This window comes from Bacillus sp. cl96, assembly GCF_900100505.1.
Classification (GTDB): Bacteria; Bacillota; Bacilli; order Bacillales; family Bacillaceae_G; genus Bacillus_A; species Bacillus_A cereus.
This window is the reverse complement of sequence record NZ_FNDM01000002.1, coordinates 222,555-337,897: the sequence shown is the minus strand read 5'-3', so window position 1 is coordinate 337,897 and position 115,343 is coordinate 222,555. Positions and strand designations below refer to the sequence as shown.

Here is a 115,343-nt window from a genome sequence, read left to right as displayed (position 1 = left end):
TCCCCCTTATGCTTTGACAAATCAATAAAAGTTGCTTCCCTTTTCTAAACATTTTCATTCTGAAAAGATAGGATATACGGAATCTCATTATATTTTTTTATGAAAGCGTAAATAAAAAATCACTTTCTTGGATAAAATACGAAAGATTCCACACATTTCACACCATTATCCTAACATCATTCGCTATATTTCATCAATATTCTAGCATAAAAAATAATTTAGAATTTTTTATGTTAAAACACAATAAATACAGCTTTTGAGATTTAATACTTTATTATTGTCTATCATATAGCCTTTAATAACGATAATTATGCCTTCTTTTAAGGTAAATCATCATACATTAAAAAATAATTACTTTAGTTTATAAAAGGTGGGAGAGTTGTAATGAATGTCGATATTTCCGTAGATCGGACGTGGCAAAACAATTTTTTAAATAGAATTGACGAAGATGGTCCTTGGACAAACTGGGATTTATATCACTTAGCTTATGAAACAGAAAAATCGTTACTTGTTCCTACTTTTGATGGACTACAAGCACCGAAACATTTATCCCATTTCACACCGCTTCCGCATCAATTAGAAGTCGCTCAAAATGTGATTGAACAAATGAATGGTAAAGCGATTCTAGCAGATGAAGTAGGCCTTGGAAAAACAATCGAAGCTGGACTTATTTTGAAAGAATACATGGTCCGCGGGCTCGTGAAAAAGGTACTTATACTTGTCCCAGCTTCTCTCGTATCACAATGGGCATACGAGCTGAATACAAAGTTTTTCATTCCCGCTGTAGCACAAAAGAAAAGCTACTCATGGGAACAAGCTGACGTAATCGTATCATCAATTGATACTGCGAAACGTTCACCACATCGCGATATCGTGTTGAACTTAGAATATGACCTTATTATTATCGATGAAGCACATAAACTGAAAAATAATAAAACAAAAAACTATGAATTTGCACAACGATTAAAAAAGAAGTTTTGTTTATTACTAACCGCTACTCCTGTTCAAAATAAGATTGATGAAATTTTTAACCTTGTTTCTTTATTAAAACCAGGACATTTAGGCAATCAATCCAACTTTGAAGAATATTACGCTTCCAAAAATCGCTCAGCCGAATCAGATGAAGACTTAAAAGCTCTCATTAATAAAGTAATGGTGCGAAATAGACGACATAATACCGGTATCGATTGGCCGAAGAGACATGTACGTACAATTTTTGTTGAGTTTAATGAACAAGAACAAGCTCTATATAATGATATCGAAAATTGGCGAGGACAAGACGCCTTCACATCTGCTTTCTCATCGTTAACGTTAAAACGGGAAGCGTGTAGTAGTCGTGAGGCTGTTTACTATTCATTGAAAAAGCATGTAGAAAAAAGACAGAAAGAAAACGAACATTATATAAAAGATCCACATATCGATGTGCTAATGGACAAAATTAATCATATTCCTTTCAACTCGAAAGCAACTAAAGCTCTAGAGCTTATAAAAGAAATTGACGATAAAGTCGTCATTTTCACGGAATACCGAGCATCACAGATGTACTTACAATGGTTTTTACAACAACACGGTATTTCTTCTGTCCCATTCCGCGGCGGATTTAAACGCGGGAAGAAAGATTGGATGAAGGAAATTTTCCAAAATCGTGCCCAAGTGTTAATTGCAACGGAAGCTGGCGGAGAAGGCATTAACTTACAGTTTTGTAGCCATATGATCAATTATGATTTGCCATGGAATCCAATGCGTCTTGAGCAAAGAATCGGACGTATTCACCGTCTCGGTCAAAAGAATGATGTTCATATTTATAACTTAGCTACAAAGCATACTGTTGAAGAACATATTCTGAAACTGTTATATGAAAAAATCAACTTATTCGAGCGTGTTATCGGTGAACTCGATGAAATTTTAACGAGAATTAATATGAAAAACATCGACGCGCACATTCAAGAAATTTTCGCGCAATCAAAAAGCGAAGGTGAAATTAGAATTAAGATGGAAAACTTAACATCTATTATCGACTTTGCGAAACGAAATGAAGCTGAGGTGCAAGGCTATGCAGCAACATGAAATTCATAATTACTTATACAATTTCTTTGAGGCGAATAACTGTGAAATTTTAGAACGTTCTCCTCATTTATTAGATGTACAGTTAACAATTGAGATGGATAAATTATTAATGAATCGCCCTTTTTATTGGCACTATCTTGAGAAAACAGGAGGCGTACCGAATCCGATGCGCCTTACTCTTATTACAAATCCAGAAAATGAAGAAAATGATGGTGAGCTTATTCACTACGGTTCACCACGTCTACATCAAATTTTCCAAACGACAAAAGAATTAGGCTCTTACATACGTTTATATGAGGATGTAAGACATAATGGGGCAACACATACACCGCTCCACCCTTGGCTCGGTATTAATATAAAAGTTTCCTATCAATGTGATCGAAAAAAAGACATCCTTCACTCGATTGGCATTCATCTCATTTCTGGAACAATGATGGCAAACTTTCATGAAACATTAACAAACATTAAACTTACACCAAAAATACCTGATTTTTGTTTTACGCTCTCGCCCATCATTAAACCTCAAAGTGGTTTACAACGTATAGAAGACGCTTTAAAAAATATAATTGCAGAAGATGACCATACATGGGCAAAAGAAGCAAGAGTGCGTTGGAATCATGATTTAGACCTTTTAAACCGTTTTTATGAAGAAAGTGACGAACTTCCTGAGAGCTATGAAATTGAAAAACAAGCTCTGCAAGAACAGTATGAACCACGTATTACAGTGCAAATTATTAACGGTGGACTCTTTTATGTTACCGCGAATCATTTTCTATCAAAATAAAGCTCCTTCTGCTTTAGAAGGAGCTTTATTTCGAGTTACTCTCTATCCTCATTACGCTCTTGTTGTTTTTGCTTTGCCATGCGTTTTTGATACGCACGATCCTTCGCGCTCACATGATTTGCATCAGTTGGAAGATTTTCTTTCGAACGTCCAATTCCATTGCTCATCTTTCCCACTCCTTTTTACGTTTTTCAGAATACATGTTTATTTTCAGCTAGAGTTACAATCCTTATACAAAAAAATAAGAGCAGCCATTGGCCACTCTTACTCGCTCACATATTTTTGAAACATATCATGGATGCCTTTATTTACTAGGTTCGAGATCTGCTCGTCAGATTTATTCGGATAACGATCACGCAATCTGATAGATGCCTTCACCATTAAATTTTCTAATACAGAACGGCCACCTTCTCCATAAATAATTTCAGCATATTTAACAAGCCTTCCATCCTCTACTGTTGCTGGATTATGATTGAAGAAAAATTTACTCATTGTCTCCACCTCTCTCTTTTGATAACGTTTACATTTATATAGATTATTTATGTTATTTATTTCACAATATTGTATGCATGTATATTTAATTAGTTTCATTATAAAGCAACATATCGATAGTAAATATGTGATTTTCCGTCCATTTTGTGAACAAATTAAAAATGAAAGCGTTTCCTTTATTATATACTAAAAAAACTTACTACGCTAGGGGCAATTTTTTTCAATCTACTATCCCCTCGAAAATTGATATATTTTTTCTTTTCCCATTAAACCTTATACAATTTTCAGAAATTATATTATAAAATATATGTATGACTTAAGGAGGCTTTGTATGAATCAAAATAAAAAAGCTATATTAGATCTTGTCTTTTATCTCGTAATCCCATTCCTCATTTGGAAATTTGCAAAACCTTATATCGATCCTTATTACGCGATGTTACTTTCCTCTGTTCCGGGGATTATTTATACACTGTATACCTTTAAAAAAGAAAAACAGTTTAACGTGACAGGGTTCTTTATTTTAATTACACTCATTTCTAATACAACGGTAGATTTATTATCTGGGTCAGCTGAACGAATGTTGTGGAATGATGCATATTATCACATCGTACTCGGTATTATCGTCATATGTACAATTTTCATAAAAAAACCACTCATGTTATATTTCGCTGCGGATATTGCAGCACTGCAAGGGCATGACCGTGATAAAAGTCGTGAACTGTATCGTGATAGTCGTATATATCCAGCACTGCAATATTTAACGTTATTTTTCGGGCTACAATTTATATTAAAAAGCTTTTTAAAAATTTATTTCATCTCTGTTTTTGGTGTAGATGGCTACGGTGAAATGAGAGCGATTATGACCGCTGTCGGCTGGGGTATTTCTATTTGTATCGGAATAGGATTCGTATGGGTGAACAATAAAATACATGCCGTTACTGAGGAAAAAGAGTCTGTACAATAGCAAAAAAAACTAGTTCCTTATTGGAGGCCACAGAAAAACATATGTGTAACGAATAGAGATGACTTTCCGTTCAAGTTTGAACAGAAAGTCATCTCTTTCTTATCATTTTTTATTCTTTTTCTTTCATTATAAAAATAGTCTTATTTGGCAAAATTCCTTTTTTGAAGCTTTTTTCATACCCTATAAATTCTCCATTCTATTTCCATGTTACGATATATTCTTTTTTCATCAGAAAATAGAATTTTTGCAATTCCGTCTTGTAAATTTACCCTATCATCCACTATGTGCTTCGCAAATTTTTTCTATTGGAGGCACTTTTTTATAACCATCAACACATTTTCCTTTTCCACTATTTACAAATTATAACGTTTAATAATTATTTATTTTAATAATTTATTATAAAAATTTTTCATTTTTATTTATATGTGATATTACTTTCAAAATTTTTATGAATCTTTCCATTTTCTATATACCACATTCCGCCGTAGGGTAGACTACCACGCATTCCTTCAAGAATAGATAGTCCATCAATTGACTCTCCTGCAAATTTTAACATGTGAGGGGTGGCTAATGATGAGAAACTAAAGGTTCTTTGTGCATTCCAATTTGTATCTTTATATAATCGACGACACATTTGAATCCAGCCTAACAAAGTCCCTGTAACAATCCATGCATCAGGTTCCCCATTTGTGAAACGTATTGCTGGACGTAACCATGAAGCAGCCTCTTCAGGCCAGTCTACTATATTTAGTACATAGCCTCCCTTTCCTTCGCTTCCTCCTTTTGTTTCCCATAATTCAGCTATAGCATAGGCTATCTCTTTCGAGACATTATCTCTCCCATGACCAATTGTAATGGATTCAATTGGTGGATGGACGGAGGTAAGTAAATTCATCAACGTACCCATTTCTATTTCTTTTTGTGGAATTAGAGATTTCGATTGTTTTAAAATTGATTTTTCTGTATTCTCAATCAAAGGAGAAAAAGAGTAACGTTTTATCTTAGACATTCTTATCATTCCTTTTTTTGAGTGTTTTTCCACTGCGCATATTTTTCTGGTAAACAAACTGCGCATGGACGATATCCAGCTGCAATTGCTGTTTTTTCATCAGAAAAAAATACTCGGTATTTTATATATCCTCCCTGCGCAATTGCACGTAACGCTGAGGGGCAATCTAGTTTTCCATATAACTTGCCTCGGCGGTATCCCCCTAGAGTCCCAGGTATATCACTAGTATAAATATCTCTATTTGAATCCATAAGAATATATATTTTTTTCTTGCACATGTAACAAACCACTCTTCTAATTTAATGTTTTTTTTATTTTTCGTAAAAATTCCACTACTTATTATTCCGTTCCAGATCTAACAGCGTCTCCTTCATTGTTCCCCTCCTCTATACCTTGTTAATGAACCATTTGTTCCGACTACATGGTGACCAGTACTGGATTTTCTCCAATGGCGCGAACGGTATAAGGTTTTTTAATACGGTTTGCTATGTCTGTATATGAGTATGTTTTCCCATAACGTATTTTATTTTGGACATTCGATTAATTCCTCGGCATATAGCTTTAACTTTTCATCTTTTTGAATTAGAACATCATTTAGAAGTCTCGTTTCAATCCAATTTGTAAGCTTATACAAAGATTCATTAAGTGAGCCAACATAACTCTCTTTTAGTAGTGGCAATATACATACTCCATTTGGAATACGTGACTTACAGGATGAAAGACAAATAAGCTTTGTTGTTTTTACTGCGTAATAAAATTCCCCATTGTATGATGCATCATTTTGTATGATAGCCCACCATCTCTCATCAGTTAAATTGATTTCGTCTATTGCATTTACAACTGTTGGCTTATTTTGTTTTCTCATGTAATCACCTCCATGGAAAACTAGTATAAACCCAGAATTCATCATTTGTACGGATTTGGGAATATAAGAGCAAGATTACAAAATCAAATAAAAGAAATTTATGATAAAAATATATTAGAGTTATGTATGAAAAAACAGGAGGAATTTGATGAAAAAGTATATTAACAATACTGAATGGGATGCTCCATATTTTATAGGTGATATAACTAGTAAAATATATTGCTTTCCATGGTGTGAAAATGTACAAAAAGAACAAAATATCACAGTATTCAAATCTAGAAAAGAGGTTATGCATTCTGGCTATCTCCCTTGTAAAAATTGTTGTTCCATTCTCCCACATGGTTCTTGGCAAGATTTTGAGCAAGAGATAAAATTATTCGTGCGACGGTTGCTAGTTTTGTACGTGAATGGTTTGATTTAGACACTAATCTATCTCCCTTTTATGTTTTAGCTGAAAAAGATAAATTATTAAATACGCCTATCAAAGAGCACTATGGCTTACGTAATATGGGAATTCCCGATTTATTTGAAGCCTTATGTTGGGGAATTCTTGGACAGCAAATCACCCTCACCTATGCGTATACATTGAAAAGACGTTTAGTAGAAAATTTTGGTGAACATGTGGAATGGAATGGAAATAAATATTTGATTTTCCCACTGCCACAAAAGATTGCTAAATTGACTGTCGAAGATTTACCTCCATTAAAAATGACCATAAAGAAATGTGAGTATTTGATTGGTGTTGCACAACTTATGGTAGACGGAAAATTAACAAAACAATCCTTGTTACATACTAATGACCATAAAAAAGCTGAAAAACTTTTAGTTAGAATTCGTGGTATTGGTCCATGGACAGCGAATTACGTTCTAATGCGATGCTTGCGGTTTCCTACTGCTTTTCCAATCGATGATGTCGGTTTGCATAATGTAATTAAGCTACTCACAGGATCTGAAACAAAACCAACAAAAAAAGAAATTAAAGAATATGCTACCACTTGGACAAATTGGGAATCCTATGCAACGTTTTATTTATGGAGAACCCTATATTGATATATCATTTTCTACCATAGTTAAATATCAGGAGGATACGGATGAAAAATACAATTAGAACACAAATTTTTGAACTTATCGATCCAGAATATCAAAAATTTTCAGCAGCACTCATACCTAATATTGATAATGTTTTGGGTGTTCGACTACCCGAATTACGTAAAATAGCAAAGAAGATTGCAAAGGATGATTGGCGTACTTATCTAAAAACAGCCGAAGATGAATATTTTGAGGAAATTATGTTACAAGGTATGGTTATTGGCTATGTTAAAACAGATATTAATGACCAATTATCTTATGTAGCTTCTTTCATACCCAAAATAGATAATTGGTCAGTTTGCGATAGTTTCTGCATAGGACTTAAATTTACCAAAGAACATAGAGAGGCTGTATGGGAATTTTTACAGTCTTATCTTTCATCAAAAAATGAATATGAAGTTCGATTTGGCGTAGTTATGCTTTTAGACTTTTATATTGAAAATGGATATATTAGTAAAGTTCTAACTCTACTCGATAACACAAAACATAATGGTTTTTACGCAAAAATGGCTATTGCTTGGGCGGTGTCTATCTGCTATATAAAGTTCCCCGATTTAACATTGGACTATTTAAAACATAATACTCTCGATGATTTCACTTATAATAAAGCTTTGCAAAAAATTACAGAATCTTATCGTGTAGATAAAGAAACGAAAGCTCTCATTCGTAGTATGAAACGGAAACAATTTAAATAAATTAAAAATAATGACTGCAAAAAAACACAGAAAAAGCATTTTTCCTGTGTTTTTTATTTTCTTTTTATTCTGTTTTCTTGCAATGGACAAAAGAAGGTTTCCATTCTGACAAGTCTTGATAAACAAACGTTATATTGTCACATATTTTATCTGCGACTTCATACATATGTTCTATATCATTAGCCGTAAATAATATAGATCCTTTGCGTTGAGTGCTATCCACAATAGCTGGTATGATATCGCCCTCTTTTACTAATAGATCAATTAATACAACCTCGGACATGTTAGCTAACTCTTTATACTTGATTTCTTTTAAGCAACCTGGTTTTGGAATCAAGCTTAAAGACATGGCTTGACATTTTGAAGGTACACATCTAAATTCATCTATAGTCTCAGTAGCTAACGTATCAAAATAGTATCCAAATTGAGATATGCCCGTTGTTAGCTCCACCATTTTCCAAATATTTCCGCCACCTATTCTAACTTGAGACTCTATGATTCTTGGTTTATTGTGTTTGTCTATCTTTATTTCTGTATGAGTAATGCCGTTTTCCATTTGCATGTCGTCCAAAAATAGCATTACTTTCTCCATAATTAATTGTTTTTGAGATTCGTCTATAGGTGCTGGCATAATAGTATAGTTTATTATAAACGTATCTTCTTTAAATACTTCAGCTGATATAGCTAGTATAGAATGTTTTTTGTTATAAGAAACGGTTTCGACCGTATAAACTACATCACCTTCAATGTACTCTTCTACTAAAACCGGTAGTTGAATACCGTTATCTTTAATAAATACTCCTACATCATCTCCTGTATCTAGCTTGGATACTCCTTTACCACCTGCGCCAATCCGAGGCTTTATTATAATACTATCTTTTTTGTTCAAAAATTCATCAATGTCTTCAATAGTATTGCAAACTTTCGAGTCTATCGAAAAGTTTTTGCCTGCTAGCATTTCACGCATCATGTCTTTATTGCGCGTTATCAAATTGGCATTGTAAGAAGGTCCTTTAACATTAAAAATCTTTGCGATTATGCAAGCCGTATCTAAGGCTGTTTCGTTGAAAGATATAACCACATCAAATGGTTTCTCTTTGAATAATTCTTCAGCATAGTATACAGACAAGGGTATGTTTGTTGTGTCTATTTCTTTTTTATAGTAACACTTTTCTAAGATAGTTCCATCGAAATATATATGTTTAGCGTAAGATCCTATATATGAAACAGTATATCCACTGTCTAAAGCATCTTGTATTGGCTTTGTCCATCCCCCTATAAATAAAATGTGTGGTGTAGTATATTCAATGTCATTTCCTTTTGATACCTTATACATCATAATCATCTCCTCTAAAATGAACTCGTATATTCAATGTCATTTCCTTTTGATACGCCACGTCTTAACAAGGCCACTAAACACAATGTTGTTCCGAATCCTCCTATGAATAACGTAGTTTGAAGCCCAAATATAGAAACTAAAAATGCACTAGCAAAACTTCCTAATGCCCAAGCCCCCCAATTCAGCGTACGTTGTACAGCATTTACTCGGCCTAGCATGTGATTTGGTGAGGCAAGTTGTCGTATGGTTGCAGCGTAAGGGCCAAATACACCTTCTCCCATACCATGTATGATACTTGCAGCTACTATACCGTAAACGGTTCCCATATATCCCATTATCGGTATAAAGGCCAAACCAGTAACTGATACAGTAGCGCTATAAATAAGCATTTTTGTATTATTAATTTGTTGACTTTTTTTCATGAGAACCGTATTGCCTATTAAAAATCCCACTGCTGCTGAGCCTACAACAAACCCTATTTCAAGTTCAGATAGACCCATTACCTTATACAGGAATATTACTAAAATACTATTTAGTATGTATTTAAAAAAACCGTAAACAGCGCCACAGGTTACAATTGGTTCCAATACAGGGTGTTTTTTAAAATATACCAAGCCTTCATATATGTTTTGGTATATGGATTTTATATTTACGTCTTTTAAAGATCCATCTGTATGTGGTTTAAACTTTGAAATAAATAGTACAAATGCAAAACAAACAAAATACGTTACTGCGTCAATAGTGAAAGAGCCTGTTAATCCAAATAGAGTAATGATGATTCCTGCTAGCATAGGACCAATTACTACAGAAAGAGACTCCGAAAGAGCTAGTTGGGCATTTCCTTTTTTTAACTTGTCTTTATCTGTTACTATTTCCGGTAAGAAAGAAGGAACAGCAATGTTATAAAATGTAGTAAATATTCCATTTAAAAACATGATAAAAACTAATAAAGGGAACGTTAAAATATTTGTTACAGTCAGTATGAATACTGATAAAAATAATACTCCTTGACATATACTACAAATTAGCAAAACATTTTTTCTATGAAAGATATCTATCAAAGCACCGGCTACTAACCCGAAAATTAGGTAGGGTACAAATATAACCCCACGAAGCATGGCAGCATTTGCCTCGCTTGTTTGTAGCACCTCTAATGCAAAAAGAGGTAAAGCTACCATTGTAAGCTGGGTACCTAACAAACTTATTGATTGTCCTAGCCAAAGTTTGTGAAAATTAAAACGTTTGCTATCTTTCATAATAACCCCCCCATTAATTAATATTATAAACTACTAGGTTTACGATATAAGTAAGATCAGGCAAGACCTATTTTTTATCTAATGTCTATACCACAAAAAATTTGAAACCTATTATAACGTTAGGGCTCGAAACCCTTCTGGCTAATGAAAAGTTCATCTTCCGAAAAATACTGCCGCATTCGTTTATAAACCAATTGATAGACGGATGGATGATACCATTCTTCCATTTTTATACTTCTATATAAGGCTTGTAAGCCCATCCTGCTTGTTCGTTTACCACCGCTGCCGTCCCCCATAAAGTAATCGTCAATACATACTCGGTTAACCAAGGGGCGCAATATTTCTGCAAACCGCTCGCTACTTGGTAATATGGGTGCGATGGCAACCTGTGCAGGAATACCGAGTTCAGCAAGCAGTTGGAGTGTTTTAAGTCTTGCTGGAATAGGGGGAGCATATGGCGTAAAATGCTTGCGAATATCTTCCCTATCGGTCTCTACTGTCATACTCACCCGAACTTTTGTTCCTAACTGTTGCAGCATCTTTATATCCCTGCGGACAAGTGGGCTACGTGTTTGAACAAGCAAGAAGTCCGGGGGATTATCCACCATAATTTCCAGTAAAGACTGCGTAATTTTCTCCTTGTGTTCGATTGGTTGATAAGGGTCCGTACTGGATGACATGAAGATGGTGACTGGACCTTTGGCCTTAGCTCTAATCAATTCTTTTTGGAATGTGAGTGCAGCATCTTTTTTAATATCTACCCATGTCCCCCATTCCGAGTTACGGAAAATGGAGACAGGCATTTGCCGCACATAGCAATACGAGCAGGCGAACACACATCCCGTATAGGGATTCAACGAATGACTATAACCGGACAAAAAACCAGTTCCCTTATTCAGCAGTGTTTTGGGCGTTTTATATAAATATTCGATTGTCATCCCCAATCACCTACTAAATCATATCTGGCGTATGGATTGAAGAAGAAGCAGCAATTCAGGATTGTTACATGCTTATAAAGATGTAATTTGAGTTTGGGTTTACTTCGCATCATGAAATATAACCCCCAGGCTATACCGCATTCCCGAATTGACGGTACCAACGCCGTGTCGCAGAGCCACCTTGTAATATCCACGCGCACCCAATACCGGTCGATATTGAGTTGGAAAAATGAGACCTTCACCTCGATTAAGCGTAATGACATGACCTCTGCTCTGTGCCCGTGGTCGTTGTTCAACGAGTAAAAATTCACCGCCTGTATAGTCTTCGTTCTGTTGGTTCAGAGTAAACACAACTTGAAAAGGGAAGAAGATATCCCCGTACAAATCCTGATGGAGGCAATTGTAGCCCCCTGCTTCGTATTTCAAAATTAGCGGGGTAGGTCGTTTCTGCCCCGCCTGGTGACATTGATCAAGAAACATTTCCAGGGTTTCTGGGTATTCGGGTGATTTATTTAACTGTTCCAGCCAACGATTTGCCGCTTTGGCTAACTCTGGGTACAAGTTATCACGGATTTGTTGTAACTGATCAGGAAGAGGCGTATGATAATATTTGTACTCCCCGATTCCAAAACGATATCGTTTCATGTCGATGGTCTTGCGATATAGGGATTCGTCTTCATAGTCTTGGATTAGACATGCACATGATTCCGCATTTAGAAGGGACGGCAGCTTGGCGTACCCCTGTGTGTCAAGCATTTGATGTAGCTCAGCCCAATTGAGTTTGGCTAAAGATACTATATGCTGGTCAGACATGTTGCAACTCCTTCCCACTGTTTGTAAAGCCTCGTTCAAGTTCCAGCAATTGCGTTTTCATTTCCATTCCGCCACGATAGCCCGTTAGCGATCCATTTTTTCCGATAACACGATGGCATGGAACAGTAATGAGGATTGGGTTCGCTCCAATAGCCCTCCCAATGGCCCGAACTGCAGTCGGTTTTTGAATTTGTTGAGCAATATCCGAGTAAGATCGAGTTTGGCCGTACGGAATATCACATAGTGCCTTCCATACCGCTTCCTGAAAAGGTGTGCCGTGATAAAAGATTGGAATGGTGAACCGATTAATCTTGCCTTGAAAATATTCAACAAACTCATCTGCAAAGGGTTGCAATTTTTCGTCATCTTGAATCAGGTCGTTTCCAGGAAAGTAATGATTTGCCCATTTCACCAATTCTTCGAATGGCTGATTTTGCGACCCAACAAAACATAGGCCATTATTTGTTGCGGCAATGTACATCTTCCAGTCTTCATAAGAAAACAAGGACCAATAGAGAGAACTTCCTTTTTTAGATGCCATTTGAAAACACCTCCTTCAAGTATTGTTTTTGCTGTCTACGGTAAGTTTCCGGCGTTTGTCCGGTTTTCTTCTTAAACAGCGTGATAAAATATGGTGTATTGGAAAGTCCGACAGACTCACCAACTTTAGAAACTGGGTCATCCAAAGTAGTCAATAACATTTTCGCCTTCTCTATTCGAACATGTTGGATGTAGTCCACTGGGGTCATGCCCTTGATTTTTTTAAAAGTTCTGTGCAAGTGATAAGGGGTTCCATGACTCAGAAGCGCAAGGACTTCAAGCGTCAATTTTTCATCGTAGTGGCTATCCACATATTCAGTTACGAAGGCAATCCACTCTTCATCGGGCATTCTTTGCCCGGTTGGCTTGCACCGTTTGCAGGGACGAAAATTTGCGGCTAGTGCTTGTTTAGTATTTTCAAAAAAGCCAATGTTTTCTCTTTTTGGTACCCTTGATTTACAAGAAGGGCGACAAAAAATCCCTGTTGTTTTCACTGCATAAAAAAAATGTCCGTCATAAGAAGCATCATTATCAACAACAGCCTGCCATTGTTCATCAGAAACAGGGATGGGTAGAAATGGATTGTCAGAGTCTGGTTGTTGATTAGTTTGGTTCGGATTCATTTTCCAATTGTATTTCATTTTGAATCACCTCTAGATTCAGTATAAACCTCTAAATCCTGTATTGTAAGCATTTCGAAATGTAATAGCAAGATAACGAAATTACAATGGCGAGTTGTTGCGTAATTATATGTATCCTGATTCATATGATTGGAGAAGATGAAAAACCAATGAAGCCAAGTATCAGGTTTGAATTTAACTCGTCACAAATATACACTCGGAGCAGATCATTTGTTGTATCATTAAAACCACCCGCTCATGACGGGTGGTTTTGATTAATTTAAGGCTTTGTCTACAGCGTTCACTATACTTATATAGTCTGATTCAATTTGTCCCTTGTCTTTGTGACACAGTGCAACAAATCCGATAGAGAAGCTATCAAATAAGTCTTTTGTTTGCTCTATATATTGCCCTTCTTGTATATTCATAGAAGAGAAGTGATAACTAGGTAAGTTTTTTATATCTTCTAACACTGAAATATCTTTAACAAATCCAGATTTCTTACATACTAAAAATACAATGGTTACATTTGTATTTAACGTATAGTCTTTTGATACTTCTTCATAGCAACCTGCCAGGTATCGCACTGTTTTGTCTAGTGGACTATCACCTGTTGCTATTCTACAAAAATTAGGGTGACCTCCCCCATGTAGCCTTGCTCCTACCTCAATCAATCTCGGTCCGTCTTCAGTTAACATAAGCTCAAGGTGTGATGGCCCAAATTTTATACCAATTGCGTCTAGAGCTTGTTTAGCGTATTCTACTATATTTTCATAGTCTATCTCTTCTGCAGAAACCCACTCCATATAGTCATATATCGCCATTAAATTTCCATTATCAATCTTTTTATATCTACATATATCGCACACTACATGATTACCTTCATAACTGAAAAAATCAACTACGTATTCGACGCCTACTACGTATTCTTGTACTACTAACTCTTCATTTACTATATCTAATTTATTCATTTTTCCAAGAAGGTCATTAAAGACTCCTTTCCAGTCATCTCCATTTTTAACCCTCGTTACTCCATCTGTACCAGCACTTTTAGGGGGCTTTATTACAATATCCTTGTTTTTGATTGTTTCTAACCAGTTCTCAACCTCAGTGATGTCATTTGTACATATCTGATTTATGGTTGGTAAATTATTCGACACTAAAGCCTTGTGCATGTTCCCTTTATGTCTTCTTACTTCTATTAAGTGCTTATCATTTGAAAATGATGGAGTTATTATACTTGCCAAGGTTTCTGCCAGTTCAACACCAGGCTCAGCCCCTGCGATTATACACTTTGGATTTAATTTTTTAATAGTATCTACTAGCTTGTTTATATCACCATCATTAACAATAACATCAAAAAATTCATGTAGTTTTAAAGATGATTTATAGTTTTCTAACGGTTCTACTGTAGACATCAATGCAATAGGACACAGGCCAAAAGATTTTAGCGCTTCTGCGTACAAGGCTCCTGATGAATATGGATCAACAACTATAATTACATCTTTATTTGTAGTTAACATGTTAAATCATAGGCTTTTTTACAAAACCTTATCCATGAGTCATGAACGTCAGGCGATACCCCTCTAGCCCTTACCGCTGCATGCGTTAGTCCTTTTTCAATAACAAGCTCGGATTGTATATTATTTTCTTGTAGTCTGTTATGGTATTCCACACTGTCTATTAATAATGAGTCAACTTCAGCTCCCATGATATAGGCAGGCGGTAGGTTATGAAATTTTCCGTTTATTAAAGGTGAAACGAATACGTTAATCAGTTCATCCTGTTTTGCGTAACATGACGTATAAAATTCCATTTCTCCACCTGTAAGTAAAGGTGCATCCTCGCCACCGTGTTTCCATCTATGAAAATCTAATAGAGGACTTATTAGTGCCTGTCCTGAAATTAAAGGACCATTTCTGTCCCTACATAACATGCACAGGGAAACTATCATATTAGCCCCAGAACTTTCGCCGCATAATACTATATTTCCTTTTAAATTCAGCACTTCTTTATTGAGAGATATATAGTTAATAATGTCATAACAATCTTCTAATGCAGATGGGAACTTACTTTCTGGAGACATTCTAAAATCTGCTGCTATTGTGACCAATCCTGTATTACTGCAGAGCTCAGCAACAAGTTTATCGTGAGTCTCTAAATTCCCTAATACAAACCCGCCCCCTCTGATGTATACCAAAATCCCATCTTTTTTAATATTCTTTGGTGTATATATCCGCATTTTTTTTTCTACGTTAAAGTGTGGGACGATAACGTCTCTGCTGCTTACATCTGTAACCTCAGGCACCGGAAATGCCTCCCCCAATTCGGAGTAAAGAGCTCTCTGTATACTTACATCTTTTTTGTAAGAATCTGGAGGGTATACTGAATTTACTTTATCAATAAACTCAGATATTCCAGGTGCGTATTGTGGTTTAGAGTCGATTTTCATGTTTTACATTCCTTCTTTCTTAAATTTATATTTTCAAATAGTGTTTCTTACACACAATATTAGTTAATGTGATACCAATAATTTCACTTAAATCTAAATATTTATATTAGAACTTGTAAAACTAACTGGCCAATTATTACCATTGTAATCAGCCACAACGGTAATCTTTTTCATGCTTTTGATGTAAACAACCCCTACAAAGTTGCACGTTTCTAGTTTATTTATCACCAAATTATGCCATATACATCTTCTTTTGTTATCTTGATCAATCTTGCACAAATGAATTGGTCCACCTCTGTGTTTACATTGATTGTTAATAATCTTAGGTTTATCACCTAGTATTTCACAGTAGACTCCTTTGTTTTCATCCGGAAAAGAAATATGAAAATTCTGTATATTACCTCTAAATATTTTTACAGCCATTGGTTCAAATCACCTATCGAATATATTTCGTATTCGCATTCATCAGAAACAATTAAAGCACCGTGTAACCTATTTGCCTTGATTATAGTACCTTCGTTTGCTTTGAGTATAGTTGATTTACCAAATCCATTTAGAAACTCCATTTCGCCAGAGACGATATGACATAGCTCGTCGTTATCATGTGTATGTGTTATAGATAATTCACCCTTAGGTTCAACAAACCGTCCAACTGTAACTTTACCACTACTGCAACCTTCTTTTACCTTCGTGAAAATGATATCATGGGCATTTTTGTAGTATGATGCCTTATCTTTCCATTCTATTTGATCAGCAAAGTCCTTTTCTGCTAATTCGCCTAAAAATCTCGCTTCTTCAAATCCTCTTACAATTTCAACGGCAGCTGTTGTGCCGTATTTTTCTATAGCTGGTTTAACAAGATCATCAAACGCCGTTTTACTATGATGAGTATCAATATGGCAATGTTCCTTAAAATAATTTTCAAACATATTTGGTAGTGCATCTTTTAAGGCATCTAACCAAATCTTACAGCTAACTATAAACGACGTTTCTGCCAAAAATATTGCACCTATGTACCTAAATATATTTCTTTTATTTCTTGTAATCATATTATAGTAGTTTGCTAAAAGTAGACTAGTATTAAGATAGTATTGCCAATAATAATGCGGTACATTGTTTAGACCTGCTGACTCAAGCGTTTTTTCAAATAATGTAGAATGTCTTTGTTTGTGATCTCCATAGCCTAATTCGTCTATTATTATACGAAATAATGCGCTCCCCATTTCCCCATAATTACCTGATGAATATCTAGCCATAGGAGATGATTCTATTAAAAAGTCTGGGGCTAGCTGCAGTAGCCAATCTTGTGCTGCATTTTTTTTATCGATACTATTTTTAATACTCTCCGCAGAATCCATGGTCTTTTGGTCATACATAGAATTAATATAGTCGTTAAAATAATCTTCAACTAATTTTAGATTCCAATTATCTGACACTTTAATTTCATCATTCAAAAACGAGAATAAATAATTTTCAAGATACGGTATGGCAACACCAGCTGCAGCCAATCTTTTATCATCATAAAAATCGTTGAAGTCTGTATAGCATAAATCACCTTTAGTAGGAAGGTATAAAAAGCTAGTATCATTCATAGAAAATAAAGCTCTATTTGCTGCAAAAGAAGAATACGAAAGCATATCTTTAAGCTCCAACGGTTCATCAAAGTTTATATGCTTTAGAACATGTGGTCTTATGCGTCTACCATAGAAATTTTCTTCATATCTATTGTCATTATCGTAGAACAAAGGGGAATTGCAAAAATATAACAATGCATCCTTTGCTAGCGCTTTGTCTCCAAAATTATCAGTAATTTTTGGTTCTAGTACAGATTTTTTATATTCCATAATAACACTCCTAGTTTTGTATAATAGTTATCTTATTATTTAAATCGACCATTAATTTGTAGCTATTATTTTTAGATAGAAAAATAGGTTTTTCAAAAGGATGAAAAGCTTGATGCCAATGAGATACATCACTTACGTCATTGGAAACACGGACTCCATTAAAGTCCATAACAAAGTAAGATAAAACACCGTGACAAACTGAATCCACACTTGGATTTATATCTATATGCGTGACTTTAACATCGCCCTGTTTAAAATCATATGGGCGCAATACAAAGGTTTCTGACATGGATTCAAAGTTATATACACTAGCTTTTACTGGGAAGTAACATTGTGAACTATACTGATTAATAGACGATAAATCGAACCCTAATATGTCATCCTGTACACTGTTTAGGCCAAACATATCTTCGCTGTTTACAAGACATCCATATTGTGTAACAAGTCCTGGAAGAACAATTGTTTTATCGTTTGAAATGCGTTGGATATCTTTGGATATTTCACGATAACCTTCTCCAATAACCCCACAATCGAACGTTTCAGTAAATATAATATCTGGTGAAAAATCCAATATCTTTTTATCAATTAATTCAGATGACTTCATGTTTACAACGGTCACAATATCAGAAAATCCTGCTTTATCTATGTTATACTGCGCTAGTTCGGCTAGTTCTTCATTCACTTCACAAGTTACTACCTTTTTTGCTCCTTGTCTTGCAAAAAGGAGAGCTATCAACCCTGCACCTGTACCGATTTCAAAAACCGTTTTACCTTCCACATCCATCCTAGAAATTCCTTCAAATATAGTATTGTTTCTTATCCTATCCGATAACATAGAGAAATGCCACGTTGGAAAAGTACGATTCTTACTTATGGTCGCGATCATGTTTAAAACTACCTCCTTTTGTTTTTGCATTATTCTAATAATTATGATAAATTAATATAAACTATTATTTTAAAAAACAAATTCAAACTCAAATTCAGCTACATATTTAACCTTAAATCTTCAGTTTCAAGGTTGAATATATTATTTTTTCACAAAATATCTATTTTATTTATCCATCGATTTTTGTAGTTGCAAATATTTCGGGCATATCTGCTAGATTTTCATTTTCAATTGTATTACTAGCGCCTAAGATTGCTACCAAACAAAGAATTAATGCTACCTTTTTCATCGATTTCCTCCTGCAAAGTTAATTTGTACGTCCGAAATAGTTGAAGGTTATTATTCTTATAATCTACCTTTTATGACCAGTTCTCCTATAGTGCTCGCAAAGTATACTAGGAGAATGAATTGTTAACTTAAAACAAACTGTAGTTGGTGGTTTCGGAAGTACATTTTTATAATAAACCACTCTTAAACTCAGTTTTATGCAAATTCTGCATATTTCTAATAGGAGAGTGAAATAAATGAACATTGCTTCTCACGGAAAAGCAATTCGTAGAATAAGAAAAATAAGGGGACTATCACAATCTGAACTAGGGGATGGGATTGGAGGACAATCTTTCATAAGTAGAATCGAACATGGATTAGTCTTACCGTCAATCGATACTTTATTAATAATTGCCAATCGTTTGGAAGTTCCCCTCGAATACTTACTGGAAAGCTTTCGTACTGAAAATTTTCAACATATTACAAATAAAAAGAAAGAATTACGCTATTTAGTCGGGCAAGGTTTGTATCCTGAAGCTCTCCAAATTAGCAAAAATGAGCTCAAAGCTTACAATTCCGATGTTGACTATGTTTGCTTCTTGAAATGGGTGGAAGCAATTTCCGAGTATAAATTAGGAAAAATACGGTACCAACAATGTATAGCAAAGCTACAAGAAATACTAGAAAGTAAAGACACTTACTTTTCAGACCGAAATTTATTTTTAGATGTACAGAGCTCGATTGCTACGGTTTACTTAAGCGCTGGAATGCTCCAACAAGCCATTAAAAACTATGAGAAAATTATAGAGGATAATTTTATATACACTGATGAAAATTTCAAGGTAATTGTTCTATATAATTATGCAAATGCTCTTAAAAGAAACGGATTATTTAAGAAGGGGATAGAAATATCAGAAAAAGCTATTTCTATGGCAAAAATATCTGGTAAGTCCGTTGTAATCGGACCACTTTACTACATTTTGGGTGAATGTAAAGAAGGGTTACATTTTCATTTTGATGAAATCAAAGCTTGTTTCGATAAAGCGATATATTTTTTTAAGGCCTATGATAGATTAGACCTAATTGAAATAATGAAAAAAGAGCATAAGAAATACTATGACGAATAAATAGTCTCGTAGAAAGCTATATTTGAACTGGATTGTTGGAAACGAACATATCCCGAACTCATCCAATCCAATGCCCCTAGAAAGTTCTTCCGTTCGAGAGCCCAAGTTTCCAGACCCACTCTCTCAAATGGTATGTATGCGATATTGTGTCACCATGCCTAATACGAGATTCGTTACGTAACTATCGAATGAAAACATTTTATTAGTATATGATAGCGGATATTATACTATTCTTAATTCATCTTAAGAATTTAAAGATTATATGAAATACTATAACCAGCATAGATATCAGTGAAATTTAAAGAAGATGATTCCTGTTGGATACAGAAACCATCTTCTTACTGCCGCCTAACTTTTTTTATTGTCCTTTACAAAGGACCCAGATTAAATAAATACATAACTTTTCATATAGCCATTAATCTTGTTTAATTTCATTGGCATAGATAATATTTTCCCATATAAAAAACCTTCTATAGCAAATAGAAAAGCCGCTAAAAATAATATCCCGAGGAATTTTTTCAGTAGCTTTCCTTATTGCACTAGGAATTTTTCATCCCATATACTTATCACAAAAGGATCCAATATATTTTCACCGTAAAAACTCGTAAAAAATAATTAACTTGATTTTTTTCTTTTACTTTTTACATTTCGGTAAAACAAAGCAGCACTCAGCGGCATAACACCAAACCACTTATTCATAAATGGCTCTTTTTCAGCACGGCGTTGTTCTTTCTTTTGTTTTCGATCTTCTTTTGGAGCATCCATATACGACACAAACTGCTGCGTCACAAAGCGAACATAATCATTAGTAGACATATTATCATCACCTCTACTTGATTAGTATGTCCACTTTTTTATACATTAATCTTTTCCTTTAATTCATTCATAATTTGCTTTACAGACTTATTTGTCGTATCGATATGAATGTGAGCCTCTTCATAATAAGCTCGGCGTGATTCAAATTTCGTTACAAATGCATCTATATCTTTCTTTTGAAATAGTGGACGTGTCGTATCTTCACTAAGCCTTTCTGCAATTACATGCGGATCACAATATAAATACACGACAGTTCCGTTCTCTTTCATCCACTTGCGATTTTCTGCTCGTTCAATAATTCCCCCACCAGTTGTAATAATGACATTATGGACTGGTAGCGCACGTAACATTTCGCTTTCATATTCCCGAAAAGCCATTTCGCCTTCTTCGGCAAAAATATTTCGAATTGCCTTCTCTTGCTTCTCTTCAATTTTTTGATCAGTATCTACAACATCTATTTGAAGTTCTTTACTTAACGCTTTTCCAATTGTTGTTTTCCCTGCTCCCATATAGCCGGTTATGTATATAGATTTCATTTTCTGTCCTCTCAATCGTCATTTATTAATTGTTATTATAACGAAAGATGCTACTTTGTTTAATAAAAAAACGTTTTGTTCTTATACTATGAAGAACAAAACGTAACATTCGCTTTTACTTATAAGTACCTCTTCTCACCCACTGCGTTGCAATCCATTTCTCGCCTTTCGTTACAGGTGCCCCTCCGTGTAACGTAAGCTCATTTAGTGATTGACCTTGATAAAAATACTCAAAGTATACTGCCATTCCTTTTCTAGGATGTACAGAAAGATTTAATTTCGGGAAGTACGTTTCCCCGCCTTCTTCTACATCATTTAAGTACATTACAAGCGTACTAATACGATTGTTAGCAGCTGATCTACTATGTTCCGCAAAATAATCATAGTGTGCTTTATATTGTTGATCCACTTCATAATTTAAAATGTGTAATCCTTCACCATGCGACGCAGGAACATTCATGATAGATGAAATTCGTTTTTCAATCTTTGAAGTAAGCTCATTGTCTTCCAAAAATGCACCGCTACTTGTTCGAATATCATTTACATCACGTGATGAACCAATTTTAGAACGCTCCATTTTATTTTTAGACATTTCAATCAATTCATCACACTCTTCATCACTTAGTACATTTGCTAATACGACAATAAGAGGTTCTTCAAATTTTGAAATAATGTGTATTTCTCTATCTTCTGTCATAATCGTATTTCCTTTATGATCAAAAATAGTTTGTTCCTTATTTTCACCTATTTGATTGTTGTTTGTCATTTCCCTATTCTCCCTAAAAATAATGATTGGATAGCATGAATATATCATATTCTTTCTACCTTTCTCTTTTTTGAGAAAATTTAAACTTTTAATCATTATATTTATCCATTTCTTCTAAAAAATCAATTTAATTTACAATAGGAAACCTTGGTTTATTTACATATATTTTACATATTATCCTTCTATCCAATCGACTATTTTCCCATCCTTTTTTCTATACCGAAAACCTACCGTATAGAAAGCTTCCTGTTTGAGTGTGCACTGCAACGTAACGAGAATTAAATCATTTTCAAAGACATAATTTCCACTCGCTTCTCCCTTTTCATACTGAAAGAAAAATGTACCTTCTTTTTCTTTTTGCTGTAAATCTTTTTTTATATCTGTAATAGATCGGTTAAGTAATTCATCCAATAAAAACTTTTGTTCTATTTCTATATAAAATTTTTTATCTGTAAACAACATATTTGTTTCGTATATAAAAAAAGAAGTTAATAAAATAAGAAAGATAATCGTTCCAGGCATTGTAAATCCATTTTGCTTTCTCATACGTTTATTCCTATTTCGCTATATCGCATAACTACACCTTCATATATTTTCCCACTAGTATCTTTCACATTTATAATGAGTACATGAGGTGTTAGTTTGTAAGAAACCGTTCCAATATTTTGTAAAACAACTTCCCTCCCGCGCCTATTTACCTTTCTTATAAGACGACTATTCTCTTTTTCATACGATACTTCACTCCCATTACGCGATCGGAATCGTAAAATACTTTCTCCATTTTCAAATGCTAGCTGTTCTCCAGATGATACTTCACGAAACTCCAATTGCATTTGCCCTAAATACACATCCCACTCCCAATCATTTAATCCTTTTGACTGTTTATTTTCCATTTCAATGAAATGTAGGCGGGGAAAGAGCAAAAAAAATATTGATAATAGAAACAGACATACAATCATTTCTATTAATGAAAAACCAAATTCTAATTTATTTTTTCTCCTACATAAAAGCATTGTTCCATCATTCTGTCTTTCACATCTCTCCACATGGTACAAACTTCATTGCCTCCCCAATATGTGTAATACACAATTCCATTTATATTCTTTTCTATTATTCGCTTGTCTTCATTTCCATACATATATATAGCTGCTTCTTTTTTTAATAATCCAGTTGCCTTATAACGAATTTGTATATTTTTTCTTTCTTGCATAACTAATACTGTTTGCGGTAGTAGTAACGATACAGCCATCATTAAAACACTTAACGATACAATCATTTCAGCCATTATGGATCCTTTTTGACATTTCACGATACGTAAATCTCCCTCTTCCAAGCTGAAATACAATTTCATATTTATAATTTCGATACGAAATTATAATCGTACCACCTCTATTAATATTTCCACTTGGATTATATGTCATCGGATTTGGAAACGTATGCAAATCAATTTGTATATCTTCTTCATACTCTCGCTTGACGATATAATACTTTGTACCTGACTCTTTTATAGCATACATATTTCTATCTTTATGCCAACGTAATGTATAGTGCTTTTGACGGTTTATCGCTAATTGCTGCATATACAAAATATCATTTGAAAACTGTCTCAAAAATTGTTCAACTTTTTGTCGCTCGTATAAGGAATGAACACTAAAATACGTAACTATACTTAATACAGAAATAGCAAATAAAACGAGTAACATTTCTAAAAAAGTAAACCCCTGTTGTTTCACAATGCCCTAATTGATACTGCGCCATCATCTGAAATATGAATAGATTCGCCATTCGGGCACTTATCAGTTGTAATATACTTTTCATCTGTCAGTTCTTTTAACGATGGAATTTTATTATGTTGTAATTGATATACTTGTATTTGCGCTTCTATAGCTTTCACGTAAGCTGCACAACCTTTTCCTTGGACCGATGAGCGCTGTGTAACTACATTCGGAATAATTAATAGTAATAATATAGTTATGACAACCATTACTAATAGCATCTCTAACAGAGTAAACCCTTCCTCATTCTGCATACAAATGCCCCCTAAATAGAATTCATCATTTGAAACATCGGCATAATCATCGCTAAGTACATAAGGACAACGATTCCTCCAATACATGTAAATAAAATAGGCTGAATGATAACTAACATATGTTTAATTTTCCGTTCCATCTTTTCCATAATAAGATCGCTATAGTCACCTAATTCAATCCCTAAATTGCCGTTTGCTTGTCCATGCGTAATAACATAAGAAAGTTCTTTCTCGTAATACCCACTTTTAGCAATGATAGAATGTAACTGTTCTCCTCCAATTAATTGTCTTTCAATCCGGCTCGCTTCATATTTAAAGAACGGATGATATCTTTGCTCCATCATTATTGTTAAAGCTTCACATACTGATAGTCCACCTTTTAATAAACCACTCAACTGAGTAGCAAAATAATGTGAATGCTTTAAAATAAGAAATGTTTTGATGAGGGGAATACGAAGCATAATTTTTACCTGTCTAATATGTGGAAGTTTCCTAAAATACAACATGTATAAAATACCTCCAATAATAACAGTTAAAATAGCGGTTAAAATAATGTAAGGTAGCAGTTTTATTGCACTTAAAATTTGTTCTGTAAGTAGTGGTGTATTAGAACCGAACGAACTATAAACCATTTCAACCTGAGGTAATAAAATGAGTTTAAAAATAAAGAGCATGATTAGTAGAAAAAACATCAAAAACATAGGATACTGCATTATTTTCGTCATGTCTCTCCTATACTTATCTTTCTTATAAAGAAGTGCACTTCCTTGTTGCAAAGCAAAAGAAATATCACCATGTTGCTCGGCATAAAATAAATAACTTAACATGTCCTGATGAAACTTTAACTGATGAAAAGAATCGTGTAGACTTTTCCCATCTTTTAACCCCTCAATCATGCGCTGCAATTGTACTTTCTTTTCTACAGGTAATTGAAACTGTAAAAATTCTAATGCTTGTAAAAGAGAGTAGCCTTTTTCTAATAATTCTCCTAAACGTTTCAACAATACTACTTGATCACTTAAACTCCAAGTTTTCTTAAACATAAACATCTTCTTCTAAAAAACCTAAAGCATATCCTTTTCGTATTGACGATTCTAAAGTCTCATGTTTGTAAGTAACACATTCTCCACCAGCTTCTTTAAGCGCTTGTTTTAACTCATATCCATATAGTAGCTCATATATGCTAGCCTGCCTTACTTGCCTCATTGATTTACATAAAGTTGAGCACTTTCCTCTGCAAAACGGACACTTCAATTCGACAAGTCGCTGTGCAGCTACAGCCAATAAAGACTGTTCAATCTCTTGCCTCGTTATACCATAATCCATGAAGCGAATGATTGCTCCTTTCGCATCATTCGTATGCAGTGTTGTCATTACTAAATGTCCTGTCAAACTTGCTCTTATAGCTATTTTTGCTGTTTCTTCATCACGGATTTCACCGACTAAAATAATATCTGGATCATGACGTAAAATAGCCTTTAATCCTGTTTCATATGTGAGACCCGCTTTTTCATTTATTTGAATTTGTAATACATCGTCACTTCTTTTTTCAACCGGATCTTCAAGTGTAATGATGCGACGTGTTTTCTTTTTTCTAATTACCTCTAATAATGCATACATTGTCGTCGTCTTCCCAGATCCAGTCGGTCCAGTAAACACAAGTAGCCCCTGTGAATAGCGTAAAAACGAGAGTAGTTTTGCTGCCGTACTTGGAAATAACGAAAGATGTGATAAGGGCTGAACAGATGCTTGTAAATGAAGGCGAATAACGAGACTTTCTTGATATACTGTTGGAAGTGTTGAAAGGCGTAAATACACTTCTTGTCCATCAATTTGCAAATACAACGAACCATTCTGTGGCTTCCGTTTCTCGCCTATGTCCATAGATGCTAAAAATTTGAAATGTGAGACAAGTTTTTCTCCAAACTCCTTTTCAATACACTGTCTCGTCATTAAATCTTTTCCTATACGTAGTTGCACCGCTACATCCTTCTGCCGGGGCACAATATGTAAATCTGACGCTTGTACCCTACACGCTTCTTTTAAAATTGCATTCGCAAAAATTTCAATCCCATTCATCACTTTTCCCTCCTCACTATGTATATAGCATGAAAACATGCGCAATAAAAATTTGGACTTTTGTATTTTCAATAGAGGAAAAAGGAAAAATATGTTTGTGAAATTATGAACAATTTCCGAATTATTGTCTGAAATTACCTATACTCATGTTTATCTGTATTATAATGTTATTATCTTGGATAAAGTGATAAAGGTGGAGATCCTCATGGAACAAGCTTTAAAAATTACAGGTGTATTATCTGACCCAACTCGTTATTACATTTATAAATATATTTCGCAAAAACATAGTTACGTAACGGTACAAGAAATTGCAGATGAGTTTGACATTCATCCAAACGTAGCGCGTTTACATTTATCTAAATTAGAAGATGTTCATATGCTAAAATCGGAAACGAAGAAAACTGGAAAAGGCGGACGACCGAGCAGATTGTATGTCTTATCTGAAGATGTTATCCAATTACAATTTCCATTCCGTGATTATCAATTGTTAGCAAGAATCGCATTTAATTCTTTACTTAGTCTTGGTGCTGCTGGTGAGAAAGCGCTATACGAAACAGGAAAACAATTCGGAGCTGAATTAATGCAACAACATATGCAACGTTTAAATGTGAGTGAAGATGCTTTAACAGTGGAACAAAAAGTTCAAATTGCAAAAGAAGCTTTCTCAACAGCTGGCTTATCACCTGCATTTGAATTAAGTGCAGATGGAACAAAAATTTTCTATGATGTACACAATTGTCCATTTAAAGAAGTTGCTGTTCATCATCCAACTGAAATTTGTAACATGCACGGAGATATGATGAAAGGGATTTTTGAAATCCTATTCCCTAACATGGAATTAACTCGAAATGATAGTCTATTAGATGGATGTAAATCTTGTAATTATAAACTAACAATTTAATTTTTCATATAAAAAGAAGCCAATAATAATTGGCTTCTTTTTATATGAACAAATATTTACAATAGTAAGAAAAATAAACTATAATGAGGTGAGGTTTACTTTTTTTAGAAAAGGAGGGAGATGGCATGGAGCGCATGTTTCGCGTTCTCGGCTTTTGGACTGGAATTTTCTCGGTTATGTTTTACGTAGGGGATATGCAACCGGCCGCACTACTATTTTTAGGACAAACAGGTTTCTTCGTACTTTTAAGCTATTTAAAATTAACAGAGCGTATGTATATATACGTATTTGGGGCATATTTAACTGTTTTCTTCATAGGATTTACATACTACACGACATTCTTACTTGTGCCTGGGGCTGGACATTAAAAGATGGCATTTTGCCATCTTTTTTTTAATTCCGGAATTTCCTAGTTGACTTATAGGTTTTATTACCTTATATTCTATATAACAGATTGGAATTAGGGGGAATCAACATGAATACACTGCTTGTCGGAATTAACGTTGCAGTCATGCTCATCTTAGTTGGCGTATTATATTATATGCAACGTAAGCATGTATCTTTTAATAAACGTGTATTTACCGCTTTAGGAGTCGGAATTTTATTCGGTCTTATATTACAATTTATTTATGAGCCAACTTCTAAAGTAATTATTGAATCAAATACTTGGTTTGGCTTAATCGGTAACGGTTATGTAAAATTACTTCAAATGATCGTTATGCCACTTATTTTAGTATCTATTATTTCAGCATTTACAAAATTACAGTTAACGAAAAACCTTGGTAAAATTAGTGGCCTTATTATCGGTATTTTAATTCTTACTACAGGAATCGCTGCAGCTGTCGGTATCGCTGCAAGTGCAGGATTTGATGTATCTGCAACCGGCCTACAACAAGGTGATGCAGAATCTGCTCGTCTGAAACTAGTTGAAGAAAGATTTACTTCTATTGAAAAGACAACAATTCCAGATAAATTATTAGAGCTATTACCTACAAATCCGTTTCTTGATTTAACAGGCGCTCGTCCAACATCAACAATTTCTGTCGTAATATTTGCAGCCTTTATCGGCATTGCCTTTATAGGTGTAAAACGAAAATATCCAGAACAAGCAGAGCTATTTAAGAAGATGCTTGATGCTGTATATGCAATCGTAATGCGTATGGTAACATTAATTTTACGCCTTACTCCATACGGCGTATTAGCTCTTATGGCAAAAACAGTTGCTGGTAGCGACATAAATGCTATTTTAAAACTTGGCAACTTCGTGTTAGCGTCTTACGTAGCACTTATCGTAATGTTCGTTATCCACTTATTATTAATTGCGCTATCTGGTTTAAATCCAATTCAATATTTAAAAAAGGTGTTCCCTGTATTAACATTTGCATTCACATCTCGCTCTAGTGCTGGTGCGATGCCATTAAATATTGAAGCGCAAAAAGAAAAGCTTGGTATTTCCGAAGGAATTGCAAACTTCGCAGCTTCATTTGGGGTATCTATCGGACAAAACGGTTGCGCAGGTATTTATCCAGCAATGCTTGCAATGATGGTCGCTCCAACTGTAGGAATTGATCCATTACAACCACAATTTATTTTAACTTTAATCGCTGTTGTTGCTATTAGCTCATTCGGTGTTGCCGGAGTTGGTGGCGGCGCAACATTCGCAGCTTTAATCGTACTATCTACAATGAACTTACCAATCGGTATTGTTGCTCTAGTTATCTCGGTTGAGCCATTAATCGATATGGGGCGTACAGCTCTTAACGTAAGTGGCTCTATGACAGCAGGTCTTATTTCAAGTAAATGGCTTGGTGAATTAGATCAAGATACGTACAATCAAGATGATACAAAAACTGGTGAAATTGCTTCATAATGAAAAAAGACGCTAACATACAATTGTTAGCGTCTTTTTTATTCCGTCCCCTCTTTATAGATTTTATCTTGAGAATTATCACTCTAAGTATTCTTCTAGTTGCTCTTTTAACTCTTCCCCAATCTCATAACAAGATTCATCAGCGAGTTCCCCTACTTTCTTACTCCCCAAAATGTTTGATTGAATTGGCATTCCTAAAAAGATTCTTTCACATTTCCAAATTGGAATATTATGAAATCCAATCAGCTCTTTTTCTTCATCTAATATAGCTATAGCAACTGATGAATAATAACCCACCTCAAAGGCATTCTCTTTTTCCCTTGCAAATCCCATATCTAATTCCATGTATTTTTCTATGTATAAACGTGAATACTCTTTATGCAGTTTAAGTGATATTCGCTCTATTTCCTTCTCCATACATTGAATGTTCTCTTTTAACTCCAACGTAAACTCCTGTTCTTTATATTTCATTTTCGCCTCCTTAAACATAGAAAAAGAGAATACAATAACATATCCTCTTTCCTCAAATATATTTCATTATCTCACAGCCCGTCCTTTTCACAAATAACCATTTTGTTCGCACCATTTATGAAATTGTCCTACGTCTACTCCAACTAACACGATATCCTTTAGCTCTACATCAATGACTTGTTCTCCAATTACAATAGCAAACTGCGATGCTAATTTTGTCTCATTTTTCTTTACAATTCCAATTCGGTTCCGATGCGGTCCATCTTTTATATATGCTTTTTGTCCTACAATATCAAAGTTCAAAATTCTCACCTCTTTTACTGCGCTCAAATTGGAAATACGATCTCCACCTCGGAAAATTTCCTTTCATTGCACTATTTCTCTATATATATGACGAAACAATAAAAGAGTCCTTCCTTCTTTACAATTATTTTTTCTTTGTTTCATTTTTGTGATTGAAACGTAAAGTTTATAATAAAATACACTTGGAAGCGCTTTCTATGTAATTTTTTATGTTATAATATATAAGTAGAACTTCGTAAAGAGGGTTAAAAAATGAATACAAAAATGATTAAAAAAGTAATTGAAGCATTAAAAGTATATGGCTTTCAGGATGTATCATTCTGTGACAAAACGAAGCAATTTTTATTTCATAACGAAACCGATATTATGAGCGGCTATGCAGAAATAACATATAGTAGTCAATTTGAAAAATTCAACGTACAAATTCATCCAATTGAAACGCATCACCAAGCAGAGTTACAAGAGATTGAAAGACATATACAAGCTTGTATAAGAAAAGTGGAATATTTAAACGCACTTCTTACCGGGCAGACAAAACTAGCTGATAAAATTATTATTATGTAAAAAAAGAACGTGATCCAATCACGTTCTTTTTTCATTATACGTTCATCTTTTCCTTTAGTTGTAATCCTGTAACAGATTCTAATACATCCATCGATTCTCCAAATGTCATATCAAAAATTGTCTTGTCCTCTATGTATGGAAACTGTCTGAAACGCTTTTCTAACACCTTCACAGCATCTGATGTAAAGTTTGCACTATCAATGCCAAATTCTGTTTCAAGAAGAACGATCCAATCTAACACATGAAAACCTAATCCATTGACGAATGAAATCAATTTTTCTTCTGGGTTTGAAGATAAGAATACTTGGCGTTCCATCTCACTAAAAAGCTCTTCTCCTAAGATTTCAGCTAACTCATCATCATGTTCACGTTCAACAAGTTCTTCGTAGCCGTAATCATCCACAAGCTCTTCTACTTCTTCACTATCCTGACAAAGCAATTGACTAAGAAGTGCCTCTTTCTTAAATTCACTATTTTGTACGACTTCTAAAAAGCTCGTTTCCCATCCATTTTCTAATTTCATATTATGTACTCCTTTATATACGTTTCTTATCATCACTGTACCCAAAAGATCACTTTTATAACCTTTTAGGTAGTTACTATTATTTCATATGATTCATAACATAAGATGCAAACTCAGCTACATCTCCTTCAAAAATATTTATTTCTGGCAAGTGATAGAACGTTGTTTGGAGCGGGTTTCCTGCATGATATACATATATCGTTTTCTCTAGTGCAATCGCCATTCCAAACTCTGTATGGCTCCCGTTTCCGCCATCTAATATAAGTAAAAATACATCCGCTTCTTTTACAGCATTTTGTTCTGCCTGACCAATTTCTCTTAATTGTTCTTCATTTGCTGCTTTTTCGTTTTTGGTCCAATCATATGTATGGTGCCATCCTGCATGTTTCAGTTCATTTGCTACGGAACGTACAAGATGTTTATTTTGGAAACCTGAGGCGATATAAAAATTCATTTATATACACTCCTTCATTATGTATGGGGAAACTCCTTTTTAGCGTTATTTGTTATAGCTACAATAAAGAACAACTTCAAAAAAAATCCCCATCTTTAAAACTTATTTGCGTTTAAATGATGGGATGCTTCATGGTCTTCTTTTATTTTTTGTTTTTTATAACTTTCATCAGCTAACATTTCTAGTTCAGCTGTTATCTCCGACTTTTCAAGCTCTCTTTCTTGCGAAAATTTCCTTGAAATATAAACAATAACACTACCAACGTACAACACAAAGCATATAATAAGTGCAGTATTTTCATAGAGACTTAGCTCCAACACAGTCACTCCTAATCCATTCGTATTTTCACGCCTCATTAATTGGAATTTCCCTATTAACCCATTTGTTATCCCGCTATTTGAGGGCAGTAAGACTCCCTCCTCAAAATTCAGTAACAGTAAAGAAGTTAGATGTGGGATGCACCCAACTGATTAAAGTTTCACTTTATTGTAACATAAAAATATCAATTCTTGGAATCTTTCACCCTACTAAAAGAGGCATGATTATTTCATCATGCCTCTGAAATATTTTGAATGATTGTTTTAATTGCTTCTTTTCCATTATATTTTTTTAGTGCTATTTTATACTTCTCATTATTTTGATTTAATTCTTCGACATACTTTATAAGAGATTTTACATTTACATCTTCTTCATATAATACGGAGGCATATCCTTGTCTTTCAAAGGACTCTGCATTTAATATTTGATCTCCACGGCTTGCAAATTTCGATAATGGAATTAAAACCATCGGCTTTTGTAATGTTAAAAATTCAAAAATTGCGTTGGAGCCCGCGCGTGAAATAACAAAATCTGTTACCGCTAATATATCTGGCAGTTCTCCATGTACATATTCAAATTGTCTATATCCTTCTTTATTTTGTAAACTTTCATCAAGGTTACCTTTTCCGCAAAGGTGAACAATTTGATACTTTTTAAGAAGTTCTGGTAATGCTTCTCGAGCCGTATCATTAATTTTTTTCGCGCCCAAGCTGCCTCCCATAATCGTAATAACTGGCTTTTTACGTGAAAAACCTAAAAACGCTAAACCTTTTTCACGATTTCCCTTCAGCACTTCTTCACGTACAGGAGACCCCGTATATATTACTTTTTCTTTCGGTAAATGTTTCGCTGCTTCTTCAAATGTAACAAATATTTTCGAAGCAAAACGAAGCGCAATTTTATTTGCTAGTCCTGGCGTCATATCAGATTCATGTAATAAAACTGGTACTCTATTTAGCCATCCGCCAATTACGACTGGTACAGATACGAAACCGCCTTTTGAAAAAATCACATCTGGTTTTAGTTTTCGAATTCTTACATACGCATCCATAACACCCTTCATTACAAGAAAAGGATCTTTTATATTTTTTAAATCAAAATAACGACGTAGCTTTCCACTCGAAATACTATAGTAGGGAATGCCTTCCTTTTCTATAATCGTTTTCTCAATACCTTGGTGAGAACCAATATAAGAGATATCCCAGTTGTCTTCCTGTAAATATGGGATAATGGCTAAATTAGGTGTTACATGTCCTGCCGAACCGCCACCTGTAAAGACTATTTTCTTCATACGTCTCCCCCTTCTAGACTATAATACACTAAAATATCTTGCCTCAGGGTGAGAAAATACCATAGCCGTTACGGACGCTTCTGGCTCCATCATGAATCCTTCTGTTAATGAAATACCTATTTCCTCTGGATGAATTAAGCGAAATAGCTTTTCTTGATCTGCAAGTTCTGGACACGCCGGATAACCAAATGACACTCGTATTCCTCTATATTTCGTACGGAAACGTTCTTCCATCGTCAGTTCAGGCGAGTCCGGAATGCCCCAGCGGTCACGAATGAGCATATGTGTTTTTTCAGCAAGTCCTTCCGCTAATTCAAGCGCTAACGATTGAATGGCATGACTACGTAGGTAATCACCTTTCGCCTTCCACTCTTCAGCAATATCCCGAACTCCTTCCCCAACCGTAACAGATAAGAAAGCAACATAGTCCATCTCATCTCCTATTGGGCGCAAATAATCACCTAAAGTACGATAGGGAGCCTTTCCTTGTCTAGGGAATGTGAAACGCTCTATAACACGCGTATGATCTTCTGGATCATATATTACAATGTTTTGTCCGTCGCTTTGCGCTGGGAAAAATTGATACACTGCTTTCGGCTTTAACCAAGATTGTCCTTCCTGCAATAATTCATCTATTAAATCATTTAATTCATGTGCTCTCTTATCTCCCTCTTTCAAAAGCTTCTTCACATTTCCTTTTAATCCAAGGTGATGCCCAAGTAGCATTTGTCTATTCAGAAATGGTGCGAGATGAAGGGCTGGAACATCTCGTAATACAATTCGTTTTGTTGAATCAGGCACCATAACCTCTGATTTTGGTAATGGCTCAATTACTGCTGGAATTTCTACTTTCTTCTCCTCTTTTTTTACGATATGAAGATGACGTTCTTTTTTATCCTGCTTCATCTTCTCACGCTCTTCTTCTTTTTGAAGCTTATTAATAATATCGAGCCCCGTCATCGCATCACTCGCATAACAAACGAGTCCTTTATATGATGGTGAAATCCGATTATCTGTAAACTTTCTCGTTAACGCTGCACCACCTACAACAATGGGCACATCAATATTTGCCGCTTTTAAATCTTCAGCAGTCGTTACCATTTGTTGCGCTGATTTTACTAATAAACCTGAAAGGCCTATAATGTCCGGCTTCTTTTCTTGTACTTCTTGAACAATTCGATCCGAACGTACATTAATTCCTAAATTAATAATCTCATATCCGTTATTCGCTAAAATAATTTCAACGAGATTTTTCCCAATATCATGCACGTCACCTTTTACAGTTGCTAACAATACTTTCCCTTTTTTCGCACTATCACTAGATTCCATATGTGGCTCTAAATAGCTTACAGCGGCTTTCATACTTTCGGCACTTTGCAATACTTCAGCAACAATAAGTTCATTATTATTAAATAGTCGTCCTACCTCGTCCATCCCTGTCATAAGCGGACCGTTAATAATATCAAGAGGTTTTCTTCCTTCTTCAAGTGCAAGACTTAAATCCTCGTGTAATCCTTGTTTCGTACCTTCTACAATATAATTTGCTAGTCTTTCATCAAGCGTTAACGTTTCTTGCACAACGACATCTTTCTTTTTAGCAACTCGGTAAAAGTTTGTAAATTCTTCTAACGTCTCTTTCGTCGTTTCAAACAGTAATGCATCTGCAAGGCGTTTTTCTTCCTCTGGAATCGACGCATAGCGTTCTAATTTTTCCGTATTCACAATCGCGTAATCTAATCCTGCTTTCGTAGCATGATATAAAAAGACTGAATTTAATACTTCACGTCCAGCCGGTGGTAAACCAAATGATATGTTACTTACACCTAAAATCGTTAAACACTCTGGTAACGCTTCTTTAATAAGGCGAATTCCTTCTATAGTCGCTGCCGCTGAGCCAATATATTCTTCATCACCTGTCCCTACTGGAAACACAAGTGCATCAAAAATAATATCTGACGGGCGTATCCCATACTTCTTTGTAAGTAATTCATAGCTTCTTTTCGCAATTTCTATCTTTCGTTCCGCACTAACCGCCATACCGTCTTCATCAATTGTTCCTACAACTATAGCGGCACCATACTTCTGAAGAAGCGGTGTCACTTTTTTAAATCGTTCTTCTCCATCTTCTAAATTAATTGAATTAATAACAGCTTTTCCTTGAATATAAGTAAGAGCTCGCTCCATCACATTTTCATCTGTTGAATCAATCATAATCGGTACTTTTAAAACTTTCGTAACTTCTGCTAAGAAGTTTTCCATATCTTCTATTTCATCGCGATCAGGATCTGCCATACAAATGTCAATAATATGAGCATTTTTCTTCACTTGCGCTCTTGCCACTTCAGCAGCCTCTTCAAATTTCCCTTCTGCTACTAAGCGTTTAAATTTACGTGACCCAATAACATTCGTTCTTTCACCTACAAATAACGGTCTCATAGACTCATCATATTGCAGTGCTTCTAATCCACTAATTCCATGTCCTTCTCTCTCATGATGGTCACGAGGCCTAAGAGATGCTAGCGCGGATTTCATTGCTTTTATATGTTCTGGTGTCGTGCCACAACAACCACCAATAATATTAATCCATCCTTCTTCAGCAAATCGCTTCACCTTTTCAGCAAGAGAAGATGGAGATTCATGGTAATGTCCATCTTCATCAGGAAGACCTGCATTTGGATAACAAGAAATGTAACACTCCGATAAATCAGATAGTGAACGAATATGGTCCCTCATAAACTCCGGACCAGTCGCACAGTTTAACCCAACAGATAATGGTTTCATATGTTCTACTGATAAATAAAAAGCTTCAATTGTTTGCCCAGCCAGAGTCGTTCCCATTGGCTCAATCGTTCCTGAAATCATAATAGGAACCGTTTTTTTCAGTTCTTCAAAAGCGGCTTGAATTCCAATATAAGCTGCTTTCACGTTACGCATATCTTGACTCGTCTCAACGAGTAATACATCAACTTCTCCTTTTAATAATCCTCGTGCCTGCCTTGTATAAGCCTCAATCAATTCTTCAAAAGTCACACCACCTGTAACACTAATTGCTTTCGTTGTTGGTCCCATCGCTCCCGCAACATATACTTCCTTCCCGCTTTCTTTAACAGCTTGCTTCGCCAAAAGTGCTGCCTTTTCATTTAGTTCTTCATCTAAATGAGACAGATCATAATCACTTAGTACAATATTCGTTGCCCCAAATGTATTTGTTTCAATAATATCCGCTCCAGCTTCAATATAAGCTTTATGAATCTTTAAAATAACGTCTGGTCTTGTTTCCACTAAATATTCATTACAGCCCTCGTACTCTTCTCCTCCGAAATCTTCAGCAGTTAAATCCTCTTGCTGAATCATTGTCCCCATTGCACCATCTAATATTAAAATGCTATTTTTTAATTTTTCTTCTATACACTTCATCAATTAATACCTTCTTTCACTTCTTGCTTTTCTCTTACATATTTAACAAGATGTTCTGTAATTTCATACTTTAAAAATGGTGTAATAAGATAAATACCATTAAAATATTTCATCGCTGCGTCGACCAATTCTTGTGAAATGCGGATCCCTTCCTCAATTGCTGCCTCTTTTGTTTCATGTCCATCCATTCTCTCTCTTATTTCTTCAGGAAGAGTAATACCCGGCACCTCAAAATGAAGAAAATCTGCATTCCGCTTACTTACTAACGGCATAATTCCAATAAAAATAGGTTGTTCCAAATGCTTTGTCGCTTCATACACTTCTTCAATTAACTTGATATCGTAAATTGGCTGAGTTAAAAAATACTCCGCTCCAGCATCTATTTTTCGTTCCATTCGCTTAACCGCTGCTTTTAAGTGCCTCACGTGAGGATTAAATGCGCCGCCTACAGAAAACCTTGTCGCCGGTCCAATTGATTTCCCTAAAATTGAACGTCCATCGTTCATTTCTTTAATCATTTTAATAAGCTCAATAGAGGATAAATCATATACAGAAGTGGCACCGGGAAAATCACCAACGCGCGCTGGATCACCAGTTAAAGCTAACACTTCTTCCATCCCTAACGCCGATAAACCTAACAAATGAGATTGTAGTCCAATGACGTTATGATCTCTACACGTTAAATGCGTCAATACTGGGATATCATGCTTCGTTAATAACGCACCCATCGCCATATTAGAAACACGAGGCGATGCTAATGAATTATCTGCTAGAGTAATAGCATCTGCTCCCGCTCTTTTTAACGCTCTTGCTCCTTCAAAAAAACGCTGTGTATCTAACGTTTTCGGTGGATCTAATTCTACTACAACTGTCGTTTGTTTTTTCGCTTTCTCTGCTAGAGTGACGTGAGCCTTCGAACGTTTCTCATGCGTATGAACGACTTTCGGCCTTTGAATCGTGTCTTTTTCTATTACAGGGGTAATATTCGCAACAGCGCGCTTCATACTTTGAATATGTTCTGGAGTCGTACCACAACAACCACCCAATAACCGAATACCTTGCTCAATAAATCTCGGTGTCATCGCTTCAAAATAAGCTGGGCTTCCCTCATATACGTAACGTCCATCCACATAATTCGGGAGGCCTGCATTTGGGTATGCTGATAAATAGCCATTTTGAGGAATCGATATCATTTTGAAAGCTTCCGTCATATGAAGCGGCCCTAGTTGACAATTCAATCCAACAACATTTGCACCGTAATCTATAAGTTGCTTTAATATTTCATTGACATCATTTCCATTTTGAGTCGTACCTGCTTCATGTAACGCTAATTGCGCAACAATTGGAATATTCGTTTGCTTACGCAATACTTTAACGGCATGAAGTAATTCAAATTCATCGTAAAAAGTTTCTAATAGTAATCCATCAACCTGTTCTTCTAGTAAAGCCCCTGCCTGTTCAAGTAACATAAACTCTCTTTCCATATCAGTCGTTGTAACAGCTCCGATATGTTTCATACCACCAATTGTTCCTAAAATTGCATTTTTATCTGTCACAGATGCTTTCGCCAGTTTTACTGCCGCTCTATTAATTTCTGTAACTTGATTTTCTAAACCATACATACGTAATTTCGCCTCATTTGCTCCATACGTATTCGTTTGAATTACATCTGCTCCAGCAGCTACATATTGTTTATGAATCGATATAATTAAGTCTGGATCAGATACATTCAATTCTTCAAAGCTACTTTGCAAACCATGTGAATGCAATAACGTCCCAACCGCACCATCACCTATTACAATTCCTTTTGATAATAAATCTAGTAATTTCACGACTCTCCCTCATTTCTATCAATATAAAAACCCCCTCTTCACTTTGAAGAGGGGGACATAATCGTTCCTCCTCTTATTATGCAAAACATTCGTTTTGCAGGTATTAGCACCGTTTCAAACATTTCGTTTGAAGGTTGCCGGGTTTCACAGGGCCTTTCCCTCCACCGCTCTCAATAAGAGTTGTCTTTATTATTTTATTTATGTAGCTAAAAGGAAATGCGTTCCCCTTTTAACAATGTTTGTTAATTTTTTAATAAATTTAGCATGCACAAAAGTAAAAGTCAATGACACTTGCGGAAAAATAAAAATTATTTAAAATAAAGTTGCAATTCAGTTATATTTTATTGTAAAGTTAAAAACATAATAAAAATTTCATACGAACATTCTTATCTAGAGAGGTAGAGGGACTGGCCCTGTGACGCCTCAGCAACCATTAACATTTTGTTAATAAGGTGCTAATTCCAGCAAATTGTGAAAGATTTGACAGATGAGAAGAAGACTCTATTCAAACCGAAAGCCTTCTTCTTAGAAGGCTTTTTTTATTTTATATTCACTTAATGTTTCAATTTAAAAAGGAGGAATTTTCATATGTCAACAATCGAAACAAAACTAGCACAAATCGGAAATCGCAGTGAAACTACAACCGGAACGGTTAATCCACCAGTTTATTTCTCAACCGCTTATCGTCACGAAGGAATTGGTAAATCTACTGGCTTTGACTATTCACGAACTGGCAATCCAACTCGAGGTCTTTTAGAACAGGCGATCGCAGACTTAGAATATGGCGAACAAGGTTATGCCTGTAGTTCAGGGATGGCGGCTGTTCTCCTCGTCCTTTCTCTATTCCGCTCTGGAGACGAACTTATTGTATCTGAAGATTTATACGGGGGAACGTATCGATTATTTTCTGAGCATGAAAAAAAGTGGAATGTTCGATGTAGATACGTAAATACACAGTCTATTAAACAAATTGAGCAAGCTATCACAACTGAAACGAAGGCTATTTTCATAGAAACTCCAACTAATCCATTAATGCAAGTTACTGATATTGCTGCTGTCGCAACTGTAGCGAAAAGGAACGGACTACTCCTTATTGTAGACAACACTTTCTACACACCTTATATACAGCAACCATTAACAGAAGGTGCTGACATTGTACTTCATAGCGCAACGAAATATTTAGGGGGACATAACGATGTACTAAGCGGGCTTGTCGTTGCAAAAGGAAAGGAACTTTGCGAGGAAATCGCTCATTATCATAATGCATCAGGTGCAGTTTTAAGCCCATTTGACTCATGGTTATTAATTCGCGGTATGAAAACGTTAGCGCTTCGCATGAGGCAACATGAAGAAAATGCGAAAGCAGTTGTTGCGTATTTAAATGATGAAGACGGGGTGACAGATGTATTTTATCCAGGAAGAGGCGGCATGATCTCATTCCGCCTTAAAGATGAAGCTTGGATTAATCCATTCTTACAATCTTTATCCTTAATTACATTTGCCGAAAGTCTTGGTGGTGTAGAAAGTTTAATGACTTATCCAGCAACGCAAACACATGCTGATATTCCTGAAGAAATTAGAACAGCAAACGGCGTATGCAATCGTCTTCTTCGATTCTCAGTTGGCATTGAAAATAGTAACGATTTAATTCAAGACTTAAAGCAAGCAATTAAACTCGTAAAAGAAGGTGTAAGAATATGAGCTATTCTATAGATACACTCTTACTACACAACCAATATAAACACGACTCGCAAACAGGCGCTGTGAACGTTCCTATTTATAACACATCAACTTTTCACCAGTTTGATGTAGATACGTTCGGAAAATATGACTATAGCAGGTCAGGAAATCCAACTCGTGAAGCTCTTGAAGATATCATTGCTTTATTAGAAGGCGGAACAAAAGGATTCGCCTTTGCATCAGGCATTGCAGCGATTTCCACTGCATTCCTCCTTCTTTCACAAGGTGATCACGTACTCATTTCAGAAGATGTGTACGGAGGCACTTACCGAGTGATAACTGAGGTACTCTCCCGTTACGGTGTTTCACATACATTTGTTGATATGACCAATTTAGAAGAAATAAAACAAAACATTAAACCAAATACAAAGCTCTTTTATGTAGAAACACCTTCTAACCCACTTTTAAAAGTGACAGATATTCGCGAGGTTTCTAAACTCGCAAAATCTATTGGGGCTCTTACTTTTGTTGATAATACATTTTTGACACCACTATTCCAAAAACCACTTGAACTTGGAGCTGATGTCGTTCTTCATAGTGCTACAAAATTTATTGCTGGTCATAGTGATGTTACTGCCGGATTAGCAGTAGTAAAAGATTCAGAACTCGCTCAAAAGCTTGGATTTTTACAAAATGCATTCGGTGCTATTTTAGGACCTCAAGATTGTTCTCTCGTACTTCGCGGTCTAAAAACATTGCATGTACGCCTCGAACATTCAGCTAAAAATGCCAATAAAATCGCACATTATTTACAAGAGCACTCTAAAGTAAAAAATGTCTATTATCCGGGATTACAAACTCATCTCGGATTTGATATTCAACAATCTCAAGCAACATCAGCTGGAGCGGTCTTATCGTTTACTTTGCAGTCAGAAGATGCACTCCGCAAATTTTTATCAAAAGTAAAATTGCCTGTTTTTGCAGTTAGTTTAGGAGCTGTAGAGTCAATTCTTTCTTATCCAGCAAAAATGTCACATGCAGCACTGTCGCAAGAAGCTCGTGATAAAAGAGGAATCTCTAATTCATTACTTCGGTTATCAGTCGGTCTTGAAAATGTTAACGATTTAATATCCGATTTTGAAAATGCCCTTTCTTATGTAGAAGAACCTGTAAATGCATAGAGAAAAAGAAGATATGAGATTAGGTTTTCATATCTTCTTTTTATGCGGTTTAGCTATATTCATTTGAATTTCTTCTTTTCTTATAGTCCATAAAAAATAAAAGTATATCATCTATTTCTAAATAATGGATTAATTGATATATTAAGAAATAAAAAGGGGTGAAAATAATGGATACTTGTGCAGATATTTTAATCGTTATCGATTTACAAAATGGCGTATGTTATAGCGAGGAGCATTTATTTGATTTACAGAACTTACTAAAAAAAGTAAATAAAAGAATTTCTTCATATAGAAAATTAAATAAACCAATCCTTTTTGTTCAACATTGTGATGATGATTTAGTACCCGAGAAAGAACTTTGGGCTATTCATACCGATCTAGATGTTCAAGAACAAGATTTTTTTGTAAGAAAAACACATGCAAATTCATTTTATAAAACAAACTTAAAAGAAATTTTAGATCAATTATCTGTAAATCGCATTGAATTTTGTGGCGCCCAAACAGAGTACTGTATGGATGCAACGATTAAGTTTGCCCACGGACTAGGATACGAAAACTTTATGGGACAGAAAACAACCTCTACGTTGAATAATCCTTTTATGTCCGCAAAAGAGACAATTGATTTTTATGAGAACATATGGAATCACAGATTTTTAACGTTGCTAAAAGATGAATTTTAGAATAAATGACTAATGACTTGATCATCCTAAGATTTATCAGCCGTAATCAAATATTTCATTATCACCATAAAGAAGCGAATGACATTCAGCTTCTTTTCTTTTAACCTGTTTTATATTCTATATATATCATTATAATTCCTTTGTCATATTATTTTAAAAATTTCGTATATTCATTTGAAAGAATAAGAAAATCATGATAAAATTGTGTTACAAATATATCTATATCTTTCAATTTTTAAAACGCATCGAAATTTTCACCCAAAAATGTCATTTTACAAAAACATGCTAATTTACCTATTTTATTTACATCCGGGTCTCTTTTCTTACAATTTCTTTACTTTAGGACTTTTTTTCTGCAACAACTATTTTCTTTTCTTTAAATTTTTGGTATGTATAGTATGGTATAATAGCTCACACGGAGGTGGAAAAGAACATGTTAGAAACCTTTCAAAAAGAATTAGAACTATATGAAAGTAATGCAGAATTATTAAAAGTGCTAGCTCATCCTGTTCGTTTATGTATCGTAAAAGGATTAATCGAGCGCGGTCCAAGCAACGTTTCTACAATGTATACTGGCTTAAACATGCCACAATCTACAATTTCACAGCATTTAGCAAAATTAAAAAGCGCTAAAATCGTTTCTAGTGAAAGAAAAGGATTGGAAATTTATTACAAAGTAGAGAATGAAACAATCATTCAACTCGTTCGCGTATTATTAGGTTAGGGACTAATAATCGCAGAAAAAGAACGTATTCTATATTTTTTATCTCATATCTTTAATATAAATATATATCATGAGAGGAAATATATAATACTACATAAGTCGTATTAAAAAACAAGACACAGTATATACTGTGTCTTGTTTTTTATATTGTTACATACCGATCCAAATGTAAATGTTGCATATCTTTTGTATGTATAACAACATCAAACGAACTCCCTACTCCTCCATTTAAAATCATAGAACGAACTGCTCGATTTTGTTTTTGCGTTTCAGAAAAAGGATTCGTATCTTGATGGCTCGTAAGCTGTTCTAATATCCCTGCAGCTAACAAGAACTCAGATTGTTTCTTATGCCATACTGCACTCATTCCTTGCATACTAAACATCTCCTTTAGCTCGTCCCAATGAACATGAGTAGTAAGATCCATTTCACCTGGATGCGCTAGTGGGTTACGCATTAGCTTATGCTGATAATATCCTCGCAAACTTCCTTCGCGGTGTGCTGGATGCATCCATTCTTCTTTTGTGTATCCGTAATCAACTGTAATACATATACCTTTTTGAAACCATTTCGAAATTTCTTTTATATACTCCTCCATAACTATTGGTACTTCAAAACGTTGCCCTTCAGCAATATGAATATTATATTTCAATAAATAGCGACCAATTCTTTTATTTAACGGCCTACATACTTCTGAAAGGTTTCCTTCCTCTGTATATGTAATACGTACTTCATACAATATACCATTTCTTTTCTCAATTACTTCAACAGGAAATGCATCAAACAACTCATTCGAAAAAAGAATTCCCTCGAAAGAATCTCCCATTTCACTATAGGAGGTATAGTACGATACATTAGAAAATGAGCCAAGTTGCTCCTGCTGTAATTTCCTATGAAAAGGGCTCACTTCAATCATTGAATAGTTTAAATTAATAAAGGTGTTTGGAGATAATTGCTTCCATTCTTGTAAAACATCATAGGCAAACTTCCCTGTTCCCCCACCAACCTCACAAATATTCGAAGCAACTTCACCATTTTCAACAAGACGAATAAAAAGTTTAGCAAAAGTTTTTGCAAAAACAGAGGATACATTGCTACTTGTAAAAAAATCCCCTTGTCTTCCAATCTTTTCACGTTCTTTCATATAATATCCATGACCCTCCGTATACAATACAAGGTTCATATACGTACTATATGAAATTGAATAATCCTTTTCTTTCCCCATCCATTCTCTTAAAATGAGCTCCATTCCCATAATGACTCCTTATTGTAAAAACGGATTATTTTCTTTTTCAAAGCCAATGCTTGTTTCTGGACCATGTCCACATAACACCGCTGTTTCATCTGGTAATACAAATAATTTCTCTTCAATACTTCCAATTAATTCAGCAAAACTTCCACCAGGCAAATCTGTTCTTCCAATGCTCATTTGGAACAATACATCTCCTGAGAATACAGCATTCGCTTCTTTACTATAATAAGAAATACTTCCTGGAGAATGTCCTGGTGTCTCAAAAATTTCAAAATTAAATAATCCAATTGTTAATGTACCTTCTGCATCAATAATATGATCCGCTGGTTTTGCTGTAATACTGCGGTTCATCATAAAAATTTGAGAGCCGTTTACAGTTGCATCTCCTAACCAATCTGCTTCTTCTTTATGTACGTACACAGGAATATGAAAAGCGTCTCTTACGGCATCAACAGCACCGATATGATCAAAGTGAGCATGTGTTAATAAAACAGCCAATGGTTTTAATTGTTCTTCTTGTAAATATGTAACGAGCTTTTCACCTTCATGACCAGGGTCAAAGATAATGCACTCTTTTTGATCGTTCATTAAAATATAAGCATTTGTTTGTAATGGGCCTAACGGCATTTGTATCCATTTCATATGAAAATCTCCTCCAGTTATTAAACTTACTTTTAATGATACAACATTTCTTTCTCTGAGGAAAAGAAAGGATGCTATCTCGACAATCATTTTTAAAACATGTACAATATAAAAGAATAAATATTCCAAAAACTCATAATAAGAAATGGGTAGACAGAGGAGGATATTGTATGGGCCTTGTTATTATTTTTACACTTGTCACTCTGTTAGCTGTATTTGCTACGCTTAGAACACTTCGTGAAAAAAACTTTTTCGCGAGCGGCTTTGCAATTGCAACTGTACTCGTTTTCGGATGGTTTACGATCATGACTGTTCTATATAACGGGTATCCACCAGCAGCTTAATTCGTTTACACTTTATTCTTCATCGAGATTTTACACAAAAAGAGGAAGGGTTCCCCCTTCCTCTTTTCATATTTCACAACTTATATCATCTTCGCTTCGTATTTGTGCTTTTTTACAAGCCAAGCTCCTCCGATAACACCTGCATCATTACCAAGTGTTGCAATAGCTAACTTCGTGCTCTTTACAGCACGTGAGAAAGCGTATTGCTCGAAATAGCGTTGAATTGGCTCTAATAGCGCATCTCCAGCTTTAGACACGCCTCCACCAATAACAATTTTCTCTGGGTTCAATGTACTAGAAAGGTTCGCTACAGCTAATCCTAAATAAGAAGCTACTTTTTCTACTACTTCACCTGCTAATTCATCACCTTGTCCAAGTGCTTCAAAGACATCTTTTGATGTAATACGTCCTTCTTCAGCTAACATAGAGCGCAACATGCTCTCTTTATTAGTCTCTTGTATTTTTTGCATAGCAACACGTACAATACCTGTCGCAGATGCTACTGTTTCTAAGCAACCAGACTTCCCGCAATTACATGGGAAAGCATTTTCTGTAACGACTGTAATATGTCCAATCTCACCAGCAGCACCACTCACGCCGTGTACAATCTCACCATTGGCGATTACACCACCACCAACGCCCGTACCAAGTGTCATACAGATTAAATCTTTTGCACCTTCACCAGCACCTTTCCACATTTCACCAAGCGCTGCTAAGTTTGCATCATTATCAATAACAACAGGTAATCCTGTTTCTACTTCTAATAAATCTTTTAGCGGATAGTTTTTCCATCCTAAATTAACCGCTTCATAAATCATTCCAGACGCCACATGTACAGGACCAGGAGCTCCCATACCAATACCAATTAATTTGCTCTTCAATTCGCCTAATTCTTCTAGCTTTTTATCAATTGCTTTCGCAACATCAAGTGTAATATGTTTTCCTTGCTCACCTGTATTCGTAGGGATTTCCCACTTATGTAAAATTTCACCGTATACATTAATAAATGCTAATTTAATCGTTGTACCACCAAGGTCAACACCAACTAACCATTTCTCTTCCATGTTGCTTACCTACCTTTATCTAATTCTTATTTAGCTCTTTTTGAATTTCTTGCTTCAATAAAAATAAAGCTGTTTGATAGTCTTGTGGATCGATTAGCTGTGATTGATTTAATTCACGCAATTCATCTTGCATTAATTGTAAATCTGCAATTCGATCTCCCGTATAAATAATCGTACCAAATTTCTTTAGCAATTGCTGAATATCATAAATAGATACCATTTCATCACCCTCTATGCTCACTTACTATAAAAAATTATAATAAGAAAACGTTCACATATTTTATTATAATCAAGAAGAAAAAGTCTCGTCAATTTTTATTTGTCTATACAAGCTTATTTATAAGCAGTGTTCCTTTTTCTGTAATAATTTTTTCTATGTTTTTATCAAATGGCTCTACTGGAATGTGTTTTACCATTTGAAAATCATACGCTAATGACAGCGTTTTCCCTTTATAATGCACGAGATAACGATCATAATAGCCACCGCCGTACCCAATTCGCTCTCCTCGTTCTGTATAAGCTACGCCTGGGACAATTTGAAGATCAATTTCATCCATATTCACTTCTTCCGTAAGCCCGGGAATCGGTTCTCGTAAATTCATATACACCGTTTCTAATTGATCAAAATTATTAATTTGCCGGAAGGACATCGTTCTAGTTCCTTTATTACACTTAGGAACTACAACTTTCTTTCCTTCTTCCCAAGCTTTTTCGATAATAGGATATGTATTCACTTCATTTTCCATTGAAAGAGTAATTCCAATTGTTTTAGCTTCAACCCACTCTTTTTGCGCATACAACGAAAATGCAATCTGTTCTGATAAAGTTGTATACTGTTCTTCTGATAAAGAATTCATGTGTTCTATTATTTGTTTACGTAAACGTACTTTCTCTGCTTTCACACATTCTCCCCCTTACAGTGACACTTTACTCTATGCTGATAGTGTATCACTTTTAACATAGGAATCGAATAAAAAAAGAAACAGTAGGAAAATATTCCTACTGCTTACTTTGTTTCACGGTGTAACGTAGACTTCTTGTCACGCTTGCAATACTTTTTAAGCTCGATACGCTCAGCGTTGTTACGTTTATTTTTCTTTGAGATATAGTTACGATCTCCGCATTCTGTACATGCTAGAGTAATATTCACACGCATTCTTATTTCCCTCCAGTACTAATAACTTAAATCAGACTATACTATAATACCACTTTTAAAAAAAAAATTCTACACCTTTTGATATTGTCTAATTTTTTCTATAAGATTTTTCATATTTTCCCTTGCTATTACTGGGTTTCTAGCATGTGAATACACCAAAAATTTTGGTTGTTTTGTGTCAGAAACGATATAAGACCACTCTTTTTCAGTATATTTGAACTGTACTCCTTCAAATATACCTTCTCCCTTCCTTTCTATATCATCCAATAATTTCCTCATAATTTCCCCTTTTTCATTCCATGAACATACCACTTCATCATAAAGTAAATAGAGCGGAGGTGATTGCTCTACTATGCTGAGAAACGTTTTTCCTTGCAATGCTATTAGCTCGAATAATTTTCCAATCCGATATAAAATATCTCGCTTCCACCTTACTTGAAACGACTTTCTTTCATCCTGCGTATAAAATAGAAGATAACATTCTCCTAACTTCAAAGACATTGGGTAAATATTTCCTGTCGATTCGAGTAAGAAATCTGGAATATCTACCTCTTCCAAATCTGTACCTTGGTAAATATTACTATGTTTATCGTATAACTCGAAATGATTTCCTTGCTCAGAAAACATAAGAGCCATATTCGCTTTACTTGATTTCATCAAAGCTTTCACATGATCTTTTTGTTCGCTTGCATAAATCCATGTAACTGTACAACCAAGTCTTTGCAGAAAGAGCATGAGTAAATGTTGCAACGTATCATTTCTCTTATTAATAAGAAGATGAAACTTCTGCATCTGTATTTTCTCGATATCAATATGCTCCAATATAACTTCTATATACTCATTCATAGAAACATGAACGAGCTTATTTCGCCCCATCTCTTTCTCATGCACGTAATAAAACAATTCGGACATATATACTTGTTCTATCTCTTTTTGCTGCTTATACGTTAACGGCATGCCAGCTTGACCATACAACTTTATAACAATCTCATTCTCATTCTCCACTTGAATGAAAACCCCACCTGCACATTGCAAATGATGAACACTATATTGAAAAAGTGACTCGTTCATTTCTTTACATTCCATCGTATGAATCCCTATACCATGAATAGCATGTAAAAATAAATTTTTATAAGAGGTTGTTTCTATATTTTCTTGACTTCCAATTAATATACTTTCTCCTTTTTTAAAAAGAGAACCATACGCCATCGCAATCTTCACGATAAACTGGGGAGTAATTTCAACATTCCCTCTTCCTACAATGCGGCTTTTTTGTAACCACCCTGCACTCATTTCACTCTCTTGAATACCAGCCGCTCCTACTATCGAATGACTATCAATCGCCTTATAAGGCCATAGTTTTCCTTTTTGCTTAATTACCGTACTTCTTCCGATGTGACAGTGATCCGCTACAACACTTTTTTGAAACAGTGTAACATCATCTTCAACTATTGTACGCTCTCCTATTGTCGTTTCTAATAGTTCACAATACTTCCCAATGTGGGTATTTGCAAAAACAATACTTTTTTGAAGATGAGAATAATTTGAAACGATACTATTTTTCCCAATAATAGAATATGGCTCAATTACAGCTCCTGTACCAATCTTTGCTCCTTCTCCAATAAAAGAGGGGCCATGAATTTTCGTCCCTTTACCAATCGTCACCCCTTCTCCCATCCATACCATCGGTAATACTTCTGTATAAGGAATAGGTACTTGTAACTTTTTCGTTAACAAATCAAATTGTGCTTGTCGATATTGATTAAATGTGCCGATATCTAACCAATAACCTTCTGACAAATATGCGAATAACACATTTTTGTTTGCCAATAACGGAAACACATCATGACTGAAATCAAAAAATTGCCTAGGCGGTATGTAAGAAAAGATTTCTGGCTCCATAATATATATGCCTGTATTCACAACATTAGATACTACCTCATTCCAGCCCGGCTTTTCTATATATCGTGTAACCTCCTGGTCTTTATTCATTACAACCAATCCAAATGAGAGTGGATTTTCTACTTCTTTCACAAACATTGTTACCATTCTTTTCTTTTGTTCATGAAACCTAATTCCTTCTGATAATTGAAAGTCAGTTAATGCATCCCCGCTTATCACAACAAATGTTTCATCTAAAAATTGTTCTGCTTGTTTAATACTCCCTGCTGTGCCAAGCGGAGGAGAGTCTTCAAAATAATACAAGTTAACTCCCCATTTACTACCGTCACCAAAATATTGCTTAATGGTCGTACTCATATATTGAACAGTAATTGCAATTTCACGAATACCATGCTGGCGTAATAACTCAATATTATATTCTAAAACTGGTTTTTCTAATAATGGTAACATCGGCTTTGGAGTATTACATGTTAATGGTCTAAGGCGCCTTCCTTTTCCTCCAGCTAAAATAACCCCCTTCATATACTTCAGCCTCCACTTATATAATGTTCAGTAACTCCATATACCATATGTATATTCCCTATCCCACATGAACTAGCAGCATCAACTTGATTAGTTAAACACATCCTCATTTAGAAGACTATATAATTAAATTTCTAACCTATAAAAACGTACATTTCAAACAACAAGAAAGCGCTTACTATAAATTGGTAAATAATACTTATTAACGACAAACATATATACTAATTTTTCCATTACATTATGATACATCTTATCATCATAAACTAAAGGAAACAACGAGCTTTTTTTGTCATGTTTTGACTAAAAAAAGCAGGTGATTTCTCATCACCTGCTTTTTTTCCTACTCATTCAATAAATAATGCTTTCCTTTTACTAAATAAAAGACATTTTCAGCAATATTTGTAATATGATCTGCTACACGCTCAATATATCTCGCGACAAATGATAATTGTGTAATTTGCGTAATTGCTTCTGGTTGTTCCGGAACTGAAGATATAAACTCACGAATTGCTTTTCCATATATTTCATCAACGGAATCATCCATTTCAGCAATTTGTTTCGCAAAAGTTAAATTTTCTTGTTCATATGCTTCTAACGCTAAATGCAACATCTCATTTGCAACCGCAAACATTTCATCTAGGTTGTGCAAACTAACAGCCACTTCTTTTTCCCCAAGACGAATTGTAGCCTTTGCAATATTAACAGCATGATCTGCAATGCGCTCTAAATCTGTCGCTGTTTTAATTGAAATAAAAATCCTTCTTAAGTCACTTGCTACAGGTTGCTGCTTCGTAATGAGCATAAGCGCAAGATCGTTTATTTCCTCTTCTAAATTATCCATGCGGTAATCACCATCAATGACCTCTAACGCTTTCTCTACATCTCTTGTATGCAGACCTTCCATAGCAATCAATAAAGCCGCATTTGCTAATTCTCCAAGCTCAATCACCTTTTGCTGTAACGCTTTTAAATCCCCTTGAAACTGTTCTCTTACCATTTTTCTTCCCCCTCAATATTATGTGCCATTATATAAAAGTGAAACTTTAATCAACCCTCATCAATCGGGATTTGATAGGCAGCAAGATCCCCTCCCTAACTTCTTTGCTTTCGCTAAATTTTAAGGTGGGGGTCTTACTGCCCGCAAATAGCGGGGTAAATCTCCTACATAGCCTCTTACGCTTGTAATAAAACTTAAGATAAGGAGAAGTATTACTTCTTTATTAACAGTAAGATAAAATAAGAAATGCCCTCTGTTAAGAGGGCATTTGCTCTTAGCTTTGAAACGATATCAACCAAAGCGACCTGTAATATAATCTTCTGTACGCTTATCTGAAGGAGTCGTAAATAATTTGTTTGTATCTGTATACTCCACAACTTCCCCGCTTAAGAAGAAAGCTGTTTTGTCTGAAATACGCGCTGCTTGTTGCATATTATGCGTTACGATAACAATACTAAAATCTTTCTTTAGCTCTTGAATTAATTCTTCTACTTTTAATGTTGAAATTGGGTCTAATGCCGATGTTGGCTCATCCATTAAAATAACGTCTGGCTCAATAGCTAAGCAGCGTGCGATGCATAGACGCTGTTGCTGTCCACCAGATAAACCGTATGCATTATCGTGCAAACGATCTTTTAACTCATCCCAAATCGCTGCTCCACGTAAACTTTTTTCAACAATTTCATCTAATGTCTTTTTGTCACGAATACCATGGATTTTTGGACCGTATGTTACATTCTCATAAATAGATTTTGGAAATGGATTTGGCTTTTGGAACACCATTCCTACATGCGTTCTTAATTCTTCAACTGGATATGATTTATCAAATATATTGCGTTCTCTATACTCAATTACACCTGTAGTTCGAACGATCGGTACTAACTCTACCATGCGATTTAATGTTTTTAAGTACGTTGATTTACCACAGCCACTTGGACCGATAATGGCTGTAACTTCATTCTCATGAATACTTAAATTAATATCTTTTAAAGCATGGTCTTCCCCGTACCATAAATTTAAGTTTTTCGTATCAAATACTACCTTCTTTGGCGCAGTCTCGATTTTCTCTTCGTTTTTCACCTGTACATTTACTACTGTTGCTACCATTTGAATTCCCCTTTCATCCACTTCCAACTTATTTTCGATTTCGTAACCATAAAACAAATATATTGATAAATAGCAACAAACCTAACAAAACAATCATCCCAGCTGCTGCTACATACTGAAATTCTTCTTGTGGCCTACTCATCCAATTAAAAATTTGAATTGGTAGAACTGTAAATCTATCAAACATACTAAATGGAACATAATTTACAAACGCAAGTGCCCCAATAACTAATAGTGGTGCAGCCTCTCCAATTGCTCTTGATATCGCTAACGTACAGCCCGTTATAATCCCTGGGAAAGCATATGGCAATACAATTTGATACATCGTTTGCCACTTCGTAGCACCTAATCCGTAAGAACCCTCTAATAAAACACTTGGTACTGATCGAATTGCTTCTTGACTCGCCACAACAACTGTTGGTAAAACGAGTAGACTCATCGTCAATGCTGCTGCAACTATACTCTCTCCTAAATGAAGAGCATATACAAAAATAGTTAAACCAAGCAATCCAAATACAACGGATGGTACTCCTGCTAACGTTTGATTATTAATCTCTATTATTTTTTTAAATATAGATTCCTTCGCATATTGCTCTAAATAAAGTGCTGTTCCAACTCCAAATATAAAAGAAACAGGTATAACAATACTCATAAATAATATTGTCCCGGACAAAGCTGCAGCAATACCAGCTTCTTTCGGATTACGTGAAGCGAAATTTGTAAAGAAATCTATTGAAAGATAACTTATACCTTTTTCAACAATTTGAAACAGTAACAAAAACAAAATTACGATTGAAAATAAAATTGCTATATAAAATAACAATTTGTAAATTCGATCTTTTAAAAAGCGTGATGCCATATTTTTTTGTATTTTTTTATGATTCAACATTCGCATATTATGTCATCCTCCTAAAACGGCGCATAATTGACTGCGAAATGATGTTCATAATAAAGGTAAACAAAAATAATGTTGCACCTACAGCATACATGCTGTAATACGTAATCGTTCCATGCGGAGCATCACCTAAACTTACTTGCACAATATAGGCTGTTAACGTTTGAATAGAATGTGTCGGATCAAGCGATACATTTGGTGTGGATCCTGCTGCAATTACAACGATCATCGTTTCACCAATCGCACGAGAAGCTGCTAATATAATTGCTGCCATAATCCCTGTAAAAGCGGACGGAAACACCACTTGTTTTACCATTTCAAACCGCGTCGCTCCGAGTGCTAATGAAGCTTCTTTCGTCCCTTTCGCCACAGCTCTCATCGCATCTTCAGATAGAGATGCAATTGTAGGCATCATCATAAATCCGATAACGATTCCTGGACTAATCGCATTAAAAAACTGTAAATCTGGTATAATCCTTTGTAAAAGCGGTGTAACAACTGTTAATGCAAAAAAACCATATACAATTGTTGGGATACCTGCTAATAGCTCTAACATCGGCTTTAATATTTTCCGTGCACTATTTGAAGCATATTCGCTTAAAAATACGGCACACGCTAAACCGATAGGAATTGCTACAAACATAGCAATTGCTGTTACAAGGAACGTTCCACATATAAGTGGTAATATACCGAATTTAGGGTCTTCAAAAAATGGTAACCATTCTTTCTCCGTCAAAAAGGAGTATAATGATATTTTTTGAAAAAACATGATTGTTTCATTAGAGAGCGTAAAAACAATGCCGAGTGTCGTCACAATAGAAACACTAGCAATTATTTTTAGTAATAAAGGTACTATTCGATTGATTCGCTGCGTTTTTTTTCTTTGTTTTGTATTTCTTTCAATCAAATGTTGTACAGAAAATGTAATTTGACTTTTGTCATTATGAGCCAAAGATGAAAACCCCTTTCCACCCTGACATTACCTTTTTATTTCTGTTAACATACGCAGCTGTTCATTGTATTTTTCTTTTCTTAATTTTACATATCCGACCTCTTCAGCGAGGTTACCGACATGCTGAATCATAAACTCAACATAGTTTGCTACATTCATTTTATTTCGGATAGATGCATTATTCACATAAGTAAGTAGCGGCCTAGATAACGGCTCATACTTACCTGATTGAATGGTCTCTTTCGTCGGAAATACACCATTTACTTTTATTGCTTTCACCTTATCTCGATTAGCCATATAATAAGCATATCCTACAAAAGCAATGGCATGTTTATCATTCATTACCCCTTGCATAATAACTTGATCATCTTCAGACAAAGAGACTTTTTTTACAATGCGATGATTTTGTAAGATGACATTTTGAAAATAATCATACGTACCAGAGTCTACGCCTGGTGCATAAAACTTCACTTGTTCACGTGGCCATGTTGAATGAATTTGTGACCATCGCTTCTCTCTTCCATCTTCACTCCAAAGTAGCCGTAACTCGTCTACTGACATATCGTCTACCCATGTATTATGGCGATTCACAACAATCGTAAGACCGTCGTTAGCAACCTCAAAAGGTGTGAACTGAATAGAGTTTTTCTTCATTTCATTTTTCTCGACTTGTTTCATTACTCTCGAAGCATTATTTATATCTACTTCTCCTTTACTGAAACGATTAAATCCTCCCCCAGTTCCAGAAATACTGATGGAAATTTTCACGTCTGGATGCACCTTTGTATATTCCTCCGCTACTGCTTCTATAATAGGAAAAACCGTTGAGGATCCATCAACTCTCACTTCTCCCGTATCATTTAAAGCAAATGCAGTAGACATTTCAAAACAGAGGAACCATATTGATAATACGAAAACTTTAATCGGTGTACGCATCCATTTCACGTGTTCTTCCTCCTAGAAGTAACCGAAAATAACAGGATTACAGATATAAGAATACTGCTAAACTATTAATTCGGTTTTAATTGTTTGTAAAAGTTTTGTAAAGTTCCACATAAATCAACATACGGTACAATTTCAATTCAGTAGTAGCTATTCATTTCCTCTGATGATTTCCCTATAAAATATTTATCCCCTATCCCACCATATACAAGTATCATTTATACGGCCGCGTTTTTTTCAATGTTGTATACTTGTCCACATTTATTACACGATATGCATAAACCATAAAAAAAAGCACACTATCTTTTCAGATAGTGTGCTTTTTTACAACTTTTTTATTCATCATCTTGCTCTTTATTTTTATTGTCTTTATCATCTTTTGGAGCTTCACCATTTACTTCTTTGTTTTTTAAATCAAAGTAAGCGTCCATAATTTCACGACCAATATATCCATTAATACCAGTCTTATCATCATGTACCCACGGAACGACAACAGAGAATGCTACTTCTGGATCTTCAAGTGGCGCATAACCTACTAATGTTAAGTTATATGTTTCCACACGTTCACCGTTTGCCTTTCTACCAATCTCTTTATCTCCGCCATACACAGTTTGCGCGGTACCTGTCTTCCCTGCCGCTTTATATTTTGCACCTGTAAAGTATTTTGTAGCTGTACCACCTGAATCATTATAAACTTGTCTAAATCCTTCTTGAACACGTTTAATTTGCGATTCTGGCATATCAACACGATTTAATACTTTCGGTTCCATAGATTGAACAACTTTCCCAACTTCATCCGGTTTCACTGCCGGTTGACGAATTTCTTTTACAACTTGTGGTTGCATACGATATCCGCCATTGGCAATCGTCGAAATATATTGCGCTAATTGAAGCGGTGTATACGTATCATACTGTCCAATTGATAAATCTAGTAAGAAACCTGGTTGACTACTTCTACCCATCTGACCAGCAGATTCATTCGGTAAATCAATTCCTGTTTTTACACCAAGTCCAAACTGTCCGAAATAATAACGCATCGTATCAAATGCTTTTTGAGGTATATCTAACGTACCACCTCTCACATATGGAACACCGGCGATATTCATCGCTGTTTTAAACATATAAACGTTAGAAGACATTTTTAAAGCTGTAAGGTCATTAATGTATCCCATCGTTTTCCAAGACGACTTCGTAGGTGTACCTTTTAATTTAATTGGTTCATCCAATTGCACCGATCCTGGTTGAATCGCACCAGTTTGATATCCAGTAAGTACTGTTGCACCTTTTACAGTTGATCCCATCGGATAAGAACTTGTCATGGTACCTAATGCAAAGTCATTTACTTTCGTTTGACCATCTTCGTTAACTAATTGTTTCCCCGCCATAGATAAAACTTCGCCATTTTTTGGGTTCATCATTACAACGAATGCGCGATCTAAAAGAGGTTCGCTTCCTTTAAACCTCATTAAATTCTTCGCAAGAATATCTTCCACGCGCTTTTGTAATTCCATATCAATTGTTAAGTTCAGGTCATTACCACTTTGTCCTTTTGATACATTAATCGTTTCTAAAATATTACCGTTTTTATCTGTAACATTTCTAACTTCTGCTTTCGTACCGTGTAGGCTATCTTCATACTGTTGCTCAAGATAACTTTTTCCTACTCGGTCATTTCGATTATAATCACGAACAAGATAGTAATCTAGTCTTTCTCTAGGTAAGCCTTCATCAGATGTCGACACCCCACCAAGTACACTTCGGAATAAATCATCGTACGTATATTTTCGATCCCAATCAACATTCGTATCTACACCTGGTAATGCTGCTAGGTTTTCACTAATAATCGAATATTCCTTTTCTGTAGCATCCTTTTTAATAACTTGAGGTGTCATTGCATATCCGCCGTCCATCTTACTTTTAATCGCTAGTATTTCTAGATCTTTTGCGGATAATTGATTAATCTCTTCTTCTGTTACACGACTTCGCTGACGCTCGTCTAATTCTTTATCATCAATTTTTTTATCTTTAAACTCTTGACGATCTTTATTCGTAATTTTTTCTTTAGCTTCCTCTTTATGCATAGCAAGCCAATAATCCTTTTTATCGCGATCCGTTAATTTATCTGTCGGTACTTCAATCAAATCTGCTAGCTTTTTCGCTGTTTCTAAGCGATCTTCTGCAGTTGATCCTTTCATTTTTGTAAATGTAATAGTACGAATGGCTACATTATCTACTACAGCTCGCCCATAACGGTCAAATATTTTCCCACGCGGTACAGGATTACTTATCGTTGAGTTTTCTTTCTTCTCCACTTCATTCTTATATTCTTCACCACGAACAATTTGTACATATCCGAGCCTTACAATAACCGCGGAGAACATTAAAAACACGCAGAAAAACAGCACGTTTAACCGAAAAGGAACGTGGGTCTTTTTCTTATTTTGCTTCTGTTTCTTGCTCATACAAACCCCCTCTACCAACAGCTATGTAATGTGAAAGGGACACCTTCATACAGGTGTCCTCACTGCTGTCTTACATCTTTTTCTATTCTAGCATAAAACAAACGAGAAGTTAACCTTCTGGTTCAGTTTGGTTTTGCGCGTTCCCTTGCGTTACAACACTTGCTTTACTCGCATTTCCCTCATCATATTTGACATTTTTAACTGCAAAATAAATAAGAAAATGTCCAGCACCTAAAATACATAATAAGTAAGGTAAACTTTTTTCAGGTGGAAAGAATAGTACAGCACATAAAAAACTTAAAATGGAACAGATTCTTCCGGCGTTTAACCATAGCTCCCGAACAACGACATATTCCACACGCCATTCTCTCGCATTTTTCGCTCTACCAATTACGTCATATGTCATTGATCCGTACGGAACAAGTAATATAGGATATGCAATTGCAATACATGCCGCATAAATAAGTAATTTCGTGTATGTAACATTGAAAATAACTAAAAAGACGACAGCATATAAAATAATGCCTCCAAGTAAAATTGCTTTTTTTCGCCACTCCTTCTTTAACATACGAGCAACTAAGTAGTAACATACAAAGGATACAGCAGAGTTCACTAAACTGTATTTCCCTAATGCAAACTCACTATTAGTTGCTAAATAAACATATACTGAAATGACAAAAATAAACGTTCCTTCTCTCAATCCTTGGAAAAAATGAGCTCGTGTAATCTTTCCCCAATTTTTATCAATCCGTCGTTCTTTCAATACTTGCACGATTTCATAACGCCCTTCACATTCTCTTTTAGATAAAAAGAAGCTTAAGACGACAGCAATTGCAAATAGAACTAATGAAAGAAAGAATATAACAGTATAGCCACTCCATTTCTCCATACGTGAAATTGTGTATCCTGCTGCTATTGGTCCAATCATTCCAGAGAAGGATGTAAGAAGTCCAAGAAACCCATTAAAGAAATCTCTTGTTTCTGGTTCTGTAATTTCAAATGTCAATAAGTTAAAAGCCAACCAGTAAAAACCGTATCCTACTCCTAAAAGAGCCCCCATTAATAAAATATACTGAGAAGCACTTTTCCCTGCTATTAAGACAACAATAAAAAAAATTGCGAGCGTCCCTACTCCTATTCGTAATAAAATCGAGCGATCGATACGTTTCGCTAATTTTCCCCCTACAAGAAATGTGAGAGGCTGTAATACCACGCTGGCTAAATTATACAAGCCAAGATTCACATAATTTTGTGTTTGTTTCCATAAATAAATATTTACAAACGTATTCGATAAAGAAATTGCGAGCGTGTATAAACCTCCTATAAGGAGCAATAACACTAAATCCCGATTCACTTCAACGTCACCAATTATATGTTTCCATTTCATACACAACTCTCCTTTACTTCATGTTCTAGTCTTCCAAAGACAAGCCCAATTATGTAAAAGGAAAGCATAGAAAAAAGCTAGGAGCTCTCCCCTAGCTTTTTCTATATTTATTACGATTATTTTGCTTCTTGGTAACGTTTTTCAGCAGCGTTCCAATCTACAACGTTCCAGAATGCGCCGATGTAGTCTGGACGACGGTTTTGGTAGTTTAAGTAGTAAGCATGCTCCCAAACATCTAAACCGATAACTGGAGTTTTACCTTCAGTTAAAGGAGAATCTTGGTTTGGAGTGCTTGTTACTTCTAACTCACCATTGTTTACTACTAACCAAGCCCAACCAGAACCGAAGCGAGTTGCGCCAGCTTTTGCGAATTCTTCTTTGAATGCATCGAAGCTACCGAATTTTGCTTCAATTGCAGTTGCAAGTTCACCTACAGGTTGTCCTCCGCCGTTTGGAGATAGGATTGTCCAGAAGAATGTATGGTTAGCATGTCCGCCACCATTGTTACGTACTGCTGTACGGATTGCTTCTGGTACTTCGTTTAAGTTTGCAACTAATTCTTCTACGCTTTTGTCAGCTAATTCTGCATGACCTTCTAAAGCAGCGTTTAAGTTTGTAATGTACGTGTTGTGATGTTTTGTATGATGGATGTTCATTGTTTCTTTGTCAAAGTGAGGCTCTAAAGCATCATACGCATAAGGTAAATTTGGTAATTCGTGTTTTGCCATTGTTATATTCCTCCCAGTTTATGTATTGCCACTTAAGTGACATACAACTTCATTCTACCCTAATTGCCATAGGGTGCAAACAAATAAATCACATTGTCTTGCTATCATTAAAGTAGCAAAATTCCCACTTCTTTTCAATTAAAATGCTCATATATTCCGTAAAAAAAGCTTCCTTCTACAAGGAAGCTTCCTGCTAACATAATAAACATGCGAAATGGATATGGACCCTGTAGGACTCGAACCTACGACCGGACGGTTATGAGCCGTCTGCTCTAACCAGCTGAGCTAAGGGTCCACAATTATGTATGTAACAACATATCAAATAGAGGAATTCCTATCGGATATGCTCTTTAAGAAATGTAAGATAAATTTACCATATAGAAAAGAAAAGTGTCAATTGTATTTTTCTTATTTAAAAGAAGAAAGTTAATAAAAGAAATTTAGTTATCTCCACTATATGTAAATATAATATATCTTGAGATTCTCTAGATTCCTACGTTACAATGATTTTATACATACATAAAGGAAGTGAATCTATGTCCATATTTACCCAATTCGTAAAAAGCATATACTCGCCTAAAGATATGGCGCTATTCCGTTTTCAAAAAATCGGTAAAACCATTTTGTATATTATGCTACTTTGCTTAATTACTACTATTCCAAGAACTTTTTTGTACGGTAGTTTTATCCAGGATGGTGTTGGCATGGTAAATCAAGTCATCGATAAAGATTTACCTGATTTTAAAATCGAAAATGGCGAACTAAAAGCCGATATTGATCAACCTATTGAAAAAGAAGAAGGAAATACACTTTTCGTATTTGATCCAAATTCAACAGACCTAGAAAAATATCAAAATAAAACAGGTTTATTTGTTTTAAAAGATAAAGTAGTCTCTATGGGAAATGGTCAAACACAAACGTATTCTTATAACGATTTGTTAGGTGCATCTCTTGAGAAAAAAGATCTACAAGAATTTATTTCTTTATTCGATAATATTTATCCAATTTTATTATTTGTTATTGGATTCTTAGTGTACCTATTCCAATTATTCATCACTTTTGTAGGCGTGACTTTACTTGCGTTCATCGGTTCTGCTATGAGCGGTCAACGTAAACTATCCTATAAACAAGTTTGGACACTAACTGCATACAGCTACACGATCCCAACCATTTTCTTCATGATTATGGATTTATTCAAAATCGTCGTACCTGGAGCAACGTTCATTTATATCGCTGTTGTTTTAATCGTTCTATACTTAACGATTAAAGAGGTACCCAAACCGAAAGAAAAATAAAAAATGCCTAAATAGGCATTTTTTTTTTGGACAAGCATATATTCCTAGCAAAGGAGTGAAGAATATGAAGAGATTAGGTATATTCCTATTCGTGCTTGTTCTCGGTTATATATTTTATTACGATATAAAAATCGGTACTTTACCGATGTTAAGTTCATATAAAAAAACAACTGCTGCTCAAACAATTAAAAAAGAAAACACAGACAGTCAACAAAATAAAGCGAACAAAACAGAAAAAGAAACGGATGTATCTTATAAAACAATTGAAGTAAAAACTGGTGAGACAGTTCTTTCTATTACAGAACAAATTAACAAGAAAAAAATTCCTTCCATAGAAAAAGTCATTGACGACTTTAAACAATTAAACAAAAGTACATCTGCTACAAAAATACAAATTGGAAAGTCTTATAAATTCCCGTTATATCAATAAGCTATCACTTAATCCTTGTCAATTACATAAAGGCGCTGATACAATAGTAAAAGTGAAACCGAGTACTTCGGTTTCTATAGCCCTATATCACGTATACTATCATTGATATGAGGGACTAAATAAGAAACTTCTTTTATAAGGAGAGCGATCTATTCGTGAATGAAATGACTCATCGTACAAAAACACGTCCAGTTAAAGTCGGTAATTTAACAATCGGCGGTAATAATGAATTAATTATACAAAGTATGACAACAACAAAAACACATGATGTTGAAGCAACAGTTGCTGAAATCAAGCGTTTAGAAGAAGCCGGCTGTCAAGTCGTCCGCGTCGCCGTTCCAGATGAACGCGCAGCAGATGCTATTGCTGATATAAAAAAACAAATCAACATTCCACTTGTTGCTGATATTCATTTTGATTATCGCCTTGCTTTAAAAGCAATTGAAGGTGGCATCGATAAAGTACGTATCAATCCAGGTAATATTGGTCGTCGCCATAAAGTAGAAGCTGTTGTAAATGCAGCAAAAGAGCGCGGTATTCCAATCCGTATCGGTGTAAACGCTGGTTCATTAGAGCGACACATTTTAGAAAAGTACGGGTACCCAACTGCAGATGGTATGGTTGAGAGCGCGCTACATCATATTAAAATTTTAGAGGACTTAGATTTCCACGATATTATCGTATCTATGAAAGCCTCTGATGTTAACTTAGCAATCGAGGCATACGAGAAAGCTGCTCGTGCTTTTGATTATCCATTACATTTAGGTATTACAGAATCTGGAACATTGTTTGCCGGAACTGTAAAAAGTGCTGCTGGTCTTGGAGCAATCTTAAATAAAGGCATCGGAAATACACTACGTATTTCATTAAGTGCTGATCCAGTTGAAGAAGTAAAAGTTGCTCGCGAATTATTAAAATCATTCGGTCTTGCGTCTAATGCAGCAACACTTATCTCTTGTCCAACTTGTGGTCGTATTGAAATCGATTTAATTAGCATTGCTAACGAAGTGGAAGAATACATCTCTACACTTCAAGTACCAATTAAAGTTGCAGTACTTGGTTGCGCTGTAAATGGCCCTGGTGAAGCTCGTGAAGCTGATATCGGTATTGCCGGTGCACGTGGAGAGGGATTATTATTCCGTAAAGGGCAAGTCGTTCGTAAAGTACCAGAAGAAACAATGGTAGAAGAACTGAAAAAAGAAATCGACGTAATTGCTGCTGAAATGGCTGCTGAACGAGAAAAAGAAAAAGAGACACAAGAACAATAAAAAGAAGGTTGCCACAATATTTGTGAGCAACCTTCTTTTCTACGTAAAAAAGCTCGTCAGTTACATAACCGACGAGCTTTTACTTTGCACATTTTGGACAACGACCATATATTTCAAACTTATGACCCGTTACTTCATAACCAGTAAAATCTTTATTCATAAAATCCATTGGGCAGGAAGTAATCTCTTTCGTCCCCCCACAATCCAAACAAATAAAATGATGATGATGTTCCATAATAGAACAAGTAAAACGAAAATGTTTTTCGCCATTTAATTCCGTTTGTTCTAAAACACCAATCTCAGCAAAAACTGTTAAGTTACGATAAATTGTATCAAAACTAAGCCCTGGATAATCGTCTTTCATATGTTCTAAAACGTCTTTCGCAGTTAAATAACGATTATGTGCTGCAAATAATCTGAGCATCTCTTCTCTTTTTCCAGTATGTTTATATCCTTTTTCTTTCATTAGGCGTAAAGCTTCTGTTAGATTCATACCTATCCCTACTTTATGCAGTTTTTTTCTTCTTCCATAAAATCGCACCGATTAAAATAAGAACTGCTATCATAACAATTGTACCACCTGGCGCTAGATCAAGTTGATACGAAGCAAACATTCCACCAATTACTGCAATTTCACCAAATAAAATGGAAAAGAAAATTGTTTGTTTAAATCCTTTAGCAATACGAATACTTGCTGCAACTGGTAATGTCATTAATGATGATACGAGAAGAACCCCCACTACACGCATTGATACTGCAATGACAAGAGCAACTAATATAATGAAAATAAAGTGAATCCATTTCGCTCTTAAACCAGTTGATACTGCGTATTCCTCATCAAATGATAATAGAAACAGCTCTTTATATAATAAAATAATTGTCGCAACAACAACAATTGCTACAATCCCAATAATAATTAAATCTGTACTTGTTACAGCACTGACACTACCAAATAAATAACTAAATAAGTCTGTGTTAAATCCATTTGCAAGTGAAATGAAAATAACTCCAACCCCCATCCCTGCCGAAAGGATAATTGGAATTGCTAATTCTTGATAGTGCTTATATACAGTTCGTAACTTTTCGATTAGTAGCGCTCCACCAATCGAGAAAATCATCCCCATATATAAGGGGTTTAAAAATCCACCTGTAAAAATGGTTTTTTCAAGTAATAAACTTGCTGCAATACCCGATAACGTCACGTGACTTAATGCATCCGCAATAAGAGATAAACGACGAATAACAACAAACACACCAATTAGCGGTGCAACAAGTCCAATTAAAATACCTGCGTATAAAGAATTACGTAAAAAGTCATATTGTAAAAAATCTTGTATCATTATATCCTCCCGTGATGCTCATGTTCGTGTTCTAAACGATGAACATGATGTCCATATAAGACGGACATTTCTGCATCTTCTAACTCTCGGAACTTCTCTACATTTCCATGGAAATGTAGATGTTGGTTTAGGCATGCAACATGTGTTACTTTTTCAGTAACAGCTCCCATATCATGAGTAACAAGAATTAATGTGATCCCGAGCCTTTTGTTTAAATCCTCTAATATTTCGTAAAAACTTTCCACATTTTTCACATCGATTCCAACAGTAGGCTCGTCCAAAATAAGCAATTCAGGATCACTAACGAGCGCACGAGCAATAAATACACGCTGTTGCTGTCCACCAGAAAGCTCTCCAATGTTACGACCTTGAAACTCACTCATCCCTACATCAGCAATTGCTTTTTCTACCTTTTTTTTATCCTCTTTTGTAAAAAAGCGAAAAAGCCCTTTTTTCGAAACAAGTCCCATTGAGACAACTTCAGAAACAGTTGCTGGAAAACCAGAATTGAAACTATTTGCCTTTTGGGATACATAACCAACTTTGTTCCATTCCTTAAACTTCTTACTATCAACGCCAAACACGCGTATGCTTCCTTCTTTTGGCTTTAAAACGCCTAATAAACACTTAAGTAAAGTTGATTTACCTGAACCATTCGGTCCCACTAAACCTAAAAAAGCTCCCTTCGGAACTTGCAAATTAATATTTTCTAACACATTCCGATCTTCATATCGGAATGTTAAACCTTCAATTTCTAATATATTATTCATAGCATCTCACCTATTTTAATTCAGAATGATTCCGATTTATATCTATTTGAATTATAGTACAGCTTATTATAGTTGTAAACCAATCTGCCTAAAATATATCTATTTTTTCAAGAAACCTTACTATTATAACAAAAAGCAGAGAAAAATTCTCTGCTTTCAAAAAATATTCCTATAAACTTTTAGTGAATAGCCGATTTAAACTTACCACCATTTGTCTCTTGCGTGCTCATAATCGTAACAAACGCATTTTCATCAATTTCATGCACAATTGACTTTAATTTCGTCACTTCTAGACGCGTTACAACTGCATAAATAACTTCTTTTTCTTTATCCGTGTAACCACCTTTTGCTACAAGCTTTGTCGTTCCACGGCCAAGACGATGCAAAATCGCGTTTGATACTTCCTCATATTGATCAGATACAATTAAAACCGCCTTCGTTTCATCTAGCCCTTGAATTACTGTATCGATTGTTTTAAATGCGATATAGTACGTCATAACAGAATACATCGCTTGTTCCACACCAAACACAAATGCTGCCCATGCAAAAATAAATAAGTTCACAAACATTACGAATTCACCAACAGAGAATGGTAATTTCTTCGTTAATAAAATCCCCATAATTTCAGTTCCATCTAGCGATCCACCATGACGAATTACAAGTCCTACACCAAGACCTAAAATAAGACCACCAAACACTGTCGCTAAAATAGGTTCTGTTGTAAATGGTGGTACCGCATGTAACGTTGACTCAATGAAAGCTAACGCTACAATACCAAATGTCGAAGATAACATAAATGTTTTTCCAATTTGCTTATAACCGGAATACATAAATGGGATATTGAGAACAACGACTAAAGTAGAAAAACTTAACCACCAAATGTTAGGAGTAAGATAATCTAATATAAGAGAAATACCAATAATTCCACCATCAATAATTTTATTTGGCATTAAAAATAGTTCAATTGCTACCGCCGCGCATGCTGCTCCAAAAATAATCATAACTAAACGATAAATGAGATGAATAACACTTTCTTTTCGATGTTGCTTTTGCTCCATAAGTCCTCCCTTTACTCTTTTTCTGTAGTTTTGTCCTTATATTATAACATACGCTTCTTTTCCTCATGAAAAAAGAAACTCCATACGAATATGTACAAGCTACATGCTCATATATTTCGATAGAAGAACGCGTGAAGGAGGATAATAAGATGAACCTCATTAAACAAATTGTTAATAAAAAATTAAATCATATTTCTACAAAAGAGTTATTAAAATATAGCAAAGAATACGAAGTTCCTATTACAGCCGCACAAGCTGACCAAATCGTTTTACTTATGAAGGGTAAAAATATTAATATTTACGATAACAACGAGCGACTAGAGCTCTTAAAACAGATCGCAAAAGTAACTTCCCCTGCCACTGCCCAACAAGTAAATACATTATTTCAGCAACTACTAAAATAAGGAGGGGATTTCCCCTCCTTATTGCGCTTTAATTTTTTCAAGAAGCCCTTCATCAAAAGTGCCGTTTTTCAGCATTTCGATTTCCAATTTATATGGTGGCTTCTTATCTTTTTTATCTTCCCCTACATACGGTGTTTCAAGAATTTTTGGTACATGCATTAACTGTGGATGATGTACAATGTGATGCAATGCTTTATACCCAATGTGACCAAATCCAATGTTTTCATGACGGTCTTTTCCTGCTCCGCGTACATTTTTACTATCATTAATATGAAGTACTTGTAAACGATCTATACCAACGATCTTATCAAATTCGTTTAATACGCCGTCAAAGTCATTTACAATATCATATCCTGCATCGTGCGTATGACACGTATCAAAGCATACGGATAGCTTTTCATTATATTTTACACCATCAATAATCTTTGCAATTTCTTCAAAGCTACGACCGCATTCTGTTCCTTTTCCTGCCATCGTCTCTAACGCAATGTTAACCGTCTGTTCTGGCGTTAACACTTCATTAAGCCCTTTAATAATTTGTTGAATACCAGCATCTGCTCCAGCACCAACGTGCGCTCCTGGGTGAAGAACAATTTGTTTCGCTACACCTAATGCCGATGTTCTTTCAATTTCCATGCGAAGAAAGTCTACGCCTAATTGGAATGTTTCTGGCTTCGTCGTATTCCCAACATTAATAATATACGGCGCATGGACGATAATTTCCTCAATTCCGTTCAGCTCCATATGTTTTCTTCCTGCTTCTATGTTCAATTCTTCAATTGGTTTTCTTCGTGTATTTTGCGGTGCACCTGTATAAATCATAAACGTTGTTGCACCGTATGAAACAGCCTCTTCACTTGCTGCTAATAACATTTTCTTACCACTCATAGAAACATGAGATCCAATCTTTAACATACAATCACCTCTTCAATATACAATAGATATAATGATAGCATAATTTGTAGAAATATGTAGTGAATTGTTTGTTCACAAAAGACGCACTACACAAATTCATATGACTATTTAGACAGACTATACTCTTCATTTAAATTAGCGGGATTAAAAAAAGATAAGGGAAACCCCTTATCTTTTTTTATTGCTATATTTTCTCTTCACTTTGTCACGTTCTGTTGCAAGTTTACGTTTATAGTTTGGTTTTACTTTTTTCGGTTTTTTAATAACTTTCGTTGCCATAACATCAAGTTCGTCATTTGGTTTTTTACGGCTCTTACGACGACGACGCTCACCTAAATCTGCCCACTCATCTCCACGTAAATCTACATGTTTAAACTCGATATGACGTTGTTTTTCTAAGCTATCTAACGCTTCTTCGTTTGCTGGATCATAAATCGTCACTGCAATACCAGAATGCCCCGCACGTGCTGTTCTTCCAACGCGGTGAACGAAGAAATCTAAATCTGATGGTAGCTCATAGTTAATAACATGGCTAATCCCTTCAATATCAATACCACGTGCTGCTAAATCAGTCGCAACAATATATTGGAATTCAAGGTCACGAATTTGTTTCATCATTTTTTTACGATCACGTGGTGATAAATCCCCATGAATTCGTCCAACTTTTAAGCCACGTTCCATTAATCCATCAGCAACTTGGTCTGCCATCTTTTTCGTATTCGTGAAAACAACTGCTAAATACGGTTTAAATTGAAGTAGCATTTTATGCACTAAATCAATTTTATTACGATGTTTAGAAGGCACTAAATAGTGTTCAATGTTTCCAGCTGCAACTTGTTTTGGATTGATATGAATATGCTCTGGATTCTCCATATATTTCTTCAGAAACGGTTTTAGTTTTTGAGGAATTGTTGCAGAGAAAACTAACATTTGCAAGTTTTTAGGCATGCGTGCTGCAATTTTGTCTACATCATGAATGAATCCCATATCAAGCATTAAGTCTGCTTCATCGACAATAATCGTATTTGCTTTATGAACAAATAATGCTTGTTCTTCAACTAAGTCTTTAATACGTCCTGGTGTCCCAACTACGATATGAGGTTGTTTTTTCAATTTCTCAATTGAACGTTGTTTATCAGTTCCACCAATTAAACAACGTGCTGTAATCATTTGGTCTTCCGCACAAAACTTTGTTAATTTCACGATTTCTTCGTAAATTTGTTGTGCTAACTCACGAGTAGGCGCTGTAATAACAAGTTGTACTTCTTCACGACTTGCATTAATTCTGTTTAATGTAGGAAGTAAGTATGCATGTGTTTTCCCAGAACCTGTTTGGGATTGTCCAATTACACTTACACCTTTTTTCACGACTGGGAAAATTTTCTGCTGAATTCCTGTCGGCTCTGTAAAGCGTAGTTCACGAACTGCATCTATTAAAAATGGTTTAAAATCATACTGTGTAAAAGTTTGTTGTGTCATAAGTTACACCTTCTTTCTAAAATTTCTACTGCGCGCACAAATCAGTCAAGTCTACATTATATCGAAATCTACAAGTAAAATCCATCTTTAGTTTAGGTTTTCACTTCAAAAACTAACCTTCTTCCCTTTTATTGCATATTGTATGTGTATATACCTAACTGAAGAAAGGAGGATTTCTCACATGTTTCCGAAATCCCCTACAAGGCAAATGTATCCGAATCCAGGGCAGCAACCTTATACACCATATCCAATTCCACAACTACCACCAATGGCACAAAAAAAGAAAGGTTTTCTTGCTAAGCTTTTTAAAAAACACGATCCAACCGAGCCTTTTATGCAAATGGTTCCACCTTACCGACAAATGGAAGGGCAACCGATGATGCATCAGCAACCACCACCGCCCCAATATCAACAGCAATATCCGCAGCAATACCAACAACAATATCCGCAGCAACATCCACAATATCAACCATACATGCAGCAATATCCTGAGCAAATGATACCGCCTCAAATGTATGAATCAACTGAAACGCGCGGGGGCACAACTACAGCTGCGGCAACAGCAAGCAGTGGCATCGGCAGTTTTTTTTCGAACTTAATTTCAAATCCAACTAATATGATAAATAACATCGAAAAAGTATCCCAAGTCGTTCAATCTGTAGGTCCTGTCGTCGAACAGTACGGTCCTATTATGCGTAGTCTACCAAGCATTGTTAAAATCCTCACCTCTGGAAAAAGCACGGAAGAAAATCAAACGGAAAATGTAACAGAGCCAGTTGAAGTAGAAAGTCCGCCTCCTGCACCTCAAAAAAAGAAACGAAAACGAAAGAAAATAGTGATTGAACCTGTAATAGAAAAAGAGTTACCGAAAGAACCAGTTCAACAAACAGCAACAAAACCAAAACTATATGTGTAACAATCCTTTGTTTTCTATCCACTCCTCCTTTATAATGTAAAAGACTATGCACAAAAGTATCCCTTGTTTAGAAGGAGAGGATTACTCATATGAAAATTGTTAAAATTTCCCCTCGTGGTTATTGCTACGGTGTTGTCGATGCAATGGTAATTGCACGTAACGCCGCATTAGATAAATCATTGCCGAGACCCATTTATATTTTAGGTATGATTGTTCACAATAAACATGTTACAGACGCTTTTGAAGAAGATGGAATCATCACATTAGACGGTCCAAGTCGCTTAGAAATTTTAGATAAAATTGATTCTGGTACTGTTATTTTCACTGCACACGGTGTTTCTCCAGAAGTTAAACAACGCGCAAAAGAAAAAGGTTTAACAACAATCGATGCTACTTGCCCAGATGTTACCAAGACGCATGACCTTATCGAAGCTAAGAAAGCGGAAGGGTATCATGTCATTTATATCGGTAAAAAAAATCATCCAGAGCCAGAAGGCGCAGTTGGTATTGCACCTGACATCGTTCACCTTATCGAAAGAGCCGATGATTTAAAAACATTAGAAATCCCAACAGATAAAATTTTAGTAACAAATCAAACAACGATGAGTCAATGGGATGTTCAACATTTAATGGAGGACATTCAAAAAAAATTCCCAACAGCAGAATTCCATAAAGAAATTTGTTTAGCAACTCAAGTTCGCCAAGAAGCTGTCGCTAAACAAGCTGATGTTGCAGACTTAACAATTGTTGTTGGTGATCCGAAAAGTAACAATTCAAATCGCTTAGCACAAGTATCACAAGAAATCGCGGGTACAAAAGCATATCGAGTTGCTGATGTAAGCGAAATTCAATTAGAGTGGCTACAAGGTGTAGAAAACGTAGCTGTTACAGCAGGTGCTTCTACTCCAACGCCAATTACGAAAGAAGTTATCGCTTTCTTAGAGCAATATAACCCAATGAATCCCGCTACATGGGAAAGAGTTCGAAAAGTACCGTTACAAAAAATATTACCTCGCGTGAAAGTGAAAAAAGAACAATAATAAAAACCGTTGCTTGCATGAGCAACGGTTTTTATTTTTCTTATACAAATATAAATGGATCTGTATGTAACTGCGAAGCATGAATGTGTACATTGAGTTTCTTTGCATCCACTTTTTCTTGTAATTGCTTTTGTACACCTTGTTTCATTACTTTTTCAACATTATGTCCTGGGTCAACTATATTTAAACCGAGCATCATCGCATCATGAGCAACATGATAGTACATGTCACCAGTTACATATACATCTGCTCCTTTAAATTTCGCTTGGTTTATATATTTATTACCATCTCCACCAAGTACAGCTACTTTACGCACTTTATCGTCTAACTTACCGACAACTCTTGCGCCCTTCACGTCTAATGATTGTTTCACATGTTCTGCAAATTGACCAAGCGTCATTTCTTCTTGTAAGTATCCTATTTTTCCTAGGCCTAACGTTTCACCTTTATTATCAAGCGGATACACATCGTATGCTACTTCTTCATAAGGGTGCGCCGTTACCATTGCTTTAATCACTTTCCGCTGTAATGAAGCTGGAATAATCGTTTCGATTCGCACTTCTTCTACACGTTCTAACTGTCCAGTTTCCCCGATATAAGGATTTGTCCCCTCTTGAGGTACAAATGTGCCTGTACCCTCGCTACTAAACGTACAGTGGCTATAATTGCCGATATGACCAGCACCTGCGTCTCCTAATGCATTCCTTACTTCTTCTGCATGAGTGACTGGCACAAACACAACAACTTTTTTCATTTCTTCTGCATATGTCGGTGCCAAAACTTCTGTATTTTGCAATCCTAACGCCTCAGCAAGTAAATCATTTACCCCGCCCTTAGCAACATCCACATTTGTATGCGCTGCATAGATTGCAATATCATTTTTAATACACTTTTCAATAATTTTCCCATACGCCTTATCTGTATGAATCGCTTTTAACGGGTTAAAAATTAAAGGATGATGAGCAATAATGACATTTGCCCCTAATTGAATTGCTTCATCCACAACTTCTTCCGTTACATCTAACGCAATCAATACGTGCCGCACGGGTTTATTAAGCGCTCCAATCTGCAGTCCAATCTTATCTCCTTCCATCGCCAAATGCTTCGGATACATACTTTCAAATAAAGAAATAATTTCATGGCCATTTGGAATTTTACTCATGATAAAACCTCCCCTATCATTTTCATTTTCGCTTCTACTTCCCCACGCTTCGCCTTTGTTTCTTCAGAATCAGCCGCACGTTCTAACTGTTTTAAAATATTTTGGAAGTTTTTTAATTCTCCTTCCCATTTTTCAACGAAGGCTTCACTTTTTTCTGTTATTAAAAATGGTCCCATAAACAATTCAGCTTGTTTATTTTCAGAGTAAGGCGCTGCAACATTTCCTCGCTCCCCTACTAAAATTTCGTAAATTTTCCCATCTTCTTTTACGATTTTTTCATGGATAAGCTCCCAACCATTCTCAATAAACCATTCACGAATATGATGCGCTGCAATATTAGGCTGTAAAATTAAACGTGTTACACCTTCTAATTTTTCTTTACCACTTTCTAAAATGTCACGAATTAACGCTCCGCCCATTCCGGCAACCGTAATTACATCTACTTCTCCTGGTGCGATAACAGCTAATCCATTCCCTTTACGCACATCTACTTTATCTTGTAAACCACTTTCAGCTACAGTTGCTTGCGCAGAGCGAAATGGTCCATCTACAACCTCTCCTGCAACTGCTTTTGTAGCAATATTATTTATAATTGTATAACACGGTAAATACGCATGATCCGATCCAATATCAGCGACTGTAGATCCTACTGGTATTTCACGTACAACTTCTTCTAATCGTTTTGAAAGCTTTACTTCATTCATGTATTTCCATTACTCCTTCTCTTGTCAGTCTGTCTCCATGATAATGAATTTATAGTAGTTGTTGCAAGCCCATAACAACAATTCACTGCTCTATCATTCATCGTATTTTAGAAAATATAGAAAAACAAGCCCTTTGCATAAGCAAAAGGCTTGTCATACGGAACTTTATTTTTTCTTCGATAACCAATCAGCTACTTTAGCGGCTTGATCAGCTGGAACTATATTGGCAGGCATATTGCCTTTTCCTTTCGAAAGAATTTCTTTAATTTCATCCTTTGAAAGTTTCCCACCAATTTTTTGCAAGTTAGGTCCAACTGCCCCTTGTAACTGATCACCATGGCAGCTCGTACAGCTTTGCTTCACAATATCTTCTGGTTTTGATGCCGTTTGTGCTGGCTTCCCGCCATTTTTTGCATCAGCTAACTCTTTAGATTTATTTAGCCCCTGAAATGAAAATACAAACATAACGATAATACCCAATGCTGCAATAAGAGCGAACGGAATCAGCGGATTACGTTTCATATCTCTTCTCCCCCCTCTATACCCCTAAATAGTTAGATGATTCAGTCATTTCCATTGTACTTGAAAACGCTCTATCAGAAAAGAGTAAACTACCACTTGTTAAAAATATTCCATAAATTCAGTTTATTGTTTTTTATTGTCATATCGCTTATTATTTCGATAATTATTAACGTTTCTCATCATATTTTTCGCTTTTCTACATATATTTTTGTATAGAATAAACAAAATTAATCGAAAAATCGAAAAATGAGCATTTGCAAATCAAAAGACAATTCTGTAAAATAAATTACAAGAAATTGTAATCGTTGCCGATAGCTAAATTTTAACAAAAATTAACAAAATAAAAAAGTTTACTTCACAATGGTGAAGTAAACTTAAAAAATAACCTATTCTAAGAAATCCTTAAGACGCTTACTACGGCTTGGATGTCTTAATTTGCGAAGTGCTTTTGCTTCAATTTGACGGATACGCTCTCTCGTTACGCCAAATACTTTCCCAACTTCTTCAAGCGTACGAGTTCGTCCATCATCCAAACCGAAACGAAGACGTAGAACATTTTCTTCACGATCTGTTAGCGTATCTAACACATCTTCTAATTGTTCTTTTAGCAATTCATAGGCTGCATGGTCCGCAGGCGATGTTGCTTCTTGGTCTTCAATAAAGTCACCTAAATGGGAGTCATCTTCTTCACCAATTGGTGTTTCAAGAGAAACTGGCTCCTGTGCAATTTTTAAGATTTCACGTACTTTTTCTGGAGCAAGATCCATTTCTTCACCAATCTCTTCAGGAGACGGTTCACGACCTAAATCTTGTAATAATTGGCGTTGTACACGAATTAACTTGTTAATCGTTTCAACCATATGGACTGGAATACGAATTGTTCGCGCTTGGTCTGCAATGGCACGTGTAATAGCTTGGCGAATCCACCAAGTTGCATACGTACTAAATTTGAAACCTTTACGATAATCGAACTTTTCAACAGCTTTAATTAGACCCATATTACCTTCTTGAATTAAGTCTAAGAAAAGCATACCACGGCCTACATAGCGCTTTGCAATACTTACTACAAGACGTAAGTTTGCTTCTGCAAGACGACGTTTCGCTTCTTCATCGCCTTCTTCAATACGCGTTGCAAGTCGAATTTCTTCTTCTGCAGATAGTAAGTCTACACGACCAATTTCTTTTAAATACATACGAACAGGATCGTTGATTTTAACCCCTGGTGGTACACTTAAATCATTGAGGTCAAACTCTTCTTCTGTTTTTGAAATTTGGCGATTATTAGGGCCTTCTTCGTTGTCATTATCACCAACTAAGTCAATGCCTTGTTCACCTAAATATTCATAGTATTCATCCATTTGATCGGATTCAATTTCAAATCCATTCATGCGTTCTGCAATCTCTTCATATGTAAGAACGCCACGTTTTTTTCCGAGCTCAGTGAGTTGTTCTTTCACTTGCTCAAGGGTCATTTCAGTTTCAATTTGTTTAGAACGAGCTGGTTTGTCAGCCATCTGTTCCCCTCCTTACGCGAGATACAAACATTCATTATACTAAAACTTTATCAAAAAAGCTATTTTCTCGCTTTTTGATTTTGTAAATATGCTACATAATATTTAGCAGCCTCTACAGGATCTGTTTTTTCCATTTGTTTCACTTTAAAGATGATCTCCATCTTTTCAAGTTTTTCCTGATGCCGCCTAAGCGTCTCCAAATGGCCTTGCAACACTTCTTCTGTGTATTCTGGATTAATAAATTCATCCGTCGAAATATCAGTGATAATATTTTTCAACTTTTCATCAGAGAGCCAACTTAAAAATGTTCCGACTGAAGGTTCATTTCCCTTTTCATAATATGCGTATAGTTCATATAAAATCCCTTTATGTTCTTCTGTATGAAAATCTTCTATATGGGATTCCATACGAACAGCTACTTCTGCACTTTGCAACATATGGTAAATAATTTCTCTTTCCGCTCTTTCAAAACCTGTTAACTTCGGTTTTGTTTGAACGACTTGAGACGGTTTAGCAACCTGCTTTATTTGTTTTTGCTGTACCTTTTGTTCTTTGCGATATTGGTGCAATTGATTCAAAAGTGTTTCCATTGAATACGAAAATTCTTGCGATAATGACTTCAAATATGACTCTGCCTGCATCGCATCTTGTAACAACGATAACTCTTTTAAAACACTTTTCACATATTCTTCTTTGCCAGACTCATCTTGCAAATTTTTCCCTAAACGCAAATAATTTATTTTAAAACCAACAAAACTCACACTTGATTTCACAAGATTTTCAAAAGCGGTAGTCCCATATTGTTGCACATATTCATCAGGATCAAGCTTATCTGGCAAGGATGTGACTTTCACTTGGCAACCAACTTTTAGCAATAATTGCCCTGCTTTCATCGTCGCTTCTCGCCCTGCTTTATCACCATCATAGCAAAGAACAACAGTTTCAACGTTACGTCGCAGAAGTTTTGCTTGTTCTTCAGTTAAAGCTGTTCCCATTGTCGCAACAGCTTCTTCCACACCACTTTTTACCGCAGCTAGTACATCGGCATATCCTTCAAAAAGAACCACTTGCCCACGCTTTCTAATAAACGGTCTTGCTTGGTGGAAGTTATACAACAATTTACTTTTGTGAAAAATCGGTGTTTCAGGGCTATTTAAATATTTCGGAGTGTCATCCCCTAACGCCCTTCCACTAAACGCTATCACCTTACCTTGTAACGTATAGATCGGGAACATAACTCTTCCACGGAAGCGATCGTAATGACTACCATCCTTCTCACTTCTTATTAGAAGGCCAGCTTGTTCCATACTAGACAGCGATAAACCTCTTTTTTGTAAAATTTTCGTCGCCGCATCCCAAGCAGGTGATGCATAACCAATTTCAAACTTCTCAATCATCTCTTTCGTAATACCACGGTTTAATAAATATGAAAGTGCTTCATTTCCCTCTTCCGTATTTACTAATAAATGATGATAATACTTTTTCAATAATTCATGAGCTTGTTGCATGATGACAGTGTCATCAGATATGTCTTCTTGTTGTCCTTGTCCTGATGTGTACTCTGCAACCGCAATTCCATTTCTTTCGCCTAGCTTTTGAACAGCCTCGGTAAAAGCCAGTCCTTCCATTTTCATTAGAAAGGAAAATACATTTCCACCTTCTCCACATCCGAAGCAATGAAAAATTTGCTTATCAGATGAAACAGAGAATGAAGGAGAATTCTCACCATGAAATGGACAAAGGCCGAAATAGTTACGCCCCTGTTTTCTAAGTTGAACGTATTCACCAATGACTTCTACAATATCGGATGATGTCCGAATCTGTTCAACAACTTCTTCGGGAATTCTGTTCCCCATAACTCCATCTCCGTGTCGTATTTTGTATTCGATATAAATTAAAAAATTCCTTTATAATTCGACAATATTTTTCTAAACTTGTTAGAAAGTGTTGCCGATTACATTGTATAAACGATTTTGAACCTTTCCTATAGGTCCTTTATCTGCATAAATCGCATATACATACTTGCTATATAAAATTGTATACATTTGCTCATCTGTTACAAATGTATCTCTTAGAAACAATACATATACACCTTTTTCCAAGAAGAGTAGCAAGCCACATATACTGTTTGATCTTGAGATCTGTAACTTTTTCATGTTGATCCATATAACAATCAACTCCATTTTGTTCAGTATCTACAATGATCCAATTGCCTTGCTATTTCCTTAAAGGATGAGCATATGATGCGACAAACAAAATTCCGACATGAAATTCCGCTCCAACTTGCACAATTTCAGCCTTCACGGGATATACATCTACACCAACTAATATGTTGTTGATGTTTTGCATATTTCTGTATTCTACATCCCTTCTGTGAATCCTTCCATAATGTGCGTTTTCTTGTATAGATTTTGTCGATTTAACGTAATTACATGTCTTTTTCGTAAATCCTATCCCTAGTTTATTCTGAAAAATTAAAGTCTAAACGTAAAATATAGGTTTTTATCACAATTTTTTATTATAATATATTTTCTTCAACTACGCTACATATCCCTTTATTTTTTCATCTTACATTTCAGGATGACAAACTCACACCTTGAATATACTAAAAGACAAAGGAGTATAAGTATAACCATTACACTACAATCTATTACAAAATCCATAGGTATCATATTTCACACGAGCGAAAAAAGCACATTCACCTTTGGTAAATGTGCTAAAACATTTTTTGGTTTTGCACTGCATTCACAATAATATTTGCTGTTTCTTCAATCGCTTTATTCGATACATCGATTACTTGGCAATTTATTTTACTAATTACTTCCTCAAAGTGATCAATTTCTTCTTGAATACGATTAATATTTGCATATGTTGCTCCATCACTTAATCCAAGTGATTTTAATCGTTCTTTTCGAATATGATTTAACTTATCTGGCGTAATTTTCAAACCGAAACATTTTTCTTTTGCCACTTGATATAGTTCTTCAGGTGGGTCAACTTCTGGCACGAGTGGTACATTCGCAACTTTCAAGCGTTTGTTATGAGCTAAATATTGGGAAAGTGGTGTTTTTGATGTACGCGAAACACCAATCAACACGATATCTGCTTTTAAAATACCTCGTGCATCTCTGCCGTCATCATACTTCACAGCAAACTCAATCGCTTCAATCTTTTTAAAGTATTCTTCATCTAACCTACGGACAACACCTGGCTCATATCTCGGCACTTGCCCCGTAATTTCTTCAATTTGATCAATAAGAGGGCCGATAATATCGTATGCCTCTACCCCTTCTTTTGCAGCCTCTGTTACTAAATACTGGCGCATATCAGGCTTAACTAACGTAAAACATATAAGTGCTTGATTACTCTTAGCAATCGAAATCACTTCTTTTAATGTCCCTGTATCTTCTACATACGGTACACGTCTAATATCAGGAGCAAACGGGAATTGCCCCATTGCTGCTCGAACAACCAAATCAGCCGTTTCCCCTACAGAGTCAGATACGACATATACGATTTTATTATCCATTACATTACCTCACTTTAAACAAATTACACTTATTCGTTATTTACTAAATTTACAAACGCACGTGTAATATTTGTTTTTGTAATTCGCCCAATCACTTCTAAACCTTGTTTCGTATCTTTTACAACTGGCATTGCATCAATCTGTCTTTCTATTAATTCCATCGCAATATCATATAAAGAATCCTCTCTACGACACATCGCAATGTTTGGCATCCTTGTCATGATAATATTAACCGGAAGAGAGGTTAAATCCTGCTTTCCTAAGCTCGCTCTTAATAAATCTTTACGAGACACAACACCAACTAATAGAGTCATCTGATCTACAACGAACAATGTACCAACGTCCTCTAAAAACATCGTACAAATTGCATCGTATACGGAAACATTTTTATCAATTACAACCGGTCTAGATTGATAATCTTGTACTTTAATTTTCTTAACAGCTTCAGATAATAGCTGCCCCCCAGTTTTACCCGTATAAAAATAACCTACGCGTGGACGTGCTTCTAAATAACCAGCCATCGTTAAAATTGCTAAGTCTGGTCTTAGCGTCGCACGTGTTAGACCCAATTGCGCTGCAATTGATTCCCCTGTAATAGGACCGTGATCTTTTACAATCTGAATGATATGTTCTTGCCGTTTATTCAGCTCTATGATAATCACCACCTTTAATGCACAACGAAAAAAGTTATACTATCTCTTAAATATTATATACTAAATATGCTATTCGAAAAAGAAAGTATGTAAAAAGGACCGTATACGGCCCAAAATTATATTTGAAACTTATCAAGTTGTTCTAAAAAACGTCTTGATTTCAAATAAATTCCGCAATATTCATCATAATATGTATTCAATACTAAACGCATTTGTTTTTTTGTGCTATCCTTTACCGATACATTTCCGAGCCTATGTAAATCGAAATGGAAGAAAAGACGTAATAATTTATGAACAGCTTCTCCTACCGGTATACGATATGGGTCTTGCTCTGCATGACGTGAGCACAGAAAACCGCCTTCCCTGACGGAGAAGGCGACAAAGTCTGTTTCTTGATGACAAATCGCACATGTATCAAAGTACGGGCGCATCCCTAATACCGGAAGCATTTTCGTTTGATAAATTAATGATAATACTTCTGGATCAACACCCTCACACATATAATGCAACGTTTGATATAACATTTCAAATAAATACGGATTATGTTTTTTATCTTCTGTTGCTTTATCAGTTAACTCAACAATAAATGATGCATAAGCAGTTAAAAATATATCCTCGCGAATTTCTTTCATAGTTGAAATAATCTCGCCTTGTTGCAATGTTCCAAGCCCAGATCCCATTTGAATTAGAAAATGGCCATGTGTCATTAATTGCGACACAGATGCTAATCGGCTTTTCGGTTTTTTTGCCCCTCTTGCCATTGCACTTACCTTACCAAGTTCTCTTGAGAATATTGTAACAATTTTGTTCGTTTCTCCGTAATCTGTCGTACGGATAACGATGCCCTCAACTTTTTGAAACATGTTCGTCACCATCCAAGGTTTGAACAAAACGGGTCAAGAAATTGGAGAGTCTAGATGCGCTAGCTCCTCTTCATGTTGATCCATCTCATCGTTTACGTCTTTTTCCATTTCTTTCAAAAGCAAGTACGTTTCAATGCTTCCTGTTTTGGAGAAAAACTTCCAGGTAAAATCTAGCATAAGAATCCACCTTTCTCAATAAGCGTAGCCTATAAACCAATTTCCTTTGTTGTTATTAAATTGACCCATTTTGTCCATTTTCATGTGAGAAAAATTTTTCCTAATTTATCAAAGTTCATAAAAACCAATAATCAGTGGATGAACCAACCATCCACTGATTACAACTTTACTCTATTTTAGTACTCATCCTCGCGGAAACCTAGGTCACGAAGCTGAGACATTTTATTACGCCAATCTTTTTGCACTTTTACCCATACTTCTAAAAATACTTTAGAACCAAGTAGCGCTTCAATATCAAAACGAGCTCGCTTACCAACTTCTTTTAACATTTTTCCTTGTTTTCCGATGATGATTCCTTTTTGTGATGCACGTTCAACAACAATCGTTGCATTTATATAAACTGCCCCGCCCTCACGCTTTTGAATCGCATCGATAACAACAGCCACAGAATGCGGCACTTCTTCACGTGTTAAATGTAGTACTTTCTCACGAATAAGCTCTGCAATAATAAATCTCTCCGGATGATCCGTTACTTGATTCTCTGGATAGTATTGTGGTCCTTCTGGTAAATACTTTTTAATTGTCCCAATTAAAGCGTCCACATTATTACCGTCTAACGCAGAAATTGGTACAATCTCTGCAAACTCATGTAGTTTACGATATTGATCAATTAACTCTAGTAATTGCTCTGGATGAAGTTGGTCAATTTTATTAATGACTAAAAATACTGGTTGTTTCGTTTCTTTTAATTTCTCAATGATGAATTCCTCACCACGACCAAATCCTTCAACTGCATTAACCATAAACAGAACAATATCAACTTCTTTTAATGTCGTTTGCGCCATCTTTACCATGAAGTCGCCTAATTTATGTTTAGGTTTATGTATTCCTGGTGTATCAATGAAAATAACTTGTGCATCATTTTCTGTATATACACCTTGAATTTTATTACGAGTCGTTTGTGGCTTATCACTCATAATAGCAATTTTCTGGCCGATAATACGGTTTAAAAATGTAGATTTTCCAACATTCGGTCTGCCAATAATAGAGACAAAACCTGATTTATAACCTTTTCTATTCATGTAAATCCTCCGCTAAAAATGCTCCTGGTAACAATTCTCCGACTGTCGTCTCTTGAACGTCACCATGTAAGTTTGATAAGTATACTTTCGTATCCTGTTTACATAATTCTACCATAACTTGTCGACATGCTCCACAAGGAGGTACTGGACGCTTTGTATCTGCTACAACCGCAATGGCTACAAATTCGTTATCCCCTTCAGAAACCGCCTTAAATAAAGCTGTTCTTTCAGCACAATTACATAAGCCATATGATGCATTCTCAACATTACATCCACGATACACTTTTCCATCGCGCGTTAATAATGCTGCACCTACTTGAAATTTAGAATATGGTACGTACGCTTGTTTACGCGCTTCGATTGCTTCTAGAATTAATTGTTTACTATTCATATTCCCGCATCCTTCCTGTTCACAGCTATGAAGAGATACACTCTCTCATTAAAGGCCCTTACGGCACTTCCAAAGCTTAATAAAAGCTTCGGAATGCAACTATACCATATACGGTAAAAAGATAATAGCACCAATTATAACAGCTATAATTGCAAACAATAAAACCGCTCCTGCCGCAACATCCTTTGCAATTTTTGCAAACGGATGAATATCGGCAGTCGCTAAATCTACCGTTTTTTCCACAGCCGTATTTACCATCTCTAAACTCATTACACTCCCTATTACAATAAGTAATATCATCCACTCTATTTTCGTAATATGGAAATAAAAGCCGCAGCATATAACAATGACTGCGGCTAAATAATGGATTTTCATATTTCGTTCATGACGAAAACAAAAGAATATACCAGCTATAGCATATCCAAAACTATCTATAAGTTTTCCTTTTTTCATCGTCCTAATCCAAAAGCTTCTAAAATTTCTTTTTGTCTTCCGAACATTTCTTTTTCATCTTCTTCTGTCATGTGATCATAACCAAGTAAATGTAAAAAGCCATGTAACGCCAAAAATCCAAGTTCACGATCGAAAGAATGTCCGTACTCTTCAGCTTGCTCTTTCGCCCTTGGAATAGAGATAATAAGATCCCCTAACATGCGCGGCATCTCTGCACCAACAATCTCCATTTCTCCTTCTCCCATCTCTTCCATGGCAAAGGATATTACATCTGTAGGTTGATCTTTATCTCGGTAATCACGATTAATTTCTCTAATGCGCTCATTATCTACAAATGTCACCGATACCTCCGCACCATCCTCGATATTTTCCATTTGAGCTGCTTTTTCTAACACTTCACGAATTAAACTCATATACTCTTCTTTTACTTCTTCTGTTTCATCAATAAAATCAATTAACAAACTCATTCTTTCTCCTTTTCTTCCGGAGGTTCCGGATATGTAATACGCGAATGGAAAATACCATTTAACGTTTCACACAACGTTTTTCCAACGATTTGTAGTTCCTTAAACGTCAAATCACATTCACTAAATTGACCGTCTTGCAGTCGATCTTTAATAATACTTTGCACCAAATTATTAATTTGTTCTGGCGTTGGGTGATTCATAGAACGTACCGCAGCTTCTACACTATCAGCAATACCAACAATTGCCGATTCTTTCGAAGTTGCTTTTGAACCTGGATAACGGAACATCTCTTCTGTATATTTTTCTTTATCTTCTTTAATAGCTTTATAATAAAAATATTTCAGTAACGTTGTACCGTGATGTTGCCCAGCGATATCAATAATTTCTTGTGGAATATGATATTCTTCGAGCATTCTTACTCCATCCGTTACGTGAGCAATTATAATATCTTTACTCGTTACAGGATCTAATTTATCATGCGGGTTTTTAATTCCCATTTGGTTTTCAATAAAGAATTGCGGTTGTACTGTTTTTCCTACATCATGATAATATGCCCCTACACGCGCTAATACACCATTTGCCCCAACTGCTTCACAAGCAGCCTCAGAAAGATTCGCTACCATTACACTATGATGATATGTCCCTGGCGCTTCTAACAAAATTCTGCGTAAAAGCGGATGATTTGGACTTGATAGTTCCATAAGCTTCATACTTGATACGATTCCAAGTCCACTTTCTAAATATGGTAAAATCCCCATAGCCAAAACGGATGATATAATCCCTGAAAGTGAAGCCATTAATAATTGCGTACCAATTTCAAGAGGCGAAAAATTCCCATTACGTAATAATAAAAGCGCCGCCAATACGACTACATTTAATACAGAAACGAGTATACCAGCTTGTAAAATCATTGTACGACGATTTTTTTCTCGCAAGAAAATACTAACCGATAACGAACTTAACAATACGTAAATCCCTACACTATAATTTAATGTACTCGTTACTCCTTCATTAAACATAATACTTCCGCATACAGAAAAAATCATACTCGTTAAAAAGACAAATCGATCACCAATCATTAGTTTTACAAGTATTGTTCCCATCGCAACTGGGACAACATATGCAATCCCTGCGTATTCAAGTTTTTGAAACAAACTAATGATTTTCATTAAGACGATTGTGATAGACAAAATTGTAATATACGCTAAAACATACGGTCTATCTTCTCTTTTTCTCTTTAAAAATAATTCAAATTGTTTATGCATAAAGTATAGTAACACACCAATGAGTACCGCTAATCCAACATAAGGTTGAAAACCGTTCCCTTTTTCTAACAAACCAACTAATTTCAACTGATTATACACATCACTTGAAATTGTTTCACCTTCTCTAACAAGAACTTGTCCTTGAAGAATATAAACAGGTGGAACTAAATCTTCCTCTGCTTTTCTCTTCTCTTTCGTTAAGATTGGGTCATAAAAATAGTTAGCTGAAATTGCATATCTTCCTAGCGCCTTAATTGATTCTTTTAAACCATTATCAACATTAACACTATTCATCTCACTTACATATCGTTCTTTCGCATCTTTCAATTCGTCCATTTTAATATGCTCAGTCATGATACTATTAATCGCTGTGACCGCAGCATCTTTCGCTAATACTAATTGGCTCGGATCTGCATTAATCAAATTCAGTAAGTTTGAATCAGATAACTCTTTCGTTAAGTCAGCGGGTAGTTTCTTTTTTAACTTGTCCACTTTCTCAGCATCAGTCATCTTTTTTTGATCATCCGGTCCAACAGCTTTAATCTCTTGCACCACTTCATCCACTTTAGCAAAGACGTCATTCACAATATCAACTTTGTTTTGTTTATACTCACTTTTATATGTATATTGATCTTCAACTTTTGTAGCGGCTTCTTTTTTCTTTTTATCCGTTGTAACTTTATCTTCAATTTTTATAGGAGAATGGATTGTCTTTTTCGCAATAGAATACATATTAACATCTAATTGTTCTGGTTTTACATTATTCATAAGCGCAAAAAACAGCACTGCTCCTAACACAACGTAAGAAATCCAACTTAGTTTTTTCGAATGTTGTAAATTACGAAACCACTTAGAAATTTCTTGAGATCTTGACATGATTTCAATACCTTCTCCTCTCCAGAAATAAAGTGAAACTATTTATAGCTTTCATTTCTTCTACCAAACGATACTTTGAGGCAATATTTTATACACTAGTACCAATAGTTTATTTTCCTTATCTTTCATGATAGTAAAAAATATGACGTTCGCCAACCTTATCATACAAAAAGAAATGATCCTGACAAATAGGATCATTCCATTTTATCATATGCCTCAATAATACGTTGCACCAATGGATGTCTCACAACGTCCGTTTGTTCTAATGTAATAAATGACAGACCTGATACACCAGATAAAATATTAGCAGCTATAGATAGCCCTGATTTTACCCCTTTTGGCAAGTCTACTTGTGAAGGGTCCCCTGTAATAACCATTTTAGAACTAAAACCTAATCTTGTTAAAAACATTTTTATTTGAGCACCCGTTGTATTTTGAGCCTCATCTAAAATAACAAATGAATCATCAAGCGTACGCCCCCTCATATAAGCAAGCGGAGCTATTTCAATTACTCCTCGCTCCATCATACGCTGCGTATATTCTTGTCCAAGAATATCATGTAAAGCATCATATAACGGGCGTAAGTATGGATCTACCTTCTCTTTCAAATCCCCTGGTAAAAAACCTAAATTTTCTCCAGCTTCTACAGCAGGTCTTGTTAAAATAATTTTCTTTACATATCCTTGTTTTAAAGCCCTCACAGCCATTACTACAGCTAAATATGTTTTTCCAGTTCCTGCAGGCCCTATCCCAAAGACAATATCATTCTTCTTCATCGCATGAATATATCTTCTTTGCCCCATTGTTTTTACACGAATGGATTTACCTTTTGCAGTCTTGAAAATTTCTTCCTCATATAACTCTTCAAATTGAGCAATTTTCCCTTGTTGTGCAAGCTGAATCGCATACGCAACATCTCTCTCTGAAATTGATATACTTTTACGAATTACAACAAGTAATTGCTGTAAGATTTTTTCTACGAGTGCCACCGTTTCAACTGCCCCAGATACATGAACAGTTTCTCCTCTAGTTACGATCGATACATTCAGTTCTCGTTCAATTACTTTTAAATGCGCATCATTAACTCCAAAAAGAGCGATTGCTTCGTTAGCATTTTCCAATTGTTGGTTCATTTCTACTAATTGTTCTGCCATTACTCAGTCTCCTTGAATATCGGATTCGGATATTGGTTGTGGCTCTGCAATATTTTCAACCACAGTATAATGCAATGTGACTTTTAGTTGATCCGCCTCAACCTCTTTACTCAAAATCTTATCACTTACAATCATAGCATGTTCATCCAATTTTTTCTTTAGTTCTTTTTCGGCCATCTCCTTCGCTACTTTCAGCGCTTGCTTTTCTGTATATTCTCGATTCGCTTCTTCCTCTTCTCTCACAACATCTTTTTCATATGCAATCGGCAGTGTAAAACCAAATAATTTCACATCATGCTTTACACTTTCAGTACGAGAGCGTTTATACTTATCATGCTGAAATCCCCATATTTTTATTTTCGTATCCCCAAATTTAAGAAAATGTTCATTGTATACATTACCAGTATACACTTGGAATTGCGTCTTTAACGGGACATCCACCTTAGATGTATACCACGTTTCGCCATATACAATACCTTTCGCTGAAACAATCGTCGGACTTTCCTCATTACCATATATTCCCGATACGAGAATCTGTCCTTTTTCTACATGATCATTTTTCAGTACAACCGGCTTTCCAACTTCTACAAACGTTTTTGTAATAATCGCTTCTTTTTTTGCTACTAAATTTTGCGGCCTTTGTTCCTTTTCTTTCTTCGGTTCGTTTTTTTCAACAATTTTAAAATGATAAGTCGTTCCCCTTACTTCTAGTCCCGCCCAAGTAATGGCATTAATATTATCTGTCAAATGGCGTTGTACATCTTCTACATTCGGCATTTGAAATTGTAGTTTCCCTTTTTTAATACCCATTTTATCCAATTCTTTCATCAATATATATTCTGTTTCAGGTTTAGCTCCTGTAATTTCAATTTTCCAAACCATATTTGACATTGCAATCACACCAAAAAAGAAAATTAAAAAACCAATTAAAAATCCACTGTTTTTAATTAAACGTTTATTCCAAAAAGGAAAACCATAACGTCCAATAAAATATAATTTACATTCATTTTTTCTATAAATTGGTTTTATTTTTTTCACATCGCGTAACAACATACAAAAAACTAACGTTTCATCAGCTATCTTTTTAACATCCCAAACTAATAAATTCCTCCGTACACATTCATTAACAAACCGTTCCGCTCCTCTACCTTCAATTCGCACTTTTACATATCCAAGCCACTTTATAAACCATTTATTTTTCATTTACCACCTTCACTACCTTTCTAAAAGTAGATATACTACTTTTTATTTGAAGCATTAAAATAGCTCGTACTAAAATAAAACAGAGTAAAACTGTAATCAGTCTCTATCAACGGAACTTTTACAGGATAAAGAAGAAAAACTTCACAAATGGAAGTTTCACTTCAATCACCTTTTTTTTCATTTTCTAAAAATGTTACTTGCTCAATTATCCCCTCGAGTAAAAGCTCTTCTGGAAGAATCGTTTTAATAACAAAGGATTGTCCTTTAATTAATAATTGACCGTGTTTTAAAAGCAATCGCACTTCTTTATCTGAAAACACTAATAACCCCCGATGATTTTCTATATAAATATGTATTTGCCCAACAAGAGTAATCCGAGGTAGATCCATTAATACATCCACTGGTAGGTCTACTTGTTTTGTCAACCAATTTTTCATTTGTTCTAATTTCTTCATCTCGAAAGACCCCCTCTCATCCCATATATATGTATTTCTTCACAAGTGCCTATCGTGTTATAACGACTTCACTAACATAACTATATTCTGCAAGAGTTCATATCATGTTAATTAAAACAGTCGCTATATGAAATCATATTTGTCAGGACAATGATGGATCAGAGGATGTTACCTTTAATAATAGAAGTATTAATACAAGAATATGCGCCCCTACAGGATATCAGTACAAGTTACATTAAGAAATTGAGCCTAGCGAGAAGTGGGAAACTTGAAAAAACCTGTTACAATTCGTTCTGGACGTGACATACTGACCATAGAATAAGTAGTTGTCATTTATTGGACAACTGAGATAAAGTAAAACTATAATCAATCCTCACCAATCGGGCTACCCGTTAATGCGGGATAAAATCAAAAAAAAAGAAAATTTCTTCACTCTGAATGTTACGTTGTAAGTAAGAATATTTTATAGATGGTTGTTATATGAATTTCAAAAAATATTAGGGTTCATTAAAAAATGAATTAATAAATGAGGAAATACGAAAGGAAATCGGCTTTGGTCAAGAAGTTTTGAATGTTATAAAACAAGTTACCGACAGTAATATCCAGCCATTTTATGCAACTGATGCAAAATCTAAGTTACCTTTGAGGATTATGCTGAAGAGCAAGCTATAAAACTTCAATCTGAGTTTCAGAAGGCTCGGTACTTAGCTTTTATTCGCGAAAGAAGTTTTAGTCAAGGAAGTAAGAATAGGTGTAGAATCGGAATTATACAAGGAAATAATAAATTGAAACTTTAACTAGAGGGGTTTTTATCACTTACAGAAACGCTTTTTAAGCAATATAGCGTTTCTCCTTAATCAGAACAATAAAAAAACGTCTCATACGAAATGAGACGTTTTTTTATGCTAATAGCTGGATAACCAGCTTATTCACAAGTGATCCGTCTGTTTTACCTTTTACTTTCGGCATAACAGCAGTCATCACCTTACCCATATCTGCTTTAGAAGTCGCACCAACTTCAGAAATAACTTGCTTGATTACATCAACTAGTTCTTCTTCAGTTAATTGCTCTGGCAAATATGCGCTTAAAATCTGAATTTCACTTTGCAGTTTATTAACAAGGTCTTCACGACCAGCTTTTTTAAATTCAAGGAGGGAGTCCTTATACTGTTTTACTTCACGAGCTAAAACTGTTATTTCCTCTTCTTCAGTAAGAGTATGTTGCAGTTTAATACCTTCATTTTGTAAAGCAGCCTTAACCATACGAATAACGGTTAATTTTTCTTTTTGTTTATTCTTCATCGCTTGTTTCATATCATCGTTTAAACGACCGAGAAGACTCATAACTTACACCCTCTCTTAGAATTTACGCTTTCTTGCCGCTTCAGATTTCTTCTTACGTTTTACACTTGGTTTTTCATAAAACTCGCGCTTTCTTGCTTCAGCAAGTGTACCAGTTTTAGAAACCGATCTTTTAAAACGGCGAAGTGCATCCTCCAAAGACTCGTTTTTACGAACGACTGTTTTTGACATTCTCTTTCCCTCCCTCCGAAACATCACACTTACATACTAACTTCAGCATGCAAAAAGAAACACTTCTTCAGCATGTCTTTTACGATTATAATACATTTTATCACTTCAGGTCAACTATTTGGCAGAATAAAAGAAGAATAGAAGCATTTCCTTTTCAAAAGTTATGCAAATAACTAGTATCCTTCACTGATGAAGACAACTATATTTTTATCATTTCATCTTTTTTCATACAGGGATGCATGAAACGCCTCCCCACCTTCTATTACTTAACCGCTTCAAATAAAGAAAGCATGCAAACCGTTTCCGGTTGCACGCTCTTTTTATGCGCTAGCTGATTCTTTTTTCACATCATCTTCAAGAACACGAACAAATTGCGCTTCGTTATATGGATAACCAGCTTTCGTAATTTTCACTTTCACTAGCTTACCAATTAATTCTTCTGATCCTTCAAATACAATTTTCAAGTAGTTATCTGTATAACCTACATATAACCCTTCACGGTCGCCCTCTTTAAATTGCTCTTCCGGAATGATTTCAAGCACTTCACCTTCAAACGCTGATGCGTACTCTTTCGCTAATTGATTAGATAGCTCAATTAAACGATGAACACGATCGTTCTTCACATCTTCAGGAACTTGATCTTCCATGCGCGCTGCAGGTGTTCCTGTACGTTTTGAGTAAGGGAACACATGTAACTCAGAGAAGCGGTTCTCTTTAATGAAATTGTATGTTTCCATGAATTCTTCTTCTGTTTCACCTGGGAAACCAACGATTACGTCAGATGTAATCGCAAGGCCTGGTAACACTTCTTTCAAACGATCTAAACGCTCTTGGAAGAATTCCATCGTATATTTACGACGCATACGTTTTAATACAGTATTAGAGCCAGATTGCAACGGAATATGCAAGTGGCCTACAACTACTTCAGATTTATCTAACACTTCAATTACTTCATCTGAAATTTGACTCGCTTCAATAGAAGAAATACGAAGACGTTTTAATCCGCCTACTTCCGCTTCCATATCACGAAGTAATCCAGCTAAGTTATAATCTTTTATGTCTTCGCCGTATCCACCTGTATGAATACCCGTTAATACGATTTCTTTATAGCCTGCATCCACTAATTGTTGCGCTTGTTTAATAACTTCTTTTCCATCACGAGAACGCATTAAACCGCGCGCCCAAGGAATGATACAGAATGTACAGAAGTTATTGCAACCCTCTTGTATTTTTAAAGACGCACGTGTACGATCCGTGAAATAAGGTACATCAAGTTCTTCGTACACACGTGTTTTCATAATATTGCGGACAGCATTAATTGGTTGACGCTCTTTACGGAATTCTTCGATGTAACCTAACATCTTTTCACGATCCTGTGTACCAACTACAATATCCACACCCGGGATCGCCATAATTTCAGCTGGAGATGTTTGTGCATAACATCCCGTTACACAAATAACTGCATCTGGATTTTGACGCACAGCACGTCTGATTACTTGACGGCTTTTTTTGTCCCCAGTATTCGTTACTGTACATGTGTTAATAACATATACATCAGCTTTCTTTTCATATTCTGTTCTTTCATAACCACCTTGTTTAAACAATTGCCAAATGGCTTCTGTTTCATAGTGGTTTACTTTACAACCTAACGTATGGAACGCAACAGTTGACATTGATCATCACCCCATCAATTCAAAATGATACGAAGCAGCACTTAACGCGTATAACGGCGCCGTTTCTGTTCTTAAAATTCTTGGTCCTAAACTACATGGTACAAATTTATGTTCACGAAGCGCTGTAATCTCTTCCTCAGCTAAACCGCCTTCTGGGCCAAATACAATCAATAGCTTTTGACCTGGTTTCATTGTCGTTAAAGCTTTCGCAAAATTAGATTTCTCGCCTTGTTTTGCTTCCTCTTCGTAAGCAACAAGACAAGCATCATACTCACCACTCATTGAAAGCAATTGCTTAAATGATGCTGGAGCATGTACTTCTGGAATTTCACTTCTATGTGATTGTTCCGCAGCTTCTTTCACAATTTTTCTTAAACGCTCAACTTTTTTATCAGCTTTTTTCGCATCCCATTTTACGATAGAGCGAGATGCTTGAAATGGTAAGAATGCAGCTGCCCCAAGCTCAGTTCCTTTTTGAAAAATTAACTCTAGCTTGTCTCCTTTTGGCAGTCCACTTGCAATCGTCACGAAAACAGGAAGTTCACTTGACGCCTCTACCCATTCTACAATAGCCGTATTAATAAATTCACTGGTAATTTCATCAATTGAACATACTGCTGTTTTTCCATTTACACAGCAATAAATATGATCACCAGCTGACATACGCATCACTCTTGCGATATGATGTACGTCATCACCTACAATGCGAATACTTGTCTCATTTACATATTTCTCTTCTACAAAATAACGTTGCATATAATCACCTTAGTAGAGTTTCGTTCCTTTCGTAAGTCAACACTTACGAAAAGAACGAAACGTTATCATTTTTCATATAACAAACGGCAAGTCCCTCACCTTATAGTGAGAGACTCCCCTTTTCATTATAGACTAAAATCTATATTACGCATTTCGTGCAATAATTGCTACCCAATCTTCCATTCGTAACACTTCTTCAATTGTAAATCCAGCTTTTTCTAGCGCCTCAGAAATTACTTTTTCCTTCGCAGCAATAATGCCCGATGTAATAAATAATCCACCTGACTTCACAACTCTTGCTGCATCTTCAGGGAATAATAGAATAATTTCTGCTAATAAGTTAGCTACGATTAAATCAACAGGACCTTCAATACCTTCTAAAAGACTATTTTGTCCAACAGACACGATATCATCTGTTGTATTTAAACGTACATTCATTTCTGCACTTTCAACCGCAACCGGATCTAAATCATACGCTTGAACAGAAGACGCACCTAATTTTGCTGCTGCAATACTAAGTACACCAGAACCTGTTCCTACATCAATAATAGCGTCACCTGGCTGTACTGTTTTTTCTAAAGCACGGATACACATCGTTGTTGTTGGATGAGTTCCTGTACCAAACGCCATACCCGGGTCTAATTCAATGATTTTTTCATCAGGAGAAGATGGTGTATATTCTTCCCAAGTCGGTACGATTGTGAATGTATCAGAAATTTGTACTGGATGGTAATATTTTTTCCAAGCAGTAGCCCAATCTTCTTCATTGACTTCGTTAACGGTAATATTTCCAGTACCAATTTCGATGTCGTAAGATGGAAGCACATCAATAGATGATTTTACACCTGCAATCGTTTCATGTAAAGAATCGGTTTGCGGGAAATATGCTTTTATTAATACACCTTCCGCCGGATATTCATCTGGATTCAATGCATAAATTTCACCATATTGTTGCTCGCGCTCTTTCGTTAACTCCGCTGGATCCTCAATCGCAACTCCGCTAGCACCAGCTTCATGTAAAATATGAGAGACAGCTTCTACTGCTTCTTCTGTTGTATGAATACTAATTTCTGACCATTTCACAATTTACCAACTCCATTTTTTATTTCCATTATTCCCCTTTGAAAGCACGTTTAAGCTTTCCGAATAAACTATCATCCTGCTCTTCTTGTCCTGCAAATTCACGTAATAAATCTTTTTGCTGTGAAGTTAATTTCGTCGGTACAACAACACGAACGACTACATATTGATCTCCTTGACCGTATCCACGTACGTTCGGAGCACCTTTTCCTTTTAAGCGGAACTCTGTTCCAGTTTGTGTTCCTGCTGGGATTTTCAGCTTCACTTTACCATGAACAGTAGGGACTTCCACTTCAGCACCAAGTGCCATTTGTGCAAATGTTAATGGCATTTCGCAAATAATGTGGTCTCCTTCACGCTCGAAGAATTCATGATTTCTTACATGAACAACAACATATAAGTCTCCTGCTGGTCCGCCATTTACGCCGGCTTCACCTTTTCCAGACACACGAATTTGTTGACCATTATCAATACCCGCTGGAATTTTAACATTAATTTTTTTACGTTTACGAACTTTACCTGAACCGTGACATGTCGTACATTTTTCTTTAATAATTTGTCCAGTTCCTGAACAATGACCACAAGCTTGACGGTTTACGATACGACCAAACGGTGTGTTTTGTTCAACACTCACTTGACCAGAACCTGAACAATGTTTACATGTTTCTTTTGAAGTTCCTGGTTTTGCTCCACTACCTTTACAAGTATCACATGGATCTTCTACTGGAATTTCCACATTTAATTCCTTACCAAAAATAGCTTCTTCAAAATCTAAAGTGACTTGATATTGTAAGTCAGCGCCTTGGCGCGGAGCATTTGGATCACGACGTCTGCCGCCGCCACCGCCAAAGAAAGAACTAAATATATCTTCAAAACCGAAGCCACCGCCGAAGTCTCCTCCGCCGCCAAATCCACCGAATCCTTGATTTGCACCAGCATGACCAAATTGATCGTACTGCGCACGCTTTTGATCATCACTTAACACTTCGTATGCTTCTTGTACTTCTTTAAACTTTTCAATTGCATTTTCTTCTTTGCTTACGTCTGGATGGTATTTTTTAGCCAAACGACGATACGCTTTTTTTATTTCATCTGTTGAAGCGCCCTTGCTAAGTCCAAGGACCTCATAATAGTCTCGTTTACTCATAAATTTACAACCCCCGAATCTTTCACATAAACGTAATTTTAACACCGAAAGAAAGTGCTTTGCAACAAAGTTTCCTCACTTACAGTATGCAAAGCGAAAAACTTAAGATCCTCACACATCGCTTCTCATTCGTGAAAAAAGCCAAAGTCAAGGCACGCTTGACTTTGACTTTTTGTCATCTTACTTATTATGTTTACAGTTGAATTACTTGTCTTCTTTTACTTCTTCAAACTCAGCGTCAACTACATTGTCTTTCTTCGCGCCAGCGTCTTGTGCACCTTGCGCACCTTCTGCTTGACCAGCAGCTGCTTGAGCTTGCTCGTATAATTTAACAGTTAATTGTTGTACGATTTCTTGTAAAGCATCTTTTTTCGCACGAATTTCTTCAAGCTCGTTTTTCTCGATTGCAGCTTGTAATGCTTCTTTCGCTTCTGTTGCTTTTGCAACTTCAGCTGCATCTACTTTACCTTCTAAATCTTTTACAACTTTGTCTGTTTGGAATACAAGTTGGTCAGCTTCATTACGAAGTTCAACTTCTTCCTTACGTTTTTGGTCAGCGTCAGCATTTGCTTCCGCTTCTTGTACCATACGTTCTACTTCTTCATCAGAAAGACCTGAAGAAGATTGGATTGTAATAGCTTGCTCTTTGCTTGTTCCTAAGTCTTTCGCACGTACGTTAACGATACCGTTCGCATCAATATCGAATGTTACTTCGATTTGTGGAATACCACGTGGTGCTGGTGGAAGGTCAGTTAATTGGAAACGACCTAACGTTTTGTTGTCAGCTGACATCGGACGCTCACCTTGTAATACGTGAATGTCTACTGCTGGTTGATTATCAGCAGCTGTCGAGAATACTTGTGACTTACTTGTTGGAATTGTAGTGTTACGCTCGATTAATTTCGTGAACACGCCACCCATAGTTTCAATACCTAAAGAAAGTGGAGTTACGTCTAATAATAGAACACCTTCTACATCACCAGTAAGTACGCCACCTTGAACTGCAGCACCTAATGCTACAACTTCATCAGGGTTTACACCTTTATATGGCTCTTTACCAGTTTCACGTTTAATAGCTTCTTGTACAGCTGGGATACGAGTAGATCCACCAACAAGAATAACTTTATCTAATTCGCTTGGAGCAAAACCAGCGTCTTTTAATGCACGACGAGTTGGCTCTAATGTTCTTTCAACAAGACCTGCTGAAAGCTCTTCGAATTTCGCTCTTGTTAACGTTAATTCTAAGTGTAATGGACCAGCAGCTCCAGCACTAATGAATGGTAATGAAATTTGAGTTTGTGTTACACCAGAAAGATCTTTTTTCGCTTTTTCAGCTGCATCTTTCAAGCGTTGAAGCGCCATTTTATCTTGGCTTAAATCAATGTTATTTTCTTTTTTGAACTCAGCTACTAAGTGATCGATGATAACTTGGTCAAAGTCATCGCCACCAAGACGGTTGTCACCAGCAGTTGAAATAACTTCGAATGTGCCGTCTGCTAACTCAAGGATAGATACGTCAAATGTACCGCCACCTAAGTCATATACTAAGATTTTTTGTTCTTCGTCTTGTTTTTCTAAACCGTAAGCAAGTGCTGCTGCTGTTGGCTCGTTAATGATACGCTCAACTTCTAAACCAGCGATACGACCAGCATCTTTCGTTGCTTGACGCTCTGCATCGTTGAAGTATGCAGGTACTGTAATAACAGCTTTCGTTACTGTTTCACCTAAGTATGCTTCAGCAGAAGCTTTTAAATTTTGTAAAATGATTGCAGAAATTTCTTGAGGTGTATAATCTTTACCTTCAACTTCTACTTTGTAGTCTGTACCCATATGACGTTTAACAGACATGATTGTATTTGGGTTTGTAATTGCTTGGCGCTTTGCAACTTCCCCAACTTGACGTTCTTCATTTTTGAAAGCTACAACAGAAGGTGTTGTACGGTTCCCTTCTGGATTTGGGATAACCTTTGGTTCTCCACCTTCCATAACAGCTACACAAGAGTTTGTTGTACCTAAGTCAATACCGATAATTTTACTCATGGCGAATCCTCCTAGTTTTATGTAAATTATTGATTTACTTTTACCATTGATGGGCGAATCACACGGTCTTTTAATTTATAACCTTTTTGGAATTCTTCCACAACCGCGTTTGATTCAAATTCACTATCTTCCACTTGCATAATAGCTTGGTGTTCATTAGGATCAAACTGTTTACCAACAGCTTCAATCACTTCCACACCTTCTTTAGTCAGCGCTTCTAACAATTGACGATGCACCATCTCCATACCTTGTAACAATGATTTCGTTTGCTCATCAGTCGCTTCCACTTGCATTGCTCTTTCAAAATTATCAAGAGCTGGCAAGATGTCTGAAACTAGACTTTGTGCTCTATATTTTTCAGCAGCCTGTTTATCCATTTGGACACGGCGCTTATAATTTTCAAAATCAGCTTGTAGACGTAATGTGCGACCTTCCGTTTCCGTTAGTTTCGCTTGTAACTCATCTACTTTTTCTTGTAAAAGAGCAGCCTCACTTTTTTCTTCTACAGTTTCTTCACTGTTTTCTGGCGTGACAGCTTCTTCAACTTGCGCTTCTTTTACTTCTTCTACCACTTGTTCGTTACGCTCTTCCACAATATTCACCTCCTTAAAAGGTATTAGGTATCATGCATAGCATGATTACCTAATCATTATATATTACACACAGCAATGAAAATTTCATCACTTGAGCGAATGTATTACTCTCATTTACTTTTTAAGCCCATCAGTAAATTGTCTCGTAAATAACTGTAACAAACTAATTACACGAGAATATTGCATTCTCGTAGGACCTAAAATAGCAATTGTTCCAAGTTGCTCTTCGCCGATCGAATATGTTGCAGAAATTAAACTACAATCCTCCATAGCCGTCGAAGAGTTTTCCCTACCAATTTTCACTTGAATCCCGACTTGTTTATGACGCAAAATGTCATAAAATTCGGCTTCATTATCAATCATGGTAAGTAAAGATCTAACCTTTTGAATGTCATGGAACTCTGGCTGCGAAAGCATATTTGCTTTTCCTCCAAAGTATATCTTTTCCGATAACGGAACTTGAAATGTACCATCCAACATTTTTATTGCACTATCGTAATTATGAACATACCCACGTAAAACTGTAACAATTTCCTTAAAGATTTTATTATGAAGTTCTTCCATCGGTACGCCAGATAGCTTTTCATTTAAAATATTAACCATTTTTTCTAAATCTGATAAATCAACAGATTCCGGAACGGTAATCGTTTTACTTTGTACATGCCCTGTATCGGTTACAATAATAGCGACTGCAGTTTGACGATCAAGCGGCACAATTTGTACATTTTTAAGTTTATTTGTACTTAACTTCGGTCCAAGAACAATTGCCGTATAATTCGTAAGTTCTGATAAAATTTGAGCAGATTGCTGTGCAATTTTTTCCGCTTCAAAAATTCTTTCAGCAAATAAATCTTTAATTTGTACAATTTCAGCGTTCGGTAAGTTTTGCGGCGCTAAAAGATGGTCTACATAAAATCGGTAGCCTTTCTCAGAAGGAACACGTCCAGAAGAACTGTGCGTTTTTTCAATAAAACCTAATTCTTCTAAGTCCGCCATTTCATTTCGAATAGTAGCTGAACTAAATGTGATTTCATCTTTTTTAGCCAACGTTCTAGACCCAACGGGCTGCGCCGATCCAATAAAGTCATCAATAATTGTTTGTAAAATTAAGAGCTGACGTTCCGTAAGCATCTCATCATCACCTCTGTTAGCACTCTTTGTCTTTGAGTGCTAAATCTATTAATAACTTACCAAAATTGACATTCAATTGTCAACGGAAACGTCACGAAATAATGAAACTTTTTCACGCCTATGGAACATTTAATTAGTCAATCAAAAATGATTGGAATACTTCATTCCCTAATAATTTTCCTTTTCGCGTTAAACGCACATGTCCATCTTCCTCTTCAAGCAATCCCTGCTCTTGGTTGCTTTGTAACTGCTTTGCGAAAACTTGATCCATCTCTATATTAAATTTATTGTGGAACGCCGTTTTAGAAACACCTTTTGTTTTTCGAAGCCCTAAGAACAGCTCTTCTTCCATTCTTTCTTTCTCCGTCACTTTGTGAACATCTAAATACGGAAATCCTGTTTCATCAATTTTATTAAAATATTGCTTCAGAGGACCAACATTTTGAATACGTTCTCCGTTCACATAACTATGAGCTCCAGCTCCAAATCCATAATACTCTTCATTATTCCAGTATGTGAGATTATGTCTACTTTTATTGTCACCTTTTGAGAAATTACTAATTTCATACTGGTTATAACCGTGTTTCTCCATTTCATCCATTACTATTTCATACATTTTCGCTTCATGGTCTTCACCCGGAAGACGTAATTTTCCTTTGTTCATTAAGTTATAAAACACTGTTTTTGGCTCCACAATTAATGAATATGCCGAGAAATGTTGTACACCAAGCGTAAAAGCAATATCTAATGTTTCTTTTACATCTTCTATCGTCTGTCCTGGCAAAGCATAAATAATATCTACATTAATATTTTTAAAGCCTACTTCCTGTGCCTCTCGAATCGCGAGGAATGCATCTTCCCTCGTATGCTTGCGCCCGATCTTCTCAAGAAGTTCATCACGGAACGTTTGCACACCAAAACTAATTCGATTTACTCCACCTTCTAGCAGTACATTTAGCTTCTCTTTCGGTAAATCTCCTGGATTCGCTTCAAATGTTAATTCACAATTCGGGGCGAACGGACGCAAATGACGATTAATAATCTCGAGTAAATTTTTTGTCTGTTCCATATTTAACGCTGTCGGAGTTCCCCCACCCACAAAAATCGTTTTCATACTATCAAATGGAACTTTTTGAACCGTATTTATTATTTCCTTCTCTAAATAATCTAAATATTGATCAACCGGTTGGCGTTCAATAAACACTTTATTAAAATCACAATAGTGACAAATGTGCTGACAAAACGGAATATGAATGTATGCAGCTTGTACCAAATATAACTCCTACCTTTCTAAAAAGAAAACCTCCGCACTCCGGAGGGTTCTCTACTTCTCTAACGTATTACGAATTTGTTCCATTCGCATTTTTCCCCAATCATACATCATTTCAACGATCGGTAAAAGTGACATGCCTAGTTCCGTCATATAATACTCAACGCGAGGAGGAATTTCAGGATATACTGTCCGATCAACAATCCCATCTTCCATTAACTCTTTTAATTGGTTCGACAAAACTTTATGAGAAATGCTTGGGAATAACCGTTGTAATTCACTGAAACGATGCGGCCCTTCCACACCAAGATGCCACAGTATCACAACTTTCCACTTTCCACTAATAATAGAAAGCGTCAATTCCTTTTCACAATTAAAATTACCATTTTGTATTTTATCTTGAATATCTTTTCGAATATTTTCGGACATTAACAATCTCCTAACTCTATATGAACTAAAAAGCTCTCTCATTATTGTAAATGAGAGCTGCTCAGATGTCTAAAAAGTAATTATACAGAAAAAAGAAGCCGCACAAACGACTTCTTTTTTATTTCAAATATTAGTTGTCATCCATTTTCAGTACAGCCATGAATGCCTCTTGCGGTACTTCTACAGAGCCAACAGACTTCATACGTTTTTTACCTTCTTTTTGCTTATCAAGAAGTTTACGCTTACGAGAAATGTCACCGCCGTAACATTTTGCAAGTACGTTTTTACGCATCGCTTTAATTGTAGAACGTGCTACAACTTTATTTCCGATAGTCGCCTGAATTGGCACTTCGAACTGTTGTCTCGGAATTAATTCTTTTAATTTCTCTACGATTACTTTACCACGGTCATACGCTGAATCACGGTGTACGATAAATGATAAAGCATCCACTTGTTCATTATTTAAAAGAATATCCATTTTCACAAGTTTAGATGGCTTATAGCCAATTAACTCGTAGTCAAATGATGCATACCCTTTCGTATTTGATTTCAATTGATCGAAGAAGTCATATACGATTTCTGATAACGGGATTTCATATGTTAATGTAACACGCGTTTCATCTAAATATTGCATATCAATAAACGTTCCACGTTTACCTTGGCAAATCTCCATTACAGCTCCAACATAGTCATTCGGAACCATAATTGAAGCCTTCACAAACGGCTCTTCTACACGATCGATAGACTGTGGATCTGGCATATTAGATGGGTTATCAACAATAACATCTTCACCGTTAGTTAAATAAACTTTATAAATAACGCTTGGCGCTGTTGTAATTAAGTCAATCTTAAATTCACGTTCAATACGTTCTTGAATGATTTCCATGTGAAGAAGCCCTAAGAAACCACAACGGAAACCAAATCCTAGCGCTTGAGATGTTTCTGGTTCAAACTCAAGAGCAGAATCGTTTAACTCTAATTTTTCTAATGCATCACGTAAATCGTTATAACGAGCAGAGTCAATTGGATACAGACCACAGAATACCATCGGGTTTAACTTACGGTAACCTGCTAACGGCTCTGCAGCTGGACGTTTCGCATGTGTAATCGTATCACCAACACGTGTGTCACCAACATTTTTAATCGATGCTGCTAAGAAACCTACATCACCTACTGTTAACTCGTCACGTTGCGTAGTTTTCGGTGTAAATACACCTACTTCTGTTACTTCAAATTCTTTACCCGTTGCCATCATACGTACTTTATCGCCAACTTTTACTGTTCCATTTACAACACGGATATAAGCAATTACACCGCGGTACGGATCATATAAAGAGTCGAAAATCATACATTGTAATGGCTCTTCTGAATCACCCGACGGAGCTGGTACTTTTTCAACAATTTGTTCTAAAATTTCTTCAATACCAATTCCAGCTTTCGCAGAAGCAAGTACCGCTTCTGATGCATCTAAACCAATTACATCTTCTACCTCTTGACGTACACGTTCTGGATCCGCACTCGGTAAGTCGATTTTATTAATAACTGGTAAAATTTCCAAATTATTATCAAGCGCTAAGTATACGTTTGCTAACGTTTGCGCTTCAATACCTTGCGCTGCATCTACTACAAGAATCGCGCCTTCACAAGCCGCTAAACTACGAGATACTTCGTACGTAAAGTCGACGTGTCCTGGTGTATCAATTAAATGAAGAATATACTCTTCACCATCTTTTGCTTTATAGTTTAATTGTACTGCGTTTAATTTGATTGTAATACCACGCTCACGCTCTAAATCCATAGAGTCAAGCAACTGAGCTTTCATTTCACGTTGTGTTAACGCGTTTGTTTTCTCTAAAATACGGTCTGCTAACGTTGATTTTCCGTGGTCAATATGAGCAATAATAGAGAAATTACGAATTTTGGACTGTCTTTTTGCTCTTTCTTCTTTATTCATCTATGTTCTCAACTCCTAATAGTCTCGCCAATATACACTAGCACTGATTATATCAATAGAGCAACAAAGATTCAATGAAAACTCGTGCTGCTTACGATACAAATCATTCTATCTATATCTTATGCGAATAAACCATAAGAGACAAACCCTTTTCAAATTTTAAAACGGCTGTCTTACAAACCAGTAAAACAACCGCCTCCCATGTTACTCTTAGCTAAAAATTCCTTTTATTTTCCCAACAACGATATCCGTTCCGAACTTCGTCATTTCATAAGCTACACTAGCTACTGCCATCCCAATTCCTTCTACAACATTAAAACTTCTTAAACGTTCTAACTGTTGTTGTTTTTCTGAGGCCGAAAACGAGCTACCCAAAATTTCTGATTCAGCACCTGTACTTTCTGTCCCTGTCATATGAGCTATTTGTTCATATGACAGTTGCTGATAGCCTTTCATACTTTTCAAACCATGATTAGCAAGTGCCACTCCTGCTATCATCATAAGTAAACATAAAGCCACACTACATATACACAAAAGCGTAAAGCGACTCAAACGATAATCATCTGTTCCCCTCAATGTGTATATGCTCCCGTATTATCTTGATCAATTTGATGATGCAGCGCCGCATTTAAACCACTCGCTATTACATTCGCCATATCCTCAATAAAAGTATCTACTTCTTTTGGGGTTACCATTAAATTATGACCAAGAGGAGATAGCACTTCATAAATCAGCCTTCTTTTTTCTTCTTCTTCCAACGTACCAACAGCACCTAAAAACATATTTCTGCTCTTTTCATCCGGCATATCTTCTTCCGTTAATTTTTTCTTTTCTCCAAATGAAAATCCCGCTGGTAACAAAGAGCGTGAAGGTTTATTTCCTTCTTTCATCTCTCGGCCGAAATGTTTCAAAATAAAATCAATCGTATCACTTGTAATCGAAACAGCATCGACCACAGTCGGAACACCAATCGCGATTACAGGGATACCTAATGTGTCTTTACTTAGTTCTTTACGTTTATTCCCAACCCCCGATCCGGGATGAATTCCAGTATCAGAAATTTGTATCGTGCTATTTACTCGTTCAATAGAACGGGCAGCTAATGCGTCAATCGCAATTACAAAGTCCGGGTTCGTCTTCTCAATAATCCCATAAATAACATCGCTCGTTTCGATTCCTGTAATTCCCATTACCCCCGGCCGAATTGCACTAACAGGCCTAAACCCTTCTTCTACACTTTCAGGCTGTAATTGAAACAAATGTCTCGTTACTAATACATTTTCTACAACTATCGGTCCAAGAGCATCTGGTGTTACATTCCAATTCCCAAGACCTACAATTAAACAGCTTGCTTCTTTTGTAACGCCAACCTCTTCTAAGAAATTAGAAAATTCTTTTGCAAAAATACGCTCCACTTTTTGTTGAAGTTCTGTATCTTGCTGACGTATACCTTGAACTTCAAGCGTTAAATAATTTCCAGGCTTTTTACCCATCGCTTCAGAGGCAGCTTCATCAATTGTTACTTTTGTAATTATAGTCCCCTCTTCTTCTCTCTCTTTTACAATAACTCCCTGTATCCCTTTTTGTTCCTCTTGGCTTTCTTGCAACATTTGATGGGCTTCTACAGCAAGGTCAGTTCTAATGCTATATTTCCTTAAATCTAATGGTTCTTTCATCGTATCTCCTCCGTAATTCATAGTAAATATCGTTAGATTTCCCAAAGTTATATAAGGTCATTCTTTCCTTTACGTGAAATTTCATGGATATACTATTGCAATTCTCTTCACCGTTTGATAGAATATCACTTGTTCTATGTAAGAATCGAGTCATTCGATTGCACCAGGGAGGTGAAAAGTATGGCAAACATCAAATCTGCTATCAAACGCGCTAAACTTAGCGAAGAGCGTCGTGCACATAACGCTTCTATCAAGTCTGACATGCGTTCTGCTGTTAAAACTGTAGAAGCTTTAGTTACTAATAACGATCTTGAAAATGCTAAAGAAGCTTTCAAAACTGCTTCTAAAAAACTTGACAAAGCAGCTCGTAAAGGTCTTATCCACCAAAACGCTGCAGCTCGTCAAAAATCTCGCTTAGCGAAACAAGTAAACGCGTAAGGCGTTTAAAAAACGATCCATTTGGATCGTTTTTTTATATACAAAAAAGTTCATGTACTTAGTACATGAACTTTTTTGTGTCATCACATATGATTTAATCGCATTAAGAAAAACTCGAGCACAAGTTTCTTATCCATCTTTCCCGTCTTCATACTATAATCAGCTTCCGCTAATTCTATAATCACTTTTTTTAATTCTTCAAAAGAGAAAAACTTCGTTTGATTCATTGCCAACTTCACGCGATACGGATGTACACCAATATGAGACGCAATTTGATTTTGTCCATAACCACGTTGCTGTAGCTCTTTCACTTGATACAACAAGCGGAATTGACTCACTAATAACGCAAGCAATTTAATCGGCTCTTCCTGCTGCGTAAATAATCCATCCAAAATTTGCATTGCACCTGCAATATCTTTTTTCACCACTTTTTCTGTCAAAGCGAATACATTTTGCTCAACGGATTTTGGTACAAGCTCTGCAACAAGTTTCGTCGTAATCTCTCCGCCCATACCGACGTATAACGTTAACTTGTCCATTTCCTTCGCCAACATTGTTACATTACTTCCCACAAGCTCTAGCAACAAACTAACAGCCGCGTTATCAATATGCACATGCACTTCATCTGCACGAGCAACAATCCACTTCTGAACATCCTGTATTTGCATCGCATTTGCTTCTACTACATCTGCTGTTTTCTTTAATAGTTTTGTAATTTTTTTTCGCTCATCAAGTTTTTCGTAAGGCGCAACAAAAACAAGAATAGAAAATGGAGAAGGTTCACCAATGTATTCTTCTAAAATTTTTATATTTTGCTCTAACTTTTCTTTTTGCGAAGTCAAAAATAGCGGTGATTTTATTAACAGTACTTTCCGTTCTCCGAAGAAAGGAAGCGTACGCGCATCCTCAACCACATCTTCTAAATACGCTTCTTCTAAATCGTATGTCACAACATTAAACTCTCGATCTTCTTCTTCAAGTGCTTCTGTCGTAATAAGCTTTATCGTTTCATTTATAAAAAAAGCTTCCGTTCCATATAGTAAATATAACGGAGCAAACTGTTTCTTTTTAATTTTTTTATGTATATCACTCATACTTTTTCCTACTCCCTAACTTGGCAATATATATTTATACTAATGCCCTAGCTTTTGTTTTACAAGTACAAAGGAACAGGCTTTATAACCCGTCCCTTTATTTATATTAAACGCCACGCAATAAGCCCCGGGTTTCTTATTGGTGTGCGGTAATCACCTTCCCTTTATTATTCGCAATAAAAATTTGAGTATAAGTGCCAACTGTTAACATGCTTGGAAACGAAAAACTCACATTACTTCATGATTTAAAAGTAGCAAAAAAGCTCGTTTTCTCTTCATATGGAAATTGTAGATTTTTTTCTGACAATATTTTATACTAAAGTGGAATGTTGGGGAGGGATTCTAAATGAATGATTTTGAACAAAACGTTCAAAGTAAACGCAATGACGCTATTGATTCAGGGGTAGGATTTATCGTCTCATTTGGTTTTTTCGCAACACTTTTCATCATTGCAACTGTTATTAAATTTATCGGTTCTTAAAGACTGCCACTTCATGGCAGTCTTCTCTTTTTCATCTATTATGTGTTTTATCATATGTGATTTTACTTTTAAAGGTTCCATTTTCCCCTTTAAAAACATAGGAAATAGCACCTTGCTTGTCCGTGCGCCATATCGCACTCCCCATCTTCTCAAAACGCTCTATCACTTCTTTATGCGGGTGTCCATACCTATTCTGCTTACCAACAGATATAATCGCTACACGAGGCTGTATGACGTTCAAAAAAGGCTCTATAGATGACGTATTACTCCCATGATGAGCAACTTTTAAAACATCCACTTGTAAATCTGGATATGCCTCTACTAAAATCTTTTCCCCTTCTTCTTCCAAATCGCCTGTAAATAGCCACTTCAACCCTCCAAATTTTGCCCATATTACAATTGAAGCGTTATTTTCGCTTTTTTCTTTTCCTTTTGGAGCTAAAACGAAAAATTCCGCTTCATTTACACTCCAACTCGCCCCTTCCCCCACTTCAGTTATTTTCATTTCCTTTTCTAATGCCTGTTTCTTGACTACTTTTTCTAATACTGCATCTTTTCCCTTTCGGCCAAATACCACTTCTTTTACAGGTATATATGATAATAATTCTTGCGCAGCACCTATATGATCTGCATCTCCATGCGTTACGATTAATTTATCAATTGTTTTAATACCTTCTTTTTGTAAAAAGGGTATTAAAACATCATTCCCAACAGAAAATTCATGCTTTTTTTGTTGCCATTCTTCCTTATTCACACGAAGCGTTCCACCTGTATCAATAAGATAAATCCCTTTATCATACGGAAGGCGAATTAATATTGCATCACCTTGTCCAACATCAATAAATGTTACACTTCCGCTTCCTCTAAAATATGGATATACATAATGACATGTGCTAATAAAAATAAATACACTCGCAACTATACAAACCGTTTTTTTCGGCGCTCTTCTTTCCCAAACCATCAATATACTGACAATACTCGCGCAATATACAGCTACAAGATTGAAGGGCGTTTCCCCGAAGATAAGCTGGGTAAATGGTAAACTTTCACAATAACTTAGAAAATCATTAGACATACTCAAGCCTATTGATAATACATCCGCAAATCCTTTTGCAAGAAACGGGACAATTGGCATACACAGTAAAATAATAATGCTACATGGTAATACAATGATAGATAAAAACGGAACGTATAAGAGATTGAGGAGAATGCTATATGGAGAAAAATAACCAAAGTGATATAACAAAATCGGAGTACTAACGAGCTGTGAAATGATAGAAATATAAATAGAATTTCGGATTACTCCGTTGCTACTCCCTAACAATAACGGAGCAGACAAAAGTAAAGCGAAGCTACCTACAAAAGAAAACTGAAATCCAATATTAAAAACAAGATAAGGGTCATATATAAGCATACATATAGCTGTTACACTTAAAGCATCTAAACTAGATAAACGAATCGAGCACATAAAAGCAATCAACATCAAAACCCCTGTTATAGAAGCTCTTATAACAGAGGGTGAAGCCCCTGCTAAAACCATATACAAAGGAATACAAATGATAAGGCAAATTGTTGCTACCTCCCTCGTCGCACCGCTTCTTAGCAAAATAAAATATACTATCACCATCAACAATACAATGTGTGAACCTGAAATTGCTAACAAATGTACAAGACCAAATTGTTGATATTGCTCTTCCACTTCAAACGTCATTTGTTGTCTATCACCAAAGAGTAATGCATTCATAAAAGCACCTGATTGCTCTGGAAACATTTCTGTAACTTTCGAGATTGCTTGTTGCCTTAAAAGAAGAATCCATTGCGTGAGCGACAGTGATGTTTTATAGCATTCAGAAATATATGTAGCCTCAAATGTGAAATGAATATGTTGCTTGTATAAATAATCACGGTAATTAAAACCATGAAAATTCCGAGCTGTTTCCGGTTCTTTCCTCTCACCCTCGAATACACATGATATCCCTGCGTATAATTGTTGCATTTTTTTCTTTTCCAAAGCTGATTTTATTCTATAACTTAACTGCACTATATTTTTATTCTGATCTTCAAATTGAAAAGATAGGCGATCCCCATTAACAAGCGGTGTGTTTTGTATAACCCCTCTTGTAACTGCATAGGGCTTCCCTAGAGGCTTATTCCATACTTGAACATAGGAAGTGTATATAACGCTACTAAAGCACGCTACAATACAAAAAATGAAGGTTTTACGCGAAGTGCGATATAAACAGAAGAAAACATTTAAAAAGAGGCAAAAAACTATCAATAAAAGTGACGAGGAAAAGGCAATTGCAATCCCTATTATAAACGAGATTGCAACATACCCCCATTGTTCTTGCAACTTATACTCACTCCTTATAGCATCATTTTTGCTTTCGTGAATACATGCTGTAATTCTTCCATTGATAAATTATCTTTTTCTAAAGACACAAATAATTCTTTCAACTCTGTATAACGTTTTTGATCCTCTAATGCAGCAATATCATATTCTAGCGGAACGTGTTTCACTGTTACATTCGCTTGTTCAAATAACTCTATGGCGTATGGATGATTTTTATAATCCTGCGCATAATAAACCGCTGTAATACCACTTTGAATAATTGCCTTACAACATTGTAAACAAGGGAAATGCGTAACGTAAATTTCTGCTTCCTCTGTTTTCGCACCAAACTTGGCACATTGTAATAAAGCATTCATTTCGGCATGAATTGTCCGAACACAATGATTATCGATTACGTAACAACCATCATCTATACAATGTACGCCACCTTTAATTGAACCATTATATCCACCAGCAATAATTCGTTTATCGCGAACGATTGTCGCTCCTACCGCAAGCCTTGTACATGTACTACGCAAAGATAGTAGATGGCTTTGCGTCATAAAATATTGATCCCATGAAATTCGTTCCATATTTTTCACCTACTTTTTTGTCTACTTGTAGTGTAGCGAAAGAAGAAAAACTTCGTCAATCTTTTACGGAATAATAATTTGATCTTTTATCTTTTCAAGAGACTTCGCACCAATCCCATCAATCTCTAATAAATCTTCTATTTTCTGAAACGGACCATGTTCTTCTCGATATTTCAAAATACTTTCTGCCTTTCGAGAGCCAATCCCTGTAATTTTTTCTAGTTGTTCTTTCGCCGCTGTATTTATTCGAATCTTGCCATCTTCCTTAGAAGAAGTAAGCACCCCTTGTTCTGATTCATTTTTACTCGGTATATAAAGAAGCATTTGATCTTGTACAATTTGTGCTAAATTCACTTTTTTCATATCTACTTCTGATAAAAAACCACCAGCCTTTTGAACCGCATCCTTTACGCGATCTCCTTCCTTCATTTCATATACCCCTTCTTTACTAACCGCTCCTTTCACATCAATTATAATTGTTCTTTTCTGTTCCTTTGTATCCGATATTTTCGGTTTACCCTTTTTTTCGATCTCCTTCTCTTGTACATTCATTGTAATAGGCATTCGTTCTACACTCTGATTCGTTTTCCAAAAAACAAGAAAAAGTAAAGTTCCAATAATAGCTACTAAACCTAACCACTTTTTCGGAAAATCCCACATCATTTTACACCTCTAATCATAAATTTATAACATCATTCATATTGTTTAGGAGAAAGCTGTTACGAAGGAGGGATGAAACTTTGAACATAGGAATTATAGGGACAGGAAACATGGGGAATATACTAATCGATGCATTTTTAGAAACCCGTGCTGTCAAACCTTCGTGCCTTACAATCATTAATCGGACGCCTGCAAAAGCATATCATATAAAAGAAAAATACCCTTCTGTTCATATAGCAAAAACAATCCCGGAAGTAATCGAACAATCACAACTTATTTTTATTTGTGTCAAGCCGATAGATATATACCCTATCCTAAAAAAATACGCTGAACATTTTTCTGATGAAACGTGCTTAGTTTCTATTACAAGTCCAATATCTCCATCACAATTAGAGACTCTCGTACCTTGCCACGTCGCGCGTATCATTCCAAGTATCACAAATCGCGCGCTCTCTGGCGCCTCACTATTTACATTTGGAGATAATTGCTCTGAAGAATGGCAACAAAAACTACTTCGTCTATTCAAAAACATTTCTACACCTCTTGTAATAGAAGAAGATATAACGCGCGTTTCATCTGATATAGCAAGTTGCGGTCCTGCTTTCTTTAGTTATTTACTACAATGCTTCATTAACGCTGCTGTAGATAAAACAAATATTACACACGAAGAGGCTACTACTTTAGTAAGTGAAATGGTCGTGGGGATGGGGAAATTACTTGAAAAAGAAATCTTCACATTACCTACCTTACAAGAAAAGGTTTGCGTGAAAGGCGGCGTTACTGGGGAAGGCATTCGGGTTTTAGAAGAGCACGTTGGAGATATGTTCCATAAGTTAATCGAGCGAACACATGAAAAATTTGATGAAGATTTAGAATGCGTTGATCAGCAATTCAATAAACACACATAATAAATACGTCATTTTCATTCCAAATCCTTTTTATAAATACTTACTTTTTTACAATACATTTTCACTTCAACTACTATTCCCACACTTTACGCATACAATCTTCAGATTATACTAGAACTAAAAATACATCTTCTTTATAAAACAAAAGCAACCTTCTCGGTTGCTTTTGTTTTATCCATTTTTCTTCGCCATGAAGAAAATACGCTCTGTTTGTTCTGTAACTTCAAGTCGCTCAAAATCACCTGTTACACGAAGCACTGTAAAACCTGCTTCTTCAAGCCATTTCGTTAACTCTTCCACTTGATATGCACGTTGCACGTGACATTCGTCAAACCGATGGTACACATCTTCTTCCGGATCTTGAACAAAGAATGTTAAATCATGCTCTACACTATTTGATTCTTCACCAGGGAAGCAATTCCAAATAAGAGATATTTCTTCTCCATTCACTGTATACGTTTCATTTTGAAATACATGATGTATTTTATATAAAGAATGTACATCAAATAAAAACAAACCATCTTGACGTAAATGATGAAATACTCTTCTAAATGTTTCTTGTACTCCATCTTCTTGCAATACATAATTTAATGAATCACAAAAGATGGTTACACAATCAAACTCACCTGGAACATCAAGCTCTCGCATGTCTTGTTGATAAAAAGGAATAAAGTATCCCTCTCCTCCTAGTTTTTGCTGAGCGACTGTTAACATTTCTTCTGAAAGATCGACACCTATTAAATCGTAACCCTTTTGCACAAGCGGCAGGGTTACATTACCTGTACCGCATGCTACATCAAGAATTTTTGCCTCTTTCATATCTGCCTGCTGTAAACTTTCCTCTGTAAATTCCACCCATTTATCATAAGGGACATCATTCATTAGTTCGTCGTACAACAATGCAAATTGTTCGTATTTCATTGGCCTAACTCTTCTGTAATATCTTCACGTGGCACATCGCCCCATAGACGCTCTAAATTATAGTGATTACGCTCATCTTTATGGAATACATGAGCAACTACATCTCCAAGATCAACTAATACCCAACGTGCTTCGTCAAACCCTTCCATACGTTGTACGTCGATTTGGAACTCATGTGCTTTTGATTTAATTTCACGTGCAATTGCTTGCACTTGTTTATCTGAATTTCCGTGACAAATAATGAAATAATCTGCAATTGGTGAAATACCTTGCATATTTAGGACAACCATATCTTCTGCTCTCTTATCATCAGCTGCTTTTGCCGCTAATACTAATAAATCTTTATCGTTCATTTACTCATTTCCTCCTTGATAACTGCATTGTATGTTTGGAATGTTAATGGATAAATCGTCTGATCTTTTTCCATTAAAAATTGAATTGTTCTCTTTAACGCAAATAATAAAGCTTGATTTATATCCGTATATGCGAGTTTACGAGCCTCTTCCACTCCTGGAAACTTTCGCCCAGGTTCAATGTAATCCGCTACATAAATCACTTTATCTAACATCGTCATATTCTCATGACCACTTGTATGATATGTAATAGCTTGCAAAATTTCAGAATCCGTAATGCCTACTTCTTTTTCTACTAAGTATGCCCCAACAGGTGCATGCCATAACTCTTTGTTATAGCAAAGTAAATCTTTCGGCAAATCTTCACGTTTAATAATCTCTTCCATCTCTGAAATTGCTCTACATTTCGCATAATCATGGAATATAGCTGCCATCTCTGCTTTTTTTTCGTCCACACCGTATAACTTAGCAAGCTCAATCGCTGTCTCCATTACACCAATTGTGTGTATATAACGTTTTTCATGCATTTGTTGTTTGACAATATGCAGTGCATTTTCACGATTCATACAACCCATTCCTCTCGATATATACCTGTACTTTTTCGGGAAGTAAATATTTACACGTTTTCTTCTCCTTATATCTCTCACGTAATAAGGATGAAGAAACTGCAAATTCCGGAATTTCCACTGTAGTAATCTTATATGGTGTATGCAATGTATACCCAGGTCTTGCAACTCCAACAAACGTTACAAGATTAAGTAAAGCTTCAATGTTATACCACTTCGGTAAATACTCAACCATATCCCCACCAATAATAAAGTGAAACTGCACATCCGGATACTTCTTCGTCAATTGTAACATAGTGTCATACGTATAAGATGGGCCCTTCCTACTTAGCTCTTCTAAACAAATAGAAAAGTGCTCTTCTGCCTCAGTCGCGAGCTCTAACATATGTAAACGACTTTCTACACTTGTAATATTCCGCCCTTGTTTATGTGGCGGAATCTGGTTTGGCAAGAACCATACTTCTTCCAAGTTCAAAGCGTGATATACTTCATTTGCAATTAGCAAATGTCCATAGTGAGGCGGATCAAATGTACCGCCAATGATGCCAATTTTTCTCAAAAGAAACGCCCCTTCCTTTTACATACAGCAACTCTCCTCGGTTAGGAATGAAGAGAGTTGCTATTAATAAAAGTTCAATCGGTTTCGCTCTCTACATCATTACGCATAAACGATAAAAATAGCGCATGCTAGTCTTTTTATCGAGGAAGCTTAATTTGTTTATTTTCTCTTGATTCTTTGTATAAAACGATTGTGCTTCCAATTACTTGAACGATTTCAGCACGTGCACCTTTTGCAAGTTCTTCCGCAACCTCACGGCGATCAAATTCACAGTTTTGTAATACACTTACTTTAAATAACTCACGAGCTTCTAAAGTATCTGCGATTTGTTTAATCATATTTTCATTTACTCCGCCTTTTCCTACTTGAAAAATTGGTGTTAAATGATGTGCTTGTGCACGTAAAAATCTTTTTTGTTTTCCTGTTAACATGTATGTTAGCCTCCAAGCTTTTCTATAACTAATTGTTTCATTCTCTCGATATTTGGCGTGCGTCCTGTCCACATTTCAAATGCAAGTGCTCCTTGATAAACAAACATATCAATACCATTTTGAATGATTGCACCTTGCTCTTTTGCCTCACATAAAATTTTCGTTTCAAATGGATTATAAATTATATCTGATACAATCGTTCCTTTTTTTAACGAACAAATTTGTAATGGCGTATGTTCTACGTGTGGATGCATACCTATCGTTGTCGTCTGAATGATAATATCATAATTTCCTTGTTCTTCTGTCGCTTTTTCTAACGACAAAGCAACAGAATTAACATCGGCCGTACGTGCAGCAATAAGTTCCTTTGCCTTATCTACTGTACGATTGGCTACATCAATCTCTTTTACACCTACATCAGCAAGAGAAAAATAAATAGCTCGGCTAGCACCACCTGAACCAAGTAACAAAATACGTTTCCCTTGAAGTGGTTCATTACTAATTGACTGCAGCGCTCGAACAAAACCAATCCCGTCTGTGTTATAGCCAATTAATCTTCCATCCTTATGAACCACTGTATTTACTGCACCGATTTTCCTTGCTAATGGGTCAATCTCATCCAAATACTCCATAATAGCAACCTTGTGCGGAGTTGTTACATTAAATCCTGAAATACCTAATGCTTTTAAACCTCTTACTGCTTCCCCTAGCAATTCCTCTTCAACAAGGAACGCATGATAATGGGCATCCATATTCAAGTGTTCAAATGCATCGTTATGCATAACGGGTGATAATGAATGTCCAATTGGATTTCCGATTACACCATATAATTGTTTCATAAATCCCTCTCCATATTAAATTAAAGATTTACGTAGTGAAACACTTACTCCTTTTGGTACGTGTGCAACAATTTTTGCTCCTGGTTCGTTCACAGTAACCCATCCTAATCCAGAGAATACAACATCCGTTTTAGGTTCACGAATATTAAATTCGTATTTCACTAGCTCAGGCATATTTGCTAATTCTTCTGGCGTTGGTGGGCTTAGTAAATCCCCGGCATGATTTTTATATAATTCATCTGCTTTCTCAAGCTTTGTACGATGGATTGTTAAGCGATTCGAGAAGTGACAAGTAAATGCACGACGACCACCACTTACATAATCAAAACGTGCCAATCCACTAAAGAATAACGTTTGTTCTTCATTTAATTGGAATACCATCGGCTTAATTTCTTTTGTTGGTGTAATAAGCTTTAAGCTTTGCTTTCCAACATAATGAGCCATTTGGTGGTGGTTAATAATACCTGGCGTATCATATAAAGAAGACTCTTCGTCCAATGGAATATCAATTAAATCAAGTGTTGTTCCTGGGAAATGAGATGTTGTAATTACATTTTCAGTCTCATCACTAAATTCTTTAATCATACGATTAATAAATGTCGATTTCCCTACATTCGTACATCCAACAACATAAACATCTTTGCCGCCGCGATAATACTCAATAGCATCTGCTAGTTCAGCGATTCCTTGTCCCTTCGCTGCACTAATTAAAAAGACATCTTCTGGTTTTAATCCTAGCTGCTTTGCACTATAGCGCATCCAATGTTTTACTTTATCATGTTTTACTGACTTTGGAATTAAATCAGCTTTATTTCCAACAAGTAATACTTTATTATTCCCTACGAAACGATGTAAGCCAGGTAACCAGCTACCATTAAAATCAAAAATATCTACAATTTTGACTACTAATGCATCTGATTTTCCAATTCCATTTAAAATGCGTAGGAAGTCATCATCTGTTAACGATACATCTTGAATTTCATTGTAATGCTTCAAGCGAAAACAACGTTGACAAATAACTTGTTCTTTCTCTAAAGATGAGGCAGGAGCATACCCCACTTCGTTTTTATTTTCTGTTTGAATTTCTACACCGCAACCAATACATTTAATTGTTTCAGTCAAACTTTATTCCTCCCAGTTAATTAAACCTTTTTTCTTCATATTTTTCATAATTCTTCGTTCAATTTTTCGATTAAAACGCGTTACTAATCCGTCCGTTTGTGCTACCGGTACAACTAAAATTGTATGAAGGCCTACTCGGTTGCCACCAAGCACGTCCGTCAGTAACTGATCTCCAATTACTACAACTTCATCTGGCTGCAAACGCATCTCTTGTATCGCACGCTTAAATGCGCGAACAAATGGTTTACGTGCACTATGAATAAATGGAATACCTAATGGATCAGCAAAATCTTTTACACGTTGCTCATTATTATTTGAAACGACCGTTACTTGAATGCCTTGCTCTTTCATTTCCAAGAACCATTTTTCAAGTTGCGGTGTTGCATTGGGACGATCCCATTCAATTAAAGTGTTATCTAAGTCAGTAATAACGCCTTTAATCCCACGTTTTTTTAAATCTTCTGGTTGAACATGATATACATTTTTCACATATTCATTTGGTAAAAATAGTTTCAATTTCTTTCACCTCTTTGAGGATTTTTCATAAAATTTTTCGACAACATTTTTCGATATATAACCTGTGGATAAAATTGTACACATTTTCCACATTAATTTTTCAGTTAATTTGGAATTTACTAACAAACTATACACACTTTATCCACCTAGGTATGTGGATAACCACTCGTTTGTGACTGTCATATTTTTTTGGTACATTAAATGCATCAACGAATCAATCCTTATATTATTAGGAGGTGACTCACCTTGAAAACAAAACATATGGAACAGTTATCCACTGAGTTACTCACTGAGTCTTATTATAAAGCAAAAGAACTAAAATTAAATCCCGACTTCATTTTACTTATAAAACAAGAAATCATTAGACGCTCATTAGAGGACAAGCTTGTCAAATCATCTTGATTACATATAAAGTGAAAGTTTAATCAGCCCTTATCAATTAAACAGTTAAAGGATAATTTATTGGATGCCCTGTAAAAAGAGCCATCCTACGATGGCTCTCGAATAAACAAGTACTCCCATCTAGGGGATTTCATCATTAAGTATCTTTGCCCATAACTCTTACTTACGGTTATAAAAGCTTTTCTTTATTTATGAGCTAAGCGAGTAGCTATTTTTTGACCAAGACGAAGCTCTTGTCCACTCTTTAATTCCTGCACTACTTCTATCATATCTTTTTCAAACAATAACACAACTGTTGAACCAAATGTAAAGTATGCCATTTCTTCACCTTTTTGAACAGTGTCTCTCTCATGCAAAAGCTCAATACTATTAACAAACATGGCACCTACTTTTACAAGAGCCATATGCTCGCCATCACTGCTTACTTCTGTAACAGAACGATAATTTTTTGACAGTGGTTCTTTCCCGTATTCCATACCAGCTGCATTTACCGGATATGATTTTCTACCGAGTACAAATCTTTCAGTCACAGAACCAGAAAGCGGACTATGAATGCGATGATAATGACTTGGACTCAAATAAATTACCATATATGTACCGCCTGCATATCGCGTTGCACGTTCTTCATTACCTAGCATATCCACAATTGAATAGCGCTTTCCTTTAATATCAAATGTTTTTGTATCCTCAATAGGACCTTGATCTGCAAAAACACCATCAACAGGACTAACGATACTCGATGCATCTGTATCAATACTACGCTTTCCTTCTTTTAGCTTACGCGTAAATAATTCATGCAATGTTCTATATTCCTTCAAACCCTTTTCCATCTCATCTTGATTAATTTGAAAAACTTTCGCATACGATGGAATAATGATAGAGCTCAAACGAGATTGTGCAAATTTACGTAATATATAAGAAGTAAAGCGACCATTTGTAAGTTCTATCATAAGTCGATATAATGTACGTCGCAAATTGCGAAACCCCCTAATCAGTCTATAACTTTAGTTTTCCCTTCTTTTCTTTCTATATCATATGTAAAATTGGTTCTTATTCCCACATATCATATAAAGCAGCCTTATTATACATACAGAAAACTAAGTATGGTATTATTCTTAAATTATTTAGCACCTTCTAATATTACAGATAGAATCAGTCATTTTCAACAGTGAACATGTATTTCTTCTTAGCATAACGCGTTTTCTTTTCTTATTTACAATAAGAAAAGCAGCCCATTTTAAATATGGCTGCTTCTAATACACTTTACTCTTTCGCTTTTTTCTCTTTCTCTGCCCTTACAAACTCGTGGAACATTTTCATTAAAGCACGCTTTTCAATCCGTGATACGTAGCTTCTAGAAATACCAAGCGCCTTAGCGATTTCCCGCTGTGTTTTCTCCTTATCTAGCCCAAGTCCAAAACGTTTCACAATCACTTCTTTTTCTCTTTCGTCTAAAATATCGATATACTCTTTAATTTTTTCTAACTCCATACTAAGCTGAATCATATCAATTACATCTTCAGACTCTGATTTTAATATATCAATAAGCGATATTTCATTGCCCTCTTTATCTTGCCCGATCGGATCATGAAGTGAAACATCTTTTTTCGTTTTCTTTAGTACACGT

General features: G+C 35.7%; 127 protein-coding genes, 1 tRNA gene, 3 pseudogenes and 2 riboswitches (1 of these 133 only partly in view). Of the genes and pseudogenes, 27 read left to right on the top strand and 104 right to left on the bottom strand.

The window, feature by feature from the left end; translation table 11 throughout:
• Positions 1-384 precede the first annotated feature (384 nt).
• Both BLT20_RS06140 and BLT20_RS06135 read left to right on the top strand, forming a co-directional pair.
• Positions 385-2,067, top strand: coding sequence for a DEAD/DEAH box helicase (locus tag BLT20_RS06140; protein ID WP_001100038.1), 1,683 nt, complete (start codon positions 385-387; stop codon positions 2,065-2,067).
• Positions 2,054-2,851, top strand: a complete 798-nt coding sequence (locus BLT20_RS06135; RefSeq protein ID WP_001183964.1) for a YqhG family protein — start codon at positions 2,054-2,056, stop codon at positions 2,849-2,851. The genes BLT20_RS06140 and BLT20_RS06135 overlap by 14 nt, the downstream gene beginning before the upstream one ends.
• Before the next feature lie 35 nt (positions 2,852-2,886).
• Here the strand turns inward: BLT20_RS06135 and BLT20_RS30950 are convergent, their stop codons facing one another.
• Positions 2,887-3,018, bottom strand: a complete 132-nt coding sequence (locus BLT20_RS30950) for a hypothetical protein (RefSeq protein ID WP_000064668.1) — start codon at positions 3,016-3,018, stop codon at positions 2,887-2,889.
• 97 nt (positions 3,019-3,115) lie between these two features.
• Entirely contained in the window at positions 3,116-3,343 is a 228-nt protein-coding gene (locus BLT20_RS06125) for a hypothetical protein (protein WP_000032702.1), read from the bottom strand.
• Between the two features lie 73 nt (positions 3,344-3,416).
• Between BLT20_RS06125 and BLT20_RS06120 the strand changes: the two genes are divergently transcribed.
• Entirely contained in the window at positions 3,417-3,533 is a 117-nt protein-coding gene (locus tag BLT20_RS06120) for a hypothetical protein (RefSeq protein WP_001987222.1), read from the top strand.
• A gap of 141 nt (positions 3,534-3,674) precedes the next feature.
• Positions 3,675-4,307: a VC0807 family protein gene (locus tag BLT20_RS06115; protein WP_001073110.1), complete on the top strand. Its 633-nt coding sequence runs from the start codon at positions 3,675-3,677 to the stop codon at positions 4,305-4,307.
• Between the two features lie 415 nt (positions 4,308-4,722).
• Here BLT20_RS06115 and BLT20_RS06110 read toward each other — a convergent pair whose 3' ends face one another.
• From BLT20_RS06110 to BLT20_RS30750, 4 genes and pseudogenes are all read right to left on the bottom strand, one after another.
• Positions 4,723-5,316: a hypothetical protein gene (locus tag BLT20_RS06110; protein WP_000034919.1), complete on the bottom strand. Its 594-nt coding sequence runs from the start codon at positions 5,314-5,316 to the stop codon at positions 4,723-4,725.
• Between the two features lie 5 nt (positions 5,317-5,321).
• Positions 5,322-5,567 (bottom strand): Ada metal-binding domain-containing protein, encoded by a 246-nt coding sequence (locus tag BLT20_RS06105; protein WP_002026309.1) that lies wholly within the window; start codon positions 5,565-5,567, stop codon positions 5,322-5,324.
• 166 nt (positions 5,568-5,733) lie between these two features.
• The gene (locus BLT20_RS30945) at positions 5,734-5,805 is read right to left on the bottom strand and encodes a hypothetical protein (RefSeq protein ID WP_227077850.1); all 72 of its coding nucleotides are present in this window, start codon (positions 5,803-5,805) and stop codon (positions 5,734-5,736) included.
• Between the two features lie 202 nt (positions 5,806-6,007).
• A pseudogene (locus BLT20_RS30750) lies at positions 6,008-6,181 on the bottom strand (Ada metal-binding domain-containing protein); the annotation flags it as partial.
• A 148-nt stretch (positions 6,182-6,329) separates the two neighbouring features.
• Between BLT20_RS30750 and BLT20_RS06090 the strand changes: the two are divergent.
• Both BLT20_RS06090 and BLT20_RS06085 read left to right on the top strand, forming a co-directional pair.
• Positions 6,330-7,231: pseudogene (locus tag BLT20_RS06090) on the top strand (Ada metal-binding domain-containing protein).
• 41 nt (positions 7,232-7,272) lie between these two features.
• Positions 7,273-7,965, top strand: a complete 693-nt coding sequence (locus BLT20_RS06085) for a DNA alkylation repair protein (RefSeq protein ID WP_000799123.1) — start codon at positions 7,273-7,275, stop codon at positions 7,963-7,965.
• 64 nt (positions 7,966-8,029) lie between these two features.
• On the opposite strand, the gene BLT20_RS06080 is transcribed toward BLT20_RS06085, so the two are convergent.
• The 11 genes from BLT20_RS06080 to BLT20_RS06030 all read right to left on the bottom strand — a co-directional run bounded on the left by BLT20_RS06080 (position 8,030) and on the right by BLT20_RS06030 (position 18,653).
• Entirely contained in the window at positions 8,030-9,301 is a 1,272-nt protein-coding gene (locus BLT20_RS06080) for an ATP-grasp domain-containing protein (protein ID WP_000278931.1), read from the bottom strand.
• A gap of 14 nt (positions 9,302-9,315) precedes the next feature.
• Positions 9,316-10,560 carry an MFS transporter gene (locus BLT20_RS06075; protein ID WP_000655288.1) on the bottom strand — a complete coding sequence of 415 codons (1,245 nt, stop codon included), beginning with the start codon at positions 10,558-10,560 and terminating at the stop codon, positions 9,316-9,318.
• A gap of 119 nt (positions 10,561-10,679) precedes the next feature.
• Entirely contained in the window at positions 10,680-11,498 is an 819-nt protein-coding gene (locus tag BLT20_RS06070) for an SPL family radical SAM protein (RefSeq protein ID WP_000151595.1), read from the bottom strand.
• Between the two features lie 99 nt (positions 11,499-11,597).
• Positions 11,598-12,311 carry a 2OG-Fe(II) oxygenase gene (locus BLT20_RS06065; protein ID WP_001283443.1) on the bottom strand — a complete coding sequence of 238 codons (714 nt, stop codon included), beginning with the start codon at positions 12,309-12,311 and terminating at the stop codon, positions 11,598-11,600.
• Positions 12,304-12,852 carry a methylated-DNA--[protein]-cysteine S-methyltransferase gene (locus BLT20_RS06060; RefSeq protein ID WP_000157105.1) on the bottom strand — a complete coding sequence of 183 codons (549 nt, stop codon included), beginning with the start codon at positions 12,850-12,852 and terminating at the stop codon, positions 12,304-12,306. The genes BLT20_RS06065 and BLT20_RS06060 overlap by 8 nt, the downstream gene beginning before the upstream one ends.
• Positions 12,842-13,492 (bottom strand): bifunctional transcriptional activator/DNA repair enzyme AdaA, encoded by a 651-nt coding sequence (locus tag BLT20_RS06055; protein WP_000876844.1) that lies wholly within the window; start codon positions 13,490-13,492, stop codon positions 12,842-12,844. The genes BLT20_RS06060 and BLT20_RS06055 overlap by 11 nt, the downstream gene beginning before the upstream one ends.
• 254 nt (positions 13,493-13,746) lie before the next feature.
• Positions 13,747-14,994 carry an ATP-grasp domain-containing protein gene (locus BLT20_RS06050; RefSeq protein ID WP_000958346.1) on the bottom strand — a complete coding sequence of 416 codons (1,248 nt, stop codon included), beginning with the start codon at positions 14,992-14,994 and terminating at the stop codon, positions 13,747-13,749.
• Complete coding sequence (locus tag BLT20_RS06045; protein ID WP_000687285.1) at positions 14,988-15,923, bottom strand: alpha/beta hydrolase; 936 nt, start codon at positions 15,921-15,923, stop codon at positions 14,988-14,990. The genes BLT20_RS06050 and BLT20_RS06045 overlap by 7 nt, the downstream gene beginning before the upstream one ends.
• Positions 15,924-16,016: 93 nt before the next feature.
• Positions 16,017-16,346 carry a Rieske 2Fe-2S domain-containing protein gene (locus BLT20_RS06040; protein WP_000268745.1) on the bottom strand — a complete coding sequence of 110 codons (330 nt, stop codon included), beginning with the start codon at positions 16,344-16,346 and terminating at the stop codon, positions 16,017-16,019.
• Entirely contained in the window at positions 16,337-17,767 is a 1,431-nt protein-coding gene (locus BLT20_RS06035; protein WP_000455863.1) for an iron-containing redox enzyme family protein, read from the bottom strand. The genes BLT20_RS06040 and BLT20_RS06035 overlap by 10 nt, the downstream gene beginning before the upstream one ends.
• Before the next feature lie 10 nt (positions 17,768-17,777).
• Positions 17,778-18,653, bottom strand: a complete 876-nt coding sequence (locus tag BLT20_RS06030; RefSeq protein ID WP_000562119.1) for a 50S ribosomal protein L11 methyltransferase — start codon at positions 18,651-18,653, stop codon at positions 17,778-17,780.
• Positions 18,654-19,177: 524 nt separating this feature from the next.
• Between BLT20_RS06030 and BLT20_RS06025 the strand changes: the two genes are divergently transcribed.
• Both BLT20_RS06025 and BLT20_RS31245 read left to right on the top strand, forming a co-directional pair.
• Positions 19,178-20,047: a helix-turn-helix domain-containing protein gene (locus BLT20_RS06025; protein WP_001017515.1), complete on the top strand. Its 870-nt coding sequence runs from the start codon at positions 19,178-19,180 to the stop codon at positions 20,045-20,047.
• Between the two features lie 247 nt (positions 20,048-20,294).
• A pseudogene (locus BLT20_RS31245) lies at positions 20,295-20,399 on the top strand (IS3 family transposase); the annotation flags it as partial.
• A 263-nt stretch (positions 20,400-20,662) separates the two neighbouring features.
• Here BLT20_RS31245 and BLT20_RS06020 read toward each other — a convergent pair.
• From BLT20_RS06020 to comGA, 10 genes are all read right to left on the bottom strand, one after another.
• Positions 20,663-20,863 carry a YqzE family protein gene (locus BLT20_RS06020; RefSeq protein WP_000106083.1) on the bottom strand — a complete coding sequence of 67 codons (201 nt, stop codon included), beginning with the start codon at positions 20,861-20,863 and terminating at the stop codon, positions 20,663-20,665.
• Positions 20,864-20,901: 38 nt separating this feature from the next.
• Positions 20,902-21,399 (bottom strand): shikimate kinase, encoded by a 498-nt coding sequence (locus tag BLT20_RS06015; protein ID WP_000836646.1) that lies wholly within the window; start codon positions 21,397-21,399, stop codon positions 20,902-20,904.
• Between the two features lie 115 nt (positions 21,400-21,514).
• The gene (locus tag BLT20_RS06010; RefSeq protein ID WP_000183858.1) at positions 21,515-22,165 is read right to left on the bottom strand and encodes a 2OG-Fe(II) oxygenase; all 651 of its coding nucleotides are present in this window, start codon (positions 22,163-22,165) and stop codon (positions 21,515-21,517) included.
• Between the two features lie 174 nt (positions 22,166-22,339).
• Positions 22,340-22,711, bottom strand: a complete 372-nt coding sequence (comGG, locus tag BLT20_RS06005; protein ID WP_001231316.1) for a competence type IV pilus minor pilin ComGG — start codon at positions 22,709-22,711, stop codon at positions 22,340-22,342.
• On the bottom strand, positions 22,708-23,178 hold the full coding sequence (gene comGF, locus BLT20_RS06000) for a competence type IV pilus minor pilin ComGF (RefSeq protein WP_000923101.1): 471 nt from the start codon (positions 23,176-23,178) through the stop codon (positions 22,708-22,710). Before comGF ends, comGG begins: the two co-directional genes overlap by 4 nt.
• Entirely contained in the window at positions 23,148-23,450 is a 303-nt protein-coding gene (locus BLT20_RS05995) for a hypothetical protein (RefSeq protein WP_000829468.1), read from the bottom strand. The genes comGF and BLT20_RS05995 overlap by 31 nt, the downstream gene beginning before the upstream one ends.
• Positions 23,443-23,898, bottom strand: coding sequence for a competence type IV pilus minor pilin ComGD (gene comGD, locus BLT20_RS05990; RefSeq protein ID WP_000813141.1), 456 nt, complete (start codon positions 23,896-23,898; stop codon positions 23,443-23,445). The genes BLT20_RS05995 and comGD overlap by 8 nt, the downstream gene beginning before the upstream one ends.
• Complete coding sequence (gene comGC / locus BLT20_RS05985; protein ID WP_001178684.1) at positions 23,895-24,194, bottom strand: competence type IV pilus major pilin ComGC; 300 nt, start codon at positions 24,192-24,194, stop codon at positions 23,895-23,897. Before comGC ends, comGD begins: the two co-directional genes overlap by 4 nt.
• A gap of 11 nt (positions 24,195-24,205) precedes the next feature.
• On the bottom strand, positions 24,206-25,243 hold the full coding sequence (gene comGB / locus BLT20_RS05980) for a competence type IV pilus assembly protein ComGB (RefSeq protein WP_016125800.1): 1,038 nt from the start codon (positions 25,241-25,243) through the stop codon (positions 24,206-24,208).
• Positions 25,230-26,273 (bottom strand): competence type IV pilus ATPase ComGA, encoded by a 1,044-nt coding sequence (gene comGA, locus BLT20_RS05975; RefSeq protein ID WP_001013170.1) that lies wholly within the window; start codon positions 26,271-26,273, stop codon positions 25,230-25,232. The genes comGB and comGA overlap by 14 nt, the downstream gene beginning before the upstream one ends.
• A gap of 205 nt (positions 26,274-26,478) precedes the next feature.
• Here comGA and BLT20_RS05970 point away from each other — a divergent pair, with 205 nt between their 5' ends.
• From BLT20_RS05970 to BLT20_RS05960, 3 genes are all read left to right on the top strand, one after another.
• Complete coding sequence (locus tag BLT20_RS05970) at positions 26,479-27,174, top strand: helix-turn-helix transcriptional regulator (RefSeq protein ID WP_000434125.1); 696 nt, start codon at positions 26,479-26,481, stop codon at positions 27,172-27,174.
• 125 nt (positions 27,175-27,299) lie between these two features.
• Positions 27,300-27,542: a DUF2626 domain-containing protein gene (locus BLT20_RS05965; protein WP_000440716.1), complete on the top strand. Its 243-nt coding sequence runs from the start codon at positions 27,300-27,302 to the stop codon at positions 27,540-27,542.
• 107 nt (positions 27,543-27,649) lie between these two features.
• Positions 27,650-29,044, top strand: a complete 1,395-nt coding sequence (locus tag BLT20_RS05960; protein ID WP_001094345.1) for an L-cystine transporter — start codon at positions 27,650-27,652, stop codon at positions 29,042-29,044.
• Positions 29,045-29,122: 78 nt separating this feature from the next.
• Here the strand turns inward: BLT20_RS05960 and BLT20_RS05955 are convergent, their stop codons facing one another.
• Positions 29,123-29,515: a hypothetical protein gene (locus BLT20_RS05955; protein ID WP_000875398.1), complete on the bottom strand. Its 393-nt coding sequence runs from the start codon at positions 29,513-29,515 to the stop codon at positions 29,123-29,125.
• A gap of 87 nt (positions 29,516-29,602) precedes the next feature.
• Positions 29,603-29,818 carry a DUF3912 family protein gene (locus BLT20_RS05950; RefSeq protein ID WP_001008327.1) on the bottom strand — a complete coding sequence of 72 codons (216 nt, stop codon included), beginning with the start codon at positions 29,816-29,818 and terminating at the stop codon, positions 29,603-29,605.
• Between the two features lie 252 nt (positions 29,819-30,070).
• Here BLT20_RS05950 and BLT20_RS05945 point away from each other — a divergent pair, with 252 nt between their 5' ends.
• A complete protein-coding gene (locus BLT20_RS05945) occupies positions 30,071-30,382 on the top strand; it encodes a hypothetical protein (protein WP_001093236.1) in 312 nt (103 codons plus the stop codon).
• Positions 30,383-30,416: 34 nt separating this feature from the next.
• Here the strand turns inward: BLT20_RS05945 and BLT20_RS05940 are convergent, their stop codons facing one another.
• The 6 genes from BLT20_RS05940 to BLT20_RS05915 all read right to left on the bottom strand — a co-directional run bounded on the left by BLT20_RS05940 (position 30,417) and on the right by BLT20_RS05915 (position 38,217).
• The gene (locus BLT20_RS05940) at positions 30,417-30,905 is read right to left on the bottom strand and encodes a hypothetical protein (protein ID WP_000764267.1); all 489 of its coding nucleotides are present in this window, start codon (positions 30,903-30,905) and stop codon (positions 30,417-30,419) included.
• Positions 30,906-30,984: 79 nt separating this feature from the next.
• A complete protein-coding gene (locus tag BLT20_RS05935; protein WP_001012341.1) occupies positions 30,985-31,359 on the bottom strand; it encodes a nucleoside 2-deoxyribosyltransferase in 375 nt (124 codons plus the stop codon).
• A gap of 95 nt (positions 31,360-31,454) precedes the next feature.
• Complete coding sequence (locus tag BLT20_RS05930; RefSeq protein WP_001250699.1) at positions 31,455-31,715, bottom strand: DUF3966 domain-containing protein; 261 nt, start codon at positions 31,713-31,715, stop codon at positions 31,455-31,457.
• Positions 31,716-31,909: 194 nt separating this feature from the next.
• Entirely contained in the window at positions 31,910-32,968 is a 1,059-nt protein-coding gene (murG, locus tag BLT20_RS05925; protein ID WP_000724775.1) for an undecaprenyldiphospho-muramoylpentapeptide beta-N-acetylglucosaminyltransferase, read from the bottom strand.
• Between the two features lie 18 nt (positions 32,969-32,986).
• A complete protein-coding gene (metH, locus tag BLT20_RS05920; protein ID WP_000649677.1) occupies positions 32,987-36,385 on the bottom strand; it encodes a methionine synthase in 3,399 nt (1,132 codons plus the stop codon).
• Positions 36,385-38,217: a bifunctional homocysteine S-methyltransferase/methylenetetrahydrofolate reductase gene (locus BLT20_RS05915; protein ID WP_000770352.1), complete on the bottom strand. Its 1,833-nt coding sequence runs from the start codon at positions 38,215-38,217 to the stop codon at positions 36,385-36,387. The genes metH and BLT20_RS05915 overlap by 1 nt, the downstream gene beginning before the upstream one ends.
• Before the next feature lie 70 nt (positions 38,218-38,287).
• A riboswitch (SAM riboswitch) is annotated at positions 38,288-38,397 on the bottom strand.
• Between the two features lie 203 nt (positions 38,398-38,600).
• Positions 38,601-38,711: riboswitch (SAM riboswitch) on the top strand.
• A gap of 94 nt (positions 38,712-38,805) precedes the next feature.
• On the opposite strand from BLT20_RS05915, the gene metI reads away from it, so the two are divergent.
• The 4 genes from metI to BLT20_RS05895 all read left to right on the top strand — a co-directional run bounded on the left by metI (position 38,806) and on the right by BLT20_RS05895 (position 42,482).
• Positions 38,806-39,918, top strand: a complete 1,113-nt coding sequence (metI, locus tag BLT20_RS05910; RefSeq protein ID WP_000103897.1) for a cystathionine gamma-synthase/O-acetylhomoserine thiolyase — start codon at positions 38,806-38,808, stop codon at positions 39,916-39,918.
• Positions 39,915-41,078 (top strand): cystathionine beta-lyase, encoded by a 1,164-nt coding sequence (gene metC, locus BLT20_RS05905; RefSeq protein WP_000122299.1) that lies wholly within the window; start codon positions 39,915-39,917, stop codon positions 41,076-41,078. The genes metI and metC overlap by 4 nt, the downstream gene beginning before the upstream one ends.
• Before the next feature lie 167 nt (positions 41,079-41,245).
• Positions 41,246-41,758 (top strand): cysteine hydrolase family protein, encoded by a 513-nt coding sequence (locus BLT20_RS05900; protein WP_000379155.1) that lies wholly within the window; start codon positions 41,246-41,248, stop codon positions 41,756-41,758.
• Positions 41,759-42,191: 433 nt separating this feature from the next.
• Entirely contained in the window at positions 42,192-42,482 is a 291-nt protein-coding gene (locus tag BLT20_RS05895; protein WP_000894377.1) for an ArsR/SmtB family transcription factor, read from the top strand.
• 142 nt (positions 42,483-42,624) lie between these two features.
• Here BLT20_RS05895 and BLT20_RS05890 read toward each other — a convergent pair whose 3' ends face one another.
• Positions 42,625-43,737 (bottom strand): class I SAM-dependent methyltransferase, encoded by a 1,113-nt coding sequence (locus BLT20_RS05890; RefSeq protein WP_000525153.1) that lies wholly within the window; start codon positions 43,735-43,737, stop codon positions 42,625-42,627.
• A gap of 9 nt (positions 43,738-43,746) precedes the next feature.
• Positions 43,747-44,376 carry an MBL fold metallo-hydrolase gene (locus tag BLT20_RS05885; RefSeq protein ID WP_000871224.1) on the bottom strand — a complete coding sequence of 210 codons (630 nt, stop codon included), beginning with the start codon at positions 44,374-44,376 and terminating at the stop codon, positions 43,747-43,749.
• A 170-nt stretch (positions 44,377-44,546) separates the two neighbouring features.
• Between BLT20_RS05885 and BLT20_RS05880 the strand changes: the two genes are divergently transcribed.
• Positions 44,547-44,720, top strand: a complete 174-nt coding sequence (locus BLT20_RS05880) for a DUF2759 domain-containing protein (RefSeq protein ID WP_000524852.1) — start codon at positions 44,547-44,549, stop codon at positions 44,718-44,720.
• An 80-nt stretch (positions 44,721-44,800) separates the two neighbouring features.
• Here the strand turns inward: BLT20_RS05880 and glcK are convergent, their stop codons facing one another.
• The 14 genes from glcK to BLT20_RS05810 all read right to left on the bottom strand — a co-directional run bounded on the left by glcK (position 44,801) and on the right by BLT20_RS05810 (position 59,129).
• The gene (glcK, locus tag BLT20_RS05875; RefSeq protein ID WP_000391701.1) at positions 44,801-45,784 is read right to left on the bottom strand and encodes a glucokinase; all 984 of its coding nucleotides are present in this window, start codon (positions 45,782-45,784) and stop codon (positions 44,801-44,803) included.
• A 19-nt stretch (positions 45,785-45,803) separates the two neighbouring features.
• Positions 45,804-46,004 (bottom strand): YqgQ family protein, encoded by a 201-nt coding sequence (locus tag BLT20_RS05870; RefSeq protein ID WP_000253699.1) that lies wholly within the window; start codon positions 46,002-46,004, stop codon positions 45,804-45,806.
• A gap of 103 nt (positions 46,005-46,107) precedes the next feature.
• Positions 46,108-46,686: a 5-formyltetrahydrofolate cyclo-ligase gene (locus BLT20_RS05865; protein ID WP_000642750.1), complete on the bottom strand. Its 579-nt coding sequence runs from the start codon at positions 46,684-46,686 to the stop codon at positions 46,108-46,110.
• Positions 46,687-46,790: 104 nt separating this feature from the next.
• The gene (gene rpmG, locus BLT20_RS05860) at positions 46,791-46,940 is read right to left on the bottom strand and encodes a 50S ribosomal protein L33 (protein ID WP_001265616.1); all 150 of its coding nucleotides are present in this window, start codon (positions 46,938-46,940) and stop codon (positions 46,791-46,793) included.
• Positions 46,941-47,009: 69 nt separating this feature from the next.
• Positions 47,010-49,364 carry a sugar phosphate nucleotidyltransferase gene (locus tag BLT20_RS05855; protein ID WP_000679337.1) on the bottom strand — a complete coding sequence of 785 codons (2,355 nt, stop codon included), beginning with the start codon at positions 49,362-49,364 and terminating at the stop codon, positions 47,010-47,012.
• A 340-nt stretch (positions 49,365-49,704) separates the two neighbouring features.
• Entirely contained in the window at positions 49,705-50,361 is a 657-nt protein-coding gene (gene phoU, locus BLT20_RS05850; RefSeq protein ID WP_000251240.1) for a phosphate signaling complex protein PhoU, read from the bottom strand.
• A 291-nt stretch (positions 50,362-50,652) separates the two neighbouring features.
• On the bottom strand, positions 50,653-51,468 hold the full coding sequence (pstB, locus tag BLT20_RS05845; RefSeq protein ID WP_000226686.1) for a phosphate ABC transporter ATP-binding protein: 816 nt from the start codon (positions 51,466-51,468) through the stop codon (positions 50,653-50,655).
• A 28-nt stretch (positions 51,469-51,496) separates the two neighbouring features.
• A complete protein-coding gene (gene pstA / locus BLT20_RS05840) occupies positions 51,497-52,363 on the bottom strand; it encodes a phosphate ABC transporter permease PstA (RefSeq protein ID WP_061685102.1) in 867 nt (288 codons plus the stop codon).
• Position 52,364: 1 nt separating this feature from the next.
• Positions 52,365-53,315, bottom strand: coding sequence for a phosphate ABC transporter permease subunit PstC (gene pstC, locus BLT20_RS05835; protein WP_000940918.1), 951 nt, complete (start codon positions 53,313-53,315; stop codon positions 52,365-52,367).
• Positions 53,316-53,342: 27 nt separating this feature from the next.
• Positions 53,343-54,260 carry a PstS family phosphate ABC transporter substrate-binding protein gene (locus BLT20_RS05830; protein WP_000871827.1) on the bottom strand — a complete coding sequence of 306 codons (918 nt, stop codon included), beginning with the start codon at positions 54,258-54,260 and terminating at the stop codon, positions 53,343-53,345.
• 332 nt (positions 54,261-54,592) lie between these two features.
• Entirely contained in the window at positions 54,593-56,719 is a 2,127-nt protein-coding gene (locus BLT20_RS05825; protein WP_000038975.1) for a peptidoglycan D,D-transpeptidase FtsI family protein, read from the bottom strand.
• A gap of 109 nt (positions 56,720-56,828) precedes the next feature.
• Positions 56,829-58,106 carry an MFS transporter gene (locus BLT20_RS05820; protein WP_000871380.1) on the bottom strand — a complete coding sequence of 426 codons (1,278 nt, stop codon included), beginning with the start codon at positions 58,104-58,106 and terminating at the stop codon, positions 56,829-56,831.
• A 116-nt stretch (positions 58,107-58,222) separates the two neighbouring features.
• Complete coding sequence (gene sodA / locus BLT20_RS05815) at positions 58,223-58,834, bottom strand: superoxide dismutase [Mn] (RefSeq protein ID WP_001052031.1); 612 nt, start codon at positions 58,832-58,834, stop codon at positions 58,223-58,225.
• 221 nt (positions 58,835-59,055) lie between these two features.
• Positions 59,056-59,129: transfer RNA gene (locus BLT20_RS05810), tRNA-Ile, on the bottom strand.
• Between the two features lie 241 nt (positions 59,130-59,370).
• Between BLT20_RS05810 and yqgB the strand changes: the two genes are divergently transcribed.
• The 3 genes from yqgB to ispG all read left to right on the top strand — a co-directional run bounded on the left by yqgB (position 59,371) and on the right by ispG (position 61,827).
• Positions 59,371-60,129, top strand: a complete 759-nt coding sequence (gene yqgB / locus BLT20_RS05805; RefSeq protein ID WP_000021898.1) for a protein YqgB — start codon at positions 59,371-59,373, stop codon at positions 60,127-60,129.
• A 64-nt stretch (positions 60,130-60,193) separates the two neighbouring features.
• Positions 60,194-60,559 carry a protein YqfZ gene (yqfZ, locus tag BLT20_RS05800; RefSeq protein WP_000825414.1) on the top strand — a complete coding sequence of 122 codons (366 nt, stop codon included), beginning with the start codon at positions 60,194-60,196 and terminating at the stop codon, positions 60,557-60,559.
• A 164-nt stretch (positions 60,560-60,723) separates the two neighbouring features.
• Positions 60,724-61,827 carry a flavodoxin-dependent (E)-4-hydroxy-3-methylbut-2-enyl-diphosphate synthase gene (ispG, locus tag BLT20_RS05795; RefSeq protein ID WP_153577907.1) on the top strand — a complete coding sequence of 368 codons (1,104 nt, stop codon included), beginning with the start codon at positions 60,724-60,726 and terminating at the stop codon, positions 61,825-61,827.
• A 79-nt stretch (positions 61,828-61,906) separates the two neighbouring features.
• On the opposite strand, the gene BLT20_RS05790 is transcribed toward ispG, so the two are convergent.
• From BLT20_RS05790 to BLT20_RS05775, 4 genes are all read right to left on the bottom strand, one after another.
• Positions 61,907-62,320, bottom strand: a complete 414-nt coding sequence (locus tag BLT20_RS05790; RefSeq protein WP_001054516.1) for a Fur family transcriptional regulator — start codon at positions 62,318-62,320, stop codon at positions 61,907-61,909.
• Positions 62,321-62,333: 13 nt separating this feature from the next.
• Positions 62,334-63,167 carry a metal ABC transporter permease gene (locus BLT20_RS05785; RefSeq protein WP_000613815.1) on the bottom strand — a complete coding sequence of 278 codons (834 nt, stop codon included), beginning with the start codon at positions 63,165-63,167 and terminating at the stop codon, positions 62,334-62,336.
• Complete coding sequence (locus BLT20_RS05780; protein ID WP_001059662.1) at positions 63,167-63,937, bottom strand: metal ABC transporter ATP-binding protein; 771 nt, start codon at positions 63,935-63,937, stop codon at positions 63,167-63,169. The genes BLT20_RS05785 and BLT20_RS05780 overlap by 1 nt, the downstream gene beginning before the upstream one ends.
• A gap of 179 nt (positions 63,938-64,116) precedes the next feature.
• Positions 64,117-64,995: a YitT family protein gene (locus BLT20_RS05775; protein ID WP_000435963.1), complete on the bottom strand. Its 879-nt coding sequence runs from the start codon at positions 64,993-64,995 to the stop codon at positions 64,117-64,119.
• Between the two features lie 149 nt (positions 64,996-65,144).
• Between BLT20_RS05775 and BLT20_RS05770 the strand changes: the two genes are divergently transcribed.
• The gene (locus tag BLT20_RS05770) at positions 65,145-65,399 is read left to right on the top strand and encodes a DUF2624 domain-containing protein (protein ID WP_001048954.1); all 255 of its coding nucleotides are present in this window, start codon (positions 65,145-65,147) and stop codon (positions 65,397-65,399) included.
• 18 nt (positions 65,400-65,417) lie between these two features.
• Here the strand turns inward: BLT20_RS05770 and BLT20_RS05765 are convergent, their stop codons facing one another.
• Complete coding sequence (locus tag BLT20_RS05765) at positions 65,418-66,314, bottom strand: deoxyribonuclease IV (protein WP_000912460.1); 897 nt, start codon at positions 66,312-66,314, stop codon at positions 65,418-65,420.
• 168 nt (positions 66,315-66,482) lie between these two features.
• Complete coding sequence (locus BLT20_RS05760; RefSeq protein WP_000194017.1) at positions 66,483-67,793, bottom strand: DEAD/DEAH box helicase; 1,311 nt, start codon at positions 67,791-67,793, stop codon at positions 66,483-66,485.
• Positions 67,794-67,974: 181 nt separating this feature from the next.
• Here BLT20_RS05760 and BLT20_RS05755 point away from each other — a divergent pair, with 181 nt between their 5' ends.
• Together BLT20_RS05755 and BLT20_RS05750 are read left to right on the top strand one after the other, a co-directional pair.
• On the top strand, positions 67,975-68,709 hold the full coding sequence (locus tag BLT20_RS05755; RefSeq protein ID WP_000484167.1) for a YqfQ family protein: 735 nt from the start codon (positions 67,975-67,977) through the stop codon (positions 68,707-68,709).
• A gap of 89 nt (positions 68,710-68,798) precedes the next feature.
• Positions 68,799-69,749 carry a 4-hydroxy-3-methylbut-2-enyl diphosphate reductase gene (locus BLT20_RS05750; protein ID WP_000706662.1) on the top strand — a complete coding sequence of 317 codons (951 nt, stop codon included), beginning with the start codon at positions 68,799-68,801 and terminating at the stop codon, positions 69,747-69,749.
• Between the two features lie 40 nt (positions 69,750-69,789).
• Here the strand turns inward: BLT20_RS05750 and BLT20_RS05745 are convergent, their stop codons facing one another.
• The 33 genes from BLT20_RS05745 to gpr form a co-directional block, all read right to left on the bottom strand.
• Entirely contained in the window at positions 69,790-70,911 is a 1,122-nt protein-coding gene (locus BLT20_RS05745; RefSeq protein WP_000036243.1) for a Nif3-like dinuclear metal center hexameric protein, read from the bottom strand.
• Entirely contained in the window at positions 70,908-71,615 is a 708-nt protein-coding gene (locus BLT20_RS05740; protein ID WP_001006542.1) for a tRNA (adenine(22)-N(1))-methyltransferase, read from the bottom strand. The genes BLT20_RS05745 and BLT20_RS05740 overlap by 4 nt, the downstream gene beginning before the upstream one ends.
• Positions 71,616-71,780: 165 nt before the next feature.
• Positions 71,781-72,137, bottom strand: a complete 357-nt coding sequence (gene cccA, locus BLT20_RS05735) for a cytochrome c550 (RefSeq protein WP_000828141.1) — start codon at positions 72,135-72,137, stop codon at positions 71,781-71,783.
• Between the two features lie 386 nt (positions 72,138-72,523).
• On the bottom strand, positions 72,524-73,651 hold the full coding sequence (gene rpoD, locus BLT20_RS05730; protein ID WP_000764065.1) for an RNA polymerase sigma factor RpoD: 1,128 nt from the start codon (positions 73,649-73,651) through the stop codon (positions 72,524-72,526).
• Between the two features lie 59 nt (positions 73,652-73,710).
• Positions 73,711-75,507 carry a DNA primase gene (gene dnaG, locus BLT20_RS05725; RefSeq protein ID WP_000528221.1) on the bottom strand — a complete coding sequence of 599 codons (1,797 nt, stop codon included), beginning with the start codon at positions 75,505-75,507 and terminating at the stop codon, positions 73,711-73,713.
• A gap of 81 nt (positions 75,508-75,588) precedes the next feature.
• Entirely contained in the window at positions 75,589-75,807 is a 219-nt protein-coding gene (locus BLT20_RS30500; protein WP_002164428.1) for a hypothetical protein, read from the bottom strand.
• Positions 75,808-75,868: 61 nt separating this feature from the next.
• Entirely contained in the window at positions 75,869-76,000 is a 132-nt protein-coding gene (locus BLT20_RS30935; protein ID WP_002024806.1) for a hypothetical protein, read from the bottom strand.
• Between the two features lie 367 nt (positions 76,001-76,367).
• Positions 76,368-77,180 (bottom strand): pyruvate, water dikinase regulatory protein, encoded by an 813-nt coding sequence (locus BLT20_RS05710; RefSeq protein WP_000368944.1) that lies wholly within the window; start codon positions 77,178-77,180, stop codon positions 76,368-76,370.
• 29 nt (positions 77,181-77,209) lie between these two features.
• Positions 77,210-77,842: a transcriptional regulator CcpN gene (locus BLT20_RS05705; RefSeq protein WP_000583756.1), complete on the bottom strand. Its 633-nt coding sequence runs from the start codon at positions 77,840-77,842 to the stop codon at positions 77,210-77,212.
• A gap of 107 nt (positions 77,843-77,949) precedes the next feature.
• Entirely contained in the window at positions 77,950-78,696 is a 747-nt protein-coding gene (gene recO / locus BLT20_RS05700) for a DNA repair protein RecO (RefSeq protein ID WP_000487009.1), read from the bottom strand.
• Positions 78,697-78,729: 33 nt separating this feature from the next.
• The gene (locus BLT20_RS05695) at positions 78,730-78,873 is read right to left on the bottom strand and encodes a YqzL family protein (RefSeq protein ID WP_000883924.1); all 144 of its coding nucleotides are present in this window, start codon (positions 78,871-78,873) and stop codon (positions 78,730-78,732) included.
• Between the two features lie 176 nt (positions 78,874-79,049).
• Complete coding sequence (gene era / locus BLT20_RS05690; protein ID WP_001080230.1) at positions 79,050-79,955, bottom strand: GTPase Era; 906 nt, start codon at positions 79,953-79,955, stop codon at positions 79,050-79,052.
• Positions 79,948-80,346, bottom strand: coding sequence for a cytidine deaminase (locus BLT20_RS05685; protein WP_001086283.1), 399 nt, complete (start codon positions 80,344-80,346; stop codon positions 79,948-79,950). The genes era and BLT20_RS05685 overlap by 8 nt, the downstream gene beginning before the upstream one ends.
• 99 nt (positions 80,347-80,445) lie before the next feature.
• A complete protein-coding gene (locus tag BLT20_RS05680) occupies positions 80,446-80,799 on the bottom strand; it encodes a diacylglycerol kinase family protein (protein WP_000715464.1) in 354 nt (117 codons plus the stop codon).
• The gene (gene ybeY, locus BLT20_RS05675) at positions 80,796-81,266 is read right to left on the bottom strand and encodes an rRNA maturation RNase YbeY (RefSeq protein ID WP_000054684.1); all 471 of its coding nucleotides are present in this window, start codon (positions 81,264-81,266) and stop codon (positions 80,796-80,798) included. Before ybeY ends, BLT20_RS05680 begins: the two co-directional genes overlap by 4 nt.
• Positions 81,263-83,407, bottom strand: a complete 2,145-nt coding sequence (locus tag BLT20_RS05670) for an HD family phosphohydrolase (protein ID WP_000091510.1) — start codon at positions 83,405-83,407, stop codon at positions 81,263-81,265. Before BLT20_RS05670 ends, ybeY begins: the two co-directional genes overlap by 4 nt.
• 194 nt (positions 83,408-83,601) lie before the next feature.
• Positions 83,602-84,561 carry a PhoH family protein gene (locus BLT20_RS05665; RefSeq protein WP_000840501.1) on the bottom strand — a complete coding sequence of 320 codons (960 nt, stop codon included), beginning with the start codon at positions 84,559-84,561 and terminating at the stop codon, positions 83,602-83,604.
• A gap of 3 nt (positions 84,562-84,564) precedes the next feature.
• Positions 84,565-85,764 (bottom strand): sporulation protein YqfD, encoded by a 1,200-nt coding sequence (yqfD, locus tag BLT20_RS05660; protein WP_000792498.1) that lies wholly within the window; start codon positions 85,762-85,764, stop codon positions 84,565-84,567.
• 161 nt (positions 85,765-85,925) lie between these two features.
• Positions 85,926-86,219 carry a sporulation protein YqfC gene (yqfC, locus tag BLT20_RS05655; protein WP_000732269.1) on the bottom strand — a complete coding sequence of 98 codons (294 nt, stop codon included), beginning with the start codon at positions 86,217-86,219 and terminating at the stop codon, positions 85,926-85,928.
• A 900-nt stretch (positions 86,220-87,119) separates the two neighbouring features.
• A complete protein-coding gene (locus BLT20_RS05645) occupies positions 87,120-87,563 on the bottom strand; it encodes a GatB/YqeY domain-containing protein (protein ID WP_000054562.1) in 444 nt (147 codons plus the stop codon).
• A 15-nt stretch (positions 87,564-87,578) separates the two neighbouring features.
• Complete coding sequence (gene rpsU, locus BLT20_RS05640; protein WP_000048061.1) at positions 87,579-87,752, bottom strand: 30S ribosomal protein S21; 174 nt, start codon at positions 87,750-87,752, stop codon at positions 87,579-87,581.
• Between the two features lie 320 nt (positions 87,753-88,072).
• On the bottom strand, positions 88,073-89,425 hold the full coding sequence (gene mtaB / locus BLT20_RS05630; protein ID WP_073339390.1) for a tRNA (N(6)-L-threonylcarbamoyladenosine(37)-C(2))-methylthiotransferase MtaB: 1,353 nt from the start codon (positions 89,423-89,425) through the stop codon (positions 88,073-88,075).
• Positions 89,426-89,431: 6 nt separating this feature from the next.
• Positions 89,432-90,181, bottom strand: coding sequence for a 16S rRNA (uracil(1498)-N(3))-methyltransferase (locus BLT20_RS05625; protein WP_001190154.1), 750 nt, complete (start codon positions 90,179-90,181; stop codon positions 89,432-89,434).
• A gap of 144 nt (positions 90,182-90,325) precedes the next feature.
• Positions 90,326-91,264, bottom strand: a complete 939-nt coding sequence (gene prmA / locus BLT20_RS05620; protein WP_000872099.1) for a 50S ribosomal protein L11 methyltransferase — start codon at positions 91,262-91,264, stop codon at positions 90,326-90,328.
• 28 nt (positions 91,265-91,292) lie between these two features.
• Positions 91,293-92,408: a chaperone protein DnaJ gene (dnaJ, locus tag BLT20_RS05615; protein WP_000043946.1), complete on the bottom strand. Its 1,116-nt coding sequence runs from the start codon at positions 92,406-92,408 to the stop codon at positions 91,293-91,295.
• A 204-nt stretch (positions 92,409-92,612) separates the two neighbouring features.
• Positions 92,613-94,448, bottom strand: a complete 1,836-nt coding sequence (gene dnaK, locus BLT20_RS05610; protein WP_000034700.1) for a chaperone protein DnaK — start codon at positions 94,446-94,448, stop codon at positions 92,613-92,615.
• A gap of 26 nt (positions 94,449-94,474) precedes the next feature.
• Entirely contained in the window at positions 94,475-95,041 is a 567-nt protein-coding gene (gene grpE / locus BLT20_RS05605) for a nucleotide exchange factor GrpE (protein WP_000392711.1), read from the bottom strand.
• Positions 95,042-95,155: 114 nt separating this feature from the next.
• The gene (gene hrcA, locus BLT20_RS05600) at positions 95,156-96,172 is read right to left on the bottom strand and encodes a heat-inducible transcriptional repressor HrcA (RefSeq protein ID WP_000954941.1); all 1,017 of its coding nucleotides are present in this window, start codon (positions 96,170-96,172) and stop codon (positions 95,156-95,158) included.
• 133 nt (positions 96,173-96,305) lie between these two features.
• Positions 96,306-97,445 carry a radical SAM family heme chaperone HemW gene (gene hemW / locus BLT20_RS05595; protein WP_000249438.1) on the bottom strand — a complete coding sequence of 380 codons (1,140 nt, stop codon included), beginning with the start codon at positions 97,443-97,445 and terminating at the stop codon, positions 96,306-96,308.
• A gap of 51 nt (positions 97,446-97,496) precedes the next feature.
• On the bottom strand, positions 97,497-97,871 hold the full coding sequence (locus BLT20_RS05590) for a winged helix-turn-helix transcriptional regulator (protein ID WP_001293539.1): 375 nt from the start codon (positions 97,869-97,871) through the stop codon (positions 97,497-97,499).
• Positions 97,872-98,001: 130 nt separating this feature from the next.
• The gene (lepA, locus tag BLT20_RS05585; protein ID WP_001030951.1) at positions 98,002-99,825 is read right to left on the bottom strand and encodes an elongation factor 4; all 1,824 of its coding nucleotides are present in this window, start codon (positions 99,823-99,825) and stop codon (positions 98,002-98,004) included.
• 210 nt (positions 99,826-100,035) lie between these two features.
• Positions 100,036-100,401, bottom strand: coding sequence for a YqxA family protein (locus tag BLT20_RS05580; protein ID WP_001215037.1), 366 nt, complete (start codon positions 100,399-100,401; stop codon positions 100,036-100,038).
• Positions 100,398-101,501, bottom strand: coding sequence for a GPR endopeptidase (gpr, locus tag BLT20_RS05575; protein WP_000662612.1), 1,104 nt, complete (start codon positions 101,499-101,501; stop codon positions 100,398-100,400). Before gpr ends, BLT20_RS05580 begins: the two co-directional genes overlap by 4 nt.
• A 180-nt stretch (positions 101,502-101,681) precedes the next feature.
• Here gpr and rpsT point away from each other — a divergent pair, with 180 nt between their 5' ends.
• The gene (rpsT, locus tag BLT20_RS05570; protein ID WP_001274011.1) at positions 101,682-101,939 is read left to right on the top strand and encodes a 30S ribosomal protein S20; all 258 of its coding nucleotides are present in this window, start codon (positions 101,682-101,684) and stop codon (positions 101,937-101,939) included.
• A gap of 83 nt (positions 101,940-102,022) precedes the next feature.
• Here rpsT and holA read toward each other — a convergent pair whose 3' ends face one another.
• The gene (gene holA / locus BLT20_RS05565) at positions 102,023-103,033 is read right to left on the bottom strand and encodes a DNA polymerase III subunit delta (RefSeq protein WP_001279916.1); all 1,011 of its coding nucleotides are present in this window, start codon (positions 103,031-103,033) and stop codon (positions 102,023-102,025) included.
• Between the two features lie 346 nt (positions 103,034-103,379).
• Here holA and BLT20_RS05560 point away from each other — a divergent pair, with 346 nt between their 5' ends.
• The gene (locus BLT20_RS05560) at positions 103,380-103,514 is read left to right on the top strand and encodes a YqzM family protein (protein WP_000997609.1); all 135 of its coding nucleotides are present in this window, start codon (positions 103,380-103,382) and stop codon (positions 103,512-103,514) included.
• 31 nt (positions 103,515-103,545) lie between these two features.
• Here BLT20_RS05560 and BLT20_RS05555 read toward each other — a convergent pair whose 3' ends face one another.
• The 3 genes from BLT20_RS05555 to BLT20_RS05545 all read right to left on the bottom strand — a co-directional run bounded on the left by BLT20_RS05555 (position 103,546) and on the right by BLT20_RS05545 (position 107,102).
• Complete coding sequence (locus tag BLT20_RS05555) at positions 103,546-105,867, bottom strand: DNA internalization-related competence protein ComEC/Rec2 (RefSeq protein ID WP_001157838.1); 2,322 nt, start codon at positions 105,865-105,867, stop codon at positions 103,546-103,548.
• 14 nt (positions 105,868-105,881) lie between these two features.
• Entirely contained in the window at positions 105,882-106,439 is a 558-nt protein-coding gene (locus BLT20_RS05550; protein WP_000439770.1) for a ComE operon protein 2, read from the bottom strand.
• A gap of 63 nt (positions 106,440-106,502) precedes the next feature.
• Complete coding sequence (locus BLT20_RS05545) at positions 106,503-107,102, bottom strand: helix-hairpin-helix domain-containing protein (protein ID WP_000989932.1); 600 nt, start codon at positions 107,100-107,102, stop codon at positions 106,503-106,505.
• A gap of 77 nt (positions 107,103-107,179) precedes the next feature.
• On the opposite strand from BLT20_RS05545, the gene comER reads away from it, so the two are divergent.
• Positions 107,180-108,007 carry a late competence protein ComER gene (gene comER / locus BLT20_RS05540; protein WP_001020554.1) on the top strand — a complete coding sequence of 276 codons (828 nt, stop codon included), beginning with the start codon at positions 107,180-107,182 and terminating at the stop codon, positions 108,005-108,007.
• Positions 108,008-108,178: 171 nt separating this feature from the next.
• On the opposite strand, the gene BLT20_RS05535 is transcribed toward comER, so the two are convergent.
• From BLT20_RS05535 to BLT20_RS05500, 8 genes are all read right to left on the bottom strand, one after another.
• Positions 108,179-108,928: a class I SAM-dependent methyltransferase gene (locus tag BLT20_RS05535; protein ID WP_000873069.1), complete on the bottom strand. Its 750-nt coding sequence runs from the start codon at positions 108,926-108,928 to the stop codon at positions 108,179-108,181.
• Complete coding sequence (gene rsfS / locus BLT20_RS05530; RefSeq protein WP_000998173.1) at positions 108,925-109,281, bottom strand: ribosome silencing factor; 357 nt, start codon at positions 109,279-109,281, stop codon at positions 108,925-108,927. Before rsfS ends, BLT20_RS05535 begins: the two co-directional genes overlap by 4 nt.
• Complete coding sequence (gene yqeK, locus BLT20_RS05525) at positions 109,278-109,847, bottom strand: bis(5'-nucleosyl)-tetraphosphatase (symmetrical) YqeK (protein ID WP_001078477.1); 570 nt, start codon at positions 109,845-109,847, stop codon at positions 109,278-109,280. The genes rsfS and yqeK overlap by 4 nt, the downstream gene beginning before the upstream one ends.
• Positions 109,837-110,406: a nicotinate-nucleotide adenylyltransferase gene (gene nadD, locus BLT20_RS05520; protein ID WP_001226048.1), complete on the bottom strand. Its 570-nt coding sequence runs from the start codon at positions 110,404-110,406 to the stop codon at positions 109,837-109,839. Before nadD ends, yqeK begins: the two co-directional genes overlap by 11 nt.
• 137 nt (positions 110,407-110,543) lie before the next feature.
• The gene (yhbY, locus tag BLT20_RS05515; protein ID WP_000955224.1) at positions 110,544-110,837 is read right to left on the bottom strand and encodes a ribosome assembly RNA-binding protein YhbY; all 294 of its coding nucleotides are present in this window, start codon (positions 110,835-110,837) and stop codon (positions 110,544-110,546) included.
• Positions 110,838-110,842: 5 nt separating this feature from the next.
• Positions 110,843-111,676, bottom strand: coding sequence for a shikimate dehydrogenase (gene aroE / locus BLT20_RS05510; RefSeq protein WP_000812076.1), 834 nt, complete (start codon positions 111,674-111,676; stop codon positions 110,843-110,845).
• 15 nt (positions 111,677-111,691) lie between these two features.
• Positions 111,692-112,798 (bottom strand): ribosome biogenesis GTPase YqeH, encoded by a 1,107-nt coding sequence (gene yqeH, locus BLT20_RS05505; RefSeq protein ID WP_000140799.1) that lies wholly within the window; start codon positions 112,796-112,798, stop codon positions 111,692-111,694.
• A 3-nt stretch (positions 112,799-112,801) separates the two neighbouring features.
• Positions 112,802-113,314 (bottom strand): YqeG family HAD IIIA-type phosphatase, encoded by a 513-nt coding sequence (locus BLT20_RS05500; protein ID WP_000765314.1) that lies wholly within the window; start codon positions 113,312-113,314, stop codon positions 112,802-112,804.
• A gap of 246 nt (positions 113,315-113,560) precedes the next feature.
• On the opposite strand from BLT20_RS05500, the gene BLT20_RS05495 reads away from it, so the two are divergent.
• On the top strand, positions 113,561-113,716 hold the full coding sequence (locus BLT20_RS05495) for a sporulation histidine kinase inhibitor Sda (protein ID WP_000850094.1): 156 nt from the start codon (positions 113,561-113,563) through the stop codon (positions 113,714-113,716).
• Positions 113,717-113,901: 185 nt separating this feature from the next.
• Here the strand turns inward: BLT20_RS05495 and BLT20_RS05490 are convergent, their stop codons facing one another.
• On the bottom strand, positions 113,902-114,690 hold the full coding sequence (locus BLT20_RS05490; protein ID WP_001255003.1) for a phosphatidylserine decarboxylase: 789 nt from the start codon (positions 114,688-114,690) through the stop codon (positions 113,902-113,904).
• A 289-nt stretch (positions 114,691-114,979) separates the two neighbouring features.
• Positions 114,980-115,343 carry the 3' portion of an RNA polymerase sporulation sigma factor SigK gene (sigK, locus tag BLT20_RS05485; RefSeq protein WP_000051382.1) on the bottom strand. 350 nt of this gene lie beyond the right edge of the window, so 364 of the gene's 714 nt are visible here — the last part of the coding sequence; its start codon lies off the right edge, out of view — the gene reads right to left on this strand; its stop codon occupies positions 114,980-114,982.

Bases quoted from the DNA above. Each gene is read 5' to 3' on its own strand.
- BLT20_RS06140 (WP_001100038.1), top strand. From the start codon at position 385: ATGAATGTCGATATTTCCGTAGATCGGACGTGGCAAAACAATTTTTTA.
- BLT20_RS06135 (WP_001183964.1), top strand. From the start codon at position 2,054: ATGCAGCAACATGAAATTCATAATTACTTATACAATTTCTTTGAGGCG.
- BLT20_RS30950 (WP_000064668.1), bottom strand. From the start codon at position 3,018: ATGAGCAATGGAATTGGACGTTCGAAAGAAAATCTTCCAACTGATGCA.
- BLT20_RS06125 (WP_000032702.1), bottom strand. From the start codon at position 3,343: ATGAGTAAATTTTTCTTCAATCATAATCCAGCAACAGTAGAGGATGGA.
- BLT20_RS06120 (WP_001987222.1), top strand. From the start codon at position 3,417: ATGCATGTATATTTAATTAGTTTCATTATAAAGCAACATATCGATAGT.
- BLT20_RS06115 (WP_001073110.1), top strand. From the start codon at position 3,675: ATGAATCAAAATAAAAAAGCTATATTAGATCTTGTCTTTTATCTCGTA.
- BLT20_RS06110 (WP_000034919.1), bottom strand. From the start codon at position 5,316: ATGTCTAAGATAAAACGTTACTCTTTTTCTCCTTTGATTGAGAATACA.
- BLT20_RS06105 (WP_002026309.1), bottom strand. From the start codon at position 5,567: ATGGATTCAAATAGAGATATTTATACTAGTGATATACCTGGGACTCTA.
- BLT20_RS06085 (WP_000799123.1), top strand. From the start codon at position 7,273: ATGAAAAATACAATTAGAACACAAATTTTTGAACTTATCGATCCAGAA.
- BLT20_RS06080 (WP_000278931.1), bottom strand. From the start codon at position 9,301: ATGTATAAGGTATCAAAAGGAAATGACATTGAATATACTACACCACAC.
- BLT20_RS06075 (WP_000655288.1), bottom strand. From the start codon at position 10,560: ATGAAAGATAGCAAACGTTTTAATTTTCACAAACTTTGGCTAGGACAA.
- BLT20_RS06070 (WP_000151595.1), bottom strand. From the start codon at position 11,498: ATGACAATCGAATATTTATATAAAACGCCCAAAACACTGCTGAATAAG.
- BLT20_RS06065 (WP_001283443.1), bottom strand. From the start codon at position 12,311: ATGTCTGACCAGCATATAGTATCTTTAGCCAAACTCAATTGGGCTGAG.
- BLT20_RS06060 (WP_000157105.1), bottom strand. From the start codon at position 12,852: ATGGCATCTAAAAAAGGAAGTTCTCTCTATTGGTCCTTGTTTTCTTAT.
- BLT20_RS06055 (WP_000876844.1), bottom strand. From the start codon at position 13,492: ATGAAATACAATTGGAAAATGAATCCGAACCAAACTAATCAACAACCA.
- BLT20_RS06050 (WP_000958346.1), bottom strand. From the start codon at position 14,994: ATGTTAACTACAAATAAAGATGTAATTATAGTTGTTGATCCATATTCA.
- BLT20_RS06045 (WP_000687285.1), bottom strand. From the start codon at position 15,923: ATGAAAATCGACTCTAAACCACAATACGCACCTGGAATATCTGAGTTT.
- BLT20_RS06040 (WP_000268745.1), bottom strand. From the start codon at position 16,346: ATGGCTGTAAAAATATTTAGAGGTAATATACAGAATTTTCATATTTCT.
- BLT20_RS06035 (WP_000455863.1), bottom strand. From the start codon at position 17,767: ATGGAATATAAAAAATCTGTACTAGAACCAAAAATTACTGATAATTTT.
- BLT20_RS06030 (WP_000562119.1), bottom strand. From the start codon at position 18,653: ATGATCGCGACCATAAGTAAGAATCGTACTTTTCCAACGTGGCATTTC.
- BLT20_RS06025 (WP_001017515.1), top strand. From the start codon at position 19,178: ATGAACATTGCTTCTCACGGAAAAGCAATTCGTAGAATAAGAAAAATA.
- BLT20_RS06020 (WP_000106083.1), bottom strand. From the start codon at position 20,863: ATGTCTACTAATGATTATGTTCGCTTTGTGACGCAGCAGTTTGTGTCG.
- BLT20_RS06015 (WP_000836646.1), bottom strand. From the start codon at position 21,399: ATGAAATCTATATACATAACCGGCTATATGGGAGCAGGGAAAACAACA.
- BLT20_RS06010 (WP_000183858.1), bottom strand. From the start codon at position 22,165: ATGACAAACAACAATCAAATAGGTGAAAATAAGGAACAAACTATTTTT.
- comGG (WP_001231316.1), bottom strand. From the start codon at position 22,711: ATGAGAAAGCAAAATGGATTTACAATGCCTGGAACGATTATCTTTCTT.
- comGF (WP_000923101.1), bottom strand. From the start codon at position 23,178: ATGCTTTTATGTAGGAGAAAAAATAAATTAGAATTTGGTTTTTCATTA.
- BLT20_RS05995 (WP_000829468.1), bottom strand. From the start codon at position 23,450: ATGGCTGAAATGATTGTATCGTTAAGTGTTTTAATGATGGCTGTATCG.
- comGC (WP_001178684.1), bottom strand. From the start codon at position 24,194: ATGCAGAATGAGGAAGGGTTTACTCTGTTAGAGATGCTATTAGTAATG.
- comGB (WP_016125800.1), bottom strand. From the start codon at position 25,243: ATGTTTATGTTTAAGAAAACTTGGAGTTTAAGTGATCAAGTAGTATTG.
- comGA (WP_001013170.1), bottom strand. From the start codon at position 26,273: ATGAATGGGATTGAAATTTTTGCGAATGCAATTTTAAAAGAAGCGTGT.
- BLT20_RS05970 (WP_000434125.1), top strand. From the start codon at position 26,479: ATGGAACAAGCTTTAAAAATTACAGGTGTATTATCTGACCCAACTCGT.
- BLT20_RS05965 (WP_000440716.1), top strand. From the start codon at position 27,300: ATGGAGCGCATGTTTCGCGTTCTCGGCTTTTGGACTGGAATTTTCTCG.
- BLT20_RS05960 (WP_001094345.1), top strand. From the start codon at position 27,650: ATGAATACACTGCTTGTCGGAATTAACGTTGCAGTCATGCTCATCTTA.
- BLT20_RS05955 (WP_000875398.1), bottom strand. From the start codon at position 29,515: ATGAAATATAAAGAACAGGAGTTTACGTTGGAGTTAAAAGAGAACATT.
- BLT20_RS05945 (WP_001093236.1), top strand. From the start codon at position 30,071: ATGAATACAAAAATGATTAAAAAAGTAATTGAAGCATTAAAAGTATAT.
- BLT20_RS05940 (WP_000764267.1), bottom strand. From the start codon at position 30,905: ATGAAATTAGAAAATGGATGGGAAACGAGCTTTTTAGAAGTCGTACAA.
- BLT20_RS05935 (WP_001012341.1), bottom strand. From the start codon at position 31,359: ATGAATTTTTATATCGCCTCAGGTTTCCAAAATAAACATCTTGTACGT.
- BLT20_RS05930 (WP_001250699.1), bottom strand. From the start codon at position 31,715: ATGAGGCGTGAAAATACGAATGGATTAGGAGTGACTGTGTTGGAGCTA.
- murG (WP_000724775.1), bottom strand. From the start codon at position 32,968: ATGAAGAAAATAGTCTTTACAGGTGGCGGTTCGGCAGGACATGTAACA.
- metH (WP_000649677.1), bottom strand. From the start codon at position 36,385: ATGAAGTGTATAGAAGAAAAATTAAAAAATAGCATTTTAATATTAGAT.
- metI (WP_000103897.1), top strand. From the start codon at position 38,806: ATGTCAACAATCGAAACAAAACTAGCACAAATCGGAAATCGCAGTGAA.
- metC (WP_000122299.1), top strand. From the start codon at position 39,915: ATGAGCTATTCTATAGATACACTCTTACTACACAACCAATATAAACAC.
- BLT20_RS05900 (WP_000379155.1), top strand. From the start codon at position 41,246: ATGGATACTTGTGCAGATATTTTAATCGTTATCGATTTACAAAATGGC.
- BLT20_RS05895 (WP_000894377.1), top strand. From the start codon at position 42,192: ATGTTAGAAACCTTTCAAAAAGAATTAGAACTATATGAAAGTAATGCA.
- BLT20_RS05890 (WP_000525153.1), bottom strand. From the start codon at position 43,737: ATGGGAATGGAGCTCATTTTAAGAGAATGGATGGGGAAAGAAAAGGAT.
- BLT20_RS05885 (WP_000871224.1), bottom strand. From the start codon at position 44,376: ATGAAATGGATACAAATGCCGTTAGGCCCATTACAAACAAATGCTTAT.
- BLT20_RS05880 (WP_000524852.1), top strand. From the start codon at position 44,547: ATGGGCCTTGTTATTATTTTTACACTTGTCACTCTGTTAGCTGTATTT.
- glcK (WP_000391701.1), bottom strand. From the start codon at position 45,784: ATGGAAGAGAAATGGTTAGTTGGTGTTGACCTTGGTGGTACAACGATT.
- BLT20_RS05870 (WP_000253699.1), bottom strand. From the start codon at position 46,004: ATGGTATCTATTTATGATATTCAGCAATTGCTAAAGAAATTTGGTACG.
- rpmG (WP_001265616.1), bottom strand. From the start codon at position 46,940: ATGCGTGTGAATATTACTCTAGCATGTACAGAATGCGGAGATCGTAAC.
- BLT20_RS05855 (WP_000679337.1), bottom strand. From the start codon at position 49,364: ATGAAGGGGGTTATTTTAGCTGGAGGAAAAGGAAGGCGCCTTAGACCA.
- phoU (WP_000251240.1), bottom strand. From the start codon at position 50,361: ATGGTAAGAGAACAGTTTCAAGGGGATTTAAAAGCGTTACAGCAAAAG.
- pstB (WP_000226686.1), bottom strand. From the start codon at position 51,468: ATGGTAGCAACAGTAGTAAATGTACAGGTGAAAAACGAAGAGAAAATC.
- pstA (WP_061685102.1), bottom strand. From the start codon at position 52,363: ATGCGAATGTTGAATCATAAAAAAATACAAAAAAATATGGCATCACGC.
- BLT20_RS05825 (WP_000038975.1), bottom strand. From the start codon at position 56,719: ATGAGCAAGAAACAGAAGCAAAATAAGAAAAAGACCCACGTTCCTTTT.
- BLT20_RS05820 (WP_000871380.1), bottom strand. From the start codon at position 58,106: ATGAAATGGAAACATATAATTGGTGACGTTGAAGTGAATCGGGATTTA.
- sodA (WP_001052031.1), bottom strand. From the start codon at position 58,834: ATGGCAAAACACGAATTACCAAATTTACCTTATGCGTATGATGCTTTA.
- yqgB (WP_000021898.1), top strand. From the start codon at position 59,371: ATGTCCATATTTACCCAATTCGTAAAAAGCATATACTCGCCTAAAGAT.
- yqfZ (WP_000825414.1), top strand. From the start codon at position 60,194: ATGAAGAGATTAGGTATATTCCTATTCGTGCTTGTTCTCGGTTATATA.
- ispG (WP_153577907.1), top strand. From the start codon at position 60,724: ATGACTCATCGTACAAAAACACGTCCAGTTAAAGTCGGTAATTTAACA.
- BLT20_RS05790 (WP_001054516.1), bottom strand. From the start codon at position 62,320: ATGAATCTAACAGAAGCTTTACGCCTAATGAAAGAAAAAGGATATAAA.
- BLT20_RS05785 (WP_000613815.1), bottom strand. From the start codon at position 63,167: ATGATACAAGATTTTTTACAATATGACTTTTTACGTAATTCTTTATAC.
- BLT20_RS05780 (WP_001059662.1), bottom strand. From the start codon at position 63,937: ATGAATAATATATTAGAAATTGAAGGTTTAACATTCCGATATGAAGAT.
- BLT20_RS05775 (WP_000435963.1), bottom strand. From the start codon at position 64,995: ATGGAGCAAAAGCAACATCGAAAAGAAAGTGTTATTCATCTCATTTAT.
- BLT20_RS05770 (WP_001048954.1), top strand. From the start codon at position 65,145: ATGAACCTCATTAAACAAATTGTTAATAAAAAATTAAATCATATTTCT.
- BLT20_RS05765 (WP_000912460.1), bottom strand. From the start codon at position 66,314: ATGTTAAAGATTGGATCTCATGTTTCTATGAGTGGTAAGAAAATGTTA.
- BLT20_RS05760 (WP_000194017.1), bottom strand. From the start codon at position 67,793: ATGACACAACAAACTTTTACACAGTATGATTTTAAACCATTTTTAATA.
- BLT20_RS05755 (WP_000484167.1), top strand. From the start codon at position 67,975: ATGTTTCCGAAATCCCCTACAAGGCAAATGTATCCGAATCCAGGGCAG.
- BLT20_RS05750 (WP_000706662.1), top strand. From the start codon at position 68,799: ATGAAAATTGTTAAAATTTCCCCTCGTGGTTATTGCTACGGTGTTGTC.
- BLT20_RS05745 (WP_000036243.1), bottom strand. From the start codon at position 70,911: ATGAGTAAAATTCCAAATGGCCATGAAATTATTTCTTTATTTGAAAGT.
- BLT20_RS05740 (WP_001006542.1), bottom strand. From the start codon at position 71,615: ATGAATGAAGTAAAGCTTTCAAAACGATTAGAAGAAGTTGTACGTGAA.
- cccA (WP_000828141.1), bottom strand. From the start codon at position 72,137: ATGAAACGTAATCCGCTGATTCCGTTCGCTCTTATTGCAGCATTGGGT.
- rpoD (WP_000764065.1), bottom strand. From the start codon at position 73,651: ATGGCTGACAAACCAGCTCGTTCTAAACAAATTGAAACTGAAATGACC.
- dnaG (WP_000528221.1), bottom strand. From the start codon at position 75,507: ATGGGGAACAGAATTCCCGAAGAAGTTGTTGAACAGATTCGGACATCA.
- BLT20_RS30500 (WP_002164428.1), bottom strand. From the start codon at position 75,807: ATGAAAAAGTTACAGATCTCAAGATCAAACAGTATATGTGGCTTGCTA.
- BLT20_RS30935 (WP_002024806.1), bottom strand. From the start codon at position 76,000: ATGCAAAACATCAACAACATATTAGTTGGTGTAGATGTATATCCCGTG.
- BLT20_RS05710 (WP_000368944.1), bottom strand. From the start codon at position 77,180: ATGGATAATAAAATCGTATATGTCGTATCTGACTCTGTAGGGGAAACG.
- recO (WP_000487009.1), bottom strand. From the start codon at position 78,696: ATGTTTCAAAAAGTTGAGGGCATCGTTATCCGTACGACAGATTACGGA.
- BLT20_RS05695 (WP_000883924.1), bottom strand. From the start codon at position 78,873: ATGCTAGATTTTACCTGGAAGTTTTTCTCCAAAACAGGAAGCATTGAA.
- era (WP_001080230.1), bottom strand. From the start codon at position 79,955: ATGAATAGAAAAGGTTATAAATCAGGTTTTGTCTCTATTATTGGCAGA.
- BLT20_RS05685 (WP_001086283.1), bottom strand. From the start codon at position 80,346: ATGAATAGTAAACAATTAATTCTAGAAGCAATCGAAGCGCGTAAACAA.
- BLT20_RS05680 (WP_000715464.1), bottom strand. From the start codon at position 80,799: ATGAAAAAAGGAAAACTTATAGATAGTTTTGGATATGCTATAGCTGGT.
- ybeY (WP_000054684.1), bottom strand. From the start codon at position 81,266: ATGAGTTTGTTAATTGATTTTATTGATGAAACAGAAGAAGTAAAAGAA.
- BLT20_RS05670 (WP_000091510.1), bottom strand. From the start codon at position 83,407: ATGTCAAGATCTCAAGAAATTTCTAAGTGGTTTCGTAATTTACAACAT.
- BLT20_RS05665 (WP_000840501.1), bottom strand. From the start codon at position 84,561: ATGGCAGAACAATTAGTAGAAATGAACCAACAATTGGAAAATGCTAAC.
- yqfD (WP_000792498.1), bottom strand. From the start codon at position 85,764: ATGAAAAATAAATGGTTTATAAAGTGGCTTGGATATGTAAAAGTGCGA.
- yqfC (WP_000732269.1), bottom strand. From the start codon at position 86,219: ATGAAGAAATTAGAACAAATGAAAAATTGGTTGACAAAACAAGTAGAC.
- BLT20_RS05645 (WP_000054562.1), bottom strand. From the start codon at position 87,563: ATGAGTCTTCTCGGTCGTTTAAACGATGATATGAAACAAGCGATGAAG.
- rpsU (WP_000048061.1), bottom strand. From the start codon at position 87,752: ATGTCAAAAACAGTCGTTCGTAAAAACGAGTCTTTGGAGGATGCACTT.
- mtaB (WP_073339390.1), bottom strand. From the start codon at position 89,425: ATGTCAACTGTTGCGTTCCATACGTTAGGTTGTAAAGTAAACCACTAT.
- BLT20_RS05625 (WP_001190154.1), bottom strand. From the start codon at position 90,181: ATGCAACGTTATTTTGTAGAAGAGAAATATGTAAATGAGACAAGTATT.
- dnaJ (WP_000043946.1), bottom strand. From the start codon at position 92,408: ATGAGTAAACGAGACTATTATGAGGTCCTTGGACTTAGCAAGGGCGCT.
- dnaK (WP_000034700.1), bottom strand. From the start codon at position 94,448: ATGAGTAAAATTATCGGTATTGACTTAGGTACAACAAACTCTTGTGTA.
- hrcA (WP_000954941.1), bottom strand. From the start codon at position 96,172: ATGCTTACGGAACGTCAGCTCTTAATTTTACAAACAATTATTGATGAC.
- BLT20_RS05590 (WP_001293539.1), bottom strand. From the start codon at position 97,871: ATGTCCGAAAATATTCGAAAAGATATTCAAGATAAAATACAAAATGGT.
- lepA (WP_001030951.1), bottom strand. From the start codon at position 99,825: ATGAATAAAGAAGAAAGAGCAAAAAGACAGTCCAAAATTCGTAATTTC.
- gpr (WP_000662612.1), bottom strand. From the start codon at position 101,501: ATGAAAGAACCATTAGATTTAAGGAAATATAGCATTAGAACTGACCTT.
- rpsT (WP_001274011.1), top strand. From the start codon at position 101,682: ATGGCAAACATCAAATCTGCTATCAAACGCGCTAAACTTAGCGAAGAG.
- holA (WP_001279916.1), bottom strand. From the start codon at position 103,033: ATGAGTGATATACATAAAAAAATTAAAAAGAAACAGTTTGCTCCGTTA.
- BLT20_RS05560 (WP_000997609.1), top strand. From the start codon at position 103,380: ATGAATGATTTTGAACAAAACGTTCAAAGTAAACGCAATGACGCTATT.
- BLT20_RS05550 (WP_000439770.1), bottom strand. From the start codon at position 106,439: ATGGAACGAATTTCATGGGATCAATATTTTATGACGCAAAGCCATCTA.
- BLT20_RS05545 (WP_000989932.1), bottom strand. From the start codon at position 107,102: ATGATGTGGGATTTTCCGAAAAAGTGGTTAGGTTTAGTAGCTATTATT.
- BLT20_RS05535 (WP_000873069.1), bottom strand. From the start codon at position 108,928: ATGAAATACGAACAATTTGCATTGTTGTACGACGAACTAATGAATGAT.
- rsfS (WP_000998173.1), bottom strand. From the start codon at position 109,281: ATGAACGATAAAGATTTATTAGTATTAGCGGCAAAAGCAGCTGATGAT.
- yqeK (WP_001078477.1), bottom strand. From the start codon at position 109,847: ATGAATCGTGAAAATGCACTGCATATTGTCAAACAACAAATGCATGAA.
- yhbY (WP_000955224.1), bottom strand. From the start codon at position 110,837: ATGTTAACAGGAAAACAAAAAAGATTTTTACGTGCACAAGCACATCAT.
- aroE (WP_000812076.1), bottom strand. From the start codon at position 111,676: ATGAAACAATTATATGGTGTAATCGGAAATCCAATTGGACATTCATTA.